Consider the following 103,284-nt stretch of genomic DNA (forward strand, 5'->3'; position numbering starts at 1 on the left):
CGCTTCGCGGTCGTGACCGAGCAGTTCCACCGCTCGGCCGCGCGTCGTAGGGGCCATTTCTGGTCGACAACGAGCCTGGCCAGGCGTAGACGTCCGGCCGGGGTGAGTTGGGCGTTAGCGTGTGACACGAAGACCTCCGGAGTTCGTGAGCGAGTGATTGCTTGGTCGCTTCACACCTCACCCGGGGGTCTTCGTCATCGTCCAGCAGGCACGCCGTACCTAACGTCCGTGGTCAGTACACCTAGCGGCACCCACGCGCCGATGCGCGGGAGGACGGGGCGGTGTCGAGAACCCGCCGGCACGAGGACGCGGCGCGACGGCATTCGTCCACGCTCCGTTGACGGTGCTCCTGCGGACCCGACTGCTCCATGTCGTCCGCGCACGCCTCCGTCAGGTCCACGCACGCAGACAGCAGCGTCCCGACCGACGAGGGCACGGTGCCGAAGTGACGCGAGAGCACGGTGGCCGTGGCTGTCAGGACGTCCGCGCAGTCCATGAGGAGCCGGATGCCGGAGCGGAGCTCGGCGACCGCGTCGTCGTCGAGGCAGGCGTCCGCGGTGACCGAGCAGACGGTGGAGGCGCGCACGCAGGCGGCGACGCACGCCGCCTGGGCGTCGATGTCGGGAGCGAGGGACCCGGGGCCGGGCGCGGTCGCATCGGGGCTCATGAGTCCTCCGGGAGTCGATTCGATGAACACGGTCACTCCGGTACCCGGATACGAGGCAATGAGCCCTCGATGGGCCGCGCCGTCCTCCGTCGCGGGTCCTTCTGTCCGCGGCGATCCGTCACCAGGACGCGGAGCACTGAGCGTCCCGCCGCAGCCGTGGTGGTCGTGGCGAGAACGATGACGTCGACGAGGGAACGTGCGTAGAGGGTTGCCACCGTGGGCTCCTTGGTCTGGATCAGCGCGTGCCCGCGGCGTGGGCATGCACGCCCGGAAGGGACGCAGGCGAGCGGTACCCGCCCCGTCGGTGTACATGCGTGCACGTGTCGTCGGTCACGGTGCGGTCGTGACGGTGTCGGCGAGGCTGATGAAGGTGTCTGCTCAGCCGTCGAGGTTCGCGGTCCGGTCGGCAAGGTCGGTGAGCAACGCCTGGATCCCGCCCGTCGCGACCACGTGGCGTTGTCGACCCGGCTCGTCCGACGTCCGCAGCATCTCCTCGACGACGTCAAGCGGGGCGTCGAGGTGATCGGGCGCCAGCACTGCACGGACCTCGCGCACGACACGGATCCCGATCTCTCGCACCGGTCTGATCGTCGCGTCCACGTCCACGATGCGCGCGTCCAGTCCGTGCCGGACCACGCGCTGGTCGTTCACCGCCAGGACGTCGTCGCTCAGCTCCTCCTGGTCCGGGTGCTCGACCGCCAGGCGGGCAGCGCCCTGCACCAGCGCGGTGAGTCCCGCCACCCTGGCCAGCGAGGGCTGGGCATCCATGACGCGCACCTCCAACGTCCCCAGCTCCGGACGGGGGCGCAGGTCCCACCACACGTAGGTGTGGTCGATCGCTTCGGCCGCGGTCATCAGGGCGGTGGTCCGCGTGACGAACTCGTCCCACGACGTCAGCTGCGGGGGCATCGTCGTGCGTGGGTAGGACCTCAGTATCGCGGAGCGCGCGCTGGCCAGACCCGAGTCCGTGCCGTGCCAGTACGGCGAGGCGGCGGCCAGCGCCCGGAGCAACGGAAGGCGGGGACGGAGACCCTGGTAGGCCAGCATGGCCGTCCGTTCGTCCGGCACGCCGACGTGCACCTGGAGCGCTGCGGTCGGAGTGCGGAGGAGGCCGGCGTACTCGTCGACGATGGCGTCGTAGCGAGGCGACCGCGCGATGGCGGCGCCGCCCAGGGGTGCGGACGGATGGACCCCGACTGCCATCGGTCGAACAGCGTGGTCGATGACCTTCGACCTCAGGTCACGCAGCGAGCGCACGACGGCCTCCGCGCCTGCGCACGGCGGCGAGTTCAGCTCGACCTGGTCGACATAGATCTCACCGGTCACGACCCCGCTGGGGAACGAGCCGGCCATCGCCTCCACGAGCGGTCGAGCCGCGGGGCCCAGCAGCTCTCCCATCGCGTCCACGATCATCAGCTCTTCCTCGACGCCCACGGTGAAGTCGCCTCCCGGCCGGTGCGCAGGGACGAGCCCGCGTGTGGGCGGCCGTCCGGGATCCGGGAACCGTGCCTGTCGGGACGAGTCGTCGCTGTCCATCGGGTCCTCCCGGCAACGGGTCAGGCGTCGGCACCGGTGTGGAGTGGCTGGAGCGGCGATGCGCGGCGGGCGTCCTTGCAACCTAGGCTCGCGCCTCGGTCGTCGTTACACCCGCAAGGAGTGGGTCCAGTGCTCGGTGAGCGACCGACGAGGCGACGTACCAGGACTAGGGGCGTCGACAGCTGATGAGCACGCCGACGACCAGCTCCTGTGCGATCAGGCGGGCGATCGTGTCGTGCTGGGACTGCGCGCGCTGCCACCGTTGGTCGTCACGGTGGTCACGCTCGATGACATCTGCCACTCGACCTGCGGCTGCCTTCCAGGTCTCGGGCACTCCAGGCACATCGGCCAGCAGGATCTGGTCCACCAGCGTGAGGTCCGTGGCCTGCAGGTCTTCCAGGACCTCGTCGCGCGTCGGGAAGTGGTTGCCGTCCGGCTGGTCGGGAAGAACATCGACGGTGCGCGTGTAGATGAGCTGACCGATGGCACCCCGAGGGACCACGCACCGGCGCAGCTCCGCCCAGTAGGCCCGCTTCTCCTCGATGGTGCACAACACGCCCAGGGACCAGGCGGCGTCGAACGTGGCGTCCGGGAACGGGAGTCGCAAGCCGTCTGCCACCACCACCGGGTGGTCGAAGAGATGTCGCGCGGCTCGACAGGCTCCCTCCATGGGCTCCGCCATGGTCGGGCGCACGTGATGCTCGCGAGCGACGTACTCTGCCGGCCCGCCGACCCCGGCTCCGGAGTCGAGAAGGCGAAGGCCTCGCTCGAGCCCCATCGACGTGGCCAGCCAGTCGAGTGCTGCCGGACTGCCGCTACCCCGGCACGCAGCGGGCACGGCGTGGTCCTCTCCCAGCTCCTCCACCGCGCAGGCCGTCCACCAGGCAACGCTGTCGAACTCGTCGGACATGCTGTCGGTGTCGCCCATGGACCTTCCCGGAGCCTTGACCGTGCGGGGCCTCAACGTACCCGCTGGCACACCCACCCTGCCGCGTGACCACGGCGGGGTCGCCACTCCCACTCCCTGCTGTCGAGGTCACGGTCGGGCTACGCTGCGGAATGCCCGAGTTCACCTGGCGCCCGGCCAACCTGGCAACGACCGAGGCCGTCGAGGCGGTGTTCGACACCGGTGGCGCCGGCAGGTGCCGCTGCCAGGCGCTGAAGGTCCCGGGCTGGATCTGGCGCGACACCACCCAGGAGCAGCGGGACGCCGCCCTGCTGGAGCAGACCGGTTGCGGCACCGGCGGACCCACCTCCGGCCTCATCGGATATCTCGACGGCGAGCCGGCGGGCTGGGTCGCGGTCGAGCCGCGGGACAACTACCCCAGGGTGTGGAGCCGGAAGAAGTCGTGGATGCGGATGGACCCCGAGCTCACGGGGGTCTGGTCGGTCACCTGCTTCGTCGTCCGCAAGGGCTTCCGCAGGCAGGGACTGATGTATGAGCTCGCCGCCGCCACCGTGGAGTACGGGCGGCAGGTCGGCACCCACGTGCTGGAGGGCTATCCCACCGAGCCGCCGCCCGGGAGGACCGTCATCTGGGACGAGGCGTCGGTCGGGCTCCTGCAGGTCTTCCTCGACGCCGGTTACGAGGTGGAGGCCTCGCCGACCTTGCGCCGGAGGGTGGTGCGTCACCGACTCGGCGGGGCGTCGTGATCGGGCGCCTGTGACACCAGTGGCGCGCTCGCCGCGGGTTGCCCGAGCCGCGTCCTTCAGCGGAAGTCGCGCGACGACGCCCGCGCCTGCAGCACGGCACCGGCGCCCGGCACCACGACGTCGATGCCCTCGACCCGGTCGGCGACGAGGTTGGTGACCCCCTCGTTGCGCTCGAGGCGGCCCCGGACGACGACGGCGACCCGGTTGCGGGCAGCGTGGCGGTGCGCCTTCATCACGCCGATCGAGCAGACGATGTTGAGCATGCCCGTCTCGTCCTCGAGGTTGAGGAAGGTGACGCCCATGGCCGTGCCGGGCCGCTGCCGGTGGGTGATGAGCCCGCCGACGTGGACCCGGCGGCCGGACTCGGCGGTGGCCAGCTCGGCGACCGAGCGGATGCCGGCGCGGCGCAGGTCGTCGCGCAGGTGCTCGACCGGGTGCCGCTCGGGCGAGACGCCCGTGGCCCACAGGTCGGCGAGGGTGATCTCGGGCTCGCTCATGCCCGGGAGGGTGGGCGCGGCCGGGGCGGGCGTGGTGCCGGGCAGGTGGTCGGCTCCCTCGGCGAACCCGGCCGCCCAGAGCGCCTCGCGGCGATCGAGCCCCCACGCCTCGAACGCGCCGGCCGTGGCCAGCGCCTCCAGGTGCGCCGAGGTGAGGTCGGCACGGCGCGAGAGGTCGGTGACGCCGGTGAACGGTGCCTCGTCGCGCGCGGCGACGATGCGACGCGCCACCTCCAGTCCGATGCCGCGCACCGAGTCGAGCCCGAGGCGTACGGCGAGCGCCCCGTCACGGCGGTGGTCGGGGACCGGGTCGGGGGTGCCCGGCACCCACTCCGTGCGGTCGAACCTGGGCCGGCAGCACCCGTCGGGACCAGTGGCAGCGACCGGGCCGATCACCACGGCTTCGAGCTCGGCCTGGGCCCCGGAGCGCGTCACGTCGGGACGGCGTACGTCGACGCCGTGGCGCCGGGCATCGCCGACCAGCGACTGGGGGGAGTAGAAGCCCATCGGCTGGTTGCGCAGCAGGCCGGCCAGGAACGCCGCCGGGTAGTGCAGCTTGAACCAGGAGGAGGCGTAGACCAGCAGGGCGAAGGAGAGGGCGTGCGACTCGGCGAAGCCGAAGTTGGCGAAGGAGAGGATCTTGACGTAGATCGAGTCGGCCAGGTCGCCGGTGATGCCACGCCGCTGCATGCCGGCGTAGAGCTTCTGCTTGACCGACTCGATCCGCTCGACCCCGCGCTTGGAGCCCATGGCGCGACGCAGCAGGTCGGCGTCGTCGCGGCTGCAGTCGCCCAGGGTGACGGCCATCGCCATCAGCTGTTCCTGGAACAAGGGCACGCCCTTGGTGCGCTCGAGCACGGGAATGAGCTCGGGGTGGTCGTAGGTGACCTCCTCCTTGCCGGTGGCCCTGCGCACGTAGGGGTGCACGGCCCCGCCCTGGATGGGACCCGGACGGATCAGGGCGATCTCGATGGCGAGGTCGTAGAACTCACGCGGACGCAACCGCGGCAGCGTGCCGATCTGCGCCCGGCTCTCGACCTGGAACACCCCGATCGAGTCGGCCCGGCAGAGCATGTCGTAGACGGCCGGCTCCTCCTTGGGCATCGTCGCGAGATCCCACCGCTCGCCCAGGCGGTCGGCGACCAGGCGCATCATGTGGTCGAGTGCCCCGAGCATGCCCAGGCCGAGCAGGTCGAACTTGACCAGGCCCATCGACTCGCACGCGTCCTTGTCCCACTGCAGCACCGTCCGCCGGTCCATCCGGCCCCGTTCGATGGGACAGACCTCACCGATGGGCCGCTCGGTGAGGACCATCCCGCCGGAGTGGATGCCGAGGTGGCGCGGCGCCCCCATGAGCTCCTCGGCGAGCGCCACCACCGACGGGGGTACGTCGTGGGCGGCCGGGTCGCCGGCGTCCCCGGCCACCACCGATTGCCACCCGTCGATCTGCTTGGACCAGGCGTCCTGCTGTCCCTGGGAGAACCCGAGGGCCTTGGCGGCGTCGCGCACCGCCATCCGCGGTCGGTAGGAGATGACGTTGGCCACCTGGGCGGCGTTGCGTCGCCCGTAGGTGTCGTAGACCCACTGGATGACCTCCTCGCGCCGGTCGGAGTCGAAGTCGACGTCGATGTCGGGTTCCTCGTCGCGGTGCGCGGAGATGAACCGCTCGAACGGCAACCGGTAGAAGACGGCGTCGACCGCGGTGATGCCGAGGGCGTAGCAGACGGCGGAGCTCGCGGCCGATCCGCGCCCCTGGCAAAGGATGCGCTGCTCCCGGGCGAAGGCGACGATGTCGTGGACGATGACGAAGTAGCCGGCGAAGTCCTTCTCGGCGATGACGCGCAGCTCGTGCTCGAGACGCTCGCGCGCCTCGTGCTCGTGGGGGACGCCGGCGTACCGCTCGGCGAAGCCGCGCTCGGCAAGCACCCGCAGCCAGGAGTCGGCGGTGTGTCCCTCGGGGATCTGGCGCTTGGGCAGCGCGGGGGAGGCCTTGCGCAGGTCGAAGGCCAGCTCGTCGGCGAGCGAGACGCTGCGGGCCACGGCCCTGCGTCCGAGGTCATGGGGGTACGCCGCCAGCGCCGCGACCGTCTCGGCGCCGCTGCGCAGGTGGGCCGAGCCCGACAGGTCGAGCCAGCCGTCGAGCTCGGCCAGGCTGCGCCGGGCGCGCACGGCCGCCATCGCCGAGGCGAGCCTGCGCTGCCGCGGGGTGGCGTGGTGGATGTTGCCGGCCGCGACGACGTCGAGGCCGTGGACGCCGGCCAGTCGGGCGAGTGACGCGTTGGTCGCGTCGGCGCCGGGGCGGGGCGAGAGCTCGACGAGGACGTTCTCGAGCCCGAACAGCGACGTGAGCCGGTCCAGGGCCTCGGCCGCTGCGCCTTCGCCCCCTCGCGCCAGCGCCTGCTGGACGGCCCCCTTGCGGCAGCCTGTCAGCACCACCCAGTGTCCGCGCCCGCGCTCGCCCAGCTCCTCCAGGTCGTAGACGGGACGGCCCTTCTCGTCGCCGCGCAGGTGCGCGTCGGTCATCGCCGCGGCGAGGCGGTGGTAGCCCTCGACGCCGCGTGCCAGCAGCAGCAGGTGGCTGCCCTCGGGGTCGGGCACGCCGTTCTGCGGACCGGCGAGACCCAGGGACAGCTCGGCGCCGAAGACCGTGGCCAGGTCGTACGCCGCCGCGGCCTCCGCCAGCATCGGAGCGGCGTAGAAGCCGTCGTGGTCGGTCACCGCGAGCGCGTGCAGGCCGAGGCGCACGGCCTCCTCCACGAGCTCGGCCGGCGAGCTGGCGCCGTCGAGGAAGCTGAAGTGGCTGTGGCAGTGCAGCTCGGCGTAGGGGATGACCGCGGCGGGCCGCTCGATCGGGCGCACCTCGGCCGAGGGACGCTTGCGCCGCGACACCGGGGCGTCATCGGCTCCCGGGAGGCCGCTCAGCCGACGCTCGAGCTCCTTCCAGTGCATGGCGGGGTTGTTCCAGCCCATCAGCGCGTCTCCCGCATCGCAGGTGTCTCAGTCATATGCCGCCTCCAACGACCAGCCGTCCGGGGCGCGCACCAGGAGCCAGGCCCGTCCGTCGGCGCCGACGACCTGGAACCGGGCGCTCGGACCGGCCCCGCCCGACCACCAGCCCTCGTCCGTGGGCCACGGACCGGCCCAGGCGGTCACCGGCTGCCAGGGCAGGCTCTGCCCGTGGTCGGCGCCCCCGACCCGCCCCGCGATCTCTCCGGTGACCCGCCCCACCATCTCTCCGGTAACCCGCCCCACCATCTCTCCGGTAACCCGGAAGTGCCGCGGCTCACCGCTGACGACGCCGCGATCGGTGAGGCACACCTCGCGGCCCGTGTCGTCGACGACCTCGGCGGTCGGGGGCGTCGCGAACACCCGCACCGGTGCCGGCCCCGGGACCCGTCCCGGCCACGGCCGGTCGACCGGGCGCAGGTCGACCGCACGCTCGCCCCACGGCACCAGCGCCTGCCTGGCCGAGGGGCTGCGGCCGCCCTGCAGCACAGGACGGCGTACGGCGTCGAAGCCCACCATGCCCTGCACCCGGGCCACGCCCCGCTCGACCAGCTCATCGCCCGCGCCACCCCACAGCGCCTCGCCGTGGGCGGCCGCGGGCTCCACCACCTCCGGAACGAACCTGATCCGGTCGATGGGCGCGCGCACCGCCCCGGAGTGCTTGCGCGCCCGCAGCGAGCCGCCGACGTCGGCCGACTGCAGCTGCCAGTGCACCCGGTCGACCAGGTCGCGGGCGGTGAAGTGGCCGGGGTGCAACCAGGCGCGGGACGAGCAGACGGCGCCCTCGGACTCGGCCACGACCCGCACCGCGGTGGCGACGAGCTGGTGGTGGGCCAGCTGGGAGACGAACCGCTCGGCGGTGGTGCGCACGCTGAAGGTGATCGTCTCGACGGAGTCGAGGGGCGGCTCGAAGTCCACGGCCGCATCGAGCTCGGGCGGTGGGGTGCGTGCGGCGAACAGGGCTCGGTCCTCGCCACGGGCCCGTCGCCGTACGGCGGCGCCGTAGGCGCCCAACCGGTGCTCGACGGCCTCCGCCGGGAGGTCGGCCAGGTCGCCGAGGGTGCGGAGGCCGAGCCGCTCGAGCAGACCGACCAGCTCGCGTCCTCGCGGACCGTCGTCCTGCAGCACGTGCACGGGCAGGCCGCGCAGGAACGAGGCGGACCCGCCCTCGGGGACGACCACCCACGACTGCACGTCAGCAGTGCGAGCAGCCCGCTCGGCCGTGAACACGTCGTCGGCGATGCCGAGCCGCACGTCCCAGACGCCGCCCTCCACCACGGCCTGGCACGTCGTGGCGGCAGCGGCGCTCTCGGTGCCGTACCAGCTGCCGGGTGCCCGGACGGCGAGCAGCCCGGGGCGCAGCGCAGCCACTCCGGGACGCAGGTCCTCGACGGTGGCCAGGATGGGCTCGAAAGCCCGGGCGTCGCGGTCGGGGTTGGCGGACAGCAGCACCAGGTCGGGGCACCGGGCCTGGGCGTCCCGGCGGCGCTGATCCCGGCGTACGCCCTCGGACCGGGCGGGACCGTTGCACACGTCCACGACGTTGGCGGACAGCACCGCGGCGGGGGAGCGCGGCGACCTCTCGGCCTCGTCGAGAGCGGCCACCACCGACCAGTCGGGGCACCACAGCACCATCACCCTCACGGGACCCTCACCCCGACACCGTCCGGATCTCCCGCACCTGGCGGTCGACATCGGACTCGACCTGGAGCGCCCCGGGCCACGTCAGCTCCGCGTGCCGCGGCGGTCGTGCGCCCCTGCGCAGGGCGACCCGGGCGTGACGCTGCTGCAGGTGTCCGGTGCCGGACGCCGGGCCGCTCCAGCTCGACTCCTCGATGCTGAGGCGGGCCTCGGCCCGGGGCCAGTCGCCGTGCACGACGAGCACGGCCGAGCGCGTGCGCAGGCGCGAGTCGAGGATGCCGGCGGTGCGCTCGTCGACGGAGGCGGGCGGCCGCAGCACCACCACGCGGAGGACGTCGACGAGCGCCGCAGTCACCTCCAGCCAGTGCTCACCCGGGTCGGGCACCAGGACGGTGCGGGACAGCTCGATCCCGAGCTCGGCCGCGGCCTCCGCCCCGAAGTCGGCGCACCCGGCGAACCCGACCCACTCGCCCGCCTGCGAGGCTCCTGCGGCCAGTGCGAGCGCCAGGGACGCGGAGTCCACGGCGTACGTCGCGCCCGGGTGCAGCGGCACCAGGCTCGCCAGTCCCGGCAGGGTCGCGACGGGCTGCGTGGCAGGCTTGCGCTCCATGGCCGCGACCCGCTCGCGCAGCTGCTCGACGACCGAACGCCCGGGGTCGAGCGCGGGGAGTGAGCGGCCGGTGGACACTCGATCATGATCGAACAGACGTTCGAACTAGTCAAGCGGGACGACCGCAGTGGTTCTGGGCTGCTCCCTCCCGGGAGGGAGACGGCCACTGCGAACTCGCGACCCTGGACAGACGCCCCGACCGGACCTGGCGGCCACTGTGGACGTGCGGCCACTCCGGGCCGATCAGGTCCATGGAAGGTTCCTCATGTCTCCCCTCTCCTCGACTCCCACCCGTGGCTGGCTCCGTGGCTCGCGGCGTACGGCACCGCTGGCCGCCGCAGCCCTCGTAGCCTCCGTCACCCTCAGCGCGCCGGCAGTCTCGGCCGTCACGGCGGACCGTCATGCGGCCGCGGCCCCGGCCGCCACCGACACGGCGCGGATGCAGAAGGCGCTCGACCAGATCGTCGACGCCGGCGTGCCCGGCGCGCTGCTCTACACCTACGACAAGGGCGAGGTGATCGAGCTGCAGAGCGGGCTGGCCGACCTCGCCGCCGGGACGCCCATGGGTCCCTCGACCACGTATCGCGTCGGCAGCCAGACGAAGACCTACGTGTCCACCGCCGTGCTGCAGCTGGTCGCACGACACCGGATCCGCCTCGACGCCCCCGCGCGCCGCTACCTCCCTGGCCTCCTCGCCCGCGTCCCGCACGTCACGGTGCGTCAGCTGCTCAACCACACGAGCGGCATCTACGAGTTCAACGAGGACCCCAGAGTGCTGGCTCCCTACTTCGCAGGGGACCTCGGGCACGTCTGGAAGCCCCGTCAGCTCGTGCGCATCGCCCTGAGCAACGAGCCCGTCTCCAAGCCCGGCGGCGCCTACTCCTACTCGAACACCAACTACGTCCTGCTGGGACTGATGATCCAGGCGGTGACACATCGTCCACTGGGCGACGTCCTGCGCGGCGGGGTCTTCGCCCAGGCCGGTCTGGACTCGACGACCTTCACCCCTTCACGCACGATGCCCGCACCTGCGGCGCACGGCTACTACGTGGCGGAGGGGGACGCGGCCCGCGACTTCACCGACCTGACCAGCCTCTACCCCTATCCGTGGGCCTCCGGAGCAGCCGTGTCGACCGCACCCGACGTCGCACGGTTCTACCGCCACCTCCTGTCCGGCCAGATGCTGCCGCGACGCCTCATGGCCGCCATGAAGACGACGAACGACGCGTCCGACGAGGACGGCGCCGGCACGGCGTACGGTCTCGGCCTGGAGAGCTTCAGCACGCGCTGCGGGACGGCCTGGGGGCATGGTGGGAACTTCCCCGGCTACATCACCTACGTCTACTCCTCGCCCCACGGCGGCCGACAGACCGTCCTGATGCTCAACGAGGACCCGATGTCGCTCCCGAAGAAGGAGATCGGACCGATCTTCCTGCAGCTGCTGGACCAGGCCTACTGCGGATCCTGAGGGCCTGAGTCGGCCCCTCGGCGGCCTGTCGGGCGATGCCTGCTGCGGCAACGCTGAGCGCCGCCACGAGGCGGTCGCGGTCGCGACGCAACGAGGGGACGACGACGCCCAACGCCGCAGCCACGTCCCCGCCGGCGCCCTGCACGGGCACAGCGACCGAGCAGGCTCCGAGCGTCATCTCCTCCTGCGTGGTCGCGAAGCCGTCGCGGCGGACCCGTTCCAGCTGCCGGGCGAGCGTGCCGGGAGCGACGATCGTGTACGGCGTGACGCGGACGAGGTCGGCCAGCACCTGCTGCTGGATCTCGGCCGGCGCGTGTGCCAGCAGCACCTTGCCGACTCCGGTGGCGTGCATCGGAAGTCGTGAGCCGACCCGGCTGACGACCGGCACCGACGCGACGCCGGAGAGTCGGTCGAGGTAGAGCACCTCGGCGCCGTCACGTTCGGCGAGGTGCACCGTCGCGCGGGTTGCCGCCTGGAGGTCCTGGAGGAACGGGGCCGCGACCTCGCGCAGGCCGGTCTGCACGGGGGCAAGGAGCCCGATGTCCCACAGGAGTCGCCCGACGACGTACGTGCCGTCGGCGGCACGGTCCAGTGCTCCAGCGGCAGCGAGCCGTCGCACGATCCGGAGAGCGGTGGGCGGGGCCAGTCCGCTGCGGGTGGCGATCTCGTTCAGCCGCAACCGTCGGTGGCGCTCGTCGAAGGTGCCCAGCACGTCGAGGGTGCGGTCGACGAGCGAGGCGCCGGGTGCGGAGCGACCTGCCATGGCGCCAGCGTATTCCACTGAGTGGAATCCCATGAGTGACGCCGAGACGGTCGTCTCCCTACGGTCGCTCCCATGACCAGCACCCGGACCCAGGTCGCGATCGTCGGCGGCGGCCCCGCCGGTCTGATGCTCGCGCACCTCCTGCACCGCTCGGGCATCGAGAGCGTCGTGCTCGACACCCGCACCGTGGACGCGATCAGGACCACCCACCGCGCAGGCATCCTGGAGCGAGACAGCGTCCGCATGCTCGCCGAGACGGGTGTCTACGAGAGCGGCCGGGAGCGGGTGATCACCCACGGCGACCGGCACGGTGGCATCTACCTGCGCTTCGGCGGCGAGAGCCACCACATCGACTTCGAGGAGCTGGTCGGTGCCTCGGTCTGGCTCTACCCGCAGACGGACGTCTTCGTCGACCTCCACGCGGCTCGCACCCGCGACGGTGGCGACGTGCGCTACGGAATCTCCGACACCGCCGTCCACGACCTCGACACCGACCTGCCCCGGGTGACGTACGCCGACGCCGAGGGGAGCCGGCACGACGTCACGGCCGACCTGGTGGTCGGCGCGGACGGCTCCCGGTCGATCTGCCGCAATCTCGTGGCGGAGCGAGAGCCCACGCACCGGCGCTACTCCCGCGAGTATCCCTTCGCCTGGTTCGGCATCCTCTGCGAGGCGCCGCGGTCCAGCCCCGAGCTGATCTACGCGCGCTCGGAGCGGGGCTTCGCGCTGATCAGCCAGCGCACGGACTCCGTGCAGCGGATGTACTTCCAGTGCGATCCGTCCGAGGACGCGCAGTCCTGGTCAGACGACCGGATCTGGAGCGAGCTCCAGGCGCGGCTGGCCGGCTCTGACGGCTTCACCCTCAACGAGGGCCCGGTCATCGAACGGACGATCCTGCCGTTCCGCTCCTTCGTGCAGACGCCGATGCGCAGCGGCCGCCTGCTGCTCGCCGGCGACGCCGCGCACACCGTGCCGCCGACCGGTGCCAAGGGTCTGAACCTCGCCCTCGCCGACACCCGCGTGCTCGCCGACGCCGTCGAGCGGGCGCTGCTGGAGCAGGACCTCGACGCGCTGGACGACTACACCGACCGGGCCCTGGCGCGGGTGTGGAAGGCGCAGCACTTCTCCTACTGGATGACCACGATGCTCCACCAGGCGCCCGACCAGCAGCAGTTCCGGGACTTCGACGAGCTCCGCCAGCTGGGGGAGCTGACCAGCCTGGTCTCGTCCGAGGCCGGCGCCACCTACCTCGCGGAGGGATACACCGGATGGCCGACAGCATGACCACGAGCGACCGCGACCCGGGCTCGGGCCTGGAGGTGCAGGGCATCCTCGACGAGGAGATGCGCGACATCTCGGAGTCGTACGAGGAAGCGCTCGGGGCGGGCGACGCGGGGGAGACCCAGCCGAGGCGGGACTACCCGCCGTACCGCTCCAGTCGGCTCCGCCACCCGACCAAGGACCTCCAGCAGGTCGACCCGGAGGGGATCGAGCTGTGGGCCCCGGTGTTCGGCCGTCGCGACGTCGGCGAGCTCGAGGCGGACCTCACCGTCCAGAGGGGTGGCGAGCCGATCGGTGAGCGCATGGTCGTCTCCGGTCGGGTGCTGGACGGCGACGGTCGCCCGGTCCGGCACCAGCTGGTCGAGATCTGGCAGGCCAACGCAGGGGGCCGCTACATCCACCAGCGCGACCAGCACCCCGCTCCGCTCGACCCGCACTTCACCGGGATGGGCCGCTGCCTCACCGACGCTGACGGGGTCTACCGCTTCACCACGATCAAGCCCGGGCCCTACCCCTGGAAGAACCACCACAATGCCTGGCGCCCGGCCCACATCCACTTCTCCCTGTTCGGCACGGACTTCACGCAGCGGCTCATCACCCAGATGTACTTCCCCGGGGACCCGCTCTTCGGGCTCGACCCGATCTACCGGTCGATCGTGGACCCGAGGGCGCGCGAGCGGCTCGTCGCCTCCTACGACCACGACCTCACCCAGCACGAGTGGGCCACCGGCTACCGGTGGGACATTGTCCTGACGGGATCGCACCGCACCCCGCTCGAGTCCGACAACGCGCAGGAGGACCACTCGTGACGCCGCCCCCTCGGCTGACCCCCACGCCCGGCCAGACGGTGGGGCCGTTCTTCCACTACGCGCTGCCCTACGAGGGGGACAGCGAGCTGGTGCCGCCCGGCTCGGTCGGCGCCGTACGGCTCCACGGGACCGTGTACGACGGCGCGGGGGCTCCCGTCCCCGACGCCATCCTGGAGCTGTGGCAGGCCGACCGACGGGGCGAGGTCGTGCAGCAGCCGGGCTCGCTCCGGCGCGACGGCTGGACGTTCTCCGGCTTCGGACGCAGCTCCACCGACGGCACGGGGCACTACTCGTTCACCACGCTCGTGCCCGGGCCCGGAGCGCCGTTCTTCGCCGTCACGGTCTTCGCGCGCGGGCTCCTCCACCGGCTGTTCACGCGGGCCTACCTCCCCGGGTCCACCGACACCCTGCTCGAGGGGCTCGACCCCGACCGCAGGTCCACCCTGGTCACCACGGCCGACGCGACGGGGTTCGTCTTCGACGTGCGCCTCCAGGGCGAGGGCGAGACCGTCTTCCTGGACCACGGCGATGAGTGACCTCCTGTGGCCGGGCGACGCACGCGCCGGCGACCTGTTCACCGACGACGCCTTCGTGGCCGCCATGGTGGCCGTCGAGTCCGCGTGGGTCGCGGTGGACCTCGACGTCCCGACCGTCGCGCTCGACGCAGAGCCAGGCGGCAACGCGGTGATCCCGCTCGTGCTGGCGCTGGCGGAGGCGAACCCGGGCATCGGCGTGCACGCGGGCCTCACCAGCCAGGACGTCGTCGACACCGCCGTCGTGCTGATGCTGCGTGACGCGGTGGGCGTCGTCCGCACGCACCTGGACGCAGCATGCGGCGCTCTCGACGACCTCGCCGGCCACCATGGTGAGGCACCGATGGTGGCCCGGACCCTGACGCAGTGGGCGTTGCCGATCACCTTCGGGCACAAGCTCGCGGCCTGGCGCAGCGGCCTCTCCGGTGCCGACCGGGATCTCTCGGCGCTCGCGTTCCCTGCCCAGTGCGGGGGGCCGGTGGGCACGATGCGGGACGGGCGGATCGCCGAGCGGCTCGCGCTTGCGGACGTTCCGTCGTGGCACACCGATCGACGTCCGATCACCCGGATCGCGGACGCGCTCACGGCCGCCACCGACGCCTGCGGCCGTATCGCCCGCGACGTGCTCGAGCTGTCCCGGCCCGAGATCGGCGAGGTCTCCGAAGCCGCGGGTGGGGGGTCCTCCTCCATGCCCCACAAGGCCAACCCGGTCCTGTCGGTGCTCGTGCGCAGGGCCGCGCTCACTGCCCCTCAGCTCCTCGCCACCCTCCACCTCTGCGCCGCCGACCAGGTCGACGAGCGCGCGGACGGTGCGTGGCACGCCGAGTGGGACACCCTGCGCCTGCTCGCACGACGTACAGCAGTGGCCACCAGCCAGACCGCGGACCTCCTCGCCGGGCTCCGGGTCGACACCACTCGGATGGCCGAGAACCTGACCGCCGCCGAGGTGCGCCGATGACCACCCCCGTCCCGGGCCACGAGGTCGCCACGATCATCCGAGACCTCCCCGACCAGACCCGCCAGGAGATGACATGACGAAGTACGACGACGGCATGGCCGTGCGCCGCGAGGTGCTCGGCGACGAGCACGTCGACCGCGCCGACAACAACACCACCGACCTCGACCGCGACTTCCAGACCATGATCACCGAGTACGCCTGGGGCACGATCTGGACCCGCCCCGGGCTGGATCGGCGTACGAGGTCGCTCATCACGATCACTGCGCTGATCGCGCGTGGCCACGACGAGGAGCTGGCGTTGCACCTCCTGGCTGCCCGCCGCAACGGCGTCACGATCCAGGAGATCGAGGAGACCCTCCTGCAGAGCGCGATCTACTGCGGGGTGCCCGACGCCAACACCGCCTTCCGCATCGCGCGGGAGGTCTTCGCCGCTGGCTGACGGTCTTCGGGCCTATGGCTGGCATCACGCATGCGCCGTTCCGCCGGGTCCGTCGGTGCGGTTCGCTGGAGTCGTGACGATCGAGTGGCAGGCGCAATGGATCTCGCCGACGGCGACAGGGGATCGGCCGGGCCACCGGCCGGCGTACCGGCTGCGGGGTGACGTGGTCGTCGATCGCCCCGTGCGCAGGGCGACGCTGCATGCGACGGCGCACGGGATCTACGAGCTCGAGCTCGACGGCGCCCGGGTAACCGCCGACGAGCTGACGCCCGGCTTCACCGAGTACGCCCACCGCACGCAGGTGCAGACCTACGACGTCACCGACCTGCTCGAGGAAGGCACGCACCACCTCGACGCCCTGCTCGCGGACGGCTGGTACCGCGGCCAGGTCGGCATTCTCCGCGCCTCCGACCAGTGGGGGACCGACACGGCGCTCCTGGCACAGCTCGAGCTCGAGCACGAGGACGGCACGACCAGGGTCCTCGGCACGAACGACGGCTGGCAGTGGTCGCCCACCCACATCGTGGCCGCGGACCTGATCGAGGGACAGCGCGAGGACCGCCGCCTCGTCGACGCCCACCGCTGGCAGCCTGTCACCACCAGCGATCGGGGGTACGACGCCCTGGTGATCTCCCCGGCACCACCGGTCCGCCCGGTGGAGGAGCTGCGCCCGGTCGCGGTGACCGAGCCACGTCCCGGCGTCTTCGTGGTCGACCTCGGCCAGAACATCAACGGCAGGGTGCGGCTCACCAGCCTCGGACCCGCCGGCACGGACATCACCCTGACGCACGGCGAGGCCCTGGGCCCCGATGGCGACGTCACCATGACGCACCTCCAGCCCGCGATGCCGTTCCTGCCCGAGCCGTTGAGCGCGGGCCAGGTCGACGGTGTCGTCTCAGCCGGCCTCGAGGGGGATGTCTTCGAGCCGCGGTTCACCACGCACGGCTTCCGCTACGTCCGGATCGAGGGCCACCCCGGTCCACTGTCCGCCGACCACGTCACCGGGGTCGTCGTGCACACCGACCTGGAGCCCCGTGGCTGGTTCGGGTGCGACGTCGACCGGCTCGACCGCCTCCACGACGCGGCGGTCTGGAGCTTCCGCGGAAACGCCTGCGACATCCCCACGGACTGCCCCACGCGCGAGCGGGCGGGATGGACGGGTGATTGGCAGCTCTACGTGCCGACGGCGTCGTACCTCTACGACGTCCAGGGCTTCTCGCTGAAGTGGTTGCGCGACCTGGCGGGCGCTCAGTGGGCCGACGGCAACCTCGGCAACATGGCGCCGATGCCGATCGCTGAGAAGACCGGCTTCCTCGAGAAGATGAACGGCTCCGCCGGCTGGGGTGACGCCATCGTGCTCGTCCCGTGGGAGCTCTACAGCGAGTACGGGGACACCTCGACCCTGGCCGAGATCTGGCCCGCGATGGTGGGCTGGCTCGAGCGGGTCGAGCGGATGGCCTCGCAGGACAGGCATCCCGACCGGGTCGCCGAGCGCCCCGAGCCCGAGGCCCACGAGCGATACCTCTGGGACACCGGGTTCCACTGGGGCGAGTGGCTCGAGCCCGGCGGGGAGCCCCAGGACTTCGCGGCCTTCATCGGCGCAGACAAGTCGGACGTCGCCACGGCCTTCTACTCCTGGACCGCAGGTCACGCGGCCCGCATCGCGCGGCTGATCGGCCGCGACGCCGAGGCCGAGAAGTACGACGAGCTCTCGCACGGTGCCCGCGACGCCTGGCAGGAGGAGTTCGTCACGCCGGACGGGCGGATCACCCCGCACACCCAGGCCACCCTGGTGCGAGCCCTGGCGTTCGGACTGGTCCCCGAGGAGCACCGGCAGCGCGCCGGGGACGACCTGGCCGTCCTCGTCCGCGCGGCCGGCACCCACCTGACGACCGGTTTCCTGTCCACCCCCGACCTGTTGCCGATGCTCGCCGACCACGGCCACCTCGACCTGGCCTACGAGCTGCTGCTCCAGGACTCCGAGCCGTCGTGGCTGACCATGATCGACCGGGGCGCCACCACCGTCTGGGAGCGCTGGGACGGCGTGGGCGCCGACGGCTCGGTCCACGAGTCGCTGAACCACTACTCCAAGGGCGCCGTGATCTCGTTCCTGCACCGTCACGTCGCCGGGCTCCAGCGGCTGGAGCCGACGTGGACGCGGTTCCGCGTCGCGCCGCTGCCCGGCGGCGGGATCACCCGGGCGCGGACCGAGCACGTGTCGGTCCACGGAAGCATCGCGGTGGCGTGGGACGCCACCGACGGCTTCGAGCTGACGATCAGGGTGCCCGAGGGCTGCGCCGCCGAGGTGGTGCTGCCGAGCGGCACGACCCAGGAGGTCGGACCGGGGATCCACGTGCTCCGGGATCAGGACCAGGAGATGCCGAGCGTGTAGACACTGTCGACCTCGACGCCGCCAGGGGCCGGGTGGAGTCCGGCGAGGAGACGCGCGCTCACGCGTGGCTGACGATCGGGCCGCCGTTGAGCGCGACCATCTCCGGCCACAGCGCCGGGATGATCAGCGGCGTCGGCGACACGTAGTCGGGGTTCTGCTCGACGTAGGCCCGGTGCAGGTTGCACACGACGCGCTCGCCTTCGGGCCAGTCGGCGTAGGGACCGCCGGCGGCCTTCTGGGCGGCCTCGAGCGGGGTGAGCCCTGCGGCGTACGACTCGCGGGCGAGGTCGGCGATCCAGTCGACGTAGCCGATGAGGTCGTCGAGGACCTGCCCGACCTCGTCGCCGCGGCAGGCGGGGCCGTGGCCGGGCAGCAGTGCGTTCGGCTCGAGTGCCTTCATCCGCTCCGCGGCGGTCCGGAAGCCGGCCAGCGAGCCCTCGAGGAAGATCGGGTGGCCGCCCGAGAAGGCCAGGTCGCCGGCGAACATGACCTTCTGGTCCGGCAGCCAGACGCCGATGTCGTTGGTCGAGTGGGCCGGTCCCATGATCTTCAGCTCCACGGGGAACTCGTCCAGGTGCAGCGTCACGTTGCTGTCGATGGTGAGGTCGGGCGGGCGGACGACCAGGTCGCCGTAGTCGGCGGAGAGCTCGGCAGTCGCCTTGAGCTGGGCCCGGATGACGCCCTCGCGACAGAGGTGGTGACCGATGATCGTGGTGGAGTCCGGAAGGAAGCCGTTGCCGTAGGTGTGGTCCGGGTGGTGGTGGGTGTTGACCAGGATCCTCGGGTCGCGCGCGGCGACCCCGGCCACCTCGGCGAGGAGGGAGCGGTTGCGCTTCTCGGTCGACGTGGTGTCCACCAGCACGGCGTCGCCCGATCCGTCGACGACGACTCCGCAGTTGTTCACCATCCAGCCGCCGTCCGGCTGCACGTAGGCGTACACGCCCGGCGCGAGCTCGTCGAGGTAGGCCGTTCCGTCATCCCAGGTCATGCGCCAAGTCAGCCCGACCGTGACCGTCGCCACAAGGCTCACGGCCATCACGAGCACCGATCACAGGCATGCGCGACGGCTCGTTCCGCGCATGCCTCGGCGTTGCTTCACTGGCGACGTGACAGAGGAGACGAGCCGGGAGGTGCGGCTGCCCCTGCTGCTGGTCCTCGCGTCGCTGGCCGCGGTGGCACCGGTCGCGACGGACCTCTACCTGCCGGGCTTCCCGGCGATCGGGACCGACCTGGGCGCTGGACCCAGCGGCGTACAGCTGACCCTCACGTCGTTCCTGGTCGGGCTCGCCCTGGGCCAGCTCGTCATGGGGCCGCTCTCGGACAGGTACGGACGTCGTACGCCGCTGCTCGCGAGCGCCACGGTGTGCGTGGTCGCCGGCGTCGTCTGCGCAGTCGCCCCGAGCCTGCCCGTGCTCGTCGCCGCGCGCGCGGTGCAGGGGTTCGCCGGCGCCGGCGGCATGGTGATCGGACGGGCGGTCATCTCGGACGTGGCGACGGGTCGCGCCGCCGCTCGCGCCTTCACGCTCATGCTGACCGTGGGCGGCATCGCGCCCGTGCTGGCGCCGCTGGTGGGAGGGCTCCTCGCTGGGTCGGTCGGCTGGAGGGGGATGCTCTGGACGGTCGCCGGGCTGTGCGCCGCGATGCTCGTGGCGGTCGTGGTGGTGCTCGACGAGACCCACCCGCCCGAGCGACGCAGCGCGGGGGAGTCGTCACCCCTCGTCGACATGCGGTCGGTCGTCGCCAACCACGCCTACTGCGGACCGGTGCTGGTCCTCGCGTTCTCGTTCGGCGTGATGATGGCCTACATCTCCGCCTCGCCGTTCCTCTACCAGGACGTCGTGGGACTCGACGAGGTGCAGTACGGCGTCGCGTTCGGCGTGAACGCTGCCGGCCTGATCGCCGCGGGCTACGTCTCGAGCAGGCTCGTCGACCGCTGGGCGCCGGCCCGGATCCTCCGGGCCTGCATCACCCTCCAGCTCGCGTCCACCCTGTCGTTCGTGCTGCTGGCCGCAGCCCACGCGCCGGCCTGGACCTATCCGGTGCCGATCTTCGTCGCGGTGCTCAGCAACGGCGGCATCATGGGCAACGCCGCAGCCCTCGCGATGGCCGAGGTGCGGCCGGTCGCGGGTGCAGGCAGCGCCGTGCTGGGCTTCTCACAGTTCGCCCTCGGCGCCGTCGTCTCACCGCTGGTGGGACTCGGGGGCGAGGACTCGGCCCTCGTCCCCGCCGTGGTGATGGCGTGCTCGTCGGCGCTCGGCTTCACGGTCAGCCGCAGAGGGCTGAGCCGGCGCGTGGAGGAGCCCCGCGCCGCGGTCACCGCCGAGGCGGTGGACTGATGCTCCGCCCCCAGGACAGCGCAGCCCGCGACTGCCGTCGCCTCGACGGGCCCTGGTCGTTCGTGCTCGACCCCGACGGCGTCGGACGGCGGGACGGCTGGCACCTCGGGCCGCTCCCGGGCGCCCGGCAGATGCCCGTGCCGGCCAGCTACAACGAGATCGTCCCGAGTCCCGAGCACCGCGACCACGTCGGGGACGTGTGGTACCAGCGTGTCGTGCACGTCCCGGCCGGGTGGAGGGGCCGCCGGGTGGTGCTCAGGTTCGACTCGGCCACCCATCGGGCCACGGTGTGGGTCGGTGAGACCGAGGTGATGAGCCACGAGGGCGGCTACACGCCGTTCGAGGCCGACGTGTCCGCGTGGCTGGAGCCGGGAAGCCCGGTCCGGGTCACCGTGGTGGTGAACAACGAGCTGACCTGGACCTCGCTTCCGCCGGGCGAGGTGCTCGACGCTCCCGGAGGTCGCCGGCAGAAGTACGGGCACGACTTCTTCAACCATGCCGGGCTGGCGCGATCGGCCTGGGTGTACAGCACGCCGCGTGATCACCTCCAGGACCTGCGGGTGACCACGGACCTCGACGGCAGCACCGGCCTCGTTCACTACGACATCACCGCGTCCACGGGCGACATGGAGACCACCGTGACGCTGCGCGACCAGGAGGGCCGCGTGGTCGTCACCGGCTCGGGGCGGTCGGGGACACTCGCCCTCGCCGACGTCCATCCGTGGCGTCCCGGAGAGGGCTACCTCTACGAGCTGACCGCATCCCTGATGGACGGTACGACGCTGGTCGACACCTACCGCCAAGCGGTCGGTGTCCGCACGGTCGAGGTCCGTGGTCAGGAGTTCCTCATCAACGGCGAGCCGTTCCACTTCCGGGGGTTCGGCAAGCACGAGGAGTCGGCGGTCAGGGGCAAGGGCCACGACGACGTCCTGATGGTCCACGACTTCGAGCTGATGGCGTGGACGGGAGCCAACTCCCTCAGGACCGCGCACTACCCGCACGCCGAGGAGGTCCTCGACCACGCAGACCGGCACGGTGTCGTCGTGATCGGCGAGACCGCGGCGGTCGGCCTGAACCTGCCGCTCGCCGGCGGCATGATCGGCGCGGACAAGCGACCTACGTACTCGCCGGACACGATCAGCGACCTGACCCAGGAGGTGCACGCCCAGGCGATCCGGGAGCTCGTCGACCGCGACCGGCACCACCCGAGCGTCGTCGTGTGGAGCATCGCGAACGAGCCGGAGACCACGAGCGCAGAGTCGCGTGACTACTTCGCCCCACTGCTCGACCTGACGCGAGAGCTCGACCCCACGCGGCCGGTCGGCATCGTCAACATGTTCCTCGCGCCGCCGGACCGGTGCCGCGTCACCGAGCTGTGCGACCTTACCATGGTCAACCGCTACTTCGGGTGGTACGTCCATCACGGCGACCTGGTCGCCGCGGAGGCCGCGCTGGAGGCAGAGCTCGTCGCATGGGCCGCGCTCGGCAAACCCGTCCTCGTGACCGAGTACGGCGCCGACGCACTGCCCGGTCGGCAYGGCGCCCTGGGCGAGCCGTGGACCGAGGAGTACCAGGCGGCCGTCCTCGAGATGTCGCATCGCGTCTTCGACCGTGTCGCAGGGGTGGTGGGGGAGCACGTCTGGACCTTCGCCGACTTCGCCACCGTGCCGGGCCTCACGCGGGTGGACGGCAACACCAAGGGGATCTTCACCCGGGACCGGCGACCCAAGTCGGCCGCGCACGTCCTCCGCCGACGGTGGCTGTCAGCTCAGTCGCCCTCGACCTCGTCCTCGACGGCGACGGCGACGTCGTAGAGCAGCTGGCGCAGCCAGACGACCGCCGGCTCGGTGTCGCGACGCGGGTGCCAGTGCGCCGCCTCGGTGATCCGCACGGTCTCGACCGGTGTTGCCGCCACGGTCAGGCCGAGGATGTCGACGCAGCGGTGGGCCAGCCGGGACGGCACGAAGGCGCACATGTCGGTGCCGCTGACCGCGAAGGGGAGCACCAAGAGGCTCATGACCTGGACGCGGACGTTGCGGCCGCTGATGCCGACGCGCTCCAGCTCGATCTCCAGCGGCCGGCGACGTCCGCCGGCCACGGCGGCGCCGAACTCCGCGACGGCGTGGGGCATCTCGTTGAGGTCCCCCATCGACAGGGCCCCGTCGACGAGTCGCGGGTTGGCGCGGTCGACGACGCACACGAGCTCGTCGGTGAAGACGGGCTGGGTCCGTCCGGGGAAGTCGAAGCCCAGCGGGCCGATGATCAGGTCGCGTCGCAGGAGCTGCGCCTCGAAGCCACTCGGTCCCGCGTCGACAGGATCGAGGGCCAGCGAGCAGCCGGGCGCCTGCTCGCCGAGATGGGTCATCAGTGGCTCGGACAGCACCGTCATCGCGTACTCGGACATGCTCACCGAGAAGCGGCGCTCGCTGGAGGACGGGTCGAACTCGCGCTGGTTGCCCAGGAGCGCCTCCGCGGCCTCGACCGCCTCGGCGACGTCGGACTTGAGCTGCTCGGCCAGCGGGGACAGCTCGAAGCCGCGCCCGACGCGCACGAGCAGCTCGTCGTCGAAGTGCTTGCGCAGGCGGCCCAGGGCGCCGCTCATCGCGGGCTGGCTCATGGTCATCCGCTCACCGGCATGGGTGAGGTTCTTCTCCTCGAGCAGGGCATGGAGGGACAACAACAGGTTCGCGTCGACCTCGCGCAGCCTCTCTCGCACAGGAAGTGACAGTAGTCTCATCGTCGTGACCCTGGGAGGAACTGACCTCAACCTCCTCCTCTCGCTCAAGGTCCTGCTGGAGGAGGGCAACGTCACCCGCGCCGGGCAGCGCCTCGAGCTGAGCCAGCCGGCGATGAGCGCGGCACTCGCACGGCTGCGCCGCCGTTTCGACGACGAGCTGCTGGTGCGCTCGGGGCGTGACTACGTGCTCACGCCGTTCGCACGGGAGCTGCTGCCCGAGGTTCAGCACTCCGTGCGCCTGCTGAGCCGCGCCCTGCACCTCGAGGACGACTTCGACCCGCGCGAGAGCATCCGGACCTTCCGGCTGTCGATGAGCGACTACGCGATCTCCGTCGTCCACGAACCCCTGCTCCGGCTCATCGCGTCGACCGCCCCGGGCGTGCGGCTCACGATCGACGGGTTGGGTCCGGACATCCGCAGCTCCGACAAGGTGCTGGTCGACTTCGACGCGCTGATCGCCCCGCTCGGCTTCGGCTTCCCCGGTGAGTCGCGACCGCTGTGGCGCGACCGGATGGTGCTGATCGCTGACGCCGACCACCCGCGGATCGAGGACGGCCGGTTCAGCGCCGAGGCGCTGGCCGAGGTGCCGCACGCGGTCGCGGGGTTCGGCCCCGGCATCCTCACGCCGGCCGATCGAGCGTTCGGTGAGCTCGGCATCTCCCGCCACGTGGCACTCCAGGTGCACGGCTTCCTGCCGCTTCCCTTCGTCGTCGCCGGCACCGACATGGTCGCGGTGGTCCCGGAGAAGCTCGCGCGCATGCACATGCGCGACGGAGGTCCGCTCGTGGCGGTCGAGCCACCGTTCGGGGAGGTCGTGCTGGCCGAGGGCTACTGGTTCGGGCGTGACCGGCTCTCCGACCCCGCCCACCGTTGGCTGTTCGCGCGTTTCGACGAGCTGGCCGGCGAGCTGGCGCGGGACAGCGCCTGATCGCTCAGGTGAGCCGTGCCAGCACCGGCGCCATCGCGTCCGCGGCGGCGGCCGGTACGACGACGTAGCTGATGCCGTGGCGCTCGCGCCACTCCTGGAGCCTGTCGACGATCGCGGTGGTCGACCCGGCGAGGGTGGTCGCCGCTGCGGCGAGCGCCTCCATCCCCATGCGCGTGGCGAGTCGCTGCGCGAAGGGGTCGCGGGCGACCGCTTGCTCCAACGCGGCCGTCGGTGCGCCCGGCCCGCCGGCCACGACCGGCACCGACATGGCCAGCTCGATCTCGGCCATCCGGTCACCCGCAGCGGCCGCGACCCAGCCGACCTTCTCGGCGAGGACCTCCTCGGCCGGTCCGTCGTCCTTGATGACGTTGAGGTTGACGATGTCGGCCTGGGTGGCGGCGATCGAGAGCACCCGAGGACGGCCACCGCCGACCATGAGCCGGAGCCGACCCTCGGTCGGCAGCGGCGAGACCGGCATGTCGGTGACGGTGAAGTGCGTGCCCTCGTACGAGAACGTGTCCGGACCCGCGGTGGTGAGCCCGCGGACGACGGAGGTGTACTCCGCCAACCGGTCGACGCGGACGCCGGCGGGGTCGAAGGCGATGCCGGACCACGCGTACTCGTGCTCGACGTGTCCCGCGCCGATGCCCAGCTCGATCCGTCCGCCGCTGAGCCGGTCGAGGGTCGTCACCTCCCGCGCCAGCACCGCCGGGTGCCGGAGATCCTGGTTGGCCACCATCACGGACGCGTGCAGGGTGGTGGTCCGGGACAGCGCGTCTGCGAATGCCGGCAACCAGGACAGACGGGTGACGTGAGCCCCCGACAGGTCGAGGTGGTCGGTCAGCACGATGGTCGAGTAGCCCTCGTCCTCCGCGCGTGCGACGTCGTGCCGCCAGCCCTCGGTGTCAGCGGCACCTGAGAGCATGCCGAACCGGAACGGTCGCGTCACGGCTGGCCCTCGGGCGGGCGCATCGGCAGGATGGGGTCGGTCACGCCGTCCCAGCCCTCCGCCAGGGCGGCGAGACGGGCGTACATGCCGTCGATGGCGACGTTGGACTCGTGCACCTCGATCGGGTGCGGGAACAGGGGACCGCCGGTGTGCCACGAGACGTGGATCGGCCCGGTGCGCGCGGTGTTGATGGGCTCGCAGCCGAGTGCGGCGAGCCGCTCCGCCTCGGCGGCGAGGTCGTCGACGATCCACGAGACGTGGCTGACCGCACCCGGTACGACGCCGTACGCACGGGCCAGCCCGTCGTCGATGTCGTGCACCTCGGCGAGCTCCAGCACCAGCGGTCCCCACGCCGCAAAGGCCGCGCTGTGGTCGAAGACCACCGGGGTGCCGTCGGCGACGCCGTCGGCGCACGTGAACTCGTCGAAGGTGATGTGCTCGTGGCGGAGGAACGGCCCGATGCCGAGGTCCCGGACGGCTCGGTCGACGGCCGCCTCGAGGTCGTCGACGTAGTAGCCGATGTGGTGCAGTGCCGTCATCTCCGGCTTGTCTCCTTCTCCCAGTGGTTGCGGTTCGTGGGGCCGTCCTCGCCCGCCAGGTGACCGACGAAGATGCGGTGCGGGTCCCGCGCGGCGCGGATCTCCTGCAGCCGGGCCCAGTGCTCGTCCGACATGAACCTCACCTGGCGGTGCGACAGGTCGGAGTCGCCGAGGTACTGACCGACCGTCACCGGCTCGAGGTCGGCCATCGCACCGTCGAGCCAGTCGCGGCAACGCTCGTCGTCCGCCTCGTCGTCCCAGCAGGTGTAGGCGGCGAGGTAGATCTCGGACTGCATCGAGAACGCCATGTCGGGCAGGTCCCGCAGCGGGGCCATCGAGAACCAGATGGTGAAGGCCTTGGGGTGGGGGAGCGTCGTGAACGCGCGACGCATCGCAGGCACGACGTCGCCCGCCGCACCGGACAGCCAGGCGTTGTCGACCGCCCAGCGGTGGCCCTCCGGGTTGTCCTCCAGCTGCCGCGCACGCTGCTCGGCGATCGTGGTGGGGACGGCGTCGAGCGCCATGAGTGCTCGCGGCAGGACCGGGTTGGCACGGAACGGAGCCAGCGCCCTCCGGGCGTCCTCTTCGGAGTCGACCAGGGCCAGTGCGGTCACCAGGAGCACCGGGGTCGGCGAGATGGCGAGGTCGGTCTTGGTCAGCGCCACGATCTCGACGGTGTCCTCGACCGTGTGGTGGGTGTCGTGCAGCCACGTCATCACCTCGTCGAAGTCGGTGAGGTCGAACGCCTGCACCGTCAGCCCGAGGTGCTGGGGGCGCGGCAGGGTGCGGAGGTGGAAGCGGGTGACCACGCCGAAGAAGCCCGGACCGGCACCACGCGCGGCCCAGAACAGGTCGGCGTTCTCGACCTCCGAGGCCCGGACGAGCTCGCCGTCGGCGGTCACCACGTCGATGGCGACGACGTACTCCGCCGCCCAGCCCCAGCCGCGGGCGTTCCACCCCTGGCCGCCCTGCAGCAGGAAGCCACCGATCCCGACGCTCGGGCAGTGCCCGCCGGGGAAGAACCGGCCGCGCTCCTCGAGGAACGGACCGAGCTCCAGGCCGCCCTGGACGGACGGGGTCGCGGAGACGACCTGGCTCTCGTCGTCGTACGACAGCTCCCGGAAGTCGCCCAGGTCGATGACCAGGGCATCGGTGCGGACCGACCACTGCGCCCAGCTGTGGCCGCCGGAGCGGACCGCGACCTGCCGGCCGTGCGCCTTCGCGTGCCGCACGGCCTCGACGACCCCGGCCTCGGTGGTCGGTCGCACGACCGCCGCCGGCTGCCGGTCGGTGAGCCGACGGTTGAAGATGCGGTCGACCCGTGCCTTCTCGAAGCCGTCCGCTCCGAGCTCGATCATCAGGCCGGCGCCACGAGCGCGCCGAGCGTCTGGCCCATGATCCGGCCGGGGTCGGCGCCGGGGGTCTCGGGGTGCATCTCCCACTCGGCGAGGGTGAGGCTGTTGTCGAGCACCATCTTCACCCGCGGGAAACGGCGGGCCATGAAGGCCGGGAGCACGTCGTCGACGGCGTCGCCCGAGGTGAGCATCTCGGCCAGTACGACGGCGTCCTCGGCGCACATCGCGGCGCCCTGGGCGATGAGGGGCGGGCAGGCGTGTGCGGCGTCCCCGATGATGATCGTGCGACCGCGATGCCACGGGGCGTCGACGCAGATGGCCTCGATCCAGGCGTAGTTGACGATCGCGTCGTCGGCGAGGCTGTCGCGGACCTGGCCCCAGATGCCTCCGTAGCCCTGACCGCGCTCCTTGAGCAGGGCGCCGTGGGGTCCCTCGCCGATGAAGGAGCGGTCGAGGTTCTCCTCCAGGAGGAAGGCGTAGCAGAGGTCGTCCGAGATGGGGGTGTAACCGGCCTTGTACTTCGGGCCGCCCATGTAGAGCTCGGAGCAGTCCATCTCGGGCGGACGCTTGGCGACGGTGCGCCAGATGCCCATGCCCACCGGGTGCGGCTTCGTGTCGATGCCGATCATCTCGCGCACCGTGGACCGGATGCCGTCGGCGCCGACGAGCAGGTCCGCCGTCTCGACGGTGCCGTCCGCGAGGGTCACGGAGACCGAGTCGCCGTGGTCCTCGATGGCCGTGAGCGTCGTTCCGAGGCGTACGTCGACCTCGGCCTCGGCCAGCATCTCCTCGAGCAGGTCGGCGATGTCGCCGCGGACGGCGCCCATGGTTCCGGGCAGGTTCGGTCCGCCCATCGGCGGCGTCGGCATCTCGGCGATCACGTGGCCGTCGGGCGACTTCATCCGCAGGTGGCTGAACGGGAACCCGCGCTCCTTGAGCCGGTCGTAGAGCCCGACGGAGTCGAACGCCTTCAGTGCATTGCCCTGGAGCGTGATGCCGTGACCCACGCCGCCGAGCTCGGTGCGCTGGTCGACGAGCACCACGTCCACGCCGCGCTGKCGCAGCCCGAGCGCGAGGACGCCGCCGGCGATTCCGCCGCCGATGATGACGACCTTGGTGACGGGTGACTCAGACATGGTTGCTCCTGGGAGTGGGTGGGGCGACGGACACGACTCAGCCCTCGGCCGGGACGGCGAACATGGAGGCGCGGGATCCGGTGATCCAGCCGACGACGTGGTCCCGCTCGCAGCCCGCGGCCGGGACGTCGGCGACCTTGCGGCCGCGGTTGAGGATGACGATGCGGTCGGCGACCTCGTAGCAGAGCGGCAGGTCGTGCGTGACGATCACGATCGCGATGCCCTGGTCGGCCATCCGCCGGATCAGGCTCTGCACGTTCCTGGTCTGCTCGTAGCCCAGGGCGGCGGTCGGCTCGTCGAGGAGCAGCACGCCTCCCTGCTCGCCGTTGACGCGGATCGCGCTGCGGGCGAGGGCGACCACCTGGCGCTGGCCGCCGGAGAGCATCTCGACCGGGCGGGTCATCGGAGCCGTGCGTACGCCGAGCCGGTCGAGCTCGGCCTCGGAGCTGCGCCGCATCGCCTTGCGGTCGACGAATCCCAGCCAGCCGAGCGGCCCCTTGCGGAGCGTCTCCTGGCCCATGTTGAGGTTGGTCGAGATGTCCTGCGGCTCGACGAGGGCGAGGTCCTGGTAGACCATCTGGATGCCGGCCGAGGACGCGTCGCTCGGTGCCTGGAAGGAGTGCTCCACACCGTGGACGCGGATGCTGCCGTGCGACGGCTTGTGCGCCCCGGACATCACCTTGAGCAGCGTGGACTTGCCGGCGCCGTTGTCGCCGAGCAGGGCGACGACCTCACCGGGCATCACATGGATGTCGATGCCGTCGAGGGCGCGGACGAAGCCGTAGTGCATCCCGATGTCGGAGAGCGCCAGCGCGGGGGTGTCGGTGGTGGTCATGGGGTCACCCCTGCTTCTCGTGGACGGACAGGTTGGCGGACATCAGCCGCTCGGAGACGCTGTTCTGCAGGACTCGCTCGAACATCAACGAGAAGATCAGCAGCGCGCCGGTCGCGACGGTGGCCCAGTAGGGCTGGATGCCGCGGATGGTGAGGCCGTTGGCGATGGTCGCGAGGACCAGGGCGCCGACGAGCACCCGTGGCAGGCTGCCGCGACCACCGGTGAGGCTGACGCCCGCGAGGGCGACGGCCGTCAGCGCGGTGAAGATGATCGCCGGACTCGCCGCGGGGTTGGCCTCGGTCACGTTGGCGGTGTTGACGAGGCCACCGACTGCGGCGAGGAACCCCGAGATGACGAACCCGAGCACCGTGTAGCGCGTGCTGGGGATCCCGGCACGACGTACGGCTTCCGCGTTCGCGCCGACGGCCATCAGCCGCAGGCCGTCTCGCGTCCGGGTCAGGAAGATCGTGCCGACGACGAAGACGACTGCCACGATGAAGACCGGTGCCGGGATGCCGGGAAAGGTCTCGCCGCTCTCGCCGATCCGCAGGTAGCGGTGGGTGCCCATGAACTCGAGCTGGGTGAGGCCGGGGAACGTGTAGCCCCCCGCCACGACCGCCGCCAGACCGGTCAGCACCGAGAGCGTGCCGATCGTGACGATGATCGGGTTGAAGCCACGGAGCGTGATGAGGCCGTTGACCAGGCCGACCACGACGCCGCAGGCCAGACCCGCCAGCAGGGCGAGCCAGGTGGAGTAGCCGTTGGTCAGCAGCCAGCCGCAGACGCACGACGCGATCGCCGCCGTGCCCGGCAGCGACAGGTCGAGGACGCCGGTCATGATGCCGACGCCGACGCCTGCTGCGAACAGCGCCGTCAGGGCACCGGCGTTCGCGATCAGCAGGGCGTTGTCGACCGTGAAGAAGTAGGGCGAGCACCAGAAGGCGAAGACGGCGATGAGCAGGCCCCACAACATGAAGATGCCGCGGTCGCGCAGGAAGACGAGCACCGAGACCGTGCGCGGGACGTCGTGCCCGGTGGGGACCGGGGCAGGGGCGTCGGCCCCCGCCTCGGTCGCCGCAGGCTTCACTTCGGAGCTGGACACGAGGGTCACCCGTCTGCCTTCACGACTTCCTGGGGAACAGTCAGCTGCACGCCGGCGGCCTCGGGGTCGTCGATCATCGCGGTCAGCGCGTCGAACGACTGGGCCATGTCATCGGCGAACTGCAGGGCGACCACGGCGTAGATGTCACCGGACTCGACCGCCGCGAGGGTCTCCTCGTTGCCGCCGCCCTCGGTGATGCAAGGGACGTCCTTGCCGGCGGCCTTGAAGGCACCGACGGTGCCGAGTGCGCCCTCGTCGTTCTGGCCGAAGACGGCGTTGAGGTCGGGGTTGCCCTGGAGTGCGCTGCCCACGTCGGTCTGGGCGGCGCCCCGATCGCTCACGGTGAAGGTGGAGACGATCTCGGCGTCCGGGGCGGTCTCGGCGAGAGCCTTCTTGACGGCGGTCTCGAACGGCTCCTTGCCGGCCGTGCCGGGCGCGGACTCACCGAACAGCACGGTGCCCGCGCCGTCGTAGCGCTCGTTGATGCAGTTGCCGAGCTCCTCGCCCGCTGCCTGGCCCTCGGCCTCGTAGTCGATGGTCGAGAACGAGACGCCCGGCTCCAGGCCGTCCAGGCCGTAGTCCTCGGGCGTGCCGTTGAGGATGATCGGGACGTCCTTGTCGAGCGCGGTCTGCACCAGGGCCGACATGGCCGGCGGGGCGATGGCGATCGACCACACGCCGGCGGCCTTGCCCGACTCGATGACCGTCTGCAGGTCGGTGACCTGCTTCTGGGCGTCCAGCTTCGGGTCCTGGACGGTGACGTCGTAGCCCTTGCTCTGGCCGTAGCCCTGGACGCCCTCGGAGAGCTGCTTCATCGCGGGGATCTGCAGGCCCAGTGGCGAGAACACGATCGTCTTGTTGGCGTCGTCCGAGCCGCCGTCCGTGCTGGTGTCCGTGGCGCCGTTGGCAGGCTCCGGGTCGCTGCCGCAGGCGGCGAGCGAGAAGAGCGTGCCGACCGCGACGGCCGCGACGGCCGCTCGACGGAGGTTCTGGCGGTGCTGCATGGCATCTCCTGGGGGTACGCGGCAGCGGCTCGCTGCCTGTGTCGTGGGTCATAGCGAACCTGTGACTGCGATCACGCGGAACCCGGTTCACGCCGATGGCAGGTATCGGCGCCAATGCTTTCCGCCGGCCGTGCCGGTCGCCACAGACTTGGCGACATGCCCTATGTAGTCAGTGCCACGTGGACCGCCCAGCCCGGCTCGGAGGATGTCGTCCTCGACGCCATCGAGAAGCTCACCCCGCCTTCGCGGGAGGAGCCGGGGAACCGCTTCTACCAGGCCTTCCAGGACCCGTCCGACACCTCCGTGTTCCGTCTCTTCGAGATCTACGACGACGAGGACGCCTATGCCGCGCACGGCGCCTCCGACCACTTCAAGCAGTACGCGCTGGAGCAGGCCATCCCCGTGCTGGCCAACCGCGAGCGTGCCTTCTACGAGACGATCGGCGGCTGAGGGCTCCGATGAAGCTCGCCGCCTTCCGGCTGATCGACGACGCAGCCGACGTGCGTCGCGTCGGCCTCGTCGTGGGGGAGGGGCGCACCTGGTGGGTGCACCCCTTCGAGGACGGGACCGATCTCGTGGAGCTCCTTGCCGCGGAGCCGGAGGCGCGCGAGCTGGCCGCTGACGTGGCCGCCCAGTCCGACGGCCACCAGCCGGACGAGGTCGTGCTGCTCCCGCCGGTCTACCCGCCGGCGATGCGGGACTTCCTCACCTTCGAGGCTCATGTGGACGGGATGGAGCGCGGCCACGGGAACCCCGGCGTCCCGGACGACTGGTACACCGCCCCGGTGTTCCTGTTCATGGCGCCGCACGCCGTGACGGGGGCCTTCGACGATGTCGCGATGCCGCCGGACACCGAGCGGCTGGACTTCGAGCTCGRGATCGCCGCGGTGGTCTGCCGCGACGTCCGCAACGCCACTGCCGAGGAGGCGCGCTCGGCCATCGGCGGCTACTGCGTGATGAACGACTGGTCGGCCCGCGACGTCCAAGGACGCGAGATGAGGCTGAAGCTCGGCCCGTCGAAGGGCAAGGACTTCGCCACCACGATCGGCCCATGGGTCGTGACCGCCGACGAGCTCGACGGCTTCCGCGACGAGGAGGGCTTCCTCGACCTGGGCATGGCGGTCTCCGTCAACGGCGAGCGGGTCGGCGCCGACCGGTCCGGACACATGAGCTGGTCCTTCGAGCAGCTGGTCTCGCACGCGTCCCGGGGTTCGTGGGTCAAGGCCGGTGAGGTGCTCGCCTCCGGCACCTGCGCGTCGGGGTCCCTGGCCGAGTCCTGGGGCCGTACGGGCCGCCTCACCCCGCCGCCACTCGAGGTCGGGGACGTGGTCGAGATGACCATCGAGAACATCGGCACGATCCGCAACACCGTCGTGGAGGACCCGGAGGACGTGCCCGCCGCGCCCGCCGCGCGACGCCGTGAGGCCCCGGCCGGCCTCGGCGTGCTCGCCCTCGCGGAGGGGCTCTGATGTCGCCGACCATCACCACGCGCGACCCGTCCTCGGGCGCGGAGCTGGCGACGTACGACTCCCACGACGAGGCCGGGGTCGACGCCGCACTCGCGGCGGCCCACGCAGCGTACGAGGCGTGGTCACAGGTCCCCCTCGAGGAGCGTTGCGAATTGCTGCGCTCGGTCGGCACGCTGCTCGTCGAGCGGCGTGAGGAGTACGCCGCCCTCATCACCGCGGAGATGGGCAAGCCGCTCGCCGAGGCCCGGGCCGAGGTCGACAAGTGCGCGTGGAACTGCGCCGTCGTCGCCGACTCCGCGCCCGGGTGGTTGGCCGACCACGAGGTCGCGTCCGCCGCTGCCCGATCGTGGCTGTCCTACGAGCCGATCGGTGTCGTGCTCGCGGTGATGCCGTGGAACTACCCCTTCTGGCAGGTGCTGCGCTTCGCGTGCGCCGCCCTGGTCGCCGGAGACGCGGGAGTGCTCAAGCACTCTCCCAACGTGACCGGCTGCGCGCTGGCCATCGAGAAGCTGTTCTCCGACGCCGGTGCACCCTCGGGCCTCTTCACGACCCTGGTCCTCGCCGATGAGCAGCTCGGTGAGATGACGCCGCGGATCGTGGGAGACCCTCGCGTCGCTGCGGTGACGCTGACCGGGTCCGAGCGCGCTGGTGAGGCGATCGGCTCCGCCGCGGGACGTTTCCTGAAGAAATCCGTCCTCGAGCTGGGCGGATCCGATCCCTTCGTCGTCCTCGACGACGCCGACCTGGCCAGCGCCGCCAAGGTCGCCGCGAAGTCCCGCTACGGCAACGGCGGGCAGAGCTGCATCGCCGCGAAGCGCTTCATCGTCGCTGAGCCGGTTGCCGACGAGTTCGTCCGGCTCTTCGTCGAGCAGGTGGCTGGGCTCGTGGTCGGCGCACCGACCGACCCCACGACGACCATCGGCCCGATGGCCCGCGACGACCTGCGGGCGGGCCTGGCACGCCAGGTCGCCGACTCCGTCGCCGAGGGTGCAGAGCTGGTCTGCGGCGGCTCGCCGATCGATGCACCGGGCTTCTACTTCGAGCCCACGGTGCTCGACCACGTCCTGCCGGGCACCACCTCGTTCGTCGAGGAGACGTTCGGGCCGGTCGCCGCGATCGTGCGCGCCCGCGACGACGACCACGCCGTCGAGCTCGCCAACGACACGACCTACGGCCTCGGTGCGTCCGTCTGGTCGCAGTCCGACCGAGGGCTGGCCGTGGGTCGCCGGATCCGCTCCGGGGCCCTGTTCGTCAACGCCATGGTCGCCTCCGACCCACGCCTGCCGTTCGGTGGCATCGGCCGCTCCGGCTACGGCCGCGAGCTGTCGGCCGAGGGCACTCGCGAGTTCACCAACGTCCGGACCGTCTACGTCAACGAGCCGGTCGCCGGATGAGCACCTTCGACCACGTGGGGCTCACGGTCGCCGACCTCGAGGCCATGAAGCGCTGGTACTGCGATGCACTCGACCTGGAGGTGGAGTTCGAGTTCGCCCTCGGACATGTCGAGCTCGACGGCGCGATGCTCGTCTCTCCGTCCGGCTACCGGATCGAGCTGCTGTCCCGCTCGGGGTCGGTCGCCGGCCTGCAGGCCGCCAACCCGGTGGAGGCCGCGCTGACGCGTGGCTTCGGGCACGTCGCGTTCGACGTGCCGGTCGTGGACGAGGCGTACGACGCCCTGGTGGYGGTCGGTGCGACGGACCGGATGTCACCACGCCCCTCTCCCGAACCGGGTGTGCGCATGGCCTACGTCGCCGATCCCGAGGGCAACCTCATCGAGCTCCTCGACCGGACGGCGGCCCTCGGTGGTTGAGGTGCGAGCGCAGCGAGCCTCGAGGCCGGCGGGCCGGCTCGCGGGCAAGGTCGCCCTGATCACCGGCGTGGGTGGCGGCATGGGGGTCACCGCCGCGTCGATGTTCTGCGCCGAGGGCGCCCGCGTCGTGGGCTGCGACCTGTCGGTCGAGGGGGCTGCTTCGACCGAGGCCGCGGTGCGGGCGGGGGGCGGTGAGATCACCTGCATGGGCGGCGTGGACCTCGGTGACGCCCCGGCCGCGGCCGCCTGGGTGGACGTCGCCGCGTCGACGTACGACGGCTTCGACGTGCTCTACAACAACGCCTCGGCGCAGCGGTTCGGCGCGATCGACGAGCTGAGCATCGAGGAGTGGGACTTCACGATGCGCAACGAGCTGAGCCTCGTCTACTACACGGTCCGTGCTGCCTGGTCGCACCTCAAGGCGCGCGGAGGCGGGTCGATCGTCAACGTCGGCTCCATCGCCGCGATGAGGGGCGTGGAGTTCATGCCTCAGAACGCCCACTCCACCGCCAAGGGAGGCGTCATGTCACTCACCCTCCAGCTGGTCGTCGAGGGCGGGCCGCACGGCATCCGGGCCAACTGCATCAGTCCCGGCATGACCGAGACGCCCAACACCGCGCCACTGCTGGCCGACCCTCCCGAGCGCATGCAGAAGGTCGTCCTCGACCGGATCCCGCTCGGCCGGCACGGCCAGGCGTCCGACGTCGTGAACGCGGCGATCTACCTGGCCTCCGACGAGTCGTCGTGGGTCTCCGGCACCAACATCGTCGTCGATGGCGGCGCCTCCACCTTGGGCTGAGCGTCCTCGGACAAATCGAACGGAAAAGGAACCATGAGCCACCTCAACGAGCACGGCATCACCCACCTGCGCCACGTCGACCTCGCGGTCACCGACTACGAGACCCAGCGCGCGTTCTACCGCGACACGTGGGGCCTCACCGAGCAGGGCACCGACAGCGGGCTGTCCTACTTCGCGGCCGAGGGGTCGCCCGAGCAGTACGTCGTCCGGCTGCGCCAGGCCGAGGAGAAGCGACTCGACCTGATCTCCTTCGGCGCCACCGACACCGCTGCTGTGGACGCGCTCGCCGCCAAGCTCGGCATCGAGGGGATCCAGCTCGTCAGCGAGCCGGACACCCTCCAGTCCGCGGGCGGCGGCTACGGCTTCCGGTTCTTCGACATCGACGGCCGGACCATCGAGATCTCCACCGACGTCGAGACGCGCCAGCACCGGGCGATCGAGGAGGGCGAGGCGATCCCCGTGCGGATCTCGCACGCCGTGATGAACTCCAACGACCCCAACCGGACCAGGGACTTCTACGAGAACACCCTCGGCTTCAAGCTCTCGGACACGCTCTGGGGCGAGCACATGGGCGAGATGATGCACTTCATGCGGTGCAACGACTGGCACCACAGCCTCGCGATCGCCCGCGGCCCGCACACCTCGGTCCACCACGTCTCCTTCGAGATGCGCGGCCTGGACGAGTACATGCGCGGCACCGGCCGCGTCATGCGCGCGGGCATCAAGAAGATCTGGGGCCCGGGTCGTCACAACGCCGGCAACAACACGTTCTCCTACTTCCTCGACCCCAGCGGCAACACGATGGAGTACACGACCGAGCTCGAGAAGATCGAGACCGACCCGTGGCACCCCAGCGTCTACGACATCGCCGACCCGATGACCCAGGACCAGTGGGGCACCGCCGACCCGATGTCGGAGATCATCGCCCGCGACTCCTTCAACGACCCCGACAAGGGCGTCTTCGTCGCGCCCCCCGTCTGACATGGGTCGCTGCGACGGCAAGGTGGTCGTGGTCACCGGGGCCGCTCGTGGCCAAGGTGCAGAGGAGGCGCGCGCCCTGGCAGCCGAGGGCGCCACGGTGATCGCCACCGACGTGCTGGACTTCGAGTCGTTCGACGCCGAGGGCGCCGGCTGGGACGTCCCGGTGGTCGAGCGCCACCTCGACGTGACCGACCCGGACGGCTGGGCCGACCTGGCCACCTGGATCCGCGCCGAGCACGGCCGGGTGGACAGCCTCGTCAACAACGCCGGGGTCGCTGCCCGGGAGCGCCTCCCGCACGTCTCCCTCGACCAGTGGCACCGGACCTTCGACATCAACGTCACCGGCCCGATGCTGGGCATCCAGGCACTCGCGCCCCTGATGCCGCCGGGCTCGTCGATCGTCAACATCTGCTCGGTCGCGGCCGTCGCCGGACACGCGGCGGCGGCGTACACGTCGTCCAAGTGGGCCCTCCGCGGGCTCACGCGGGCGGCGTCGCTCGAGCTCGGAACGACGCAAGGCATCCGGGTCAACGCGGTCATGCCCGGCCTCGTCGACACCCCGTTGATGGAGTCGGCCCCGCCCGCCTTCTTCGACGCGGCGATCGCCGAGGTGCCGCTCGGCCGCGTGGGCGTGCCCGCCGACATCGCGCCGACGATCGTCTTCCTGGTCTCCGACGAGTCGTCCTACTACAACGGGGCCGAGCTGGTCATCGACGGCGGGCTCACGGCGCACGTCTCGCACAAGGGCATCGCCGACGCGACCAGGCAGCCGACGTGAGGATCGCGACCCTGCGCCAGGGCCCGGCGGTCGTCGACGACGGGGCGGCACACCTCCTGCCAGTGCCCGTCGGCGAGCTGGTCCGGATGGGTCTCGACCGGGCGCTCGAAGTGGGAGAGCGGGCGATGCGGGGGAGACCCGTCGCGTACGTCGACTCGGACCTGCTGCTGCCCTACAAGCCGCCCTCGGTCCGCGACTTCGTGACGTTCGAGTCGCACGTCGAGGGCGTCCGCCGCTCGATCGACCACGCCGCGGGTGTCCCTGAGGCGTGGTACGACGCGCCGCAGTTCTACTTCACGAACCCGCACGCGCTCTACGGGCCGGGCGAGGCGATCCCGCGCCCCGTCTCCTGCCGCGCACTGGACTTCGAGATGGAGGTCGCCTGCGTCGTCGGCGCCGACCTCCGGTCGGCGTCTGTCGAGGAGGCGGAGGCCGCGATCTTCGGCTACACGATCCTCAACGACTGGTCGGCCCGCGACATCCAGTCCCGCGAGATGCAGGTCGGCCTCGGGCCCGCGAAGGGCAAGGACTTCGYCACCACCTTCGGACCGTGGATCGTCACCTCCGACGAGCTCCCCTCGCTGGACCTCGACTGCAAGGCCTACGTCAACGACGAGCTCATCGGGCACGACAACCTGGCCCACATGAACTGGTCGTTCGCCGAGATGGTCGCCCACGCCTCCCGCGACTCGGTCGTCCTCGCCGGCGACCTGCTCGCGTCGGGGACCACCGGTGGCGGTGGCTGCCTGGCCGAGCTCTGGGGACGCAACGAGTCGCAGACGCCCCCTCCGCTCGAGCCGGGCGACGTCGTACGCCTCGAGGTGGAGGGTCTCGGCGTGCTGTCGGGAAGCGTGCGGGCGGAGGCCTGAGCACGTGCCCTCGTCACTCGGCGATCGGCTCCCACACGAGCTCGGCCACGTCGATCACGAGCTCCGGCCCCGCCGCGGGATCGTCCGACGTCCGGACCTCGCCCACGCAGACGCACTGGACGTCATTCAGTCGGCTGTAGGGGTGGGTGTCGCTGGCGTGCCGCACGGACCCGACGACCTGCCGGCGACCTTCGGGGTGGGCCCGCCCGTAGCCGGTGACGTCGACCATCACGGTCGCGCCGTCGTCGGTCTCGATGACGGCGCGGAAGTCAGGGCAGAACGGTCCGTCCGTCGTCCTGCGGTAGGGGAAGTTGGCGCCCCGGAACCGGCCGGCGACCGTCCCCTCGCTGCGACCCTCGGCGAGGTAGAGGTGCCGCTCCCAGCCGCCCTCCAGCGAGACCGACCAGCTCTCGGGGTAGGTGAACCGGATCCGGTAGAGCGGCTCGAGCCTCATGTGACAGGTCTAGCGCGCCGCTCGGTCCTGGTCCAGATGCGTCGCCGGCGCGGTCCGGGTGCGCAGCGGCGGGGTTTCAGCGCCAACCTCCGACGCTGCTCGTCGCCTGATGGGAGCCATTCTCGCTGCGCCCCTGACCTCCGCCTTCCTCAACGTCTTCGACCGGGCGACGCCGACCGATCAGCCCGGCTGAGAGGACGTTGTCTGCTCCGGGGTTGTGAGGGGAGTGCCGGTCGGCGACTCCAGCGACGGCGTCGGCGACTCGGTGGGGGAGGGACTGGCCGTGTCGCTCGGAGTGGTGCCTTCGCTAGGCGTAACGGTCTCCGAGGGCGACTCCGTCGGTGTGTCGGAGGGAGAAGGCTTGGGTTGCGGCGTCGAATCTGGCTGTCTCACCCCCGGGATGGTGGTCTGTGTGTCCTCGTCGCTACCACCCGTGTACGACGACACCGCCTTGCCCGTCGTCAGCTCGACGGCGGTGATGACGACCATGACCCCGACGAACAGGATGACCGCTCCGACGGTGATCCGCTTCCAAGGCAGACCGTGCCGGGCCGCCAGAGCCGGCTCGGGCGGTCCCGGCGGGGCCTGGTCGCGGGCGGCCGGACCTGCCTTCAAGCCGGCCTCCGCGCGCTTGCGGCCCCCCTTGATCCCGCGGCTGTAGGCGTGGGTCGCAACGCTGGCAACCACGCTTCCGATCGCGGCTCCGACGATCGTGCCCGCCACGCCCAAGGTCGACAGGAGCAATGCGGCGGACATCGCGGCACCGGCCGCTGCCGCGACCTGCCCCCAGTTCAGCCGGTTGTCGTCCTCGTCCACGACGCGAGTATGGCAAGGACGTCAGCCGCAGGACATGGGCATGCGGCCCAACACCCGGCTTGGCCGCGCGATGACCAATCCGAGCGAGCGCTCGTCGCGGGCCTCACCCAGGTCGGCGAGCACGGCACAGGAGGCCGAGCCTGCCGAGGTACGTGCCTACGTGCGGGGTTCAGCGCCGAGACTGTTGACGCCCGGACTCAGGTCTCCATGGCTTCGGGGAGGCTGACGGCGGCATCGTCGCCGAGCAGGGTGGCGTAGGTGACGCCAGCGATCAGGGCACCGGCGATCGGGGCGACGACGAACAGCCACAGTTGCGCGATGGCGTCTGCGCCTGCGAACACTCCCACACCGATGGACCGCGCCGGGTTCACCGACGTGTTCGTCACCGGGATGCTGATCAGGTGGATCAGGGTGAGCGCGAGGCCGATGGCCAGCGGTGCCAGCCCCTTGGGCGCGCGAGTGTCGGTGGCGCCCAGAATCACCCACAGGAAGACGGCCGTCAGCAGAACTTCGATGATCAAGCAGGCGAGCAGGCTGTAGCCCATCGGTGAGCGATCGCCGTAGCCGTTCGAGGCGAAGCCGCTGTCCACGGCCGAGAAGCCGTCCAGCCCGTTGGCCACGACCAGCAAGACGGCGCCAGCCACGACCCCGGCAACCACCTGAGTGGCGATGTAGGCAGGGGTGTCCTTCCAGGCGATCCGGCCCCCAGCCGCCGCACCCAGGGTGACTGCGGGGTTGAAGTGGCCACCAGAGATGTGGCCGACCGCGTACGCCATGGTGAGGACCGTGAGGCCGAAGGCGAGCGCGACGCCTAGCCACCCGACACCGACATCGGTGTTGGTCGTAGCGAGAACGGCCGTCCCGCAGCCACCGAAGACGAGGACGAACGTGCCGAGGAACTCGGCCGCCAGGCGCTTGCTCATGCTCGGCGCGATTGCCATCACGATCACCTCCACGGTGCAAACCTGGGGGACGGTCCTCTTGCAGTATGGCGGCGAGTAACGCAAGACGCGTCCCGGTACAGACCACCCCGCAGACGGGGGCAACGCCCTCAGCAGTCATCCTGGCCCCTTTGCTCCCACGTCCGCAGATGCCGCGACCCGTGCGTCCGCACATGGCGATGAGCGGACGGGGGCGACCTCAGTCCTGGCTGAGCAAGGCGGCCATCTCGTCAGCCACCGCCTGGTCGCCGGGTCGTCCGTCTGCGCGGAGGCCGTCGATGACGCCCACGCGGTCGGCGTCTGAGCGGTTCTGGCTCAGTTTCGCCTTGCCCTCCACGCGCGTCACCGTGAGTTGGACTCCAACGATGCCCCGCAGCTGTCCCTCGATGTAGGGAGCCGGTGCATCGCTGACCTGCCAACGCTGGTCACGCGGCTCCTCGTGCTGAGCGGTCAGGTCCGTCACGGCTGCGCGTAGCCACTCTGGGTCCTCGTGGACCCGAGCCATGCCTGTCAGGTGAACCGCGCTGTAGTTCCAGGTGGGCACGACCTTGCCGTGCTCAGCCTTGGCGGCGTACCAACTCGGGGACACGTAGGCATCTGGGCCCGTCACGATGAGCAGCGCTGGGGTGTCAGTCTCGATCTCGCGCCAGTGCGGGTTCGCCTTGGCGAAGTGGGCGATGACGGTGTCGGCCCTCCATACCACCGGAAGGAACGAGGCAGCCGGGGCGGCGCCGACTCGGCTGGTGACGAACCAGCCCACCCGGACATCGGCAACGAACTTGCGTAGGTCGCCCTCGTCGTCAGCGCGGTTGAACGGTGGCGTGTACATGAACCCGATGCTACGAAGGGGCCGTCGTCTTGACGCACACCCGTCCGCTCATGCCGCACAGTGCGCGTCGGCGCGCGCGGATCTGGATGTGCCGCGGCCTTGTGTCGGAGCACGATGGATGCGCCCTCGAGCTTGCGGTCATCGAGGGTCCATGCGGGCGCGTCCGCCGCTGTTGCAGCCAGCACTTCGACTACGGCATGAGTCGCCCACTGGTGGACGCCGCCGAGGTGCACCACAAGATCCCGCACAGTCCAACCCGGACAAGATGGGACCGGAGCGTCGAGCTCTACATCGCTGTTCAGAACCCGGATCGCCGATGACAGAGCATCGGATCTCAGCGGCCGTGGCTCTGTAGCGCCTCCACCAACGCCGTGCGTACGACCACATGCGGCGGGGGAGGGAAGCCTTCGAGGCTGAACCACCCGATGTCGTCATGCTCCTCGGGAGCGACGTTGGCCGGCGTTCCTTGCCAGTCAGGCACGAGCCAGGCGCTCAGGTGGACCGGCTCATCGTCAGGTCCCACCGTGAGTCGGCACAGATGGGTGGCGGCGGCTGTCGCTACCTGCACGCCGAGTTCCTCGTCCAGCTCCCGTGCAAGCGCGTCGAGCTCTGATTCGCCGGCCTCGATGAACCCACCTGGCAGGTCCCACAGGTCAGGGTAGGCATGCTTGTCGGGCCTCCGATGTACGAGCAGGACCCGACCTTCGCGCATCAGCGCGCCCACAACGACCAGGTGCATGGGCTCATCAGAGCAGAGACGTGTGACAGCCCGGGGGGACAGGCAGAAGGGAGTCGATGGCCGAGCCGCGGCCTGACACGACACCGACGTCGACCATGCCGTCAGCCTGCCACGACCGGCTCCCTGCTAGCCCTGGACGGCGTTTGCCTTGGCGATCGCGGCGAGGACGCCGACGCTCGGCTTGGYGGTCCGCTCGAAGGTCTCCCGGTCCACCTCGTGCAGGCCGAGCTGGTAGTCGTAGCCGAAGATCCACTCGAAGTTGTCCAGCAGCGTCCAGTGGGTGTAGCCGACGACCGGCACCCCGTCCTCGATCGCGTCTAGCAGGTGCACCAGCGACGGCTCGATGAAGCCGGCGCGCTGCCGGTCGTCGGTGGTCGCCATGCCGTGCTCGGTGACGAGCACCGGCACCCCGGAGACCTCGTGCGCCCAGCGGGCCGCCCCGGCCAGGGAGGCGGGCTCGATGACGGTCCCCATCTGGTTGCGCTCGGCACCCTCGGGAGCCTCGACCTTGCCGTGGGCGTCGTAGGGCACCCGCTCGTAGTTCTGCACGCCGATGAAGTCGTCGTCGCGCGCCACCTCCAGGAAGTGCTGGTAGCACTCGCTCCGCTTGCGGTCGCGCACCGACGGGTCGTCGCCGACCACCACGTCGTCCATGATCGCCAGGGACAGGCCTACGGGCAGGTCGGGACGACGCGACTTGATCACCTCGCGTGCCGCGACGTGGCCGGCGGTCATGCCCTGCTCGAGAGCGTCGAAGTCCTCCGGCAGGCAGACGTTGCCGACGCGGTAGCGCTCGACCCCGGAAGCGACGGAGGCGGCCTCGAGCGTGACCCGCTCGAGGTCGTGCACGAACTGCGGCAGGCCGTACCAGCTCAGGACACGCGTCAGGTTGGGCTCGTTGAACGTGATGGCCCAGCCGATGCGGTCGCCGAAGCGGGCCATGACCGCGTCGCAGTAGCGCGCGAATGCGGCAGGAGCCCCGTCGTCGAGCCAGCCGCCCTTCTTCGCGAACCAGTGCGGCGAGGTGAAGTGGTTGAGCGTCACGACCGGCGTCATGCCGTGCTCGAGGCAGACGTCGACGATGGCCTCGTAGTGGTCGAGCGCCTCGTCGGAGAAGACGCCCTCGGTCGGCTCGACCCGCGCCCACTCCACGGAGAAGCGGTACGCCGTCAGGTTCATCGCCGCGGCCAGGTCCACGTCCTCGCGCCACCGGTTCCACGAGTCGCACGCCTTGGCGGACGGTTCGCGGAACACGGTTGGCGTCACGTTCTCGAGGAACCAGGTGTCGCTGTCGACGTTGTCGCCCTCGGTCTGGTGGCCGGATCCGGCCACGCCCCAGAGGAAGTTGTCAGGGAATGCTCGAGTGTTCACCGTCACATTCGACGGCGGGACGTGCCCGTCGCGGAACCCCGGATGCCGGATACCTCGCATCACCACGCGCTGGTTCCACCATCGAGTGATGGGCGGCACAGTCGGGGGCATGTTCGAGTACTTCACCGGCCCCAAGTACGTCTGGAACCTCGGCGTCTGCGCGACGCTGAACAACGGAGGTGCCATCGACGAGGTCGACCGCGCCTGCCGGCCCGCGCGCGAGGCGCCGGACGTGAACACCGGCAGCAGGGTGTTCATGCAGTCGTGGAAGGCCGTCRCCGACCAGGTCGCCGACCAGGCCCGGGCGTCCGAGGCCGCCGGCCACCTGCGGACCGCGGGCCAGCAGTGGTACCGGTCGGGGCTCTACGTCTGCCAGGCCGAGCGGATGCTCAGCAACACCGACCCCGGCCGACGCGAGTTCTACCAACAGGCTCTCGACGCGTTCGCCAAGGTCTTCGAGATCGCCGACCCCGCCACCTCGCGCGTCGAGGTGCCGTTCGAGGGCACCACCCTGCCGGCGTACTTCTCCAACGCGAGCAAGGACGGCGAGCCGGTGCCGTGCGTGGTCATGTGGAACGGCCTGGACTCCACCAAGGAGCACATGTACACCTCGGGCTGGCCGCAGGAGATGCGCGAGCGCGGCATCTCGGTGCTGATGGTCGACTGCCCGGGATCGGGGGAGGCGCTCCGCTTCCAGGACCTGAAGGCGCGCATCGAGACCGAGGCCTGGGGGACTGCGTGCGTCGACTACCTCGAGACCCGCACGGACGTGGACGCCGACCGGATCGGTCTGGCGGGCTGGTCGCTGGGCGGCTACTACTGCCCGCGCGCGGCGGCGTACGAGAAGCGCTTCAAGCTCGTCGCCGTCTGGGGCGCCAACCACAACTGGGGCGAGGTCCAGAAGAAGCGGCTGCAGCGCGAGGGCGAGAACCCGGTGCCACACTACTGGGAGCACGTGCTCTGGGTCTGGGGCTTCGACGACGTCGAGAAGTTCATCGAGTACGCAGAGGGCGTCCAGCTCAACGGTGTGGTCGAGGAGATCACCGTCCCGTTCCTTATCGCGCACGGCGAGAACGACCGCCAGATCTCGGTCGACTACGCCCACCAGTCCTACGACCAGGCGGTGAACAGCCCGAAGCGCGAGCTGCGGATCTTCACCGTGGACGAGGGCGCGGCCGAGCACGTCGGGCTCGACCACATGCCGCACATCAACGCGTTCGTCGCCGACTGGGTCGAGGACACCCTCGCCGAGCTCGGCTGACGCGGTGAGCGCCTCCATGGGCGGCGTCGTACCGCTCACCAAGCAGCTGGCCGCCCAGGAGGTCGGCTGGGCCGCCCGGATGATCACCCCGGACGCCGACCTCGACGGAGCACCCGTCTTCCGTCGACGAGTCCGCCTCGCGGGCGAGCCGCGACGGGCCACCCTGCACGTGACGGCCCTCGGCGTGGTCGAGGCGAGCGTGAACGGCCGACCGGTCAGCGACGAGGTGCTGGCGCCGGGGTGGACGAGCTACGAGTGGCGCCTCCGCTACCGGAGCCACGACGTCACCCACCTCATGGAGCCCGACACCGAGATACGGCTGCACGTGGGCAGCGGTTGGCACCGCGGTCGCCTCGGCTTCCACGGCAACCGCAACCTGTACGGAAGCGAGCCCGGCGCCTTCGCCCAGCTGGAGATCGAGTACAACGACGGCATCACCGCGGTCATCGGGACCGACACGTCGTGGGAGGCAGGGGCTTCCAGCGTCGCGGCCGACGACCTGTACGACGGCCAGACCGTCGACGCACGCCGGGTCGAACCGGACACCTGGGTCCGCACCCGCGAGCTGGACTTCGACACCGCCCGGCTCGACGGCTCCGAGCACCCCGCCATCCGCCGCCACGAGTCGGTGCGACCGGAGCGCGTCTGGGTCGCTCCCAGCGGCGAGACGCTGCTGGACTTCGGCCAGAACCTGGTCGGCTGGCTGCGGTTCACCGTGCAGGGGCCGGAGGGAGGCACCATCACGGTCCGCCACGCTGAGGTTCTCGAGGACGGCGAGCTCTGCACACGACCGCTCCGGACCGCTCGGGCCACGGATCGTCTGGTGCTGAGCGGGGGCGAGGACTTCTTCGAGCCGAGCTTCACCACGCACGGCTTCCGCTACGCAGGCTTCACCGGCTGGCCCGGGACTCCGTCCGCGGACGACGTGGAGGCCGTCGTCGTGCACACCGAGCAGGCGCGCATCGGCCACTTCTCCTGCAGCGACGAGCGACTCAACCGCCTGCACGAGAACGCCGTGTGGTCCTGGCGCGGCAACTCCGTCGGCGTCCCGACCGACTGCCCCCAGCGCGACGAGCGCCTCGGCTGGACCGGGGACCTGGCCGTGTTCGCGCCCAGCGCCGCCTACCTCTTCGACGTCGGCACGTTCCTGCAGCAGTGGCTGGTGGACCTCGCCCTCGAGCAGTCGCACGCGGACGGACGAGTGCCACTGGCGGCGCCGGACTGCCTGAAGTTCGAGGCCCCGCCCGAGGGCCTCCCGCCGATGGACGCCTCCGCCATCTGGGCCGACGCGTCGGTCTGGGTGCCATGGACCCTCTTCACGGCGTACGGCGACGTGGACGTGCTGCGCACCCAGTGGACCTCGATGCTCGCGCACGTCGAGCGGGTGCGCGACCGCCTTCTCTCCGAGCGTGGCCTCTGGGAGGGCGGGTTCCAGTTCGGCGACTGGCTCGACCCCACCGCGCCGCCCGACGACCCCGGACGGTCGCGTGCCGACACGGGTGTCGTGGCCACGGCGGTCTACCACCGTTCGGTCCGCCTGGTCGCACACGCTGCCGGAGTGCTCGGGCTCGAGGAGGACCGCGCGACGCTCCTCGCGTTGGCCGACGACGTACGAGCCGCGTTCCTGCGGCACTACGTCGACGGTCGTGGCCGCGTGCACAGCGACTGCCCCACGGCGTACGCGCTGGCCCTCGAGCTGGGCCTGCTGGACGAGGATCCCAGGCGGGCCCTCGCGGGCGACCGGCTGGCGCAGCTGGTGCGGGCGGAGGGGCACCACATCGGGACGGGCTTCGCCGGCACGGCCTTCGTCCTCGACGCGCTGGTCGGCACCGGCCACCTCCAGGACGCCTACGCCCTGCTGATGCAGCCCGAGTGCCCCTCGTGGCTCTACCCCGTGACCATGGGTGGGACCACGGTGTGGGAGCGCTGGGACTCCCTGCTCCCGGGCGGCTCGGTCAACCCCGGCGACATGACGAGCTTCAACCACTACGCCCTCGGGTCGGTGGTCGACTGGTTGCACCGCACTGTCGGGGGTCTCGGAGCGGTCGAGCCTGGATACCGACGCTTCCGGGTCGCGCCCCGTCCGGGCGGCGGCCTGACGAGTGCCGAGACGAGCCTCCGGTCACCGCACGGGCTGATCCGGGTCGCCTGGACCGCCGAGTCCGGCGTGGTCGCGACGCTCGACGTCGAGGTGCCCGAGGGATGTGTCGCCGAGCTGGATCCCGGTGGGGGGTGGCCGAGCACGCTCGGCCCCGGACGCCACTCGCTGTCGGCGGCGGTCACGGATCCGCCGGACGTCTAGTCCCYGGGGCCCTTGCGCGACAGGCGGTCCAGCGCGCCGTCGGGAAGAGTCGCAGCGAGCTCGGGAGTGAACTCGCCGTCCACCAGGACGAAGCAGACCCTCGCTGCGGAGTCGCCGCGGTTCGCCCACGCATGGTCCGTCCCCCGCTGTACGACGATGTCGCCGGCGTGGAGGGTGACCTCGGAGTCGTCGAGGACCAAGGTGATCTCTCCCTCGAGGACGATGCCGTAGTCGACCGACGCGGTGCGGTGCACGGGGGACTGGAGTCCGCGCTCGTCGAGGTAGCCCGGTGCAAACTCGTTGATCCGGATCTTGGTGCCCAGCGGTGGAGGCGGAACAGCGAGCTCCCGCTCCGTCGGGTCGACGTCCTCGGCGGCGGTCAGCGGCGCCGGTGCGCCACTGGTGCTCCAGATCTCGTGGAACGCGACCCCGTCGTCGGGGAGCTCGCGGCTAACAGGTGCTGGACCGTCCGAGAGGACGAGGGAGACGCCTTCGGGGGAGTGCCCGGTGACGACGCGACGGGGGACTGTGGGCACTGCACGACTCCTCTGGCTGGCTGTCCCGCCAGCCTAGGAGCCGGTCGCCCCGGTGGGGCATCCGCGTCGGTGATCCGTGGCATCGACGGTCCCTCTTTCGTACCCGCGTCCCCCCGTGCTTGGCTGGAGCCATGAGCAAGCACGGCACCATGGCCACCGACCGTCCCGACCGCTACGCCAAGCAGCTCGCCAGCCACTGGGCGGCCAAGGCGACCGTCACCGAGGACGGGGACTCCCGCACGCTGGTCATGGGCGATGGCCAGACCGTCGTCCTGCGCCCGGCCGCCGGCGCCCTCGAGATCGAGGCCAGCGTGCCCACGGACGGTGACCTGGACCGCTGGGCCCAGGTGGTCGCCGCCCACCTCACGAGGTTCGGCCAGCGAGACGAGCTCGAGGTCGTCTGGGCCTGACCCAGACGGGCTGGAGAACCTCCGGTCAGACGCCCGTCACGTGCTGGTCACCGGCGCCTCTCGCGGCATCGGCCGCGCGAACGCTCAGGTCCTGCACCGCGAGGGCGCGCACGTCGGCACCCTGAGGAAGCCGGCCAGGTAGGGGCTCAGCTCGTCCAGAGCGACCCGGGGCAGCACGTGGCCGACGTACTGGTCGAGCCGGACGACGACAAGGGCACAAAGGTCGCGGTCGATGCCGCGCCGAGCCAGCCCGGCGCGACGGCTCATCGCGGGCACTCGGTGGGTGGGCGCGGCGAAGCCCCCGCCCTGGGACCCCCTGATTCTCGGGGGAATTCGGGGAACCCGGGCAGGGGCCTCGCGTTTCGTACAGGTCAGGGGCGGTGTCGCCCCTCTTGCTCAGATGTCGTAGTAGAGCTCGAACTCGTGCGGGTGCGGCCGCAGCTGCACGGGCAGGATCTCGTTCGTGCGCTTGTAGTCGATCCAGGTCTCGATCAGGTCGGGCGTGAAGACGTTGCCCGCCGTGAGGAACTCGTGGTCCCTCTCCAGGTTGTCCATCACCGCGTCGAGCGAGGTGGGCACCTGGTCGATGTCGGCCATCTCGTCCGGCGGCAGCTCGTAGATGTCCTTGTCGATCGGGGCCGGCGGCTCGATCTTGTTCTGGATGCCGTCGATCCCGGCGAGCAGGAGCGCCGAGAAGGCGAGGTACGGGTTCGCCGACGGGTCGGGGCAGCGGAACTCGATCCGCTTGGCCTTCGGGTTGGCACCGGTGATCGGGATGCGCACACAGGCCGAGCGGTTGCGCTGGGAGTAGACCAGCGAGATCGGGGCCTCGAAGCCGGGCACCAGTCGGTGGTAGGAGTTCACCGTCGGGTTGGTGAAGGCCAGCAGCGACGGGGCGTGCTTGAGGATGCCGCCGATGTAGTGGCGGGCCATGTCCGACAGGCCGGCGTACCCGGTCTCGTCGTAGAAGAGCGGGTCCCCGTCCTTCCAGATCGACTGGTGGCAGTGCATGCCGGAGCCGTTGTCGCCGAAGATCGGCTTGGGCATGAACGTCGCGGTCTTGCCGTTGCGCCAGGCGGTGTTCTTGATGATGTACTTGAACTTCATCACGTCGTCGGCGGCCTTGAGCAGCTCGTCGAACTTGTAGTTGATCTCGGCCTGACCGGCCGTGCCGACCTCGTGGTGGGCACGCTCCACGAGCAGTCCGGACTTCTCGAGCTCGATGACCATCTCGTCGCGCAGCTCACCGAAGTGGTCGTAGGGCGCGACGGGGAAGTAGCCGCCCTTGTACTTGACCTTGTAGCCGCGGTTGTTCTCCGTGGAGCCGCTGTTCCAGGCGCCGGCCTCGGAGTCGATGTGGTAAAAGCCCGCGTTCGCCGAGGTCTCGAAGCGCACGCTGTCGAACACGTAGAACTCGGCCTCGGGGGCGAAGTAGGCGGTGTCGCCGATCCCGGTGGAGGCGAGGTAGGCCATCGCCTTCTTGGCGATGTTGCGAGGGTCGCGCGAGTAGGCCTCGCCGGTGATCGGGTCGTGGATGAAGAAGTTGACGACCAGCGTCTTCGAGACGCGGAAGGGGTCGATGTAGGCCGTGGTCACGTCCGGGAAGAGGGACATGTCGGACTCGTGGATCGCCTGGAACCCACGGATCGAGGAGCCGTCGAAGGCAAGGCCGTCGTCGAAGACCGACTGGTCGAACGAGGACACGGGCACAGTGAAGTGCTGCATCACACCGGGCAGGTCACAGAAGCGGACGTCGACCATCTCGACGCCCTCGTCCTTGATGTACTTGAGCAGCTCGTCGCTGTTGCTGAACATGCGTCCTCCTGGGCGGCGACCGGACGGACGCGCACCGAAGTGTGTGGAACCGACGTGGAGTACGGCGCACCGTTGCACCGGATGCCCGTGAACCTACGCACGGGCCGTTTCTCGACCGTATCTCGTTTGTTTCGGCGATGTAACAGATGTCCCGGCCACCGGGCCGTTCCGCGGACCCTCCTAGGGTCGTGCCATGGCTCTCCCGATCCGTCCTGCCCGTACGCCGTCCCTCCTGGCCGCCGCTCTCGCGACCTGCGCGCTGGGGCTGAGCGCCTGCAGCGATGGCGGAATCGCAGGGACGGGCGGCGGTGACGCCGCGGCGTACGACACGACGACGCTGATGCCCGCTGTCAGCGAGGCGGTCGCGGGCGAGGAGTCGGCCCACGTCACCCTCGGCACGCAGGAGTCGGCCGACGACATCGAGGCCGACGTCAGCTGGGGCGAGGACCCCGCCCTGGTGGCCGTGACCGGTGACCAGACCGGAGCCGGGCTCGAGGTGCGCCGCGTGGACGGCCGGGTGTACGTCGGCGGCGCGGCCGCGAAGGACCGGTGGCGCTACCTCGAGGAGGACGACCCGCGCCTGCAGGGCGCCGACGGCTTCGACGCCGGCGTGGTGCCGATCCTGCTCGCCATCGACGTACCGGCCGAGATGGCGGCCCTCGAGGCCGGGGTCACCGCCGTCGGTGAGGGGACCGCCGACGAGGTGGCGGGGGAGGAGGCGACCCGCTACGACCTCACCCTGGACACGAAGGCCTGGCTGGCCGAGCTGCCCCAGGAGTCCATCTACCGGGTCATGGACGTGCCGGCCGAGCTCGACGCGAAGCTGTGGATCGATGACGACGCCCGCCCGGTGCAGCTGGCCTATCAGGTGGGCGCCGACGCCGCCCGGTCGGCGCTGGTCGGCTGGAGCGCCTGGGGCGAGCCCGTGGAGGTCGAGGCGCCGGAGGGTGCGAAGCCCGTCCGCTGAGGCGTGCCACCTAGGCTGGGATGCGTGAACGACACCGCCACCACCGCCGTCGAGGCGGCCTCCTGGCGCCGGCGCATCGTCGCCCTCGTCATCGACTGGTTCGCCTGCACGCTCGTGGTGGTCGCCTTCATCGGGCCTCGTGCCTGGAGTGACGACCCGCTGTCGGGCTTCTACGTGCTGGGGGTCTTCGTCGCCGAGTCGGCGCTCTTCACTGCGGTCGCCGGGGGCTCGTTCGGCAAGCTGGCGACCCGGATCCGGGTCGTGCGCAACGACGGGTCGTACGGGCCGGTGTCGTTGCTGCGCTGCGTGCTGCGCCAGGTGCTGGTGGGTCTCGTGGTCCCGCCGCTGATCTTCCGTCCCGACGGTCGTGGCCTGCACGACATGGCGGCCGGTTCGCGCACCGCCCGGTTGGCGGACCTCCGCGCGATCTGAGGTAGCCGGAGCCCGCGGCCGGGGCGTTGTCCCGATGTGCGCATGGGTGCCTCAGGGCGAGAGTCGGGTATACGAGCAACACCCACCCGAGGAGCCCCTCATGTACAACACCTACGTCATCCAGACCGTCGCCCGCCAGCAGGTCGATGAGCGCGTCACCGACGCTGCTCGGGCCCGCCGGGCGCGCTTGTCACGCCGCACGAGGGAGGACGAGGGACGCCGGTAGGGTCAACGGCCGCGCTGCTGGCCGCGGTTGCCCTTCATCGAGGTGGGCACCGGGCCCTTGGGCAGCGGGATGGCGCCGCGCTGGGCGTCGATCGCCTTGAGGCGGTTGAGCACGTCGGTCATCTCGCCGGGCTTGAGGTCCTTGCCGAGCTTGGAGACGTGGCGGACCAGCTTGTCGAGCGGGACCTGGCCCTCGCCGTTGCCGCACACGACCTCGTGGATCGGCGTGTCAGGGAGCACGCGCTCGTGCTTGCGGCGCTCGGTGGCCATCAGGGTGCGCAGGCGCTGCGGGTTGCCCTCACCGACGAGCACGATGCCGGGCGGACCGACGACGCGGTGCACGACGTCCTGCTGGCGGTTGAAGCCGACCACCGGGTCGGTCTTCCAGCCACGGCGCAGCATGGTGAGCGCCGAGGCGGCGGCACCGACCTGGCCCTCCATCTGTCCGTACGCCGCCTTCTGCGCCCGGCGTCCGAAGACCACGAGGGCGAGGAGGAGGCCGACCAGGAACGCGCCGACGATCGCGAGCACCAGCGCGAGGGTGCCGTCGCCGGGCAGGAACCAGATGACGGCGAAGCCGATGGCCGCGCCGAGGACGAAGGCGCCGAGGATCCACAACCCGATGGTGCGGTCGGTCTTCTTCGCCATCCGGTACGTCTGGATGAACTGCTGCCGCCTCGAGGTGGGCGGAGTGGCGGCGGTCGACATGCGGGCCCTTTGCTACGTGCGGAGTCTGGCGTGCGGGAGCTGGTGACAGGTGGAGAGGTTCAGGCGGTGACGCTGGCGGTGTCGCGCGCGTCCATGGCCTGACGGTACAGCCGACCGGCCCGGTAGGACGAACGCACCAGCGGACCCGACATGACCCCGGAGAAGCCGATCTCGTCCGCCTCGTCCTTGAGCTCGACGAACTCCTCGGGCTTGACCCAGCGCTCGACGGGGTGGTGCCGGGGCGAGGGGCGGAGGTACTGGGTGATGGTGATGAGCTCGCAGCCGGCCTCGTGCAGGTCGCGCAGCGCCTGGCTGACCTCCTCGCGCGTCTCGCCCATGCCGAGGATCAGGTTGGACTTGGTCACCAGGCCGAAGTCGCGGGCCTGGGTGATGACGTCGAGGGAACGGTCGTAGCGGAAGGCCGGACGGATGCGCTTGAAGATGCGCGGCACGGTCTCGACGTTGTGCGCGAGCACCTCGGGACGCGACTCGAAGACCTCGCGGAGCAGGTCGGGCTTGCCGTTGAAGTCGGGGATGAGGTTCTCGACCCCGGTGCCGGGGTTGACCTCGTGGATGGCGCGCACGGTCTCGGCGTAAAGCCACGCACCGCCGTCCTCGAGGTCGTCGCGGGCGACGCCGGTGATGGTGGCGTACTTGAGCTGCATCTTCTGCACCGACTCGGCGACGCGGCGCGGCTCGTCGCGGTCGAGTGGTTGCGGCTTGCCGGTGTCGATCTGGCAGAAGTCGCAACGACGGGTGCACTGGTCGCCACCGATGAGGAAGGTCGCCTCGCGGTCCTCCCAGCACTCGAAGATGTTGGGGCAGGCCGCCTCCTGGCACACCGTGTGCAGGCCCTCGGACTTCACGAGATTGGTGAGCGCGGTGTACTCCGGACCCATCCGCGCCCGGGTCTTGATCCATTCCGGCTTGCGCTCGATGGGCGTCTCGGCGTTGCGGATCTCCAGGCGGAGGAGCTTGCGTCCTTCGGGTGCCGGTGCAGTCACGCCGTCACTGTACGCCGCGCCCGGAGGCCGCCCAATTCGGCCTGGGGGAGCCGATTCACGGGATGTCACGGCGGGTGAAGGAGCCCAGCGCGGCCGCCACCACGAGCAACAACCCGGACAGGAGGTAGGCCGCCGCCGCTCCGGCCGTGAGCACGCGCTCGCCGGTGCAGACCATGCCGGTCCCGTCGTCCACGCAGGTCTGCTCACCCGCGGTGTAGTACGTCGTCCCGTCGGTGATCCAGGCCGCCACGTTGAGGTGGGGCATCCACCGCTCTGGCGACTCGAAGGGCAGCACCGCGATGAGGAACGAGCCGGCGAGGACGACCGCGAAGAGGATCCCCAGCGTCGCGACGGTGCTGCGGAAGAGCATGGTCGTCGCCAGTCCGGCCAGTCCCGCTCCCGCGGCGAGGAGGGCGGCGCGCAGGACCTGCCAGCCGATCTCGCCGCCCACCCCGTCGGCCGTCGGGAGGTCCCGCGCGCGGGCGACCCCGGCGAGGCCGAGCCACCACACCGCGCCGACGACCAGCCCGAGCGCCACCCCGGCGACGACGACGGCGCCGGCCTTGGCGGCGTACACGCGCAGTCGTCGGGGCTCGAAGAGGAGCTGGTTGCTCATCGACCCGCTCGCCCAGTCGGCGCCCACGAAGGTCGCGCCGAGCAGCATCATCAGGCCGGCCACGACGATCGCGATGGCGGTGCCGCCGCCGTCGAGCTGGGCGCGCAGGTCCAGGGGCTCGCGGAACTGGCCCGACCACCACGAGGTGACGAGCGTGCGGCACTGCTCGGTCACGGCGGACGCGTCGGCGGGGACCTCGTCGGGCGGGAGGTACTGCTCCGGCTTGCGCTCGCACCGACGCAGCTCCTGGGCGAAGCCCGGCTGGGCCTGGGCCTGCTCGGTGGCCTGCTGGACCTCGGCGTCGGAGTAGGGACGCGAGTCCCACACCGTCCCCGCCCAGATGAGGGCCGGCACCACGAAGGCTGCGACCAGGAGCACCAGGCACGCGCGGCGCCAGCGCAGCCGGGTGAGCTCGACACCGAGGAGCCTCATGCGTGACCAGCCCCGTCCGTGGTCGTGGTCGGGACGCCGAGGGTGTCCTGGGACGTCAGCTCGAGGAACACCGTCTCGAGGTCGGGGCGCACGGACGTCAGCTCGGAGAGCCAGATCCCGGCCTCGCCGAGGGTGCGGGTGATGTCGGCGGCCGGGGCGTCGGTCTCCACCTGGAGCGATGTCCCCGCGTCGCCCGAGACGGCGTACGGACCGGCCTCGAGGGCGCGGCGGGCGGCGTCGGGGTCGTCGACGACGATCCGGTACGCCGTGCTGGCGCCGAGCAGGTCCTCGACCCGTCCGGAGGCGAGCAGGCGGCCGTTGCCGATGATCGTCGCGGAGGTGCAGACCTGCTGGACCTCGGCCAGGATGTGCGAGCTCAGGAGCACCGTGACACCGGCCTCGCCCAGGGTGCGGATCGTCTCGCGGATCTCCCGGATGCCGGCGGGGTCGAGGCCGTTGGTGGGTTCGTCGAGGATGAGCAGTTGCGGGTCCTTGAGCAGGGTGGCGGCGATCGCCAGGCGCTGCTTCATGCCCAGCGAGTAGGACCGGTAGCGGTCCCCGTCGCGCCCGGTCAGTCCCACGGTGTCGACGGCGGCGTCGACGCGGTCGGCGGCGATGCCCTTCGAGCGGGCCAGGATGGTCAGGTTCTGCCGACCGGTGAAGTGGGGGAGGAACTTCGGCATCTCCACGACGGCCCCGACCCGGTCGATCACATCGGGGAGTCCGGCCGGCACCGGGGTGCCGAACAGCGCCATGTCACCCCGGGTCGCCCGGGCCAGGCCCAGCAGCATCCGGATGGTGGTGGTCTTGCCCGACCCGTTGGGCCCGAGGAAGCCGTGCACCCCGCCGCGCGGGACCGCGAGGTCGAGGTCCTGCACCGCGACCCGTGTGCCCCGTCGTCCGGTGAACTCCTTGCGCAGTCCCCGGGTCTCGATGACCAGGTCTGCAGTGGCCGTGCTGGTCACGGCTCTCCCTCCCGGACGTCGACGACGACGTCCTCCCCGTGGAGGGCACTGTGGCAGCCGCCGGGGACAGCGGTACCGCGGCGCGCCGTCAGCGACCGGAGAGGCCGTTGACCGCCGCGGTGCAGGCGAGGACGCTGGAGTCCTGAGGAGGGACCGACGATGGGGAGCCTGCGGCACCGCTTCGTGAGGACCGGCAACGCGATCGGCGTCTGGCTGCACCGCGCGGCGGGAGGCCGCCTCGACAGCGGGGGCAAGGCGCGGGTGCTCATGGTGACCTCGCCGGGCCGACGCTCGGGGCTGCCCCGCTCCACGATGGTGCGCTTCCTCGAGCACGAGGATGCCTACGTGGTGTGGGGGACCGGCTCCGGCTCGCCCACCGAGCCCGACTGGTTCCGCAACCTGCGACAGGCCGAACGCTCGAGGATCGAGATCGGGACGCGAGGCCTCGACGTACTGCCGGAGATCCTCGTCGGACCCGAGCGGGACCGGGTGTGGCGCGACGTCGTGCTGGCAGAGGCGCCCGAGGTCGCGAAGTACGAGCGCAAGGCCGGGCGGGCGATCCCCGTGGCGCTCCTGAGACCGGTCGAGGTCAGCGACCCGGGGTGACCAGGGCGATGCGCGGGCCGTGGGCGGGCTCGGGGCGGGCCTCGTAGTCGGGCGTCGCGTCGTACGGCGCCCACGCGAGGTAGTCGGTGAGGTGCTCGCGCACGATCGGCAGGACGTCCTCGACGGACACGTCGCGACCGAGCTCCGTGCTCAGCGAGGTGACGCCTGCGTCGGCGATGCCGCAGGGGACGAAGCGGTCGTACCAGCCGAGGTCGACGTCGCAGTTGAGGGCGAAGCCGTGCATCGTCACGCCCCTGCTCACGCGGATGCCGAGCGCGGCGATCTTGCGCTCCGGGCCCTGATCGTCGGCGCGGAGCCAGACGCCGCTGCGGCCGGGTACCCGGGCGGTCGTGACGCCGAGGTCGCTGCACACGCGGATCAGCGCCTCCTCGACGCGGCGCACGTAGTCGACGACCTTGACGTGGTCGGGCAGCGGGACGATCGGGTAGCCGACGAGCTGCCCCGGTCCGTGGAAGGTGATCTTGCCGCCGCGGTCGACGTCGATGACGTCGGCGCCGCCGGGGTCGAGCGGGCGCTCGTGCGGGTCGGTGCGCTTGCCTGCCGTGAAGACGGGTGGGTGCTCGAGGAGGAGCACGGTCGGCTCCTGCTCACCGGCCACGACGCGGGCGTGGACCTCGCGCTGGAGCTCCCAGGCGGAGAGGTAGTCGACGGCCTCGGGTCCCAGCCCGGCGATGTCGAAGCGCATGGTCGTCAGCGTACGCCGCGCCGTCGCCGGTCCTGCCTGTGGATGAGCGCCGACGCCCTCGGTCGATCTGCGGCACCGTGGAGGGGTGGACCCGCGACGACTCCTCCCGATCCTGGTCGGACTCACCCTGCCCGTCGTGCTCGGCACCGGCGCGCTGGTCGCGCTGCGGCCGGACCCGAGCGGCGCGGAGGCGCGACCCGTGGTCGCGGCTCTCGACGGACCCCGCTCCGTCCTCGCGGACTGGGACGCCCGGCGGGCGCGCGCGTGGACCGCCGGCGACGTGGATGCGCTGCGTGACCTGTACGTCGAGGGGTCGCGCAGCGGGCGCGCCGACGTGCGGATGCTGACGTCGTACGTCGACCGCGGGCTGTCGGTGCGCGGCCTGGAGACCCAGGTGCTCGCCCTGTCGGTGGTGGAGGTCTCGACGGGAGTCGTCGACGTGCGCGTCACCGACCGGGTGCGTGGTGCGGAGGCGGTCGACGGGGGGACCGTGATCCCCCTTCCCGACGACCGACCCTCGACGCGCCGGGTGCGGCTGCGCCTGGTGGAGGGGGAGTGGCTCGTGGACGAGGTGGAGGAGTGAGTCGCCGACCGGGCGTTGCCGCGCGCCTCGAGCACGCCTCCCTGCACAGCCACATTCTGGGTATGTGAATCGCACACCTGTTCGATTAAACTAGGTCTACGCCGCCGCTCCCGCTCGTGGGACCGCGTGGCGGGTGATCAGTGGGGGATGGGATGACGAGCGGACACCTGGTCCAGGAGTGTGGCGAGGCGATCTCGGCCGCGCTGGACAAGGTCGGCCAGGTCGAGCTCCTCTACCTCGCGCCGACCGAGAAGGCCGCTGCGCTGGTGGAGCTGGCGCGGCTGGAGTCGCGGGTGGCGTCGATCCGGCTGCGGTTGATGGCGGTCGCCGACGACGTGGCCGAAGAGGCGGGTGACCGCGACGTGGCGGCGTGGTTCCAGCGGGCCGTGAGGGCCGATCGTGGCCGGGCACGTCGGGACCTGGCCCTCGCCCGGTCCCTGGAGCAGCGATGGGCTGTCCTGGCCGAGGGCCATGGGTCCGGTGAGGTGTCGACCGCGCAGGCCGACGTCATCGCCCGGGCCCTTGATGACCTCCCCGACGACACCCCGGCGGACGTCGTGAGAGATGCGGAGCGGGTGCTGGTCGAGCACGCCGCCACGTTCACCCCGAACGAGCTGCGGGTGCTGGGCGGTCGGATCCTCGACGTCGTGGCCCCGAGGTCGGCGACGAGCAGGAGCGCAAGCGCCTCGAGGACGAAGAACACAAGGCCCGCAAGACGACGTCGCTGACGACGCGTTCGCACGGTGACGGGACCACGACGATCCGGATCCGGGTSCCYGACGCCACGGCCGGCCGGTTGCTGACGTACCTGCATGCGTGGACCAACCCCCGCAAGGACGACGGTTCCGACGCCAGCGGGGGSGAGCAGAGCGCCGTGCCGTACGCGACCCGTCTCGGTCATGCGTTCTGTGCGCTGCTGGAGCACCTCGACCCGACGAAGCTCCCCCGCCACGGWGGGACYGCSACCKSGGTSGTSATCACCATGGACTTCGACRCCCTCGTCAGTGGGCTCGGGGTCGCGACCACCGACACCGGCCACCGCATCAGCGCCTCCGAAGCCCGGCGCCTGGTCTGCAACGCCGGCCTCATCCCGGCCGTCCTGGGTGGCAAGTCCGAGGTCCTCGACCTCGGAAGGTCGAAGCGGCTCTACGAGAACGGCCCGCGGCGGGCGATGGACCTTCGCGACAAGCACTGCCGTGCCGAGGGATGCGACATCCCCGCCGCCTGGTGCGAAGCACACCACCTCATCCCCTGGAGCAAGGGCGGCAAGACCGACCTCGCCGACGGCCTCCTCCTCTGCTCCCACCACCACCACCGCGCGCACGACGACAGATACCTCCACGACCGACTCCCCAACGGCGACCTGAGGTTCCACAGACGCAGATAGGAAGCGCACCAGCGTGATCGACCACCGCGCAGAGCCGCGGGCAACCACCTACGCGCGGAGGGATGGCTCCTCGAGGCACGCGATCCACTCGAGCACGTCCACGGACCCCTCGTCCTCATCGTCGAGGGAAAGGAGCGCCTGGACAGTGATCGCAGGAAGAGAGTCGCTGAGGTCGGAGTCGTGGCGTAGGCGTCCAGCACGCGATCCCAGTCGGGCGGCTCGACCGAATCATGAGGAACCACGCGACGTCGCAGATCCCCGGACCTGACCCGACGTCCTCCCGGTCCAGGAGGGCGACAGGTCATCCAGCTCCAGGACGGTCCCACCGTCCCGGGCCTCGGCCCGGAACACCGCCGGAACCCTCACGCCGACCGCGGGAGCGATCTCGGTGTAGAACCGCACCTCCCGCGTGAACATCTGCAGGCGGTCGGGGATGGACCCCGGGCGGGCCGGCTCCCGGGACTTGGTGAAGATGGCCGTCATGGCCACATCGTCACAGGTGCCAGCGAGATCCCGGGTGATGCACCCGGGTCATGCGTGCACCGAACGCGGCTGCACGGCGAGGAGATCAACCCGCGGGGCGGGAGCTCCTCGCCGTACAGCGCGACCGGCCGAGCAGTCTCAGGACTGCTTCTTGGTGCCGAACCACTCGGTGTACATCTTGTCGTAGCCGCCGCTCTCCTTGAGGTCGGCGATGACGGCGTTGACGACCCGCAGGAGGTCGACGTTTCCGTCCTTCTTGACCGCCATGCCGTACTGCTCACCGGTGTCGAACTCGGCGGCGATCTGGAAGGAGGGGTACTCCTTGATCGCCGAGCCTGCGACGGTGTTGTCGTACACGCCGGCGTCGACGGTGCCGCCGTTGAGGGCGCTGGACATCTCGCCGATGTCGTCGAAGGGGACGACCTGGGCGTTGCGCGGGGCATTGTCGGTGACGTAGAGCTCACCGGTCGTGCCGGCCTGTACGGCGATCCGGCCGCCGCGCAGGTCGTCCAGGTTGCGGATGCCGCTCGCGCCGGTGACGACGAGCGCCTGGGCGGCGTTGAAGAACGGGCTCGAGAAGTCGAGCACGCGGGCCCGGTCGCCGGTAATGGTCAGACCGGCCGCCGCGATGTCGCAGGCGTTCTCGTTGAGCAGCTGGCCCGACTGCACGGCGTCGAAGTCGTCGTTCTTGAAGTCCGGCTTCACGCCGAGCTCCTTCGCGACGGCCTTGGCCAGGTCGATCTCGAAGCCCACCGTCTCGCCGTTCCGCTCGAACTCGAACGGCTCGTAGGGCAGCGACGTGCAGACAGTCAGGTAGCCCGCCCGGATGACCTGCGGGTCCGGGTCGGTGCTGGCGGCCGAGCTGGTGCCGCCACACCCCGCGGCGGTGAGGACCACCGCGAGGAGGGCGATGCCAGGCGCCGTACGACGCGAGGAGCCGGACAGCCGCCGGACGCGAGACGTGATGGACATGTCAGTGGACTCCCACGGACAGCTGCGCGGTCAGCTTCTGCAGCGAGTACTCGGTGATGCGCAGGAGGGCAGTCTTGGCCGACTCACGATCACGCGCGTCGATCGCAATGATCGGCACCTCGGGGGGCAGTGCCAAGGCATTGGCGATCTCGTCGAGCGAGTACTGCTGGACGCCCTCGAACTGGTTGACCGCCACGATGAACGGCAGCCCCTTGTGCTCGAAGTAGTCCAGCGGCGAGAACGACTCGTCCAGGCGGGCGGTGTCGACCAGGACGATGGCCCCGATCGCGCCCAGGCACAGGTCGTCCCACATGAACCAGAAGCGGCGCTGGCCGGGCGTTCCGAAGAGGTAGAGGACGAGGTCCTCGGCGAGGGTGAGGCGTCCGAAGTCCATGGCCACGGTGGTCGTCGACTTGGCGGGTACCGCGGCGAGATCGTCGACACCCTCCGACTCGTTGGTGACGAGGGCCTCGGTACGCAGCGGCTGGATCTCGGAGACCGAGCCCACCAGCGTCGTCTTGCCCACGCCGAAACCACCGGCGATCACGATCTTCGTCGACGCCGCCTTGCGCGAGGCGCTAGTAGGTGCGAAGTCCACGGAGGGTCCTTTCGATGAGCTCAATTCGCTCGTCACGAGACGAGTCGTTGGTGATGGTGGCCTGCACACGGATGTGTCCGTGCTCGACCAGGTCGCTCAGCAGCACCCGGACCACGCCTATCGGCATGTGGACCAGAGCGGCTACCTCGGCGACTGAACGGGTGTCGCAGACCTCCAGGACCTTCAGCGCGGCTGCGCTGAGGGCGCCGGTGCCGTCCTCCTGCGTGCGGAGCGTGGCTTCCATCGGCAGGTCGACCGAAGCCTCGGTGCGACCTGACGTGATGGTGTACGGCCGGATGAAGCGAGGCTTGGGTGTCGCCTCGTCATCCGTGCCGTTGAGGTCAGGGGGTGCCACGGCAGGTCACGTCATCCAGTGGTGACGCGGGCCTCGGCCTGCACCATCCGGCCGACGCGCTCGACCAGCAGGGCCATCTCGTAGCCGACCTGGCCGATGTCGGCGGCTTCCTCGGTGAGGACGGTGAGGTTGGAGCCGTCACCGACGCTCATGAGCATCAGGTAGCCGTGCTCCATCTCGACGACGGTCTGGAGCACAGCTCCGCCGTCGAAGAGGCGGGCGGCACCGACGGCGAGGCTGGCGAGCCCGGAGGACACAGCGGCCACCTGCTCGGCGCGCTCGTCCGGGATGCTCTCGCTCATGGCCATGAGGAGCCCGTCGGCGGACACGAGGATGGCGTGGGCCGCGTCGGTGACTTCCTCGACAAAGCGCGACACGAGCCAGTCGAGGTTGCGCTCGTCGGGCTGCGCGTAGGCAGCAGAGTCGTATTCGGTCATGGGGACTACTTCCGTTCCTGCTAGTTGGTGCGGTCGGCGGTGGAGTGGTGAGACGTCTGGCGGCCGCGGCTCACGCCGGCCGCGTAGGCGGCGTAGCGGGAGCGGATGGCCTCGGGATCACGCGGCGCGACGGTCGTCGGCTTGGTGATGCCACCCGGCACGAGGAGCGTGCCGGGGCGACGGATCGGGAGCCCTGCGCCGGCGGCGGGGGCGTCCTTGGCGGACTCGGCGACCTGCTCGGCGCGCTGCCAGCCGGCCTCGACCTCGGTGGACTGCCAGCCGGAGCCTCCCTCGGAGCTGAGCCAGCTGGAGCGCAGCGTCCCGAAGATCGAGCCCTTGTCCTCGGTGTCCTGCTCGACCTGGACGTCGCCGTCCAGGGCCGAGCGGGAGCCCGCGGTGCGGTCGGCGGCGGGGGTGCGCAGCGGCTGCTGCGGACCGCCACCCGAGGCCTCGTAGCTGGCGCGGCGGGTGGCCGACGCCGGGCGGAAGCGGGTCAGGGACGACGCGCGTCCCACCTGCGGGCGGGCCGGCTGGGGCTCCGTGCGGGCGACGGGCGCCTCGACGGGGGCCGGAGCCTGCTCGCGACGCTCGGTCAGGGAGGTGACCTCCGCGGTCCGGTTGCCGAGGCCACCGTCACGGAAGGCACGGTTGGCGTCGTCCTGGTCGGCGAGGGTGCCGCCGCGCTGCCGGGTGGGCAGCGAGTCGAGGCCGCCGGACAGTCCACCGGTGGGACCGGCAGGAGCTGCCGGAGCGCCGGCGCCGGCCAGCGCGGCCGGGCTCGACGGGGCGGCGGGCGCCTCGATGGTCGACTCGCGGAACGGGCTGGTCGCTGCCTGCTGGTCCGACAGCGTGCCTCCACGCCGGCGGGTCGGCAGGCCGGTGAGGCCGGAGCCGAGACCGCTGCCGGCACCGTCGACCAGGGCGGCCGGGGTCTCGGGCACCTCGACCTCGGGGGCCTCGGGGGCCTCGACCTCGGGGGCCTGGGCTGCGGGCTCCTCGACGACCTTCACCTTCTCCTCGACCGGGGACTCGGCGGGCGCGGACGCCGCCGGGGCGGTGGGCTCGGAGTCACGGAAGGGACGGGTCGCGGCTTCCTGGTCGTTCAGGGTGCCGCCGCGCTGACGCGTGGGCAGGCCGCCACCCAGGGCAGCCGGGGCAGCCGGGGCAGCCGGGGCAGCCGGGGCAGCCGGGGCAGCCGGGGCAGCCGGGGCAGCATCGCGGAAGGGACTGGTCGCTGCCTGCTGGTCCGACAGCGTGCCTCCACGCTGGCGGGTCGGCAGGCCACCGGCCAGGCCGCCACCGAGAGCGGCGGGCGCGGCAGGCGCCTCGGGCTCCGGCTCGGACTGGTCCTGGTCGGCCTGCTCCTCCGGGAGCGGGTCGGTCAGCGGGTCGAAGAGCGGACCCGTGAGCAGGGTCGACACGGGCGCCATGGCGGCCGGGGACGGGAGCTCGGGCTGCGGGGCCGTCTCGGCGACCGGCTCCTCCTCGGCGGGCTCCTCGGCGGTCTCGACCTGAGCGGTCTCGACGTCGGTGGCGTCCTCGTCGTACGACGGGGCCTCGGCGACCGTGTCCTCGTCCGTGTCCTCGGCGACAGCCTCGGCGTCGGTCTCGTCGGCCGGGGAGTCGACCGCGGCAGAGTCGGTCGCCACCTCGTCGGTCGCCACCTCGCCGATGGCCAGCTCGTCGGTCGCGGGCTGCTCGGTCGTCGTGTCCTCGGCCGGGACGCCCTCGTGCAGCGAGGTCACCGACGCGATGGCGGCGGGCTCCTCGGCAGCGGTCGTCTCGTCGGTGCCGGACGGCGCCTCGGTCAGAGCGGCGCGGCGCGAGCGCAGCGGCATGGCGCCACGCTTGGCCTTCGGTGCGGCGGTGTTGAGTGCCGAGGGGGTGTTCGAGGTGACGTCGGCGCCGGTCGCCAGGCCACGCTGGGCCAGGGTGCCGCCCGGCTGGCGGGACGGCAGGCCGGTGCCGGCCTCGGTCGCCGGGACCGTCGCGCCCGGGGCCCGGGTCGGGAGGCCGGTCGCGGACTCGCGGTCAGCCATCGAGGATCCGGGCTGGCGGGTGGGCAGGCCGATGACGGTGGCCGATGCGGCCGGCTCGTCGGTCTCACCCTCGGCGGTGTCGACGTCGGGCTCGGACGACTCGTCGGCCACGATCTCGGGCACGAAGGGCGCCTGCTCGGGCTCGGCGCTCTCCTCGAGCGCGGGCTCGATCTCGGCGGGGGCCTCCGGCATGGGCGGTGCGCCGTCGCGCAGTGCCGACTCCGGCACGAACACGGTGGCGGTGATGCCGGACGCCGCGTTGGTGGCGAGGGCGACGTCGATGCCGTGGCGCTTCGCGAGCCGGCTGACCACGAACAGGCCCATGCGGCGGGCGGTGTCCGGGGTGACGTCGGCGCCCGACTCCAGGGTCTCGTTGATCTGGCGCAGCGACTCCTCGGGGATGCCGAGGCCGGAGTCGCTGACGCCGATCGTCAGGCCGCCCGGCGCGGGGGCCGTGGACAGCGTGACGAAGGTCGACGGCGAGGAGTAGGAGAGGGCGTTGTCGACGAGCTCGGTGAGCAGGTGGATCAGGTCACCGGCCGCGGCCTCGCCGATCCGGCTGTCGAGGGTCGAGTCGATCCGCACGCGCTGGTAGTCCTGCACACCGGCGGTCGCGGCCTGGGTGGCCTCCGTGACCGACAGGCTCTCCCAGCCGGCGGACCGGGCGGGGGCGTCGGCGAGGATCAGCAGCGAGTCCGACGTACGACGCATGCGGGACGCGAGGTGGTCGAGACGGAAGAGGCTCTCCAGTCGCTTGGGGTCCTCCTCGTCCTTCTCCAGCGCTTCGATGAGGTTCAGCTGCTGGTTGATGAGGGTCGTGTTGCGACGCGACAGCGTCACGAACATCTCGCCGACCTGGCTACGCAGCTGGGCCTCACCGGAGGCGAGCGTCACGGCCTGGCGGTGGAGGTCGTCCACGGCGCGGGCCAGCTGACCGATCTCCTCGTGCGTGTGGACGTCGATCGGCACGAACTCGGCCGGCTCGCCACCGGAGCGGATCCGGGCGACGGCGTCGGGCAGGTCCTCGTTGGCGACCTGGAGGGCGCCCTCACGGACCTTGCGGATCGGGCCGAGCAGCGACCGGGAGATGACGAGCGCGAGAGCTATGGCCGCGAGCAGGGCGCCGAGGGTGAGGGCGGCGTCGAAGAGGGCGCGCTCACGGGCGTTCGTCGCGGTGGTGGCGAGGCCCTGGTCGACCTCGAGGAGCAGGGTCTCGGACAGGTTGTCGTACTCGTCGTACGCGTCGGCGCCACCCAGCTCGGTGCTGGTGCCCGTGCGGACGGCGCGGGTGCGCTCGCCGTTGTTGGTGCGCAGGGTCCGCACCGCGCTCTCGGCGTCGTCGAGGGCACCGGCCAGTCGGTCGATGGCCGCGCTCTCGGCGCCGAGCTCGGAGTAGAGGGCCTGGGAGACGCTGCGGCTGCGGTCCGCGTCAGAACCGAGGGCCTGCTGCATGGCGAGGGAGAAGCGACCGCCGAGCGACTGGGCGAGGAGCTCGAGGCGGGGCTCGGGGGTGTTCTGGGCGCTGGTGATCGTGGTGATCAGCTTGGTCACACCGGACTGGAGCTGGCGCAGCTGCGCGATCCAGGTGTCGGGGCTCAGCGTGGCGGTGTTGTCGTCACGGATCGAGCGGCTCAGGTCCAGCAGGGTGGCGACCTGGAGACGCTGGTCGTACGTCAGCCCCGCGGTGTCGGCCGTCTGGGTGAGCTGCTCGGCCGCCGCCTTGATGTCCTCGACGGCCTCGTCGAGCTCGGTCTGGCTCGCACCGGTCGACGACTGGGCCGCGACCATGGCGCGCTCGGCGGACGTCAGGTAGTCCACGGCCGGACGCAGCACCGTCACCTGCTCGGCACTGGCGGACGCGTTCGACGACTCGTCGAGGTCCGACTTCACCCGCAGACCACCGAGGGTCGCGGCGAGAAGCAACGGGATCGCCAGGGCGAGCGCCACCTTGCGACTCAGTGGCCAGCCGGAAATGGCGAGCGTCGAGGCTCGTCCTTCGTCGGACGGGCGCTTGTTGCTCATCGTGCCCCCTACTTCGAGGTGTCAGTCGCCACCGTGGCGACCGGCCCCTCAACAGGGGGCGAGGACGAAGATAGGCAGTGACGGAGGCCCGTGTAGGCGTTTCACCAATACTGGGGCAGACAAGTTGAAAATCGCTCCGTGTGTCCGCTTCCCCTTGCCTCGCGAGTGGGGTACGGCGGGGTGGTCAGTGACCGCGGCCGGCGGCCGTGAGCTCCCAGATCCCGGGGCTCGGAGTGGTCATCAGGCCCTCCTTGACCAGCTGCTGGCGGGCCCGCCGGGCGGCGTACCTCCAGCGCAGCTCGCCCTCGGGCGTGAGCTGCCGGTCGCCCTCCAGGAGGTGCTCGTCGAGGCGCTCGCCCACGGCCTCGAGCACGTCGTCGGCGGGGAGCGGGCCGGCGGCCTCGTCGAGCACGGCCAGGATGACCGGCGCGATCGCCTCGGGCTGGGTCCACCGGCGCGGGGCGCGGCGTACCGGGGCGGCGGGCGCGCTCTCCTTGGCGGCGCGCGGCGTGCTCGCCTTCCGCACGCTCGCGCGCGGCGCGGGCGGTCTCGCCTCGGGCGGGGGTGCGGGGGGCATCCCGTGGACGCAGTTCGCCTTGGGCAGGTCACACAGGTCGCAGTACTCGTCAGCCATCGGGGACGAGGGTATCGGGCCCGTCAGGCGCGCTCCACCTCGCTGCCCAGCTTGAGCACGGTGGTGCCGTCCTCCTGCTCGATCACGTACGCCGGGTCGTCGTCGCTCCCGTTGCGGGTGATCTCCTGGCCCTTGCTCGTGCGGGTGACCTTGTCGTGGTGGACCTCGGCGACGGTGCCCTCGGCCCAGCCGTTGCCCCACTGCCATCTGACGCTCGTACCGGTGCGGATGCTCATGCCGACCAGCCTGTCACCGGCGGTGGACGCAGGGTCACACCCCGAGGTGGTCGAGGTACGCCGCGAATCCGTGCGGCGCGCGGGCCGTCCGGCGCCCCGACGTCACCGCCGCCAGTCCCCCGGCGGCGACCCACCGGATGCCCGAGTCGCGCAGCGCGCGGACCAGCTCCACGTCCTCGTGCACGGGCAGGTGGGGGAAGCCGCCCACCGCGCGGTAGGCGGCGAGGGAGAAGCCGAGGTTGGCGCCGTGGACGTGCTCGTGGCCGTCCTCGAGCTCGTGCCGCTCGCGCCACAGCGCGTGCTCGCGCTCGGTGAGGTCGCGGGGGTCCGGCAGCACGGTGCCGACCACCAGGGCATGGCCGTCGGCGGCAAGCGCTACCTGGGCGGTCAGCCAGTGCGGAGGCACGACGGTGTCGGCGTCGGTGCTGGCGACCCAGACCCGGTCCCGGCCCCCATCCCGGTCAGCAGCGTCCGCCCACGCGGCGGCCGCGTCCACCCCGGCCGCCCGGGCGGCCCCCACCTGGCCGGAGGACACCGTCACCGCGGTCACGCCGGGGCGCCCCGCGACGACCTCGGACGTGCCGTCCACGCAGGAGTCGAGCACCACGAACACCCGGCACCCGATGCCGGGGTGCGCGCGCGCCAGCTCCTCGACGGCCCGGTCCAGCGAGTCGAGGCACGCGGGCAGCAGCCGCTCCTCGTCGCGGGCGGGGACGACGACGGCCAGCACCGTGGGCATCGTCGTGGGCACCGCGGGGGTGGCGGAGGCGGTCACGGCCGGGCCCCGAGCACGTGGAGGACGAAGTCCGGGTCGTGGTGCTCGGCCAGCACCCGCACCCCGGTCGCGAGGACGACGTCGTGGACCATCGGTCCGGTCAGCGGCCAGCCGACGAGGTCGTGACGCCAGTGGCACAGCAGCAGGTGGCCGTCCTCCTCCAGCGCCCCGAGCGCCCGCGAGACCAGCTCACCGAGCGCACGGGGGCTCAGGAAGTAGCCGACCTCGGACACCGACACCAGGTCGAAGCGCCCCTCCGGCCACTGGGCCGGCAGGTCGGCACGGCGTACGTCGACGTGGTCGGCTCCCGCGAGCCGCGCGCGCGCCGCCCCGACCGCGGCCTCACTGGAGTCGACGGCCACGAGGTCGTCGCAGCGGTCGGCCAGGTCGACGGCCAGCGCCCCCACCGAGCAGCCCACCTCGAGCACCCGTCCGTACCGCTGGCGGGGCAGGCTGGCCAGGGTGATCGCGCGCTTGCGTCGCTCGTACCAGCCGTCCACGTCCCACGGGTCGTCCCGGTCGCGGTGCACCCGGTCGAGCGCGTCGTCCGGGGCCGGCTCGCCCGCCTGGATCAGCACCTCGACGTCCCGGTCGAAGTGCGCGAGCATCGCTGGACCGAGCAGGACCTCGTCGCCGGGCTCCGCCGAGAGCGGCGCGACCTGCGAGGCGTGCGCGGCGACCGCGGCGCGCTTGGCGGCGCGGGCGGTGTCGTCGAGCCGCAGCACCTGGGCGTCGGCCCAGGGCAGGGTCTCGTCGGTCCCCCAGTGCCACATCCAGACGGGGTACTCCACCAACCGCGCGTCCGTGCGCCGCGCCGCCACGGCCGCTGCCCGGCCCACCGCCTCGTGGTCCGGGTGGCCGTCGTGGCGCCAGGGCGCGGCCAGGAGCGTCCGGTCCCCGGCGACCCCGATGGCCGCGACGACCTCGGCGACCAACGCGTCCTCGTGCCCGGCCAGCGACCCGTCGGGAAGGCCGAGGCACCTCACCCGCGCCTCGCGGGCCAGGAACGAGACGGCCCGGTCGAGCTCGCCGCGGCGCACGTCGGCCAGCACGGCGGGCTCGTGGGTCGGGGAGGAGGGGTGGGAGCCCTCACCGGCGGTCGCCGAGACGACCAGGACCTCCCAGCCCGCCCGGGCGGCCAGGTGCACGAGGCCGCCGGCCCCGAGTGTCTCGTCGTCGGGGTGGGCCCCGACCACGACGAGCCGGTCGAGCGTGCCCCGGTCGTCGGTGCCGCCCAGCTGGAGCTGCGGCAGGGGGTGCTCGGCCAGCGCGCGGGACCACGCGGCGGCGGGCGTGCCGGCCCCGTCGTGGGTGAAGACGGTCACCACGCGGGCTCCGGGGCGTCGAGCAGCAACGCCCCGAGGGCGGCCAGGTCGCGCTCGGCGTGCCACTGGCGCACGTAGAGCTCGAGGTCGACGACCCGGCGCGCGTGGTCCTCGTCCGTGGCAAGCGGCCCGGGACCGAGCCCGTGCGCCGCGCGCATGAGCACCTCCTCCACTGCCGCGCCCACCACCTGGCGGACCCGGAGCGCGGACCGTGCCCCGTCCAGGCCGAGCAGCCGGCCGGCGTCGATGGCCGCGGCCGCGTCGGCCAGCGCGCAGCGCGCGGCGTGCAGCACGCCGTCGACGGCGCCGAGGTGCATCAGGGCGACCTGGTCCGGCTCACGACCGCCGGTCGCGGCGACCAGCATCCGGCGCGCGACGCCGACCGCCCCGCCGTACCAGACCGCGGCGACACCGAGGCCGCCCCAGGCGAAGCCGGGTCGCTCGAGGTACCAGCCGGCCTCCCCCACCGCTTGCGCCGGCACGGCGTCGAGGTCGACCGGGCCGGAGTCGACGTCGGGCAGCCCCCGGGCCACCCAGGTGCCGGCGACGGGGGTGACCCCCGGGTGGTGCAGGTCGACCTCGAAGAGGCGGCGCTCCTCGCCGACCCACGCGCTGATCAGCGCACGGTCGAGGGACCCGGCCAAGGAGCACCAGTGCTTGCGTCCGGAGAGCGTCCACGAGGACCCGTCCGACCGGCCCTGCAGGGGGTGGCCCGGCCCCTCGGCGGCGTACACGCCCCAAGCGCCGGGCTCGGCGTCGACCCCGGCCTGGTCGAGGATCGCGAGGGCGTCGAGGTGTGGCTCCAGCACCCGGGCGACGGTCAGGTCGGTGGCCCCGAGCGTGGCCAGCGCCGACCACAGGAGGGGCGTCGACCCCGCCCCCGGCTGCGGCAGCGACGCACCCGCCTCGGTCGCCAGCGCGATCGCGGCCCGTACGTCGGCCGCGGCGTCGTCGGCGCGGCCGGCCAGGGACTCCAGCGCGCGCCGGTGGTCGTCGGGCAGGTCGCCCACCAGCACCGGGCGGGCCGGCTGGTGGGGGCGTCGCGGCTCGGCGGCCATATGTCTCCTCGGGGGTCGGACGGGCCTGCACACCGGGGGTCGGGCACGGGAGTCGTCCTGGCGTCGACGCTAGCCACGCGGACGCCGCGACGGACCCCCCTCACGGGTGCCGCGGATGCGACCTGCCTCACCGGATGGGCCCGGCTGCCCGGTCGGGTGGTTGGCTGGGGGTCACCCCGTCCGACCCCCAGGAGGCACCCGTGCGCATCGAGGCCAGCGGACCGCGCCCGGTCGACGACACCTGGGAGCAGTACACCCGCCCCGCGGCGTGGCCCGAGTGGGCGCCGCAGATCCACAGCGTGCGCGGCGCGAGCAAGGTCATCGCCGCCGGCGACCGCGGGGTCGTGCACGGCCCGTTCCCGGTCCGTGTCCCCTTCACCATCCTCTCCGTCGACCCGGGCAGGCACCGGTGGACGTGGCGGGTCGGCATCCGCCCCTTCGCGGTGGTGCTCGACCACGGTGTCGACGCCGACGGGCCGGACCCGACTGAGGGCGCCACGGCCTGGGCGGACGTCCACGCCCCGCGACTGCTGGTGCGGGCCTACGCCCCGCTGGCCCGCACGGCCCTGCGCCGGCTGGTGGGCGCATGAGCGAACTCCCGGACCACGACCTCCCCGCGGCCGAGCGCAACGTGCTGGGCGGCGAGCTCGAGCCCTGCGGCACCGACCCGATGACCGGCTACCACCGGGACGGCTCGTGCGTCGTGGGTCCGCACGACGCGGGACTGCACGCGGTGTGCGCGGTGATGACCGACGAGTTCCTCGCCCACCAGAAGGCCGTCGGCAACGACCTATCGACGCCGCGCCCGGAGTGGGGCTTCCCCGGCCTCGTCCCCGGCGACCGCTGGTGCGTCGTGGCCGCACGCTGGCTCCAGGCGTACGCCGCCGGCGTGCCCGCGCCCGTCGTGCTCGCGTCCACCTCGGAGCGCGCCCTCGAGGTCGTGGAGATCGAGATCCTGCGCGAGCACTCGGTCGACGTACCTCCCGACGTCAGCGCCCTGGGCTGAGCTGCCTCAGAGCAGCCCCTTGACGTACGCCGCCTGGCCGAGGTGCTGGAGGCAGTCGCCCTGGATGCTCACCAGCCGCACGCCGGCGGTGACGGGCGGGTCCCAGTGCCGGTCGACGACCCGGTCGAGCTCGTCCTCGTCGACCCGCGCGAGGTAGTCGGTGGTCGCCCGTGCGACCTCGCGGTGGTAGCCGGCGAGCAGCGCCGGGTCCTCGATCCGTACCGCGTCGACCTCGGCGCTGGTGTGCCCGTAGCCGACGTCGTCGGTGCCGTTCGGCAGGCCGAGGCGCTCCTGCCACCGCTCCCACACCTGCGGCTCGCCGGAGAGCCCGGCGACGTGGTGGTCCTGCACCCGCGCCAGGTGCCACAGCAGCCACCCGACCGGGTTGCCGGTCCCGCCGGGGCGGTGGTGCAGCGCGTGATCGTCGAGCCCGTCGGCAAGGTCGGCGTACAGCTCGGTGATGCGCTCGAAGCCGTCGGTGAGCAGGGTGCGGACGTCCATCCCCCGACCGTACGCCGCCGTCCGCACCCCGGGACCAACGGCAGCGGGTGTGGGACGGAGGGCCCTGACACTCGGCGGTCCGGCCCCGAAGGATGGACGCGAGAGCACCACGGAGGAGCACCTGATGAGCTCGACACAGCTCACCCGCCGGGCCCGCGCGGTCCACCGGACGGAGCCCGGCAGACCTGCTCCCACCCGGGCGCAAGCCATGCTCGCGGCGAGCCGCGTCGTCGCCCTCGGGGTCGTGGTCGCCTCGGCGTACGGGTTGCTGACCGCGGACCCCTACCGCTCGCTGCCGGCGGCCACCGTCCTGGCCGCCCGCGGTCAGGACCTGGTGAGCCTCGTGGTGGCCGCGCTGCTGGTCGTGCTGGCCCTGCCGGCACGACTGACGCCGACGCGCCTGCTGGCCTGGATCGGGCTGCTGGCGTACGTCGTCTACAGCTATGCGATCTACCTGACCGGCGTGCCGATGAACCGTGTCTTCCTGGTCTACGTGGTCCTCGAGTCGGTCGCCGGTGCCGCCCTGCTCGCTGGGCTGTGGCGGCTGGCGGGGATGCGTTGGCCGGCGGTGCCGACCGCGCGCCTGCGTCGTGGGACCGGCTGGATGCTGGTGGTGGTCGCGGTCCTGTTCGCCGGGCTGTGGCTGTCCACCCTGGTGCCCTTCGCCCTCGGCGGGAGTCCGCCCGACCCCGAGGGCGTCGGCGGGACGCCGTACCCCGTGTTCGTGCTCGACCTCGTCGTCGTGCTGCCGGCCATCGCCGGGATCGGGGTGCTCCTGCTGCGACGGCACCGGCTCGGGCCGCCGCTGGCGCTGGTGGCGCTCATCAAGATCGTGACGTTGTTCGTCGCGCTCTGGGCCGGCCCGGCCTATGCCCTGGCCACCGACGGGCCCGTGCACCTCGGACCCGACGCCGTTCCGAGCCTGCTGCTGCTGGTCGCGAGCGGCTGGCTGGTCACCGCCTGGTGGCACACCCTGGAGGAGAAGACATGAGCACCCTGATGGTCTACGAGTCGATGTGGGGCAACACCCGGGCCGTGGCCGAGGCGGTGGCGGCCCGGCTCGGGGACGACGTGACCGTGGTCGAGGTGGCGGACGCCCCGGCGCGCCTGCCCGCCGGCCTCGACCTGCTGGTCCTCGGCGGGCCGACGCACGCGTTCTCGATGAGCCGGACCAGCACCCGCCGCAGTGCGGTGGCGAAGGGCGCCACGGTCGGGGACGTCGCGCACGGGATCCGGGAGTGGCTGGAGGAGGTGGAGGCCGGCGAACCGGTCGACGTCGCGACCTTCGACACCCGCGTCGCCGGCACGATGCAGCACCTGCCCGGCTCGGCCGCCAAGGCGGCGGGCAAGCAGGTGCGCCACCACCACCTCGGCCGGCTGGTGGCCACGGAGAGCTTCTACGTCGACGACACCCCCGGTCCGCTGTCCGTGGGCGAGCTGGGCCGGGCGCGGGCGTGGGGCGAGTCGCTCGCCTCACGCACCTGAGGGACCCCTGCGGGGGGTGGTGGGACCTGCGGCGGCCTGTGATGCTCGATCGGTGACCCACGACGTACCCGCTCCCGAGCACCGCCGCCCCGACGGTGTCACCGACGCCACGGTCGAGGCTCTCGGCAAGCTCTCCGCCGCCCTCGACCACGTCGAGGACGCCCGCGGCCACCTCTACGCCTTCCACCGCCTGATGGGCAGCGCGGAGTCGACGATGGAGGAGGCCACCGCGATGGTGCGCGACGCCGGCCACGACGACATCGCCGACGCCCTCGACCGTGGCGTGCTGGGCCGCAACCCGCTGCCCGGCCTGTGGTCCTTCCAGATGGTCGAGGCGTTCGACGACGGCTTCTACGCCGAGGCCAAGGGCATCCAGCAGCGCGCCATCGACGAGCTCATGGACGGGCAGCGCCACGTCTTCGAGGCCGAGATGAAGGAGCTGCGGCGCACCCGCGGCCGGGAGGGCCACGAGGCGACCCCGGCCGACGCCGACGGCACCGTCTGAGCCTCCCCCGCCGGCCTCAGCCCGGTAGGTCCCCCGCGCGGGACCGACCGGGCCTGAACACCCCGGCACGCACGTAGACGACGGTCGTCAGCACGTTGACGACCACCAGCGTCACCCCGAACATCGCGAGGTTGAGCCCCGGCACGAGGTCGGCGGGCAGCGTGTAGGCCATCAGCACCCGGCCTACAGCGTCGAGCAGCGTCGCGGCCGCCCACATGATGCTCGCGGTCCGCCACATGCTCCGGAACCACGGCTCGCGCGCCCACAGCCGCTCCCACTCCCGCGGCCAGCCGAACCGCCCCTCCGCCATCGGCCGGGCGAACTGATAGGCGAGAGGGCGGTCGGCCCACCTCAGGCTGGCGAGGAACCACAGACCGACGCCGGTGGTGATGACGGCGTCCTTGGCGAGCAGGAACCTCGGGTCGCCCGGCACCAGCGCGATCGCGAAGCCGGCGAACAGCAGGACGGTGAAGAACGCCTCGAGCCCACCCGGGCGATGGCCCCGGGCGAGGGCCAGGAGGGCGGGCGCCAGCGACAGGACCGCGCCGACGACCAGCGCGGCGTACACGCTCACCCCGAGGTGGCGCATCAGGTAGTAGAGCGCGGTGGACCCGACGATCCCCAGCGCCGGCCGGACGAGCGTCACGGCTCGTCCCCGGTGCGGACCGCGGTGGCGCGGTCGAAGAGGTCGACCAGCTCGACGGCGTACGCCGCGCAGTCGAGGTCCGGCTCGGACTGGAGCTGGAAGGGGACGCCCTCGACCGCCCGCTGGACCGTCGCGGCCATGACCCGGACGTCGAAGGGCCTCATCTCCCCCGCGCGCTGACCGGCGAGGAGCATCTCCTCGAGGTGGCCTGTCACGGGCGGGCCGCTCGGCGTCCCGTCCCAGGCACCGGACAGCACGACCTGCAGGAGCGCGCGCATCTCGGCCCGGTGCTCGTCGGCGAACTCGACGGTGCTCGTGATGTAGGCGCGCAGCCGGCCCGACGGGGTGGTCTCCCGCCGCACCCGCTCCCCGACGTAGGTGCCGATGGCGCCGATGACGTGCGCGACGACGGCTCCCACCAGCTCGTCCTTCCCGGCGAAGTGGTAGGAGATGAGCCGGGTGCTGGACAGGCCGGCCCGCTCGGCGATCCGGCCGAAGGAGGCCCGGGCGAAGCCCTCGTCGGCGACGACCGCGATGGTGGCCTCGATGATCTGCGCGCGCCGTGCCGTGGAGGCGACCGAGCGCTGAGTTACCGACATGAGTAAAAAGTACGTTGCCTGAGTAACGGTGTCGAGGGGTGGCGGTCACGTTTCATCGAGTGACCCCGCTCAGGGCGCCCGGTTGCCGCGCGCGTCCTCCTGCTCGATCAGTCCGTCGAGGTCCTTGAGCCGGTCGAGCCCGTTGACGGCCCGGGCCATCCGGTGGTTGTCAGCGAAGGTGTCACGGTGCCGGTCGAGGAACCACCAGTAGCCCGCGGTGAACGGGCAGGCGTCGTCCCCGACGCGCACCGTGGGGTTGAAGCGGCACGACCCGCAGTGGTCGCTCATCGTGTTGATGTAGGCCCCGCCCGACGTGTAGGGCTTGGTGGCCATCACCCCGCCGTCGGCGTGCTGCGACATCCCGACGACGTTGGGCACCATCACCCAGTCGTAGCCGTCGACGAACGCCCGGTGGAACCAGTCGGTCACCTGCGTCGGCGCCCACCCGCGCTGGAGGGCGTAGGAGCCCAGCACCATGAGCCGCGGGATGTGGTGGACCCAGCCGTGCTCGGCGACCGCCTCGAGGGTGTGGGACAGGCAGCGGGCATCGGTCGCCGCGCCGTCGAGCTCGGCGAACCACTGCGGAACCCTCTGCTGCGCCCGCAGCGCGTTCTGCCGGCGGTAGCCGTCGCCCTGGTGCCAGTAGAGGTGCCACACGTAGTCGCGCCACCCGATGACCTGCCGGACGAACCCCTCGACGCTGGCGATCGGTGCCGCGCCACTGCGGTACGCCGCCTCCGCGCGCTCGACGACCTCGAGCGGGTCGAGGAGGCCCAGGTTCATCGGCGCGCTGACGAGGCTGTGCGCCATCCAGGGGTCGCCCTCGAGGATCGCGTCCTCGTGGGCCCCGAACTCGGGCAGCCGGTGCTCGACGAAGTGGTCGAGCGCGGCCAGCGCCTCACGCCGGCTGGCCGCAAAGCGTCGGGGGCCGTCGCGGCCGATGAACTGCACGTCCCCGTCGCGCTCCCAGCGGTCGAGGTCCTCGCGCACCTCGGCGTCGATGTCGTCCTCGGTGGGCCACCACGGCTCGGTGACCCCGAGGGTGGTGGCGCCCCTGGGCGGCGGCTGGCGGTTGTCGTGGTCGAAGTTCCACTGCCCGCCCACCGGCTCGCCACCGTCGACCAGCACCCCGTGGGCCAGCCGGGCGCGCCGGTAGAAGTCCTCCATCAGCAGCCTCTTGCTCCCCCGCCCGGCCGCCCAGCGCTGGAAGTCCGCGCGCGGGGTCGCGAAGCCCCGCGGCTCGAGGACGGTCGCGCCGAGCCGCTCGACCAGGCCCAGCGCGGCGTACGACGTCGGGTGCACGACCTCGACGTCGTCGTGCTGCTCGACGACCTCGGCATAGGTGTCGGCCCTGACGTAGTCGAGGCGGTCCCCGAGGTCGGCGGCCCGGTGCCGCATCGCGGAGAGGACGAGATGCGCCTTGGCCCGGTGGAAGCGGCGGCGTCCGAAGACGGCCCTGGACTCGATCATCAAAAGCGGGCCCCGGTGGTCGTCGGTGAAGTGCGGGCCGAGCTGGTCGCCGAAGAGCCAGCGGGTCGTCATGGCGCCAGCCTAGGCACGCACGGGCTCACGACGCCCTGACCAGCGGCTCGTCGAGGAGCCGGTCGAGCCCCGGAAGCAGGCCCGCGAAGGGTCGGACGAACGTGCTGACCTCCGAGGCCGACAACCGTTGCCGGTGCGTGAGCGCGGCCGTGAGACAACTGGCCCACTCCTGGAGCTCCACGAGCGGGGCGATCTCTACCGACCGTCCAGGGCCGCCGCTCTCTCGGAGCAGCGGCTCCCACGCGAGCAACGTGTCCAGCGTCCCCCGCCACGGACACCCGGCAGAGCCGACAAGGACCCACCCTTCCAGCTTGGCGACGAGATCGGGGTAGGCGTCGCGCCCCGCCACGTGGCCGCCTCTCGAGAGAACGTGCTCGGCGACGACGGTCGCGAGTTGTTGCGCGTCGAGCTGGCCCAAGAGGGTGGTCACGGCATCCAGCACGACCGGCGATGCCGCCCAGTCCGGCCCCGGCAGCTCACCGACGCCGCCGAACGCGGTCACCCACGGGCCGCGTCCCGCCACCAACCACTCGTGCGGGATCACGTCGGCCACGGCCTCGACGGAGAGTGACGCCAGCACCACGTCGCGCAGCAGGCGAGCCACCGACGCGGCCTGGCGCGGCTCCGAGGCGTCGGGCCCCATGAGCGACTCCACCACTTCGTGCCAGCGGTCCACTCGCTGGTCGGTGACRCACCGCACGAGCTCATCGACAGCGGCCCGCAGCTCCGCGAGCGCACGCGTGCGCCCGACCGGACGCGCAGACGCGGCCGCGAGTGAGACGGGGAAAGTGAGACTGCCGCCGCCGATCTCGACCGAGACCGCATGTCGCAGGAGTCGGTTGAGCTGCGTGACGCTGGCCCCGACCAGCTGCGCGCCTCGTGCCCGGACCAGCGCCGTGAGCGGGCCGAAGACCTGCTGGGGGTCGAAGTTCGGGACCGCGGGAGGCGTCCACAGGAAAGGTCCGGTCCGATCGGACGTGGTGACCAGGTCGGCGACGAGGTCGCGGAGATCAGCCACTGCCTGGTCCTGCGCGGTGGACGTGAGCGGCGCCAACGAGCCCTCAGGAGCACGTGTGAGGGACCACGAGACGGGCAGCACCTCGGCCGCTGGGTCGATCCCCAGAGCCTCCAGCTGCTCCCGGTCGCCAGGTGGGCACAGCTCGAAGTCGGCGATCGCCACCCCCGCGTCGTACTGCTCGCTCCACGTGCTGCCCACCGTGAGCTCGCCGTCGAGGAGCCGCCAGGCCAGTGCATTGAGGAGGTGGGTCCGATCGTGYGGACTGAGCATCCAGTCCCCGCCCGGGTCCTCGCCACTGTCGGGTCGCGCCCAGACGTGGAGCTCGGGGAGACCGCGGGAGTGCAAGCCGATCGTGTAGGCGAAGTCGCCCCCCTCGCCGTCGGGGTCGAACACCGACTGGACCGTCCAGAACGGTTGTCGATCGAGTCGGTCGTGGTCCGGCTGCATGGTCATCGTCACTCTCCTGACAGTGGTCGACCCCGAGGCCCGAGCGAAGCACGGGCCACCGACATCTGGCGGAGCAACCAGTGATGCACGTCGCTGAGCGTGGTCGACGGTGGTGCCTCAGTCCCGGCCGTCAGTGGGGAGCACGGCGAGGGACGTGGCCCGCGCGAGCCGCGCGTCGAGGGTGAGCACCTGGGTGCCGAGGATGCTGGCCAGCTCGACGTAGAACGCGTCCGCAACCCGGAGCCCCGACGACCTCCTCCACGCACCCGGGACGAGAGCCGGCAGCTCGTGCCGGGTGAGCGGAGCCTCGCCGAAGGCGGTGAGCGCCTTGCGCGCGGCCGCCTTGGAGATGAGGGACGCGCGATGCAGCCGGGCGAGGGCGGACGTGACCTCGACATCGACGTGGGCGGGCGCGTGGAGCTGGCGTCCGGCGAGGGCCTCGGCACTGGTCCGCCATGTCTCACCCCGGATGACCAGGTCGACGAGCACCGAGGCGTCGACGACCCAGCTGTCAGCCGACGGCACCGAGGTCATCGCGTACGTCGTCGAGGGCCGCGAGGACGTCGCCTGTCGTCACGGGCGCCGTCGCCCCACGTCCGAGCGACGCCAGCCAGGCATCGGTCTGACCCGCCGCCAGCGCGGCGGCGATCGCCTGCTGGGTCAGGGCCGACACGTTGAGCCCCGCCTCCCGGCTGCGCGCGGCCAGCTCGTCCGGGACGTAGACGTTGAGGCGGGCCATACACACAGGCTACACACTCCCGGTCGAGCAGCCATCCCTTCACGCCGCCGCCGCTGCGGCCCGCGCCAGGGCCAGCAACCGGGACCGCCCGGGCTCGGGCACCAGGTCGGCCCACCGCAACCACACATGCGGCGCGCTGGACGACAGGTGGTTGAGAGCCTCGGCGTGCGCGTGCGCGTTGAGGGCCGCCGCCGCCACGAAGGCGGCGTCCTCCTGCCCGACCGTCCCCTCCGCCGCCCGCACGAGGATCCGGTAGGCCGCACGGCCGACCTCGTCACGCCCCTCGCGCAGCTGCCCCATCACCCGCTCCAGGTCCGGCGGCCTCGTGCCGAAGGCGAGCAGGTCGAGCTCCTGCACGTCGGTGGTCAGCTCGTAGTCCTCGCGCAGGAAGTGACCCGGCAACAGCCGCCCCTCCTCGAGGGCCGAGGTCACCGGGGCCCAGGAACCCTCGGGCGCCGCCGCCACCTCGGTGGCGATCCGCTCCGACACGGACAGCGGCGGGGCATCGAACATCAGGTGGTCGTCCACCCCGCTCGGTACCAGCCGACCCAGCACCCACCCCTCGGGCCCCGCGCTGGACCTCGCGCCCAGGTCGAGCACGTCGACCGACGACAGCGACGCCGCGTCGTACACCCGCAGGCGACCGCCGGGAAGACTCTCGCCGATGCGGAATCCGCCCAGAGGAGCCGACGCCCACGTCCTCGCCAGGTCGGCATGCTCGGCGAGTCGGCCGGTCACGAATTCGCCGACGTAGGAGACGAGTCCCCCGAACTCGTGAGTGAAGAGCTGCTGGCACATCCACGACTCGGCCGCGACGCGGGCCACGACCTTGATGGGGTCCCCACCGTTGTGGAAGCAGTCCTCCAGCAGGTCGACGTGGATCGTCTCGGCGGCGTACTGCAGCACCCGGCGCTGGATCTCGAAGGTCRCCGAGCCGGGGTCCTCGCACCGCTGCGCCTGGTAGACGATCCAGCGCACGCCCACCCAGGGCGGCAGGTCGTCGCCGACGTCGACCAGCCGCTGCAAGAGCGTGCGGTGCCGACCCCGAAGGAACATCGGCACGGCCTGGTGCCACTCGAGCGCGGCGAGGGCGTCGCCGCAGCGCTCGGCGGTACTCGACTGATCGACGCAGGCCACCAGGTCGTCGGTCATGTGGTCGGCGATGCGGGGGCCGCGCTGGTAGCCGGGCGAGGGCGTGTTCCGAGACATGCCTCGAGCCAACGCCTTGCGACCGACCCCTCACAAGACCGCTGATGCGATCTGTGGACAGCGTTGACGGCGATCCGTGCCTGTGGATGACCGTTCGCGTCGGTCGCGACGGCGGGTCACCCTCGACGCCATGACCAAGAAGACCTTCGACCTGACGATCCGCACCCAGTCCGACCTCTGCGACGCCTGGCAGCACCTGATGGGGCCGTGGTCCTACGGCGGTCACTCCGTCTGGATGATGCTCATCCTCGATGATCACCCGCTCCCCCACCTGAGCCAGATCACCGAGGCGGACGAGCCCCCGCCCATCGAGGACACCGGCGGGTTCGTCGACATCCTGAGGATGCTCGACCTCGAGGTCGCACCCGGCGCCCGGTTCGCGTTCCTCCGGTCCCGACCGGGGGTCGACGTGATCACCGAGACGGACCGCGCCTGGGCGGCCCACCTGTACGCCGCCTGCCGCACGGCGGGCGTGGCCTGCGAGGTCGTCCACCTCGGCACCCGGGGTGCTATCCGGCCGATGCCGCAAGACGACGTCGGGCTCGCGAGCTCGGCGTGAAGGACCTCAGCCGGAGCCGGGACCGGGATGCCGAGATCGTGCGCGGCCTCGACACCGAGCGGCGTACGTCGCTGCCTCTGGTCACCAGCTCGCCGGAGGTGTAGGCAGGGACCGTGAGGGCGTCGGCCCCACGTCCCCCGACGAGGAGATGGACCATGGCTGCACTCGAGAGCACCCAGCTGCTGGCCGAGCTCGAGCCGGTGGTCGAGGAGAACCTCAACCGGCACATGGGCATCGCGGACGAGTGGATGCCCCACGAGTACGTGCCGTGGAGCCTCGGGCGGGACTTCGCCGACCTGGGTGGGGACCCGTGGGAGGTCGCCCAGTCACAGCTGTCGCCCATCGCCCGGACGGCGCTCGAGGTCAACCTGCTGACCGAGGACAACCTGCCCAGCTACCACCGCGAGATCGACCGGGCCTTCGGCAGCGACAGCGCCTGGGGCACGTGGGTCAACCGGTGGACGGCCGAGGAGGGCCGGCACGCGTTCTGCATCCGCGACTACCTGCTCGTCACCCGCGGAGTCGATCCCGTCGAGCTCGAGCGGGCCCGGATGGAGACGATGGAGACGGGCTACGAAGCCACGGAGAAGTCCGTGCTCAACGTCTGCGCCTACGTGTCCTTCCAGGAGCTGGCGACCCGCGTGTCGCACCGCAACACCGGGCGCTACACCGAGGAGCCGATCGCGGAGAAGCTGCTGGCCCGCGTCGCCATGGACGAGAACCTGCACATGATCTTCTACCGCAACATCGTCACCGCGGCCCTCGAGCTCGCGCCCAGCCAGACGATGCGTGCCATCACCGAGGAGGTCGTGGGCTTCGAGATGCCCGGCAGCATCATCCCGGGCTTCTCCCGCAAGGCGGTGCAGATGGCCAAGGCCGGGATCTACGACCTGCGCATCCATCACGACTCGATCGTTACTCCGCTGCTGCGCCAGTGGGGCGTCTGGGACCTGGAGGGCCTCGACGACGACGGGGAGAAGGCGCGCGAGGAGCTCGCCCACGCGGTCGCCGCACTCGACGGCGAGGCCACGCGGTTCGTCGAGCGCCGCGAGGAGGCAGCCGCCAAGAAGGCGGCGCGGCAGGCCTGAGCGGCGTACGCCTCCCCTGACACCCTCGGGGTCCAGAGGTCGGGACCATCGGCGAGCCGAGGGGCCCCAAGGACCCTGCCCGCGAGGGCGTGCCCCAGCGAGGGTGAGGTGAGGACGCGATGGGTCACACCCCGCGTCCGCCCGCGGTGCCGATCGTGCGCCGCCCACCCACTGGGTTCCCAGGAGGAATCATGAAGGCTGCCGTCGTCCCTGCCCTCGGAGCACCGCTGGAGATCCGCGACGTACCCGTGCCCACGCCCGGCCCCGGCCAGGTGCTGGTCCGCATCGAGACGTGCGGGCTGTGCCACACCGACATCCACGCGGCGCGCGGCGAGTGGCCGGTCAAGCCCAAGGACCTGCTGATCCCGGGGCATGAGGGGGTCGGCATCGTCGAGGCGGTCGGTGAGGGCGAGCTCCCCGTGCAGGTGGGGCAGCGGGTCGCGCTCCCGTGGCTGGGCCTGGCCTGCGGTCATTGCCGCTACTGCGTCGCCGGCTGGGAGACGTACTGCACCAGCCCGCAGTACATGGGCTACACGATGGACGGGAGCTATGCGGAGTACGCCGTCGCGTGGGCCAGCCACGTCGTCCCGGTGCCCGCGGGGGTCTCCTCCCTCGACGCCGCGCCGCTGACGTGCGCCGGCGTCACGACGTACAAGGCCCTCAAGGTCACCCACCCGCAGCCCGACGAGACCGTCATGGTCGTCGGGATCGGCGGCCTGGGCCACCTCGGTCTGCAGTACGCCGGGATCTTCGGCGCGCGGACCGTAGCGGTCGACGTGCACGACGAGAAGCTGCAGCTCGCCAAGGACCTCGGCGCCGACCACGTCATCGACGGTCGCGGCGACCAGCAGGCGGAGATCGCGGCCCTCGGCGGCGCCGACATCGCCCTGGTGACCGTCCCGTCCCCCGCGGCCATGCAAGCGGCGCACGCCTCCCTCAACCCCAACGGCCGGCTGGTGATCGTCGGGCTGCCGGCCGACAACCGGCTCGAGCTGCCGGTCTTCGAGACGGTGCTCAAGGGGATCTCGGTGATCGGCTCCCTCGTCGGCACCCGCAACGACCTGGCCGCGACCTTCGACCTCCACGCCCGCGGGCTGACCCGGGTGGTGACCGAGCGTCGCCGGCTCGAGAACGTCAACGCGTGCTTCGAGGAAGTACTCGCCGGCGAGGTGCCGGCGCGGCTGGTCTTCGACATGTCGCAGGCCTGAGGCCGGACCGCCGCCCCCGGTGGATGGGTACACGTGGCCGCCGTCGACGAGTTCGCGGCTCGGCTCGTCACCGACCTGACCGCGATCGAGGCCGGCGGATCCTAGATCTCGGCGCTTGCGCCGTCCTCAGCGCGCGCCCTGGGACCGCCAGTACTCGTTGAGCGCACCGTTGGTCTTGACGAACCAGATGATCAGGCCGATCCCGAAGAACCAGCCGAGCAGGAGCGCCCACAGACCCGTGACCGCGCTCACCGGGGCGCGCATGCCGCGACGCTCGTAGAGCCCACCCACCTCGCTGGACGAGATGAACGGCATCACGATGCCGACGAAGAATGCGAGCAGGAGGGCGACACCGCCGCCGAGGCCCGTGTTCGTGTGGCGCTTCATCTCCTCGTGGGTCTGGTAGTACCAATAGAGGGAGTAGAACCCGAGCGTCACGATGGTGAGGGCGATGCAGGCGCCGGTGCTGCGCACCGTGCCGATCGACGCGCCGTGCATGGGCGCACCGTAGGGGGCCGGCGGTGCGTACGCGCCGTACGGAACAGGCGGCGCACCCTGAGGCTGCTGCGGGAGCCACGGCTGGCCCTGAGCGGGCTGGGTGTACGGCTCGTTGTTCTCGTTCATGGCGGTCCCCCGTGTCGCGTGTTGATGGCTGCCGCAACGTACCCGCCGCCACTCTCCCCCGTCCCGGCTTCCGACAACGCGGGGGCGCTCGACGAGCTCGGTTGTCCACAGATCACATCTGACGGGTTCCGCCATGCCTCCGCTGCGGCAAGAGTCGATGCCAGTCGTACTCGTCCGGCGCTCCGCCGGTGATCCTCGGGAGGCACGATGAACATCAGGCTCGACCCTGCCCAGCTGTCGATCGGCGCCGACGCCGTCGAGGCGCGGGTCAGCGACATGGCGACCCGTCGTGCGCACATCGAGGCGTCCGTCGACGTCCTCCTCGCGGGCTGGCACGGCGCCGCCGCCGACCGGTTCGCGTCGATGTGGGAGGAGTGGCGCGACGGCGCGGACGGGGTGATCGCCGGTCTGGCGGGAAGCGCCGTCGCCCTGCGCTCGGCCCGGGACGACGTGTCCCTCGCGGATGCCTCGTCGTCCGAGACCCATGACCTCCTCGTCCGGAGGCTCGGGTGACCGCGTACGACGTCGACGTCGACGAGCTGGCGGCGGTCATCGCCGCGATGAACTCCTGCGGCGGCGACCTGGCGGAGCTGGCCGCGGACGTCGAGGCCGCGCAGGGTGCGGTGCACTCGGAGTGGACGGGGCTCGCGAGCGACGCACACACGACGTCCCATTCCTCGTGGCGCACCTCGTTCTCCGACATGACCTCTGCCCTGGGGGGACTGCGTTCGATCGGTGACACCGCGCGGTCGAACTATGTCCTCGCGACTGAGCGGAACGTCTCGCTGTGGGAGCAGGTCCGATGAGGATCGCCGTCGAGACCGGGGGCTTCACCTCGGCCGCCGACGCGTGCCGCACCGGCAACCAGATCGCCGCGCTGCTGTGCGAGTCGCTGGCCGGCAAGCTCGGTGGGTACGCCGGCATGGCCGGCGACGACGCGACCAGCGCCGAGTTCGCGACGTCGTACGACGAGGGCGCGCGGGAGGCGCTCGACACCCTGGCCGAGCTGACCCATGCCTTCATCGGGTTCGGTCGGCTGCTCACCGCGTCGGCCGCCAACCACCGCGACGCCGAGGCCGCGTCGGCCGCGGTGGCGGCCTACAGCGGCGGCTCGCTCGACGAGGACGACTACGTCCGGGTGTCGCCCGCGGCGCCGCCGTCCTGCCGGGGCGACAACCCGGTATCGCTGGGCACGGTGGAGATGTGGATCCTCGACCACGTCGAGGGCTTCGTCTGGCCGGGGGCGGACGTCGACCTGCTGCTCGACGCCGCCACGACCTGGCGCCGGGCCGGTGTTGCGGTCGCGGACCTCGACGCGCACTGCGACATCGCCGCCACCTTCCTCGAGCACCAGTTCTCCCCCGAGATCCCCCTCGCCCTCGCCGCGCTGGCCGAGCTGAAGTCCCTCGTCGGCGACACGGCCGAGGCACTCGTCGCCACGGGGACAGCGTGCGAGGAGTACGCCGACGCCGTCCGCGAAACCCACGACCGCACCCGCGCCCTGCTCGCCGAGATCGGGAAGATGGTCGTTGAGGGGGCTGCAATCTCCATCATCGTCGGCGGGATCACCGGCGGCCTCGGCGCGGGTGCCGCCGGCTCGGCGGCGCTGGCCCGGATCAGCGCGCAGGCACCGCGGTTCCACGCGCTGCTCGTCGGGCTTCGCGCGACCGGCACCGCTGCCGCTTCTCGACTGCGTGGCGTTCGGGAGGGGCTGCACGTGGTTCGGGACCGGGTCGGCCGGTTTGCCCGCGTGCGGGTCCGCGACGAGCGGGGCGAGATGAGGCTTCCCGGTGGATGGCGCACGTCGCTGCCGGGACAAGACGCGGTGGGTGGCCACATCGTCACCAAGCACGTAGGGAAGAGCACAAGCGAACTGATGGAACGCGCTCGTTCGGAGGGCATGGACTTTGCCTCGACGTTCGCCAGCGTCGCTGATGCAGAGCGCGTCATTGCCCAGGCGCTGCGAAGCCACTCAAGGGAAGTCGAGGAGTGGCTGGCAGGCAGCGGCCGCCAACTGCGTATCGATGCACTGCTAGCTCGTCAGACCGGAACATCAGTGGATGCGGCAGGTACCGCACACGAAGCCTTCGGCGTCAGACTGATCCTGAGGCGGTCCGATCTCACAGAGTCGGGTTACCGAATCCATACAGCGTTCCCTCAACCGTGAGGAAGTCACCGTGAATCAGAAGGACTATCCCGCTCTGTGGCAGTTCCTCGGCGCGTACCTGCACCAGGACTGGCGCGACGACTACGCAGATACCCAGGCGGCCCTGCTGGACTTCATGGAGGGCGAGCCAGCATTCGCTCCGAAACTCGCCTCCGAGATCGACCACCTTCTTGCTTCGATGCCTACTTCCCGCGACACGGAGTCGGCGATCCTCAGTCTCGGATCGTTCTTTGTCCCATCTGCGTGCGGACAAGACTCCAGAGAGTGGCTCAGTCTGATTCGTGCCGAAGCTAGTCGCATGCGTCAGCACGGATGAGGCACCTGAAGGGCTCCGCCTGCGGGTGGCAGATCCTGGCTGCGCGACAAGACACTGGACCTATGTGGAGCACACACCCAACCGACGGGCCACCTCGTCACCACCGACCCGGCGCACGGTGTCCGGATCGCCGATCACGACGAGCACGTCGGTCGCCCGCGACATCCCGACGTACAGCCGCTCCCGAGCGCGGTCTCGTGAACCGTCCTCGTTGAGGCACAGCACGACCGCGCGCCGCTCGAGGCCCTTGCACCCGAGGACGTGCCCGTAGAAGACGTCGTCATCCCAGTACGTCCCCCAGTAGCCCTCCTGGTCGTGGAAGGCGGTCCGCTCCAGCTGGATCGGGTGACGGTGGCCAGTCGTGAGCAGGGCGATGTTGCGCGGCTCCCAGCCCTCGTCGAGCAGTCGGTCGACCTCGTCATCGGCTGCCCCGATCGCGTCGTCCAGCGTCGACTCCACGAAGCGCACGACCGGCCCGTCGCCACCGCGTGAGTACATTCGACTGGGCGCCAGCGGCCCGAACGACTCGTGGATCTGCTTGGTGTTGCGAAGATTGTGGTCGAGGACCAACGGGACCAGCGCCACCGGCGGCCGTCCGAACCGCGCGAAGATCCGCTGGTTCTCGTCGGAGTAGACGAACAGCCCGCCCTCCTCCTCGTCCCGTAGGGAGCGCAGAACAGGAGTCCACCACGAGTCGGCGAAGTCCTGGGCCTCGTCGACGATGACCGCGTCGTACTTCTTGCCCTCCGGGAGCGCGGCGGCCAGCGCGGCCATCTCGGCCGGCAGCCTTTCCTCCCAGAACTGGCTGTCGGAGCGATCCCCGTCGGCCGCGCCCCACTGCTGGCCGAAGGCGTGGAACGTCCCGACGAACGCCGGTCGGTGGCGGCGGTCCCACGTGCCCACCTGCCGCTTCAGGTGCTCGGCGAGCCCGATCGAGTAGCACAGCAGCGCCACCCGATGCGCAGGGCGGCCCTGGCCACCGCGGGTGAGCTCCTTGGCCTGCTGGAGGGCCAGCACGGTCTTGCCGCTCCCGGCACCTCCGCGCACCTCGACCCGCGGGAGCAGCCGGGTCACTCGCAGGATCGTGGCCTGCTCCATGGTCAGCCGGTCGAACGTGGCCGCGCGGTCGTCGGACTCGGCGTTGACGTCGTACGGCGCCGCGAAGCGCCCCGTGAGGATGTCGGCGATGGCCTCGACGTCGTCGTGCGTCGGTGGACGTTGGCCGTGTAGCAGGCCCCACGCGTTCTCCCGGGCCCGGTCGGCGAGCGAGGACAGGTCGTCCTTGTCGTGCAACGCCCAGCGCGGCAGCTCGGGGACGGTGAAGTCGGGCCCGAACGCGGAGTACGGCGTGACGACGCCATGTCCCCAGCCGACGCGCCTCGCCAGCCCGCCGTCGGGGTGCTGCTCGACGTACCGCTTGAGCGCGTGCTTGGCGGTGCGGACCTGGTCGACCGGCTTGATCCTGCGATGTGCGCCCTGGCGCTGGATCCACCAAGCGTGCCCGTCGGCCTCGTCGGGCGTCACGTGGACGCTGCCGCCCTTGACCTCGAGGACGAGGATCCCGACCTCGGGCATGAGCACGACCAGGTCGGCCTCGACGTCCTTCTCCTCGTCGGTGAGGCGCAGGTTGGCGAGCAGAACGTCGTCGGGGCCGAGGCTGTCGCGCAGCCGCTCCCACACGAGCTCCTCCGAGGTCGTCTGGAAGGTCGGCGACTCCGGGATCAGGCGCGGCATGCGCACACCCTCACATCCGATCGGGTCGCGCGTGCGCGAATCGGCTTGGTCACCGCCCGGTCCCGCACTCGTCCTCGTCGAAGAGCGCCATCTGGTCGAGCTGCACCTTGCGGACGGGCGCGTCGACGATCAGGCGCAACGCCGCGCGCATCCGCGCCGTGAGCTCGCGGAGGTACTCCTGCCGGGCCCGGGCCACCTGCTCGGCACGACCCCGTCCCTCATCGCGTGCGGCGCGTGCCTTCGCGCGCATCTCGCGCCGGCGCTGCTCGTTGATGCGGACCGCCTTGAGCAGCAAGCCGGTGTCGTTGTCGAAGATGCGCGCGATCGTGGCCGGCCCGACCGAGCCGCGCTGCCCCCGCTCGAGCTCGACCATCACGCCGTACGCCGTGGCGAAGCGGCCGTGGGCCGGCGGACGGGTCGTCACGTCAACGGGCTGGCGCGGCGTCTGCTCGTCCATGCACCTGCCGCCGACGCGGGTGACGAGGTCACCGGCCCACCGGTCCACCTGCGTGGTGAGGCGCTCGATCTCCAGACGCAGCTGCGCCGGCACCAGCGCGGAGGCGTCCAGCTCGCGGAAGACGGTGATCTGTCGGTCCCGGAGGGAGAAGGACAGCCCGAACTCACGCTGGTTGAGCAGGTTGACCTCGACCAGGGCACGCGACTCGTCGACGACGTCGCCCACGAGAGGCGCGTGCAGGAGGATGCGCGGCAGGTGGGCGCCGATCGTCACCCACACCACACCGCGGGTGGTGTCGAGCGGCAGGTCGCCGTCCTCGTCCCACTCCGGGCGCTCGTCCTGGAGTCCGCGCACCGCCAGGTCCACCGCCGCCCGCACCTCGTCGGGCCCCTCGGGGTGGACGGCCACCTCGGGCCGAGGCTTCGGCGGAATCACCCGTGGCGGCTCGTCGACGACCTCGTCGAGCAAGCCGCCCGCGGACAGGTAGACCGGGTGCACGACGGCGTACACCTCACGCAGCGCACGGACCATCATCACCGCGGCGCGGTCGGCCTCGCGCTGGTCGAGGTCGACGAAGTAGTTGGTCTCCCCCGGCCCCGGACCCATCGTGTGGTCCCAGTGCGGGAGGGTGAACCCCAGGTCGACGAGCGCAACGTCCTGCGCATCGTCGAGCTGGTGGTGCTCGGCGAGGTACTCGTTGCTGACCGCCTCGACCCGGAGCACGCCCGGCCCGGCCAGCGCCTGGCAGTACGGCACCGCACCGTCCTTCGTCTCCTCGTCCAGCCCGACGACCAGGGACTCGTCCTCGGCCAGCTCCGCCAGCCGATCGGCCAGACGTTGGCGGAACTCCCGCCAGGCCGCTTCCACCGCGTCGTCCCAGCGACGCTCCAGCTCTCGACTCATCTCGACCCCCCTCGGGCCGCCCCCGCGACCCTCTGTGAAGCCGACACTAGGGACGTCCACCGACACTGCCCGGCGGACGGTCCAGACCAGGCACGACGCCGCCGGCGCAGCGACCATGCAGCCCCCGGACGAGCCACGACCCGTGGCCCCCTCTACCAAGGGGCCACGAGTCGCGGGGGTCACGCCAGCACGCCGCCGATCGTCATCACGCCGTCCGGGTCGTAGGTCCGGATCGCCCGACGCAGCCGGGCGAGGGTCACCTCGTCGTACGCGTCGACGTACTCCTCGGGCGTGAACGTGAAGTTCGGCAGCCGGTGCGCGCCGACCCACGGCTGCATCGCGGTGAGGATCGCCTCGGCGTGGTCCGCCACACCCGGGATCTCCGCGATGCCGACGACGAGCAACGAGTACGCCGCGTCGCGCGAGGCGAAGGCGCTCGGGTGCTCCCCCGGACGGGCGAACGCGCCGCCCAGCTGACGCACCTCGACCAGGATCTGCGGCGACGCCACCCCCGGCCCCGTCAGGGCGAGCAGCGCGTCAGCGGTCTCGGCCGTGAAGTCGGTGAGCACGTCGCCCGCCTCGTGCGCCGGCGTCGGGTCGAGCGGGTCCGTGTGGACCGAGTCGATCGCGGTGTAGGGCTTGTCGGCCACGTCGTCGAGGATGACCGGAGCGGCGGCACGCATCGCGGCGAACCAGCGCTCCCCCTCGTCGGCGGAGCCGGTCCACACGTAGCGCACCGAGAGCGTGAGCCGGCCAGCCAGCATGGGCGGCACCCCTTCCATGTCGGGGAGCTGGAACAGGGCGATCGACGTGGTGCCCAGCTCGGGCAGGTCGTCGGACCAGTGCAGCCAGCGCTCGATGACGGTCGCAGCATCCTCCCCGTCGAACCACAGCGAGCCGCCGTAGAACGTCGGCTGGTGGACGAGGTCGAACTCGATCGCGGTGACGATACCGAGCATCCCCTTGCCGCCGCGCAGGGCGAAGAAGAGGTCCGGGTGCTCCGTGGGCGTCACCCGCCGAAGCTCACCGTCGCCGGTGACGACCTCGATGGCGCGCACCTTGTCGCTGGCCAGCCCGTAGGTCCGAGCCATCGGCCCGAGCCCGCCTCCGGTGGTGTAGCCGACGATCCCGACGTCGGTGATCGATCCCGACAGCGGCGCCAGCCCGTAGGGTGCGGCGGCCTCCACGACCCGGAGCCACTTCACGCCGGYCCCGACGCGAGCCCAGCCCTCCGGGTGGACGACCACCTCGTCGAGCTCCTTGGTCGTCACCAGCAGCTCGGTGGTCAGGTCGGCCACCGGGCCGTGGCCCGTGGCTTGCGGTGTCACGCGGATGCCGTGCCGGGCCGCGAACTGCACGGCCTCGACGACGTCCTGGGTGTCGTGCGCCGCGAGGACGGCCGCGGGGCGGACCGGGATGGCGACGTTCCACGGCGCGACGAGCGCGTCGTACTTCTTGTCGCCCGGCACCGCGACGGTGCCGATGGTGAGTGCGTCCAGCTCCGCGAACGGCACGGCGTACGCGGTGTTGGTCTGTGCGATGGTCATTGTTCCTCCGTGTGGTGTCGTCGTTGACCCGACGAAGGTGCACCCACGCGGTTGAGAAGGACTTGCGGTCAACTTGAGTCGTCAGTGCGGAATCAGTCGTCCGTATCGCGCTGGGGCGCGACAAACAGGCCGTCCGGATCCGCAGTACGACGGATCCGGTGGAGGCGCTCGTACGCCGACGCCGACCTCCCGCGCCGGGCGGCCGCCTCGTAGGCCATCGAGAGGTACGACGCGCTGGAGGTCCAGGGGGCAAGTGACTCCAGGATCCGCGTGGCGTCCTCGCGTACGGCGCTCCACCCGGTGCCCACGTCCAGCCCGACGCCGAGCACCAGGAAGGAGCCGTCGAGGTGGTCGAGCGCGCCCCCACGATGGGCGGGGCGTTCGATCGCGCCACCGAGGTGGCGCAGCTCGACGAAGAGCAGGTTGCTCCCGGAGCCGGGGCCGGCCGATGCGACCAGGGCCTCCACCGCCTCCAGCGGAAGACCGTGGACCAGGACGCTGTTGGCGTAGACCGCGGTGGGTTCCTGCGGGTCGAGCTGGAGGTGGGCGATGTCGGCCGCGGGCACCTCCGTGAACGTGTCGGTCTCGGGCCACAGGCCACGCAGCGGGGCAAGGATGCGGGCACCCGCCTCGGCGTCACCCTCCACCACCGCATGGAGCATGAGGAGCCGCCGGCCGCGCACGTCCGGGGGCATCCAATCCTCGTCAGGCACCTGGAAGATGCGGGCGACACTGGTCACCGACTCGGGTGCATCCGCGGTCCACTCCCCCCACGCCGCGAGGACGCGTCCGGCGTGCCGCCAGTCCCAGGCCAGCATCCCGGCGTACACCGTGCGGATCGGCAGCAGGTCGAACTCGAGGGCCGTGACGACCCCGAAGCCCCCGCTGCCGCCGCGTGCCGCCCACAACAGGTCCGGGTCCTGGGTCTCGGTGGCTCGCACGAAGGTCCCGTCGGCAAGCACCAGCTCGGCGGCCGTGATCGCGCTGCACTGCAGGCCGTGCCGCCGGGCGTACCAGCTCACGCCGCCGCCGAGCGACGAACCGACCACGCCGACACCCGGGCTGGACATGTGCCTCGCGGCCAGGCCGACCCGCCCGGCGCGGGCGATGACGTCGCCCCAGAGCACGCCGGCCTCGGCCCGCGCCGTACGACGGGCGGCTTCGACGCGCAGCCCGGTCATCGCCGAGGTGCGCAGCAGGACCGCGTCACCGAGCCGACCCGCGAGCGGCGGGGCGCCATGGCCGGTGCCCTGGGGTGCGACCCGGAGACCGGACGCCGCGGCGGCTAGCACGATCCGGGAGACCTCCTCGGCGTCGGCCGGATAGGCGACCGCCGCCGGGTGCTCGTCGACCTGGAGGTTCCAGGGCATTCGGGCCTCGTCGTAGAGGACGTCCCCCGGCAGGTGGACGGCTCCGCCGGCCAGCCCGCGGAGCGCTTCGGTCTCGGGCACCGTCACCACCTCACGATCGGGGCGTCCCAGCGTGCCCGGGCTGACTTGAGGATGACTTGAGCCGCCGGCTCATCCGCTCGTGGAGGAGCGCCCGCTCGCCGGTCGGGATGTCCGCGTGGATGGCGTCGCGCACGAGCGGGTTGACGAAGTCGAGCGGGTGCCCGTCGAGGAGGATCTCGCTGCGGGCCAGGACGTCGAGGGCGGAGGCGACGTCCTCCTCCGGGTGCTGCGCCAGGTCGGCGACACTCATCAGGTCGGCCGCCGGCCCGAGCACCGCGACCGCGCGCGCGACGGTCGTGACCGTCGCCGGCATCCGGCGCAGGCGCAGCGTCACCAGCGAGGTGACGGCACGCGACCCCACGGCCCGCACGGTGTCGACGTGGGCCACGTCGGGCGGAACGCCCTGGTCGGCCAGCGCGCGCAGCAGCTGACGCAGGAGCAGCGGGCTGCCCGAGGTCATCCGGTGACACGCGGCGATGAAGGCCTCCGCGCCGCGACCGAGACGATCGCTCACCAGGGTGGCGGTGGCCTCTTCGGAGAGGGGCGCGGGACGCAGCACCGAGATCGCCTCGTCCGCGGCGAGCTCGGCCACCAGGTCGGCGGCCTCGTACGGCTCACCGGAGCGCACGGCCAGCGCCACCAGCACGGGGAGCCCGTCGAGCCGCCTGACCAGGTAGGCGAGGAACTGGACCGACGCCTCGTCGCACCACTGGACGTCGTCGACGCAGAGCACGAAGGGTGCGTCCTTCACCAGGCCAGTGGTGAGCTCGTACAGGCCGCGGAGCACGGCGAAGCGCTCGTCACGGCGTACGACGTCGTCGACTCCCGCGTCGAACAGCTGCCGCACGACGCCGTAGTCGAATCCCTGCTCGAGCGCGCTGCTCCGCGCTGACCTGATGGTCATGCCGTCAGCGACGGCGAGCTTGCGCAGCTCGTCGAGCAGCCGGGTCTTGCCGATGCCGGCCGGGCCCTCGACGAGCACGCAGCCACCCCTCCCGTCTTGGAGGTCGTCGAGCTTGCTGCCCAGGAGGGCCAGCTCACGTTCCCGGTCCACGAGCCCGTCGGGCGTCCGCGGCCGCGGGACGAGCGGAGTGGCGTCGTTCGCCTTGGCTGGACTCGGCGCATCGAGGTCCGGCGACTGGGCCAGGACCTCCGCCTCGAGGGCGCGCAGGGCCGGACCGGGATCGACGCCGAGCTCGTCGGCGAGCACCCGGCGTGCCCGGCGCAGCGCCTCCAGCGCCGYGGCCTGCCGGTGCGCGCGATACAGCGCCAGGACGAGGAGGCGCCAGCGCTCCTCGCGGAGCGGGTCCTCCGCGACCAGCGCCTCGAGGTCGCCGATGACGAGCTGGGCCTCACCAAGATCGAGGCGCGTGGCGAGGAGGCGCTCGCGGGCCACCGCACGGAGCTCGCTGAGCCGAGCGATCTCCGCCTGCGCCCACGACTCCCCCGCGTAGTCGGCGTAGGCGGGTCCGCGCCACAGCCGGAGCGTGGTCTCCAGGGTGCACACCGCATCACTTGGCGCTTGGCCCGCCGCCGACTCGACGGCCGCCTCGAACTCCCAGGCGTCCACGGCGTCGGGCGGGGTCCGCAGCACGTAGCCGGGTCCGGCGCGCACGATCACGCCATCCCGCTGCCGGGCCGACGCGTCCGGCTCGAGCCGCCGGCGCAGGTGGCTCACGTAGGCCTGCAGCGCGCCGGTGGCGTTGGTCGGGGGGTGGTCACCCCACACGCAGTCGATCAGCCGATCGGCCGGGACCACCTGGTCCCGCAGGATGAGCAGCCCGGCCAGTACGGCGCGCTGACGCCGCCCGCCGAGGTCCACGACCACGTCGTCCCGCGTCGCCGTGAGCTCGCCGAGCACGTGCAGGTGAAGCTGCGGCTGCTCGTCCACCCCACTTCCTCGCGTCGTCTCCGTCGAGGATAGGGCTCGGTCAGGGGTGCTTGCTGCCCCGAATTTGGGCAATCGGGCTCAGGTCGACACCCCTTCTCGGGGCCGTGCGACCCCAGCCGCTCGGGGCGACTCGCGCTACAGGTGCTCGAGCTTGGTGTAGGGGCTCGTGACGCGCACCGTCTTGTCGCCGAAGTCGATCGACACAGCGTGGGCCTCGACACCGAGGACGCGACCGAGGCCGTAGAGGTCGTGGCAGACCTGGTCGCCGACCGCGTACACCTCGATCTCCAGTTCGGGCTTGGGCTGGAACGGGCTCGAGGACTTGCGCGTGGACCAAGATGAGGACGTCATAGGACTCAAGTATGCGCTCCGGACGAAGGAAGTGCAGCCTTGGCGGCCGCATCCGCCGTTCAGGGATGGCATCTTTGCCCCGATCCGTCTGCGGTCATGTTCGCGGAGCGCCGCGACGTGGCGTCCCCTACCCGCCCTGACGCTGCTCTCGTTTCCGCTGCTTCTTCTCGCGTGTCGCCGGCTGCTCGGTCGGAGCCGGATCAGCTGGGGCGACCTGCTTCACCAGCTGCTCTCCTGCCCATTCGGCAGCCTTCTGGAGGCCGCCACCCGACAGCACCCCCAAGAACAGCACGCCGGCAAACAGGCTCGTGATGACCCGCCGAATCTTCCTCGTGGGGCGAGGGCGAGGCGAGGCTGGCTGCCGGATCGAAGGTGCCAACGGCCGTGGCCGCGGGGTGCTCGAACGTCGGGTCGCGGTGCGACGCACAGCGTCGACGCAGCGCTGCACATCGACTGCCTGGAGCACCCCTGGCCGCGAGGTCAGCATCTCGACAAGGTTGGCCGTCGAGCAGACCATGACGTCGCGTGCCCACCCCGTCAGGGGCTCCTCGCGCACGAAGCACAGGACACCCATGCATAGGTTGGGCATGGGCACCAGCGCCTGCACCGCGATTGCCGCCTCCGCAGCCGACGCGACAGTCGGCTCGCGACGTCGCCCGTTCTGCATGAGCACCTGGTCGCGGACCTCAACCCGCCCCGACCAGTTCTTGGCGTCGACGACGAACATCCCGCCTGGCCCGATGACCACGTGGTCGAGGTTTGCCCGCGGCCGTCCCGGCCATGCCAGGTCGTGCAGCACGACCCACCCGTCGGGCAGGGACTCAAGTGCACGCGCCACCTCGACCTCACCCTGGGCGCCGCGCTCCCACAGCTCAGCCGACCGCTCCAGCCGGGCAGCCTTCTCCCGCTGCCGTCGCGCGACGTCGTACGCCGATTCCCCCGCTGCCATGCGCGTCACCCCCGGCGGTGAAGGTTAGACAAAGACGCCGCTGTGCGGAGTCGAATCGGGCAGCTGCCGCCACACGGCGCGCGCCGTGTGCATCGGGGGCACCGTGCTCGTGGTGGCCAGGTTTCGGCCCTCTTCGGGGCCCCTAGGCCGCAAAGCGCTTTGCAGACCGGTCGAACCTGGCAAGCTCGCCACCGTGGATACCTCGGGGGACCTGCCTATCGGCCTGCGCGAAACGCTCATGACCCGTGGCCTCGAAGCAGAGCTCGAGTCCGTGCTCGGGCTTGTCGCGGAGATTGGCACCGTTGACGACGCCGACCTTTCACACGTCCTTGCCCAACACATCTCGGCCGCAGCGTTTGAGCATCTCTCCAAGCTGAAGGACCCGGCGGCGCGAATCGGCACAGCAAATACGGTCCTACAGGCCCTCTCAATGGATCCGGACACGGTCACGCTTCCCGCCAAGCAACTGCACGCGCTACGCATGCCGGCGGGTCCAGGGACGGAGACGCGGCTTGGTCGGCGACCCAAGACTCCGCTGAATGATGCGGCGCTTCTCACCAATGCCTACGGCGAGCCGAGCTTGGCATCCGAGCTCCGTGCCGAGATCGACTCTGCCGACTCGATCGACCTCCTCTGTGCTTTCGTCATGTGGCACGGCTTGCGTCTGATTGAAGGAGAGTTGGCTGCCGCACGACAAGCCGGCATTCCTATTCGGGTAGTCACCACCACATACATCGGAGGGACCGAGCGTCGGGCGCTCGACCGTCTCGTTCAGGACTTCGGCGCCGAGGTAAAGATCCAATACGACGCCAAGCGCACACGCCTTCACGCGAAGGCGTGGCTCTTTAGTCGGCGCACCGGTTACGACACCGCTTACGTCGGATCGTCCAACCTGACCACGTCGGCCATGCTCGAGGGTGTCGAGTGGAACGTGCGGTTGAGTAAGGCCGCCACGCCGGCTCTTCTCGACAAGTTCCGGGCAACCTTCGATGCCTACTGGAACAGCCCCGAATTCGAGTCCTACGACCCGGAGCGGGACCGCGACCGGCTCGACGACGCCCTACTCGAGGCAAAGGGAGTTAAGAGCTCGGACCGAGTCACGATCTCGCTCGTGGGTCTCGAAGTCCGTCCGTACCCCTATCAACAGCAGATGCTGGATGCGCTCGAGGCAGAACGCGTCGTTCATGGCCGCCGGCGAAATCTGGTGGTGGCAGCCACGGGCACCGGCAAGACGGTGATTGCAGCCCTGGACTACCGACGCATGTGCCAGCAATCCCATGGCCATCAACCTCGCCTGCTATTCGTTGCACACCGCAAAGAGATCCTCGAGCAATCCATTCGCACCTACCGGGAAGTCCTGGGTGACGCGAGCTTCGGTGAGCTATATGTCGGAGGACAACGGCCCGAGCGATGGAGTCACGTCTTCGCCAGCGTTCAATCGCTCACGTCGTACGGCGTTATAGAGATCCCAGCGGAGGCTTACGACGTCGTCGTCATCGACGAGTTCCACCACGCCGAAGCACGCACCTACCGGAGACTCATCGAGCACCTCCGACCCACCGAATTGCTCGGCCTCACTGCCACACCGGAGCGGGCGGATGGGACCGACGTCCGCTCGTTCTTCGACGGACGAACCGCTGCCGAGTTGCGCCTATGGGACGCCCTCGGCGCGGACCTCCTGTGCCCGTTCCACTACTTTGCCATCGCCGACGGGACGGACTTGCGGGCGATCACCTGGTCGCGCGGCAAGTACGACGAGCGTGAACTCGAGGGCGTCTTCACTGGCAACGACGCGCGGGCACGAATCATCCTGAAGCAGCTTCGAGAGAAGGTTGCAGATCCCGCCCAGATGCGTGCCCTCGGGTTCTGCGTCTCCGTGGCGCACGCGACGTACATGACCCGGGTCTTCAACGAGGCCGGCATTCCGGCTCGCCTTGTCACGGGACAAACCGCGGCCGAGGAACGCGCGTCAGCTCTCCGTGAACTGCGTGCTGCGACAGTCAACGCGCTCTTCACAGTGGACGTCTTCAACGAGGGCCTGGACATCCCTGACGTCGACACCGTGCTATTCCTTCGCCCCACTGAGAGTGCCACGATCTTCATGCAGCAGTTGGGTCGCGGGCTCCGACGGACTCACAACAAGGCCGTACTGACGGTGCTCGACTTCGTGGGCTATCACCGCCGAGAGTTCAGCTTCGCCAAGAAGTTCGCCGCCTTGACCGGTGTCCACGGCAAGCAACTCCAGAGGGCCGTCCAAGACGAGTTCCCGTTCCTGCCCTCCGGATGCCAGATCCAACTGGATCGACAGTCCCATCAGATCGTCCTCGAGAACCTTCGCTCGCAGATCGCTCCTCGCTGGGCTCAACTGGTCAATGAGCTCCGCCAGATAGGTGACACCGACCTGACGACGTTCCTAGAGAAGAGTGGTCTCGAGCTCAGCGACATCAGCAGGCGCGGTTCATGGACCGCTCTTCGACGGGAAGCCGGATTCGAGTCACTGCCGGGCTCCGAGTTGGAGGAGCGCCTTCTCAAACGAGTTCGGGCGTTCGCCCATGTTGACGACCCGCAAAGAGCGGCCGCGTACGACGCGCTCCTGCGCAATGACGCTGCGAAGTACGACGACTTGTCCGACGGCGAGCAGCGGCTGGCCCGCATGTTGTTCTACTCGTTCTGGTCGGACGGCGGTGGCTTCGACTCGTACGGAGATGGTCTCGAGGCCATCGGCAGGGAAGTCGCAGCACGTGCCGAGATTCGCGCAGTGGTCGACCTCGCTTACGAGGCGGCACGCCACGTCCCGCTCACCCTTAGTGGGTCGCTCTCGTCCGTGCCTCTCAAAGTTCACGCCCGGTACCAGCGTGAAGAGATCCTCGCTGCTCTCGACTTCCCGCGGCGTCCCAACAGTTTCCGCGAGGGCGTGCTTTACCTCCCAGACCACAACGTCGACGCCTTCTTCATTACGCTGAAGAAGTCCGAGGCCGACTACTCCCCCACCACGATGTACGCCGACTACCCGATCAGTCGGGACCTGTTCCACTGGGAATCCCAGTCCACGACCTCGACGTCATCCAAGACTGGTCAGCGCTATCTCGCCGGCACCTCAACAGTTCTGCTGTTCGTCCGGCATGAGCCCAAGGACGACTCCGGCACGGCGCCGTACACCTTCATGGGCCCTGCTACCTACGTCTCCCATAGCGGCGATCGGCCTATTGCAATCACGTGGAAGCTTGAGCATCCGATGCCGACGGAGTTCTTCCAGCACGCGTCGGCGGTGGCGCAGTAGGGCAATCGTTCGAGTCCGGGCCGTACCCAGACCCTGACCTGGTCGGGCTGACGTTCATGTCCACCGATCGGCGTGTGCCTGCCCGGCGACGAGTCGTCGATTGAGGCGTACCGTCAAAGCGACCCGACTCGGAATGGGGATCAAGTGAACTTCACGGGACGCGCGGCCGCCTTGGCCATCGCCTGCTCGACCGTCCTTGCGCTTGGCGGTCACCCAGCCGGCGCCTACTCCGAAACCCGCGCGGCTGGGGTGGGGGCTTACAGCACCACCGAGACTGTCGTGTACGACAGCTGCGAGGACTATGTCGTCAACTTCCACTTCATCGCGCCCCCGACTGCGGTTGAGTGGACTCTCGACTCCACCATCGTGGAACCCGACGGTGAGACGCGGTCCGACTTCGAGTTTGGCAATGGCGCCACCTTCTCAGGCAACTTCGAGTTCTTCTTGTGTGGCGACCACGATGACATCGGTACCTACGCGCTCTCGGGTGTTCTGACGGTCGATGACGCAAACTACAACGAGACTACCTACCCGATGGACACCCTCCGATTCACCCTCAGGGCACCGTCCTCCAAGACCACTCTCTTCGTCTCTGATAAGTCCCCGAAGTTCAAGGATGCCGTTCAATTTAAGGTCAAGAGCACGGGAGAGACGCGATACGGCAACACGTCTCTCGAGTACGCCCAGGTGAGGCTGCAATACAAAGATGGAGGCAAGTGGAAGTCCGTCAAGGGCGCGAACAAGGTGCTCACAAACGGATCTGGGGTCTGGAAGGAGAAGTACCGGATGGACGCGAGGGGGGCGTTTAAGTTCCGGGCCAAGACCCTTCCAGGTGACGGCATCTATGCGTCGTCTGAATCGAAGGTTGTCGAAGTTCGAGTTGGCTGAGCAGCCTGGGTCCAAGAACCGATGAAATAGGCCAAAGGTTACGGACCAGCGGATCTAAGGCCGTGGCGATTCGATTGCGACACTGCAAACGTCTTATCGCGCCCGCACCCTCCACGTCCCCACCGACAAATAGAGCCGGCCCCGACGCCGGTGGCGTCGGGGCCGTTCTCAGAGCAAGGATCAACTGCAACCGCTGGTGCTCCCGCAGCCCTCGCACACGTAGCAAGACCCAGCCGGCCGCATCTTCGTCCCGCAGGTCATGCAGAGCGGCGAGTCGACGGCGGTGCCGGTGAGCTTCTCGAAGAGCTCGGCCGTGGTCTTGGCCTCGGCGGGGGCCGGCTTGGCCGCAGCATCGACGATGTCCTCGGCCTCGATGACCTCGGCGACGACCGGGTGGTCCTCGACGAGCTCGGCGGCGGAGCCGGTCTCCTCGACGATCGGCTCGTAGGAGCCGGTCTCGAGGTGGCGCTGGCGCTCGTCGGCGGAGTAGATGCCGAGGGCGGAGCGCTCCTCGAAGGACAGGTAGTCCAGGGCCAGGCGACGCCAGACGTAGTCCATCAGCGACTGCGCCATGCGGACGTCCGGGTCGTCGGTGAGGCCGGCGGGCTCGAAGCGCAGGTTGGTGAACTTCGAGACGTAGGTCTCCAGCGGGACGCCGTACTGCAGGCCGATCGAGACGGCGATCGAGAACGCGTCCATGACACCGGCGAGGGTCGAGCCCTGCTTGCCGAGCTTGAGGAAGACCTCGCCCAGCTGGCCGTCGTCGTGGGCACCCGAGGTCATGTAGCCCTCGGCGCCGCCGACCGTGAAGGACGTCGTGCGCGAGACGCGCGACTTGGGCAGGCGCTTGCGGGTCGGGGCGTAGACGACCTTCTCCACGACCTTGGTCGCCGCGGCGTCCTTGGCGTCGGCCGCGTCCTTCGCGTCCTTCTTGGCCTTGCCGCCACCGTCGGAGAGCGGCTGGCCGACCTTGCAGTTGTCGCGGTAGATCGCGGTCGCCTTGAGGCCGAGCTTCCAGGACTGCATGTAGACGTCCTCGATCTCCTCCACCGTGGCGTTCTCGGGGAGGTTGACCGTCTTGGAGATCGCGCCGGACAGGAACGGCTGAGCCGCCGCCATCATCCGCACGTGACCCATCGGCTTGAGCGAGCGAGCGCCCATCGCGGTGTCGAAGATCTCGTAGTGCTCGGTCTTGAGGCCGGGAGCGTCGATGACGTGGCCGTGCTCGCCGATGTAGGCGACGATCGCCTCGACCTGCTCGGGCTGGTAGCCGAGCTTCTTCAGCGCCCGCGGGATCGTCTGGTTGACGATCTGCATGGAGCCACCGCCGACGAGCTTCTTGAACTTCACCAGGGAGAAGTCGGGCTCGATGCCGGTGGTGTCGCAGTCCATCATGAAGCCGATGGTGCCGGTCGGCGCGAGCACCGAGGCCTGGGCGTTGCGGAACCCGTTCTTCTCACCGGTGGCGATCACATCGGCCCACGCCTTCGTCGCGAGCTTGAGCACGCGGCCGTCCTCGGTGTGCAGCACGCGCACCTGGTCGTTGGCGGCCTGGTGCTTGCGCATGACCCGCTTGTGGGCTTCCGCGTTGCGCTGGTAGCCGGCGTACGGACCGACGATGCCGGCCAGCTCGGCCGAGCGCTTGTAGGACTGGCCGGTCATCAGCGACGTGATGGCGGCGGCCATCGAGCGGCCACCCTCGGAGTCGTAGCCGAGGCCCATCGCCATCAGCAGGGCGCCGAGGTTGGCGTAGCCGATGCCGAGCTGGCGGTAGTCGCGGGTGGTGTCGCCGATCGACTCGGTCGGGAAGTCCGCGAAGCAGATCGAGATGTCCATCGCGGTGATGATGAACTCGACGGCCTTGGCGAAGAGCGCGCCGTCGAAGGTGTCGTCGTCCTTGAGGAACTTGAGCAGGTTGAGCGACGCCAGGTTGCACGAGGAGTTGTCGAGCGACATGTACTCCGAGCACGGGTTCGACGCGGTGATGCGGCCGGTCTCGGGGTTGGTGTGCCAGTCGTTGATCGTGTCGTCGTACTGCAGGCCCGGGTCGGCGCACTCCCACGCGGCGACGCTGATCTTGCGGAACAGGTCGCGGGCGTCGACGGTCTCGATGACCTCGCCCGTGCCGCGGGCACGCAGGCCGAACTCGGTGCCCTCCTCGACGGCGCGCATGAACTCGTCGCTGACGCGGACGGAGTTGTTGGCGTTCTGGTACTGCACCGAGGTGATGTCGGCGCCGCCGAGGTCCATGTCGAACCCGGCGTCACGCAGGGCGCGGATCTTGTCCTCCTCGCGCGCCTTGGTCATCACGAACTCCTCGATGTCCGGGTGGTCGACGTCGAGGACGACCATCTTGGCCGCACGACGCGTGGCGCCGCCCGACTTGATGGTGCCCGCGGAGGCGTCGGCGCCGCGCATGAAGGAGACCGGGCCGGACGCCGTACCACCGGAGGAGAGGAGCTCCTTGGAGGAGYGGATGCGGGAGAGGTTGAGGCCGGCCCCGGAGCCGCCCTTGAAGATGAAGCCCTCTTCCTTGTACCAGTTGAGGATCGAGTCCATCGAGTCGTCGACCGAGAGGATGAAGCAGGCGGAGACCTGCTGTGGCGACGGCGTGCCGACGTTGAACCACACGGGAGAGTTGAAGGAGAAGTACTGGTTGACCAGCAGCCAGGTCAGCTCGTGCTCGAAGATCTCGGCGTCGCCGTCGGTCTTGAAGTAGCCGTGGTCGATCCCGGCCTTGGTGTAGGTCTTCACGACCCGGTCGATGAGCTGCTTGAGGCTCCACTCGCGTACGTCGGTGCCGACGGCGCCGCGGAAGTACTTGCTGGTGACGATCGTGGAGGCGTTGACCGACCAGAAGTCGGGGAACTCGACGCCGCGCTGCTCGAAGACGGTCTCGCCGGTCTTCCAGTTGGTCTGGACGACGTCGCGACGCTCCCAGGTGATGGCGTCGTACGGGTGCGTGCCAGCAGTGCTGAACACCCGCTCGAGGGTCAGGCCCTTGCCCTTTGCAGCGCCCTTGGCGCGGCTGCTCACCGTCTCGGTCATGGGTTCTCCTCGTGATCCCTCGTGATGGTCAATCGTTCTTCAGCAGGGTTGCCTGCTGTGAGTGGTGCGCCCGGCACGCCGCTTCCCCACGACGTGCCGGGCAGTCTGTGTCAGCCCGTGGGGGCTGGGTGCTGCTCCGCGGCGGCCTGCGCGGCCGCGACCTCGTCCGGGACGAGGCGCTCGGCACGGAGCATCGCGATCTCGTCCTCGAAGTCGTCGGCGCTCTGGAACGCGCGGTAGACGCTGGCGAAGCGGAGGTAGGCGACCTCGTCGAGCTCGCGCAGCGGGCTCAGGATCGCGAGCCCCACCTCGTGGGCGGGGATCTCGGCCTGGCCGCTGAGGCGCAGGGCGTCCTCGACGTCCTGGCCCAGGCAGGCGAGCTGGTCCTCGGTGACCGGGCGGCCCTTGCACGCCTTGCGGACGCCGGCGATCGCCTTGTCGCGCGTGAAGGGCTCGGTCGCGCCGGAGCGCTTGAGGACGGTCAGCTGCATCTGCTCGACGGTGGTGAAGCGCTTCGCGCAGTCGTTGCAGGTACGACGGCGGCGGATCGAGCTGCCGTCGTCGGCGACGCGGGAGTCGAGCACACGGGTGTCGGTGTTGCGGCAGTACGGGCAGTGCATGTGCGGGCCTCCCTTCTCGCTCATCCAGTCGGGTCCGGGCGCGACTCGAACACCCTCTCGGGGTGTCAACGCCTGTGGACCAGCCGGTGATTCCTGTGGACAAGTAGCCTCTGGCTGTGAGGTCCGCACCCTGTCCCTGTGGACTAGATGTGGAGAACCACAACGGTGTAACTACTAGATGTAGTGGTAACCGTACGTCGGTGCGCGGACGTTGGCAAGTGGTTCGAAATGATCATCCGGGGTGTCGCGAAGGGTCCGGGTAAAACCGCAGGTCAGTGCCTTCACGGGTCCGGATCTTGGTCCTCGGATGGCCCGATCGGGCGGCGTGTCGAACGTCTCCTCGGCCGCGTTCGGCGACGCCGGCCCTGCCCATCGGACACAATGCCCCTGTGGCATCTTCGGGCAAGCGCGCAGGGTCGAGACGAGGCGCCCGTCAGCGCCGCGGGATCAACAAGGTCGCCCTCGCCCTGGCCGCCGGGATCACGCTGTGCGTGGTCGCCTGGGGCTACCTCGTCTACCTGGCCATCGACTTCGGTACGTCGGCACGGAGCGGGCAGTCGAGCTCGTGGGCGTTCCTCGCGCTGGCCTCCCTCGGCGCGGTCGCGTGCCTCTTCACCGGGCTGATGCTGATCGCGCGGCTGCTGCGGGCACTGGGGATCACGACGGCCCCCGACGAGCCCTCACAGCCTGCTCCCCCGCGGGTTGCCGGCGGGCGTCGCGCGGCTCGCTGAGCCCTCTCGCCCGTCAGCGCGTCCGGAAGAAGCGGGTCGTGTACGTCGCGACCTGCTCCGGCACGCCGGCCACGACGATCTCGCTCACGGTGACCTCCGCCGTACCGACCGGCCTGCTCGGCCAGGTGCGACCCGGCATCTCCCACACCAGGGTCGGCTTGCCGGGGGCGGCGTCGGGGGTGCGGAGCCTGACGCCCTCGACGGGCTGCCCCCGATAGGTGACGCTGACCGTGGCCCGGGAGAAGTCGGTGTCGTCGGCGCCGGAGCCGAACGACCACCGCCCGCGGGGGTCCAACCGGGACGGGAACCAGCCGGCCGTCGGCCACGACACCCACTGGGGGTTGGGGGCTGCCGCGTCGAACGGGGTCCCGAAGAGGTGGGTGACGTTGGCACGGTCGGTACCGGCGATGCCCACGGAGCGAAGGTGGGGGTAGAGGAGCCAGCGCCGATGGCCGACGCGGTGGTTGCCACCGCCCCAGTCGTCGAGGTAGGCCTCGATCTTGTCGCTGTTGCTCTCGCGCAGCGTGCCCTCGTAGAGGTTGGACTCCCCGGCCGCGTCGTGTCCCTGCCGCGTCCAGCACGGCCAGTCGCCCGGCGGGTCGTGGCTGACCGCGTGGTTCGCGGTCATGATCAGCGCCGCCGCCTGGGCGCCGGGGACGACCTTGGGGTCCAGCTCTACGGGTCGCAGGCCGGCCATCCGGCGGGCGAAGTTGATGGCGTCGAGCTGTCGCTCCCTCGAGCGGTCGGCCAGGCGACCGGGCAGGCAGTCGTCGACGCTGCCGCCGATCCACCGGGGCCGCGACTCGTCGCCGCGCATCCACAGCCTGCGGTAGGCATCGCGGACGCTGGACCGGCT

104 protein-coding genes and 2 pseudogenes are annotated in these 103,284 nt (G+C 71.1%); 44 read left to right on the forward strand and 62 right to left on the reverse strand.

All coding sequences use genetic code 11. The features are described 5' to 3' along the window. The 4 genes and pseudogenes from AC1DQF_RS00005 to AC1DQF_RS00020 all read right to left on the reverse strand — a co-directional run. Positions 1-128: pseudogene (locus AC1DQF_RS00005) on the reverse strand (IS481 family transposase); the annotation flags it as partial. Between the two features lie 113 nt (positions 129-241). Next, positions 242-667 (reverse strand): four-helix bundle copper-binding protein, encoded by a 426-nt coding sequence (locus tag AC1DQF_RS00010; RefSeq protein WP_477523145.1) that lies wholly within the window; start codon positions 665-667, stop codon positions 242-244. 378 nt (positions 668-1,045) lie between these two features. Next, positions 1,046-2,101, reverse strand: coding sequence for a carboxylate-amine ligase (locus tag AC1DQF_RS00015; protein WP_477523146.1), 1,056 nt, complete (start codon positions 2,099-2,101; stop codon positions 1,046-1,048). A 268-nt stretch (positions 2,102-2,369) separates the two neighbouring features. After that, positions 2,370-3,131 carry a class I SAM-dependent methyltransferase gene (locus AC1DQF_RS00020; RefSeq protein ID WP_477523147.1) on the reverse strand — a complete coding sequence of 254 codons (762 nt, stop codon included), beginning with the start codon at positions 3,129-3,131 and terminating at the stop codon, positions 2,370-2,372. Between the two features lie 131 nt (positions 3,132-3,262). On the opposite strand from AC1DQF_RS00020, the gene AC1DQF_RS00025 reads away from it, so the two are divergent. After that, positions 3,263-3,856 (forward strand): GNAT family N-acetyltransferase, encoded by a 594-nt coding sequence (locus AC1DQF_RS00025; protein ID WP_477523148.1) that lies wholly within the window; start codon positions 3,263-3,265, stop codon positions 3,854-3,856. 56 nt (positions 3,857-3,912) lie between these two features. On the opposite strand, the gene AC1DQF_RS00030 is transcribed toward AC1DQF_RS00025, so the two are convergent. Genes AC1DQF_RS00030 through AC1DQF_RS00040 form a run of 3 tightly spaced genes read right to left on the reverse strand, consistent with a single transcriptional unit; the run spans position 3,913 to position 9,688 of the window. Further along, positions 3,913-7,323, reverse strand: coding sequence for an error-prone DNA polymerase (locus AC1DQF_RS00030; RefSeq protein ID WP_477523149.1), 3,411 nt, complete (start codon positions 7,321-7,323; stop codon positions 3,913-3,915). A gap of 27 nt (positions 7,324-7,350) precedes the next feature. Then, positions 7,351-8,994, reverse strand: a complete 1,644-nt coding sequence (locus AC1DQF_RS00035; RefSeq protein ID WP_477523243.1) for a DNA polymerase Y family protein — start codon at positions 8,992-8,994, stop codon at positions 7,351-7,353. Positions 8,995-9,010: 16 nt separating this feature from the next. Next, positions 9,011-9,688, reverse strand: a complete 678-nt coding sequence (locus AC1DQF_RS00040; RefSeq protein WP_477523150.1) for a hypothetical protein — start codon at positions 9,686-9,688, stop codon at positions 9,011-9,013. Positions 9,689-9,875: 187 nt separating this feature from the next. On the opposite strand from AC1DQF_RS00040, the gene AC1DQF_RS00045 reads away from it, so the two are divergent. Beyond that, a complete protein-coding gene (locus AC1DQF_RS00045) occupies positions 9,876-11,078 on the forward strand; it encodes a serine hydrolase domain-containing protein (RefSeq protein ID WP_477523151.1) in 1,203 nt (400 codons plus the stop codon). Here the strand turns inward: AC1DQF_RS00045 and AC1DQF_RS00050 are convergent. Continuing rightward, positions 10,993-11,841, reverse strand: a complete 849-nt coding sequence (locus AC1DQF_RS00050) for an IclR family transcriptional regulator (protein ID WP_477523152.1) — start codon at positions 11,839-11,841, stop codon at positions 10,993-10,995. The genes AC1DQF_RS00045 and AC1DQF_RS00050 overlap by 86 nt on opposite strands. Positions 11,842-11,913: 72 nt before the next feature. Here AC1DQF_RS00050 and AC1DQF_RS00055 point away from each other — a divergent pair, with 72 nt between their 5' ends. From AC1DQF_RS00055 to AC1DQF_RS00080, 6 genes are all read left to right on the forward strand, one after another. Then, positions 11,914-13,125 carry a 4-hydroxybenzoate 3-monooxygenase gene (locus AC1DQF_RS00055; RefSeq protein WP_477523153.1) on the forward strand — a complete coding sequence of 404 codons (1,212 nt, stop codon included), beginning with the start codon at positions 11,914-11,916 and terminating at the stop codon, positions 13,123-13,125. Beyond that, positions 13,110-13,931 carry a protocatechuate 3,4-dioxygenase subunit beta gene (gene pcaH, locus AC1DQF_RS00060; protein WP_477523154.1) on the forward strand — a complete coding sequence of 274 codons (822 nt, stop codon included), beginning with the start codon at positions 13,110-13,112 and terminating at the stop codon, positions 13,929-13,931. The genes AC1DQF_RS00055 and pcaH overlap by 16 nt, the downstream gene beginning before the upstream one ends. After that, a complete protein-coding gene (gene pcaG, locus AC1DQF_RS00065; protein WP_477523155.1) occupies positions 13,928-14,467 on the forward strand; it encodes a protocatechuate 3,4-dioxygenase subunit alpha in 540 nt (179 codons plus the stop codon). Before pcaH ends, pcaG begins: the two co-directional genes overlap by 4 nt. Continuing rightward, entirely contained in the window at positions 14,460-15,422 is a 963-nt protein-coding gene (locus tag AC1DQF_RS00070) for a lyase family protein (RefSeq protein WP_477523156.1), read from the forward strand. The genes pcaG and AC1DQF_RS00070 overlap by 8 nt, the downstream gene beginning before the upstream one ends. A gap of 73 nt (positions 15,423-15,495) precedes the next feature. Further along, positions 15,496-15,861: a 4-carboxymuconolactone decarboxylase gene (gene pcaC, locus AC1DQF_RS00075; protein ID WP_477523157.1), complete on the forward strand. Its 366-nt coding sequence runs from the start codon at positions 15,496-15,498 to the stop codon at positions 15,859-15,861. 73 nt (positions 15,862-15,934) lie between these two features. Continuing rightward, on the forward strand, positions 15,935-18,253 hold the full coding sequence (locus AC1DQF_RS00080) for an alpha-L-rhamnosidase (RefSeq protein ID WP_477523158.1): 2,319 nt from the start codon (positions 15,935-15,937) through the stop codon (positions 18,251-18,253). A gap of 58 nt (positions 18,254-18,311) precedes the next feature. Here the strand turns inward: AC1DQF_RS00080 and AC1DQF_RS00085 are convergent, their stop codons facing one another. After that, positions 18,312-19,241: an MBL fold metallo-hydrolase gene (locus AC1DQF_RS00085; RefSeq protein WP_477523159.1), complete on the reverse strand. Its 930-nt coding sequence runs from the start codon at positions 19,239-19,241 to the stop codon at positions 18,312-18,314. Between the two features lie 118 nt (positions 19,242-19,359). Here AC1DQF_RS00085 and AC1DQF_RS00090 point away from each other — a divergent pair, with 118 nt between their 5' ends. Both AC1DQF_RS00090 and uidA read left to right on the forward strand, forming a co-directional pair. Then, complete coding sequence (locus tag AC1DQF_RS00090) at positions 19,360-20,589, forward strand: multidrug effflux MFS transporter (protein ID WP_477523160.1); 1,230 nt, start codon at positions 19,360-19,362, stop codon at positions 20,587-20,589. Beyond that, a complete protein-coding gene (gene uidA / locus AC1DQF_RS00095; RefSeq protein ID WP_477523161.1) occupies positions 20,589-22,403 on the forward strand; it encodes a beta-glucuronidase in 1,815 nt (604 codons plus the stop codon). Before AC1DQF_RS00090 ends, uidA begins: the two co-directional genes overlap by 1 nt. Here the strand turns inward: uidA and AC1DQF_RS00100 are convergent. Beyond that, positions 22,358-23,305 (reverse strand): LysR substrate-binding domain-containing protein, encoded by a 948-nt coding sequence (locus AC1DQF_RS00100; protein WP_477523162.1) that lies wholly within the window; start codon positions 23,303-23,305, stop codon positions 22,358-22,360. The genes uidA and AC1DQF_RS00100 overlap by 46 nt on opposite strands. A gap of 25 nt (positions 23,306-23,330) precedes the next feature. Here AC1DQF_RS00100 and AC1DQF_RS00105 point away from each other — a divergent pair, with 25 nt between their 5' ends. After that, positions 23,331-24,254, forward strand: a complete 924-nt coding sequence (locus AC1DQF_RS00105) for a LysR family transcriptional regulator (RefSeq protein WP_477523163.1) — start codon at positions 23,331-23,333, stop codon at positions 24,252-24,254. 4 nt (positions 24,255-24,258) lie between these two features. Here the strand turns inward: AC1DQF_RS00105 and AC1DQF_RS00110 are convergent, their stop codons facing one another. From AC1DQF_RS00110 to AC1DQF_RS00140, 7 genes are read right to left on the reverse strand one after another with little or no spacing between them, the layout of a single operon-like run. Beyond that, positions 24,259-25,203 carry a TIGR03621 family F420-dependent LLM class oxidoreductase gene (locus AC1DQF_RS00110; protein WP_477523164.1) on the reverse strand — a complete coding sequence of 315 codons (945 nt, stop codon included), beginning with the start codon at positions 25,201-25,203 and terminating at the stop codon, positions 24,259-24,261. Then, complete coding sequence (locus tag AC1DQF_RS00115) at positions 25,200-25,742, reverse strand: VOC family protein (RefSeq protein WP_477523165.1); 543 nt, start codon at positions 25,740-25,742, stop codon at positions 25,200-25,202. The genes AC1DQF_RS00110 and AC1DQF_RS00115 overlap by 4 nt, the downstream gene beginning before the upstream one ends. Continuing rightward, the gene (locus AC1DQF_RS00120; RefSeq protein WP_477523166.1) at positions 25,739-27,100 is read right to left on the reverse strand and encodes an FAD-binding oxidoreductase; all 1,362 of its coding nucleotides are present in this window, start codon (positions 27,098-27,100) and stop codon (positions 25,739-25,741) included. The genes AC1DQF_RS00115 and AC1DQF_RS00120 overlap by 4 nt, the downstream gene beginning before the upstream one ends. Continuing rightward, complete coding sequence (locus tag AC1DQF_RS00125; protein WP_477523167.1) at positions 27,100-28,233, reverse strand: FAD-dependent monooxygenase; 1,134 nt, start codon at positions 28,231-28,233, stop codon at positions 27,100-27,102. Before AC1DQF_RS00125 ends, AC1DQF_RS00120 begins: the two co-directional genes overlap by 1 nt. A gap of 37 nt (positions 28,234-28,270) precedes the next feature. Next, complete coding sequence (locus tag AC1DQF_RS00130; protein ID WP_477523168.1) at positions 28,271-29,068, reverse strand: ATP-binding cassette domain-containing protein; 798 nt, start codon at positions 29,066-29,068, stop codon at positions 28,271-28,273. A gap of 4 nt (positions 29,069-29,072) precedes the next feature. Continuing rightward, the gene (locus AC1DQF_RS00135; protein ID WP_477523169.1) at positions 29,073-30,170 is read right to left on the reverse strand and encodes an ABC transporter permease; all 1,098 of its coding nucleotides are present in this window, start codon (positions 30,168-30,170) and stop codon (positions 29,073-29,075) included. Positions 30,171-30,175: 5 nt separating this feature from the next. Further along, positions 30,176-31,174, reverse strand: a complete 999-nt coding sequence (locus AC1DQF_RS00140; RefSeq protein WP_477523170.1) for a sugar ABC transporter substrate-binding protein — start codon at positions 31,172-31,174, stop codon at positions 30,176-30,178. 156 nt (positions 31,175-31,330) lie between these two features. On the opposite strand from AC1DQF_RS00140, the gene AC1DQF_RS00145 reads away from it, so the two are divergent. The 8 genes from AC1DQF_RS00145 to AC1DQF_RS00180 are packed head-to-tail and all read left to right on the forward strand — an operon-like array spanning position 31,331 to position 37,880. Further along, entirely contained in the window at positions 31,331-31,624 is a 294-nt protein-coding gene (locus tag AC1DQF_RS00145) for a putative quinol monooxygenase (RefSeq protein WP_477523171.1), read from the forward strand. A gap of 8 nt (positions 31,625-31,632) precedes the next feature. Continuing rightward, positions 31,633-32,643 (forward strand): fumarylacetoacetate hydrolase family protein, encoded by a 1,011-nt coding sequence (locus tag AC1DQF_RS00150; RefSeq protein WP_477523172.1) that lies wholly within the window; start codon positions 31,633-31,635, stop codon positions 32,641-32,643. After that, positions 32,643-34,037, forward strand: a complete 1,395-nt coding sequence (locus AC1DQF_RS00155; RefSeq protein WP_477523173.1) for an NAD-dependent succinate-semialdehyde dehydrogenase — start codon at positions 32,643-32,645, stop codon at positions 34,035-34,037. The genes AC1DQF_RS00150 and AC1DQF_RS00155 overlap by 1 nt, the downstream gene beginning before the upstream one ends. Continuing rightward, positions 34,034-34,453 (forward strand): VOC family protein, encoded by a 420-nt coding sequence (locus tag AC1DQF_RS00160; protein ID WP_477523174.1) that lies wholly within the window; start codon positions 34,034-34,036, stop codon positions 34,451-34,453. Before AC1DQF_RS00155 ends, AC1DQF_RS00160 begins: the two co-directional genes overlap by 4 nt. Position 34,454: 1 nt before the next feature. After that, positions 34,455-35,252: an SDR family NAD(P)-dependent oxidoreductase gene (locus tag AC1DQF_RS00165; RefSeq protein ID WP_477523175.1), complete on the forward strand. Its 798-nt coding sequence runs from the start codon at positions 34,455-34,457 to the stop codon at positions 35,250-35,252. A 33-nt stretch (positions 35,253-35,285) separates the two neighbouring features. Then, the gene (locus AC1DQF_RS00170; RefSeq protein ID WP_477523176.1) at positions 35,286-36,233 is read left to right on the forward strand and encodes a VOC family protein; all 948 of its coding nucleotides are present in this window, start codon (positions 35,286-35,288) and stop codon (positions 36,231-36,233) included. A gap of 1 nt (position 36,234) precedes the next feature. Beyond that, on the forward strand, positions 36,235-37,011 hold the full coding sequence (locus tag AC1DQF_RS00175) for an SDR family NAD(P)-dependent oxidoreductase (protein WP_477523177.1): 777 nt from the start codon (positions 36,235-36,237) through the stop codon (positions 37,009-37,011). After that, complete coding sequence (locus AC1DQF_RS00180; protein WP_477523178.1) at positions 37,008-37,880, forward strand: fumarylacetoacetate hydrolase family protein; 873 nt, start codon at positions 37,008-37,010, stop codon at positions 37,878-37,880. The genes AC1DQF_RS00175 and AC1DQF_RS00180 overlap by 4 nt, the downstream gene beginning before the upstream one ends. 13 nt (positions 37,881-37,893) lie before the next feature. Here the strand turns inward: AC1DQF_RS00180 and AC1DQF_RS00185 are convergent, their stop codons facing one another. From AC1DQF_RS00185 to AC1DQF_RS00215, 7 genes and pseudogenes are all read right to left on the reverse strand, one after another. Beyond that, a complete protein-coding gene (locus AC1DQF_RS00185) occupies positions 37,894-38,334 on the reverse strand; it encodes a DUF3237 family protein (RefSeq protein WP_477523179.1) in 441 nt (146 codons plus the stop codon). Between the two features lie 180 nt (positions 38,335-38,514). Next, entirely contained in the window at positions 38,515-39,150 is a 636-nt protein-coding gene (locus AC1DQF_RS00190; protein ID WP_477523180.1) for a hypothetical protein, read from the reverse strand. 197 nt (positions 39,151-39,347) lie between these two features. Continuing rightward, positions 39,348-40,106, reverse strand: coding sequence for an aquaporin Z (aqpZ, locus tag AC1DQF_RS00195; protein WP_477523181.1), 759 nt, complete (start codon positions 40,104-40,106; stop codon positions 39,348-39,350). A gap of 184 nt (positions 40,107-40,290) precedes the next feature. Beyond that, positions 40,291-40,920, reverse strand: coding sequence for an FMN-binding negative transcriptional regulator (locus AC1DQF_RS00200; protein ID WP_477523182.1), 630 nt, complete (start codon positions 40,918-40,920; stop codon positions 40,291-40,293). A gap of 92 nt (positions 40,921-41,012) precedes the next feature. After that, positions 41,013-41,342 (reverse strand): annotated as a pseudogene (locus AC1DQF_RS00205) (maleylpyruvate isomerase N-terminal domain-containing protein); the annotation flags it as partial. Further along, positions 41,255-41,659: an NUDIX domain-containing protein gene (locus AC1DQF_RS00210; protein WP_477523183.1), complete on the reverse strand. Its 405-nt coding sequence runs from the start codon at positions 41,657-41,659 to the stop codon at positions 41,255-41,257. The gene AC1DQF_RS00210 and the pseudogene AC1DQF_RS00205, both read right to left, overlap by 88 nt. A gap of 126 nt (positions 41,660-41,785) precedes the next feature. Further along, positions 41,786-43,030 (reverse strand): glycoside hydrolase family 1 protein, encoded by a 1,245-nt coding sequence (locus tag AC1DQF_RS00215; RefSeq protein WP_477523184.1) that lies wholly within the window; start codon positions 43,028-43,030, stop codon positions 41,786-41,788. 109 nt (positions 43,031-43,139) lie between these two features. Here AC1DQF_RS00215 and AC1DQF_RS00220 point away from each other — a divergent pair, with 109 nt between their 5' ends. Together AC1DQF_RS00220 and AC1DQF_RS00225 are read left to right on the forward strand one after the other, a co-directional pair. Then, positions 43,140-44,291 (forward strand): alpha/beta hydrolase family protein, encoded by a 1,152-nt coding sequence (locus tag AC1DQF_RS00220; RefSeq protein ID WP_477523185.1) that lies wholly within the window; start codon positions 43,140-43,142, stop codon positions 44,289-44,291. Positions 44,292-44,295: 4 nt separating this feature from the next. Beyond that, entirely contained in the window at positions 44,296-46,593 is a 2,298-nt protein-coding gene (locus tag AC1DQF_RS00225) for an alpha-L-rhamnosidase (RefSeq protein ID WP_477523186.1), read from the forward strand. Here AC1DQF_RS00225 and AC1DQF_RS00230 read toward each other — a convergent pair. Then, the gene (locus AC1DQF_RS00230; protein WP_477523187.1) at positions 46,590-47,129 is read right to left on the reverse strand and encodes a cupin domain-containing protein; all 540 of its coding nucleotides are present in this window, start codon (positions 47,127-47,129) and stop codon (positions 46,590-46,592) included. The two genes, AC1DQF_RS00225 and AC1DQF_RS00230, sit on opposite strands and share 4 nt — an antisense overlap. A 131-nt stretch (positions 47,130-47,260) precedes the next feature. Here AC1DQF_RS00230 and AC1DQF_RS00235 point away from each other — a divergent pair, with 131 nt between their 5' ends. Continuing rightward, the gene (locus tag AC1DQF_RS00235) at positions 47,261-47,539 is read left to right on the forward strand and encodes a DUF2218 domain-containing protein (protein WP_477523188.1); all 279 of its coding nucleotides are present in this window, start codon (positions 47,261-47,263) and stop codon (positions 47,537-47,539) included. A gap of 84 nt (positions 47,540-47,623) precedes the next feature. Here AC1DQF_RS00235 and AC1DQF_RS00240 read toward each other — a convergent pair whose 3' ends face one another. Both AC1DQF_RS00240 and glnA read right to left on the reverse strand, forming a co-directional pair. Then, a complete protein-coding gene (locus tag AC1DQF_RS00240) occupies positions 47,624-47,806 on the reverse strand; it encodes a hypothetical protein (protein WP_477523189.1) in 183 nt (60 codons plus the stop codon). Positions 47,807-47,935: 129 nt separating this feature from the next. Next, the gene (glnA, locus tag AC1DQF_RS00245; protein ID WP_477523190.1) at positions 47,936-49,354 is read right to left on the reverse strand and encodes a type I glutamate--ammonia ligase; all 1,419 of its coding nucleotides are present in this window, start codon (positions 49,352-49,354) and stop codon (positions 47,936-47,938) included. 193 nt (positions 49,355-49,547) lie between these two features. On the opposite strand from glnA, the gene AC1DQF_RS00250 reads away from it, so the two are divergent. The 3 genes from AC1DQF_RS00250 to AC1DQF_RS00260 all read left to right on the forward strand — a co-directional run bounded on the left by AC1DQF_RS00250 (position 49,548) and on the right by AC1DQF_RS00260 (position 50,979). Then, positions 49,548-50,321, forward strand: coding sequence for a hypothetical protein (locus AC1DQF_RS00250; RefSeq protein ID WP_477523191.1), 774 nt, complete (start codon positions 49,548-49,550; stop codon positions 50,319-50,321). A 24-nt stretch (positions 50,322-50,345) separates the two neighbouring features. Further along, the gene (locus tag AC1DQF_RS00255; RefSeq protein WP_477523192.1) at positions 50,346-50,753 is read left to right on the forward strand and encodes an RDD family protein; all 408 of its coding nucleotides are present in this window, start codon (positions 50,346-50,348) and stop codon (positions 50,751-50,753) included. 100 nt (positions 50,754-50,853) lie between these two features. Then, on the forward strand, positions 50,854-50,979 hold the full coding sequence (locus tag AC1DQF_RS00260; RefSeq protein WP_477523193.1) for a hypothetical protein: 126 nt from the start codon (positions 50,854-50,856) through the stop codon (positions 50,977-50,979). Positions 50,980-50,981: 2 nt separating this feature from the next. Here AC1DQF_RS00260 and AC1DQF_RS00265 read toward each other — a convergent pair whose 3' ends face one another. From AC1DQF_RS00265 to AC1DQF_RS00280, 4 genes are read right to left on the reverse strand one after another with little or no spacing between them, the layout of a single operon-like run. Continuing rightward, positions 50,982-51,686: a DUF4191 domain-containing protein gene (locus AC1DQF_RS00265; RefSeq protein WP_477523194.1), complete on the reverse strand. Its 705-nt coding sequence runs from the start codon at positions 51,684-51,686 to the stop codon at positions 50,982-50,984. 59 nt (positions 51,687-51,745) lie between these two features. Beyond that, complete coding sequence (gene lipA, locus AC1DQF_RS00270) at positions 51,746-52,690, reverse strand: lipoyl synthase (protein WP_477523195.1); 945 nt, start codon at positions 52,688-52,690, stop codon at positions 51,746-51,748. Between the two features lie 55 nt (positions 52,691-52,745). Then, the gene (locus tag AC1DQF_RS00275) at positions 52,746-53,738 is read right to left on the reverse strand and encodes a hypothetical protein (protein ID WP_477523196.1); all 993 of its coding nucleotides are present in this window, start codon (positions 53,736-53,738) and stop codon (positions 52,746-52,748) included. Further along, a complete protein-coding gene (locus AC1DQF_RS00280; RefSeq protein ID WP_477523197.1) occupies positions 53,735-54,703 on the reverse strand; it encodes an ABC transporter ATP-binding protein in 969 nt (322 codons plus the stop codon). The genes AC1DQF_RS00275 and AC1DQF_RS00280 overlap by 4 nt, the downstream gene beginning before the upstream one ends. Positions 54,704-54,862: 159 nt before the next feature. Here AC1DQF_RS00280 and AC1DQF_RS00285 point away from each other — a divergent pair, with 159 nt between their 5' ends. After that, a complete protein-coding gene (locus tag AC1DQF_RS00285; RefSeq protein WP_477523198.1) occupies positions 54,863-55,309 on the forward strand; it encodes a nitroreductase/quinone reductase family protein in 447 nt (148 codons plus the stop codon). Here the strand turns inward: AC1DQF_RS00285 and lipB are convergent. After that, positions 55,293-56,015 carry a lipoyl(octanoyl) transferase LipB gene (gene lipB / locus AC1DQF_RS00290; protein ID WP_477523199.1) on the reverse strand — a complete coding sequence of 241 codons (723 nt, stop codon included), beginning with the start codon at positions 56,013-56,015 and terminating at the stop codon, positions 55,293-55,295. The two genes, AC1DQF_RS00285 and lipB, sit on opposite strands and share 17 nt — an antisense overlap. 85 nt (positions 56,016-56,100) lie before the next feature. On the opposite strand from lipB, the gene AC1DQF_RS00295 reads away from it, so the two are divergent. The 3 genes from AC1DQF_RS00295 to AC1DQF_RS00305 all read left to right on the forward strand — a co-directional run bounded on the left by AC1DQF_RS00295 (position 56,101) and on the right by AC1DQF_RS00305 (position 57,985). Continuing rightward, entirely contained in the window at positions 56,101-56,598 is a 498-nt protein-coding gene (locus tag AC1DQF_RS00295; protein ID WP_477523200.1) for a hypothetical protein, read from the forward strand. Between the two features lie 152 nt (positions 56,599-56,750). Next, positions 56,751-57,326, forward strand: coding sequence for a DUF222 domain-containing protein (locus AC1DQF_RS00300; RefSeq protein ID WP_477523201.1), 576 nt, complete (start codon positions 56,751-56,753; stop codon positions 57,324-57,326). A gap of 32 nt (positions 57,327-57,358) precedes the next feature. Then, a complete protein-coding gene (locus tag AC1DQF_RS00305; protein WP_477523244.1) occupies positions 57,359-57,985 on the forward strand; it encodes an HNH endonuclease signature motif containing protein in 627 nt (208 codons plus the stop codon). Between the two features lie 228 nt (positions 57,986-58,213). On the opposite strand, the gene AC1DQF_RS00310 is transcribed toward AC1DQF_RS00305, so the two are convergent. The 11 genes from AC1DQF_RS00310 to AC1DQF_RS00360 all read right to left on the reverse strand — a co-directional run bounded on the left by AC1DQF_RS00310 (position 58,214) and on the right by AC1DQF_RS00360 (position 68,919). Next, entirely contained in the window at positions 58,214-58,468 is a 255-nt protein-coding gene (locus AC1DQF_RS00310; protein WP_477523202.1) for a hypothetical protein, read from the reverse strand. A gap of 138 nt (positions 58,469-58,606) precedes the next feature. After that, the gene (locus AC1DQF_RS00315) at positions 58,607-59,440 is read right to left on the reverse strand and encodes an ABC transporter substrate-binding protein (protein ID WP_477523203.1); all 834 of its coding nucleotides are present in this window, start codon (positions 59,438-59,440) and stop codon (positions 58,607-58,609) included. A 1-nt stretch (position 59,441) separates the two neighbouring features. After that, a complete protein-coding gene (locus tag AC1DQF_RS00320) occupies positions 59,442-60,038 on the reverse strand; it encodes a GTP-binding protein (protein WP_457208007.1) in 597 nt (198 codons plus the stop codon). Beyond that, the gene (locus tag AC1DQF_RS00325) at positions 60,019-60,393 is read right to left on the reverse strand and encodes a DUF742 domain-containing protein (RefSeq protein ID WP_477523204.1); all 375 of its coding nucleotides are present in this window, start codon (positions 60,391-60,393) and stop codon (positions 60,019-60,021) included. Before AC1DQF_RS00325 ends, AC1DQF_RS00320 begins: the two co-directional genes overlap by 20 nt. Before the next feature lie 11 nt (positions 60,394-60,404). Beyond that, positions 60,405-60,830, reverse strand: a complete 426-nt coding sequence (locus tag AC1DQF_RS00330; RefSeq protein ID WP_056887795.1) for a roadblock/LC7 domain-containing protein — start codon at positions 60,828-60,830, stop codon at positions 60,405-60,407. 20 nt (positions 60,831-60,850) lie between these two features. Then, complete coding sequence (locus AC1DQF_RS00335; protein ID WP_477523205.1) at positions 60,851-64,891, reverse strand: sensor histidine kinase; 4,041 nt, start codon at positions 64,889-64,891, stop codon at positions 60,851-60,853. Positions 64,892-65,075: 184 nt separating this feature from the next. Beyond that, a complete protein-coding gene (locus tag AC1DQF_RS00340; RefSeq protein WP_477523206.1) occupies positions 65,076-65,525 on the reverse strand; it encodes a winged helix-turn-helix domain-containing protein in 450 nt (149 codons plus the stop codon). Between the two features lie 23 nt (positions 65,526-65,548). After that, complete coding sequence (locus tag AC1DQF_RS00345) at positions 65,549-65,761, reverse strand: hypervirulence associated TUDOR domain-containing protein (protein WP_477523207.1); 213 nt, start codon at positions 65,759-65,761, stop codon at positions 65,549-65,551. A 34-nt stretch (positions 65,762-65,795) separates the two neighbouring features. After that, positions 65,796-66,536 carry a glycosyltransferase family 2 protein gene (locus AC1DQF_RS00350; protein ID WP_477523208.1) on the reverse strand — a complete coding sequence of 247 codons (741 nt, stop codon included), beginning with the start codon at positions 66,534-66,536 and terminating at the stop codon, positions 65,796-65,798. Next, positions 66,533-67,864, reverse strand: a complete 1,332-nt coding sequence (locus AC1DQF_RS00355; protein ID WP_477523209.1) for a PIG-L family deacetylase — start codon at positions 67,862-67,864, stop codon at positions 66,533-66,535. Before AC1DQF_RS00355 ends, AC1DQF_RS00350 begins: the two co-directional genes overlap by 4 nt. Then, entirely contained in the window at positions 67,858-68,919 is a 1,062-nt protein-coding gene (locus AC1DQF_RS00360) for an acyl-CoA dehydrogenase (protein WP_477523210.1), read from the reverse strand. Before AC1DQF_RS00360 ends, AC1DQF_RS00355 begins: the two co-directional genes overlap by 7 nt. Before the next feature lie 200 nt (positions 68,920-69,119). Between AC1DQF_RS00360 and AC1DQF_RS00365 the strand changes: the two genes are divergently transcribed. Beyond that, positions 69,120-69,509: an SRPBCC family protein gene (locus AC1DQF_RS00365; RefSeq protein ID WP_477523211.1), complete on the forward strand. Its 390-nt coding sequence runs from the start codon at positions 69,120-69,122 to the stop codon at positions 69,507-69,509. Beyond that, a complete protein-coding gene (locus AC1DQF_RS00370) occupies positions 69,506-69,925 on the forward strand; it encodes a DUF2237 family protein (protein WP_477523212.1) in 420 nt (139 codons plus the stop codon). The genes AC1DQF_RS00365 and AC1DQF_RS00370 overlap by 4 nt, the downstream gene beginning before the upstream one ends. Positions 69,926-69,931: 6 nt before the next feature. Here the strand turns inward: AC1DQF_RS00370 and AC1DQF_RS00375 are convergent, their stop codons facing one another. Further along, the gene (locus AC1DQF_RS00375) at positions 69,932-70,426 is read right to left on the reverse strand and encodes a mycothiol transferase (RefSeq protein ID WP_477523213.1); all 495 of its coding nucleotides are present in this window, start codon (positions 70,424-70,426) and stop codon (positions 69,932-69,934) included. A 124-nt stretch (positions 70,427-70,550) separates the two neighbouring features. On the opposite strand from AC1DQF_RS00375, the gene AC1DQF_RS00380 reads away from it, so the two are divergent. From AC1DQF_RS00380 to AC1DQF_RS00390, 3 genes are read left to right on the forward strand one after another with little or no spacing between them, the layout of a single operon-like run. Beyond that, on the forward strand, positions 70,551-71,417 hold the full coding sequence (locus AC1DQF_RS00380) for a hypothetical protein (protein ID WP_477523214.1): 867 nt from the start codon (positions 70,551-70,553) through the stop codon (positions 71,415-71,417). After that, on the forward strand, positions 71,414-71,911 hold the full coding sequence (locus tag AC1DQF_RS00385; protein WP_477523215.1) for a hypothetical protein: 498 nt from the start codon (positions 71,414-71,416) through the stop codon (positions 71,909-71,911). The genes AC1DQF_RS00380 and AC1DQF_RS00385 overlap by 4 nt, the downstream gene beginning before the upstream one ends. A 52-nt stretch (positions 71,912-71,963) precedes the next feature. Continuing rightward, complete coding sequence (locus AC1DQF_RS00390; protein WP_477523216.1) at positions 71,964-72,416, forward strand: hypothetical protein; 453 nt, start codon at positions 71,964-71,966, stop codon at positions 72,414-72,416. Between the two features lie 16 nt (positions 72,417-72,432). Here AC1DQF_RS00390 and AC1DQF_RS00395 read toward each other — a convergent pair whose 3' ends face one another. From AC1DQF_RS00395 to AC1DQF_RS00425, 7 genes are all read right to left on the reverse strand, one after another. Beyond that, on the reverse strand, positions 72,433-73,062 hold the full coding sequence (locus tag AC1DQF_RS00395) for a VC0807 family protein (protein WP_477523217.1): 630 nt from the start codon (positions 73,060-73,062) through the stop codon (positions 72,433-72,435). Then, positions 73,059-73,661 (reverse strand): TetR/AcrR family transcriptional regulator, encoded by a 603-nt coding sequence (locus AC1DQF_RS00400; protein WP_477523218.1) that lies wholly within the window; start codon positions 73,659-73,661, stop codon positions 73,059-73,061. The genes AC1DQF_RS00395 and AC1DQF_RS00400 overlap by 4 nt, the downstream gene beginning before the upstream one ends. Positions 73,662-73,730: 69 nt before the next feature. Continuing rightward, positions 73,731-75,203: a cryptochrome/photolyase family protein gene (locus AC1DQF_RS00405; RefSeq protein ID WP_477523219.1), complete on the reverse strand. Its 1,473-nt coding sequence runs from the start codon at positions 75,201-75,203 to the stop codon at positions 73,731-73,733. Positions 75,204-75,228: 25 nt separating this feature from the next. Then, the gene (locus AC1DQF_RS00410) at positions 75,229-76,674 is read right to left on the reverse strand and encodes a hypothetical protein (protein WP_477523220.1); all 1,446 of its coding nucleotides are present in this window, start codon (positions 76,672-76,674) and stop codon (positions 75,229-75,231) included. A gap of 111 nt (positions 76,675-76,785) precedes the next feature. Then, positions 76,786-77,202 (reverse strand): type II toxin-antitoxin system VapC family toxin, encoded by a 417-nt coding sequence (locus tag AC1DQF_RS00415; RefSeq protein WP_477523221.1) that lies wholly within the window; start codon positions 77,200-77,202, stop codon positions 76,786-76,788. Further along, positions 77,180-77,407, reverse strand: coding sequence for a type II toxin-antitoxin system CcdA family antitoxin (locus AC1DQF_RS00420; RefSeq protein WP_477523222.1), 228 nt, complete (start codon positions 77,405-77,407; stop codon positions 77,180-77,182). Before AC1DQF_RS00420 ends, AC1DQF_RS00415 begins: the two co-directional genes overlap by 23 nt. A gap of 39 nt (positions 77,408-77,446) precedes the next feature. Next, complete coding sequence (locus AC1DQF_RS00425; protein WP_477523223.1) at positions 77,447-78,616, reverse strand: hypothetical protein; 1,170 nt, start codon at positions 78,614-78,616, stop codon at positions 77,447-77,449. 130 nt (positions 78,617-78,746) lie between these two features. On the opposite strand from AC1DQF_RS00425, the gene AC1DQF_RS00430 reads away from it, so the two are divergent. The 3 genes from AC1DQF_RS00430 (at position 78,747) to AC1DQF_RS00440 (ending at position 81,471) form a co-directional block, all read left to right on the forward strand. Beyond that, positions 78,747-79,175, forward strand: coding sequence for a hypothetical protein (locus AC1DQF_RS00430; protein WP_477523224.1), 429 nt, complete (start codon positions 78,747-78,749; stop codon positions 79,173-79,175). Between the two features lie 155 nt (positions 79,176-79,330). Further along, a complete protein-coding gene (locus tag AC1DQF_RS00435; protein ID WP_477523225.1) occupies positions 79,331-80,263 on the forward strand; it encodes an acyl-ACP desaturase in 933 nt (310 codons plus the stop codon). Positions 80,264-80,454: 191 nt separating this feature from the next. Then, positions 80,455-81,471: a zinc-dependent alcohol dehydrogenase gene (locus tag AC1DQF_RS00440; protein ID WP_477523226.1), complete on the forward strand. Its 1,017-nt coding sequence runs from the start codon at positions 80,455-80,457 to the stop codon at positions 81,469-81,471. A 126-nt stretch (positions 81,472-81,597) separates the two neighbouring features. Here the strand turns inward: AC1DQF_RS00440 and AC1DQF_RS00445 are convergent, their stop codons facing one another. Beyond that, a complete protein-coding gene (locus AC1DQF_RS00445; protein ID WP_477523227.1) occupies positions 81,598-82,095 on the reverse strand; it encodes a DUF4234 domain-containing protein in 498 nt (165 codons plus the stop codon). 207 nt (positions 82,096-82,302) lie between these two features. On the opposite strand from AC1DQF_RS00445, the gene AC1DQF_RS00450 reads away from it, so the two are divergent. Genes AC1DQF_RS00450 through AC1DQF_RS00465 form a run of 4 tightly spaced genes read left to right on the forward strand, consistent with a single transcriptional unit; the run spans position 82,303 to position 84,578 of the window. Next, on the forward strand, positions 82,303-82,608 hold the full coding sequence (locus AC1DQF_RS00450) for a WXG100 family type VII secretion target (protein ID WP_477523228.1): 306 nt from the start codon (positions 82,303-82,305) through the stop codon (positions 82,606-82,608). Continuing rightward, positions 82,605-82,901, forward strand: a complete 297-nt coding sequence (locus AC1DQF_RS00455; protein ID WP_477523229.1) for a WXG100 family type VII secretion target — start codon at positions 82,605-82,607, stop codon at positions 82,899-82,901. The genes AC1DQF_RS00450 and AC1DQF_RS00455 overlap by 4 nt, the downstream gene beginning before the upstream one ends. Next, positions 82,898-84,262: an RNase A-like domain-containing protein gene (locus AC1DQF_RS00460; protein WP_477523230.1), complete on the forward strand. Its 1,365-nt coding sequence runs from the start codon at positions 82,898-82,900 to the stop codon at positions 84,260-84,262. Before AC1DQF_RS00455 ends, AC1DQF_RS00460 begins: the two co-directional genes overlap by 4 nt. Before the next feature lie 10 nt (positions 84,263-84,272). Next, positions 84,273-84,578, forward strand: a complete 306-nt coding sequence (locus AC1DQF_RS00465) for a contact-dependent growth inhibition system immunity protein (RefSeq protein ID WP_477523231.1) — start codon at positions 84,273-84,275, stop codon at positions 84,576-84,578. A gap of 60 nt (positions 84,579-84,638) precedes the next feature. Here AC1DQF_RS00465 and AC1DQF_RS00470 read toward each other — a convergent pair whose 3' ends face one another. The 7 genes from AC1DQF_RS00470 to AC1DQF_RS00500 all read right to left on the reverse strand — a co-directional run bounded on the left by AC1DQF_RS00470 (position 84,639) and on the right by AC1DQF_RS00500 (position 93,861). Next, on the reverse strand, positions 84,639-86,312 hold the full coding sequence (locus tag AC1DQF_RS00470) for a nuclease-related domain-containing DEAD/DEAH box helicase (RefSeq protein WP_477523232.1): 1,674 nt from the start codon (positions 86,310-86,312) through the stop codon (positions 84,639-84,641). Between the two features lie 49 nt (positions 86,313-86,361). Continuing rightward, positions 86,362-87,672 (reverse strand): type III secretion system chaperone, encoded by a 1,311-nt coding sequence (locus AC1DQF_RS00475; RefSeq protein ID WP_477523233.1) that lies wholly within the window; start codon positions 87,670-87,672, stop codon positions 86,362-86,364. A gap of 179 nt (positions 87,673-87,851) precedes the next feature. Beyond that, positions 87,852-89,219 carry an FAD-binding oxidoreductase gene (locus AC1DQF_RS00480; RefSeq protein ID WP_477523234.1) on the reverse strand — a complete coding sequence of 456 codons (1,368 nt, stop codon included), beginning with the start codon at positions 89,217-89,219 and terminating at the stop codon, positions 87,852-87,854. A 92-nt stretch (positions 89,220-89,311) separates the two neighbouring features. Next, positions 89,312-90,670 carry an FAD-binding oxidoreductase gene (locus AC1DQF_RS00485; protein ID WP_477523235.1) on the reverse strand — a complete coding sequence of 453 codons (1,359 nt, stop codon included), beginning with the start codon at positions 90,668-90,670 and terminating at the stop codon, positions 89,312-89,314. 10 nt (positions 90,671-90,680) lie between these two features. Then, positions 90,681-92,561: a BTAD domain-containing putative transcriptional regulator gene (locus tag AC1DQF_RS00490; protein WP_477523236.1), complete on the reverse strand. Its 1,881-nt coding sequence runs from the start codon at positions 92,559-92,561 to the stop codon at positions 90,681-90,683. 135 nt (positions 92,562-92,696) lie between these two features. Next, positions 92,697-92,912 (reverse strand): hypothetical protein, encoded by a 216-nt coding sequence (locus tag AC1DQF_RS00495; protein WP_477523237.1) that lies wholly within the window; start codon positions 92,910-92,912, stop codon positions 92,697-92,699. Between the two features lie 127 nt (positions 92,913-93,039). Then, entirely contained in the window at positions 93,040-93,861 is an 822-nt protein-coding gene (locus AC1DQF_RS00500; protein ID WP_477523238.1) for a nuclease-related domain-containing protein, read from the reverse strand. 238 nt (positions 93,862-94,099) lie between these two features. Between AC1DQF_RS00500 and AC1DQF_RS00505 the strand changes: the two genes are divergently transcribed. Further along, positions 94,100-97,141 (forward strand): DEAD/DEAH box helicase, encoded by a 3,042-nt coding sequence (locus AC1DQF_RS00505; protein ID WP_477523245.1) that lies wholly within the window; start codon positions 94,100-94,102, stop codon positions 97,139-97,141. Between the two features lie 144 nt (positions 97,142-97,285). After that, a complete protein-coding gene (locus AC1DQF_RS00510; protein WP_477523239.1) occupies positions 97,286-98,029 on the forward strand; it encodes a hypothetical protein in 744 nt (247 codons plus the stop codon). A 180-nt stretch (positions 98,030-98,209) separates the two neighbouring features. Here the strand turns inward: AC1DQF_RS00510 and AC1DQF_RS00515 are convergent, their stop codons facing one another. Both AC1DQF_RS00515 and nrdR read right to left on the reverse strand, forming a co-directional pair. Beyond that, positions 98,210-101,077, reverse strand: coding sequence for a vitamin B12-dependent ribonucleotide reductase (locus tag AC1DQF_RS00515; protein WP_477523240.1), 2,868 nt, complete (start codon positions 101,075-101,077; stop codon positions 98,210-98,212). Between the two features lie 110 nt (positions 101,078-101,187). Further along, a complete protein-coding gene (gene nrdR, locus AC1DQF_RS00520) occupies positions 101,188-101,697 on the reverse strand; it encodes a transcriptional regulator NrdR (RefSeq protein WP_477523246.1) in 510 nt (169 codons plus the stop codon). Positions 101,698-102,086: 389 nt separating this feature from the next. On the opposite strand from nrdR, the gene AC1DQF_RS00525 reads away from it, so the two are divergent. Next, a complete protein-coding gene (locus tag AC1DQF_RS00525; RefSeq protein ID WP_477523241.1) occupies positions 102,087-102,428 on the forward strand; it encodes a hypothetical protein in 342 nt (113 codons plus the stop codon). Positions 102,429-102,441: 13 nt separating this feature from the next. Here AC1DQF_RS00525 and AC1DQF_RS00530 read toward each other — a convergent pair. After that, positions 102,442-103,284: CAP domain-containing protein (locus AC1DQF_RS00530; RefSeq protein WP_477523242.1), on the reverse strand; the 843-nt coding region annotated here is incomplete at its 5' end.

It is taken from the genome of Nocardioides sp. P4_G4, assembly GCF_056401085.1.

Coding starts and splice junctions, on each gene's coding strand:
- AC1DQF_RS00010 (WP_477523145.1), bottom strand. CDS start 667: ATGAGCCCCGATGCGACCGCGCCCGGCCCCGGGTCCCTCGCTCCCGAC.
- AC1DQF_RS00020 (WP_477523147.1), bottom strand. CDS start 3,131: ATGGGCGACACCGACAGCATGTCCGACGAGTTCGACAGCGTTGCCTGG.
- AC1DQF_RS00025 (WP_477523148.1), top strand. CDS start 3,263: ATGCCCGAGTTCACCTGGCGCCCGGCCAACCTGGCAACGACCGAGGCC.
- AC1DQF_RS00030 (WP_477523149.1), bottom strand. CDS start 7,323: ATGGGCTGGAACAACCCCGCCATGCACTGGAAGGAGCTCGAGCGTCGG.
- AC1DQF_RS00035 (WP_477523243.1), bottom strand. CDS start 8,994: ATGGTGCTGTGGTGCCCCGACTGGTCGGTGGTGGCCGCTCTCGACGAG.
- AC1DQF_RS00045 (WP_477523151.1), top strand. CDS start 9,876: ATGTCTCCCCTCTCCTCGACTCCCACCCGTGGCTGGCTCCGTGGCTCG.
- AC1DQF_RS00050 (WP_477523152.1), bottom strand. CDS start 11,841: ATGGCAGGTCGCTCCGCACCCGGCGCCTCGCTCGTCGACCGCACCCTC.
- AC1DQF_RS00055 (WP_477523153.1), top strand. CDS start 11,914: ATGACCAGCACCCGGACCCAGGTCGCGATCGTCGGCGGCGGCCCCGCC.
- pcaH (WP_477523154.1), top strand. CDS start 13,110: ATGGCCGACAGCATGACCACGAGCGACCGCGACCCGGGCTCGGGCCTG.
- AC1DQF_RS00070 (WP_477523156.1), top strand. CDS start 14,460: ATGAGTGACCTCCTGTGGCCGGGCGACGCACGCGCCGGCGACCTGTTC.
- pcaC (WP_477523157.1), top strand. CDS start 15,496: ATGACGAAGTACGACGACGGCATGGCCGTGCGCCGCGAGGTGCTCGGC.
- AC1DQF_RS00085 (WP_477523159.1), bottom strand. CDS start 19,241: ATGACCTGGGATGACGGAACGGCCTACCTCGACGAGCTCGCGCCGGGC.
- AC1DQF_RS00115 (WP_477523165.1), bottom strand. CDS start 25,742: ATGACGGCACTGCACCACATCGGCTACTACGTCGACGACCTCGAGGCG.
- AC1DQF_RS00120 (WP_477523166.1), bottom strand. CDS start 27,100: ATGATCGAGCTCGGAGCGGACGGCTTCGAGAAGGCACGGGTCGACCGC.
- AC1DQF_RS00130 (WP_477523168.1), bottom strand. CDS start 29,068: ATGACCACCACCGACACCCCCGCGCTGGCGCTCTCCGACATCGGGATG.
- AC1DQF_RS00140 (WP_477523170.1), bottom strand. CDS start 31,174: ATGCAGCACCGCCAGAACCTCCGTCGAGCGGCCGTCGCGGCCGTCGCG.
- AC1DQF_RS00145 (WP_477523171.1), top strand. CDS start 31,331: ATGCCCTATGTAGTCAGTGCCACGTGGACCGCCCAGCCCGGCTCGGAG.
- AC1DQF_RS00155 (WP_477523173.1), top strand. CDS start 32,643: ATGTCGCCGACCATCACCACGCGCGACCCGTCCTCGGGCGCGGAGCTG.
- AC1DQF_RS00170 (WP_477523176.1), top strand. CDS start 35,286: ATGAGCCACCTCAACGAGCACGGCATCACCCACCTGCGCCACGTCGAC.
- AC1DQF_RS00175 (WP_477523177.1), top strand. CDS start 36,235: ATGGGTCGCTGCGACGGCAAGGTGGTCGTGGTCACCGGGGCCGCTCGT.
- AC1DQF_RS00185 (WP_477523179.1), bottom strand. CDS start 38,334: ATGAGGCTCGAGCCGCTCTACCGGATCCGGTTCACCTACCCCGAGAGC.
- AC1DQF_RS00200 (WP_477523182.1), bottom strand. CDS start 40,920: ATGTACACGCCACCGTTCAACCGCGCTGACGACGAGGGCGACCTACGC.
- AC1DQF_RS00210 (WP_477523183.1), bottom strand. CDS start 41,659: ATGCACCTGGTCGTTGTGGGCGCGCTGATGCGCGAAGGTCGGGTCCTG.
- AC1DQF_RS00235 (WP_477523188.1), top strand. CDS start 47,261: ATGAGCAAGCACGGCACCATGGCCACCGACCGTCCCGACCGCTACGCC.
- AC1DQF_RS00240 (WP_477523189.1), bottom strand. CDS start 47,806: ATGAGCCGTCGCGCCGGGCTGGCTCGGCGCGGCATCGACCGCGACCTT.
- glnA (WP_477523190.1), bottom strand. CDS start 49,354: ATGTTCAGCAACAGCGACGAGCTGCTCAAGTACATCAAGGACGAGGGC.
- AC1DQF_RS00250 (WP_477523191.1), top strand. CDS start 49,548: ATGGCTCTCCCGATCCGTCCTGCCCGTACGCCGTCCCTCCTGGCCGCC.
- AC1DQF_RS00260 (WP_477523193.1), top strand. CDS start 50,854: ATGTACAACACCTACGTCATCCAGACCGTCGCCCGCCAGCAGGTCGAT.
- AC1DQF_RS00265 (WP_477523194.1), bottom strand. CDS start 51,686: ATGTCGACCGCCGCCACTCCGCCCACCTCGAGGCGGCAGCAGTTCATC.
- AC1DQF_RS00275 (WP_477523196.1), bottom strand. CDS start 53,738: ATGAGGCTCCTCGGTGTCGAGCTCACCCGGCTGCGCTGGCGCCGCGCG.
- AC1DQF_RS00285 (WP_477523198.1), top strand. CDS start 54,863: ATGGGGAGCCTGCGGCACCGCTTCGTGAGGACCGGCAACGCGATCGGC.
- lipB (WP_477523199.1), bottom strand. CDS start 56,015: ATGCGCTTCGACATCGCCGGGCTGGGACCCGAGGCCGTCGACTACCTC.
- AC1DQF_RS00300 (WP_477523201.1), top strand. CDS start 56,751: ATGACGAGCGGACACCTGGTCCAGGAGTGTGGCGAGGCGATCTCGGCC.
- AC1DQF_RS00310 (WP_477523202.1), bottom strand. CDS start 58,468: ATGACGGCCATCTTCACCAAGTCCCGGGAGCCGGCCCGCCCGGGGTCC.
- AC1DQF_RS00315 (WP_477523203.1), bottom strand. CDS start 59,440: ATGTCCATCACGTCTCGCGTCCGGCGGCTGTCCGGCTCCTCGCGTCGT.
- AC1DQF_RS00330 (WP_056887795.1), bottom strand. CDS start 60,830: ATGACCGAATACGACTCTGCTGCCTACGCGCAGCCCGACGAGCGCAAC.
- AC1DQF_RS00335 (WP_477523205.1), bottom strand. CDS start 64,891: ATGAGCAACAAGCGCCCGTCCGACGAAGGACGAGCCTCGACGCTCGCC.
- AC1DQF_RS00340 (WP_477523206.1), bottom strand. CDS start 65,525: ATGGCTGACGAGTACTGCGACCTGTGTGACCTGCCCAAGGCGAACTGC.
- AC1DQF_RS00345 (WP_477523207.1), bottom strand. CDS start 65,761: ATGAGCATCCGCACCGGTACGAGCGTCAGATGGCAGTGGGGCAACGGC.
- AC1DQF_RS00360 (WP_477523210.1), bottom strand. CDS start 68,919: ATGGCCGCCGAGCCGCGACGCCCCCACCAGCCGGCCCGCCCGGTGCTG.
- AC1DQF_RS00370 (WP_477523212.1), top strand. CDS start 69,506: ATGAGCGAACTCCCGGACCACGACCTCCCCGCGGCCGAGCGCAACGTG.
- AC1DQF_RS00375 (WP_477523213.1), bottom strand. CDS start 70,426: ATGGACGTCCGCACCCTGCTCACCGACGGCTTCGAGCGCATCACCGAG.
- AC1DQF_RS00380 (WP_477523214.1), top strand. CDS start 70,551: ATGAGCTCGACACAGCTCACCCGCCGGGCCCGCGCGGTCCACCGGACG.
- AC1DQF_RS00385 (WP_477523215.1), top strand. CDS start 71,414: ATGAGCACCCTGATGGTCTACGAGTCGATGTGGGGCAACACCCGGGCC.
- AC1DQF_RS00400 (WP_477523218.1), bottom strand. CDS start 73,661: ATGTCGGTAACTCAGCGCTCGGTCGCCTCCACGGCACGGCGCGCGCAG.
- AC1DQF_RS00405 (WP_477523219.1), bottom strand. CDS start 75,203: ATGACGACCCGCTGGCTCTTCGGCGACCAGCTCGGCCCGCACTTCACC.
- AC1DQF_RS00415 (WP_477523221.1), bottom strand. CDS start 77,202: ATGACCTCGGTGCCGTCGGCTGACAGCTGGGTCGTCGACGCCTCGGTG.
- AC1DQF_RS00420 (WP_477523222.1), bottom strand. CDS start 77,407: ATGGCCCGCCTCAACGTCTACGTCCCGGACGAGCTGGCCGCGCGCAGC.
- AC1DQF_RS00430 (WP_477523224.1), top strand. CDS start 78,747: ATGACCAAGAAGACCTTCGACCTGACGATCCGCACCCAGTCCGACCTC.
- AC1DQF_RS00435 (WP_477523225.1), top strand. CDS start 79,331: ATGGCTGCACTCGAGAGCACCCAGCTGCTGGCCGAGCTCGAGCCGGTG.
- AC1DQF_RS00440 (WP_477523226.1), top strand. CDS start 80,455: ATGAAGGCTGCCGTCGTCCCTGCCCTCGGAGCACCGCTGGAGATCCGC.
- AC1DQF_RS00445 (WP_477523227.1), bottom strand. CDS start 82,095: ATGAACGAGAACAACGAGCCGTACACCCAGCCCGCTCAGGGCCAGCCG.
- AC1DQF_RS00450 (WP_477523228.1), top strand. CDS start 82,303: ATGAACATCAGGCTCGACCCTGCCCAGCTGTCGATCGGCGCCGACGCC.
- AC1DQF_RS00460 (WP_477523230.1), top strand. CDS start 82,898: ATGAGGATCGCCGTCGAGACCGGGGGCTTCACCTCGGCCGCCGACGCG.
- AC1DQF_RS00470 (WP_477523232.1), bottom strand. CDS start 86,312: ATGCCGCGCCTGATCCCGGAGTCGCCGACCTTCCAGACGACCTCGGAG.
- AC1DQF_RS00475 (WP_477523233.1), bottom strand. CDS start 87,672: ATGAGTCGAGAGCTGGAGCGTCGCTGGGACGACGCGGTGGAAGCGGCC.
- AC1DQF_RS00495 (WP_477523237.1), bottom strand. CDS start 92,912: ATGACGTCCTCATCTTGGTCCACGCGCAAGTCCTCGAGCCCGTTCCAG.
- AC1DQF_RS00500 (WP_477523238.1), bottom strand. CDS start 93,861: ATGGCAGCGGGGGAATCGGCGTACGACGTCGCGCGACGGCAGCGGGAG.
- AC1DQF_RS00505 (WP_477523245.1), top strand. CDS start 94,100: ATGACCCGTGGCCTCGAAGCAGAGCTCGAGTCCGTGCTCGGGCTTGTC.
- nrdR (WP_477523246.1), bottom strand. CDS start 101,697: ATGCACTGCCCGTACTGCCGCAACACCGACACCCGTGTGCTCGACTCC.